The sequence below is a fragment of the Halorubrum sodomense genome, assembly GCF_900111935.1.
GTDB classification, from domain to species: Archaea; Halobacteriota; Halobacteria; order Halobacteriales; family Haloferacaceae; genus Halorubrum; species Halorubrum sodomense.
Genome location: NZ_FOYN01000001.1, coordinates 542069 through 652660 on the forward strand (window position 1 = coordinate 542069; position 110592 = coordinate 652660).

The 110592-nt window shown below is 70.7% G+C and carries 115 protein-coding genes and 2 tRNA genes (1 of these 117 running past the window's edge); 57 read left to right on the forward strand and 60 right to left on the reverse strand.

The window, feature by feature from the left end; translation table 11 throughout:
• Positions 1-149: 149 nt before the first annotated feature.
• The 5 genes from BM286_RS02785 to BM286_RS02805 form a co-directional block, all read right to left on the reverse strand.
• Positions 150-1811 (reverse strand): sensor histidine kinase, encoded by a 1662-nt coding sequence (locus tag BM286_RS02785; RefSeq protein ID WP_092920067.1) that lies wholly within the window; start codon positions 1809-1811, stop codon positions 150-152.
• A complete protein-coding gene (locus tag BM286_RS02790) occupies positions 1808-2545 on the reverse strand; it encodes a DUF5806 family protein (protein ID WP_092920068.1) in 738 nt (245 codons plus the stop codon). Before BM286_RS02790 ends, BM286_RS02785 begins: the two co-directional genes overlap by 4 nt.
• 72 nt (positions 2546-2617) lie before the next feature.
• On the reverse strand, positions 2618-3691 hold the full coding sequence (locus tag BM286_RS02795) for a TrmB family transcriptional regulator (protein ID WP_092920069.1): 1074 nt from the start codon (positions 3689-3691) through the stop codon (positions 2618-2620).
• A 156-nt stretch (positions 3692-3847) separates the two neighbouring features.
• Entirely contained in the window at positions 3848-4450 is a 603-nt protein-coding gene (locus tag BM286_RS02800) for a PGF-CTERM sorting domain-containing protein (RefSeq protein ID WP_092920070.1), read from the reverse strand.
• Positions 4450-6987 (reverse strand): glycoside hydrolase family 3 N-terminal domain-containing protein, encoded by a 2538-nt coding sequence (locus tag BM286_RS02805; protein ID WP_092920071.1) that lies wholly within the window; start codon positions 6985-6987, stop codon positions 4450-4452. Before BM286_RS02805 ends, BM286_RS02800 begins: the two co-directional genes overlap by 1 nt.
• A 175-nt stretch (positions 6988-7162) precedes the next feature.
• On the opposite strand from BM286_RS02805, the gene BM286_RS02810 reads away from it, so the two are divergent.
• The 4 genes from BM286_RS02810 (at position 7163) to BM286_RS02825 (ending at position 9765) form a co-directional block, all read left to right on the forward strand.
• Positions 7163-7531 carry a universal stress protein gene (locus BM286_RS02810; protein WP_092920072.1) on the forward strand — a complete coding sequence of 123 codons (369 nt, stop codon included), beginning with the start codon at positions 7163-7165 and terminating at the stop codon, positions 7529-7531.
• Positions 7528-8097, forward strand: coding sequence for a GNAT family N-acetyltransferase (locus BM286_RS02815; RefSeq protein WP_092920073.1), 570 nt, complete (start codon positions 7528-7530; stop codon positions 8095-8097). Before BM286_RS02810 ends, BM286_RS02815 begins: the two co-directional genes overlap by 4 nt.
• 65 nt (positions 8098-8162) lie before the next feature.
• Positions 8163-8786 carry an adenylate kinase gene (locus BM286_RS02820; protein ID WP_092920074.1) on the forward strand — a complete coding sequence of 208 codons (624 nt, stop codon included), beginning with the start codon at positions 8163-8165 and terminating at the stop codon, positions 8784-8786.
• Between the two features lie 73 nt (positions 8787-8859).
• On the forward strand, positions 8860-9765 hold the full coding sequence (locus tag BM286_RS02825; protein ID WP_092920075.1) for a DUF106 domain-containing protein: 906 nt from the start codon (positions 8860-8862) through the stop codon (positions 9763-9765).
• 26 nt (positions 9766-9791) lie between these two features.
• On the opposite strand, the gene BM286_RS02830 is transcribed toward BM286_RS02825, so the two are convergent.
• The 3 genes from BM286_RS02830 to BM286_RS02840 all read right to left on the reverse strand — a co-directional run bounded on the left by BM286_RS02830 (position 9792) and on the right by BM286_RS02840 (position 13686).
• On the reverse strand, positions 9792-11039 hold the full coding sequence (locus tag BM286_RS02830; RefSeq protein WP_092920076.1) for a DHH family phosphoesterase: 1248 nt from the start codon (positions 11037-11039) through the stop codon (positions 9792-9794).
• A gap of 88 nt (positions 11040-11127) precedes the next feature.
• The gene (locus BM286_RS02835) at positions 11128-11592 is read right to left on the reverse strand and encodes a universal stress protein (RefSeq protein ID WP_092920077.1); all 465 of its coding nucleotides are present in this window, start codon (positions 11590-11592) and stop codon (positions 11128-11130) included.
• 468 nt (positions 11593-12060) lie between these two features.
• The gene (locus BM286_RS02840) at positions 12061-13686 is read right to left on the reverse strand and encodes a heme-binding protein (RefSeq protein WP_092920078.1); all 1626 of its coding nucleotides are present in this window, start codon (positions 13684-13686) and stop codon (positions 12061-12063) included.
• A gap of 214 nt (positions 13687-13900) precedes the next feature.
• On the opposite strand from BM286_RS02840, the gene BM286_RS02845 reads away from it, so the two are divergent.
• On the forward strand, positions 13901-14497 hold the full coding sequence (locus tag BM286_RS02845) for a PadR family transcriptional regulator (protein ID WP_092920478.1): 597 nt from the start codon (positions 13901-13903) through the stop codon (positions 14495-14497).
• 43 nt (positions 14498-14540) lie between these two features.
• Here the strand turns inward: BM286_RS02845 and BM286_RS02850 are convergent, their stop codons facing one another.
• The gene (locus BM286_RS02850) at positions 14541-15374 is read right to left on the reverse strand and encodes an SDR family NAD(P)-dependent oxidoreductase (protein WP_174548980.1); all 834 of its coding nucleotides are present in this window, start codon (positions 15372-15374) and stop codon (positions 14541-14543) included.
• Positions 15375-15508: 134 nt separating this feature from the next.
• Between BM286_RS02850 and BM286_RS02855 the strand changes: the two genes are divergently transcribed.
• From BM286_RS02855 to BM286_RS02870, 4 genes are all read left to right on the forward strand, one after another.
• Positions 15509-15730, forward strand: coding sequence for a hypothetical protein (locus BM286_RS02855; RefSeq protein ID WP_092920079.1), 222 nt, complete (start codon positions 15509-15511; stop codon positions 15728-15730).
• Between the two features lie 213 nt (positions 15731-15943).
• Positions 15944-16972, forward strand: coding sequence for an ABC transporter substrate-binding protein (locus BM286_RS02860; protein WP_092920080.1), 1029 nt, complete (start codon positions 15944-15946; stop codon positions 16970-16972).
• On the forward strand, positions 16972-17778 hold the full coding sequence (locus BM286_RS02865; RefSeq protein WP_092920081.1) for an ABC transporter permease: 807 nt from the start codon (positions 16972-16974) through the stop codon (positions 17776-17778). Before BM286_RS02860 ends, BM286_RS02865 begins: the two co-directional genes overlap by 1 nt.
• Positions 17766-18560 carry an ABC transporter ATP-binding protein gene (locus BM286_RS02870; RefSeq protein ID WP_092920082.1) on the forward strand — a complete coding sequence of 265 codons (795 nt, stop codon included), beginning with the start codon at positions 17766-17768 and terminating at the stop codon, positions 18558-18560. The genes BM286_RS02865 and BM286_RS02870 overlap by 13 nt, the downstream gene beginning before the upstream one ends.
• 11 nt (positions 18561-18571) lie before the next feature.
• Here BM286_RS02870 and BM286_RS02875 read toward each other — a convergent pair whose 3' ends face one another.
• The 4 genes from BM286_RS02875 to BM286_RS02890 all read right to left on the reverse strand — a co-directional run bounded on the left by BM286_RS02875 (position 18572) and on the right by BM286_RS02890 (position 20320).
• Positions 18572-18805, reverse strand: a complete 234-nt coding sequence (locus BM286_RS02875) for a hypothetical protein (protein WP_092920083.1) — start codon at positions 18803-18805, stop codon at positions 18572-18574.
• 72 nt (positions 18806-18877) lie between these two features.
• Positions 18878-19102, reverse strand: coding sequence for a hypothetical protein (locus BM286_RS02880; protein ID WP_092920084.1), 225 nt, complete (start codon positions 19100-19102; stop codon positions 18878-18880).
• A 74-nt stretch (positions 19103-19176) separates the two neighbouring features.
• Complete coding sequence (deoC, locus tag BM286_RS02885; RefSeq protein ID WP_092920085.1) at positions 19177-19815, reverse strand: deoxyribose-phosphate aldolase; 639 nt, start codon at positions 19813-19815, stop codon at positions 19177-19179.
• A gap of 142 nt (positions 19816-19957) precedes the next feature.
• Positions 19958-20320 carry an Hsp20/alpha crystallin family protein gene (locus BM286_RS02890; RefSeq protein ID WP_092920480.1) on the reverse strand — a complete coding sequence of 121 codons (363 nt, stop codon included), beginning with the start codon at positions 20318-20320 and terminating at the stop codon, positions 19958-19960.
• A gap of 245 nt (positions 20321-20565) precedes the next feature.
• Between BM286_RS02890 and BM286_RS02895 the strand changes: the two genes are divergently transcribed.
• A complete protein-coding gene (locus BM286_RS02895; protein ID WP_092920086.1) occupies positions 20566-21906 on the forward strand; it encodes an aminotransferase class III-fold pyridoxal phosphate-dependent enzyme in 1341 nt (446 codons plus the stop codon).
• Between the two features lie 45 nt (positions 21907-21951).
• On the opposite strand, the gene BM286_RS02900 is transcribed toward BM286_RS02895, so the two are convergent.
• Positions 21952-22599, reverse strand: a complete 648-nt coding sequence (locus tag BM286_RS02900) for a non-canonical purine NTP pyrophosphatase (RefSeq protein WP_092920087.1) — start codon at positions 22597-22599, stop codon at positions 21952-21954.
• 122 nt (positions 22600-22721) lie between these two features.
• Between BM286_RS02900 and BM286_RS02905 the strand changes: the two genes are divergently transcribed.
• Positions 22722-23147: an SHOCT domain-containing protein gene (locus BM286_RS02905; protein WP_092920088.1), complete on the forward strand. Its 426-nt coding sequence runs from the start codon at positions 22722-22724 to the stop codon at positions 23145-23147.
• 12 nt (positions 23148-23159) lie between these two features.
• On the opposite strand, the gene BM286_RS02910 is transcribed toward BM286_RS02905, so the two are convergent.
• Entirely contained in the window at positions 23160-24251 is a 1092-nt protein-coding gene (locus tag BM286_RS02910) for a zinc-dependent metalloprotease (protein ID WP_092920089.1), read from the reverse strand.
• A 128-nt stretch (positions 24252-24379) separates the two neighbouring features.
• Between BM286_RS02910 and BM286_RS02915 the strand changes: the two genes are divergently transcribed.
• On the forward strand, positions 24380-25456 hold the full coding sequence (locus BM286_RS02915) for a zinc-binding metallopeptidase family protein (protein WP_092920090.1): 1077 nt from the start codon (positions 24380-24382) through the stop codon (positions 25454-25456).
• A gap of 94 nt (positions 25457-25550) precedes the next feature.
• A tRNA-Glu gene (locus BM286_RS02920) sits at positions 25551-25625 on the forward strand.
• 43 nt (positions 25626-25668) lie between these two features.
• On the opposite strand, the gene BM286_RS02925 is transcribed toward BM286_RS02920, so the two are convergent.
• Entirely contained in the window at positions 25669-25854 is a 186-nt protein-coding gene (locus BM286_RS02925; protein ID WP_092920091.1) for a hypothetical protein, read from the reverse strand.
• A gap of 141 nt (positions 25855-25995) precedes the next feature.
• Between BM286_RS02925 and BM286_RS02930 the strand changes: the two genes are divergently transcribed.
• Positions 25996-26460 (forward strand): DUF302 domain-containing protein, encoded by a 465-nt coding sequence (locus BM286_RS02930; protein ID WP_092920092.1) that lies wholly within the window; start codon positions 25996-25998, stop codon positions 26458-26460.
• A 90-nt stretch (positions 26461-26550) separates the two neighbouring features.
• Positions 26551-28455: a helicase C-terminal domain-containing protein gene (locus tag BM286_RS02935; protein ID WP_092920093.1), complete on the forward strand. Its 1905-nt coding sequence runs from the start codon at positions 26551-26553 to the stop codon at positions 28453-28455.
• Positions 28456-28479: 24 nt separating this feature from the next.
• On the opposite strand, the gene BM286_RS15415 is transcribed toward BM286_RS02935, so the two are convergent.
• On the reverse strand, positions 28480-28656 hold the full coding sequence (locus BM286_RS15415; protein WP_167603295.1) for a hypothetical protein: 177 nt from the start codon (positions 28654-28656) through the stop codon (positions 28480-28482).
• Positions 28657-28732: 76 nt separating this feature from the next.
• Here BM286_RS15415 and BM286_RS02940 point away from each other — a divergent pair, with 76 nt between their 5' ends.
• Entirely contained in the window at positions 28733-28924 is a 192-nt protein-coding gene (locus BM286_RS02940; RefSeq protein WP_092920094.1) for a UPF0175 family protein, read from the forward strand.
• Between the two features lie 131 nt (positions 28925-29055).
• Here the strand turns inward: BM286_RS02940 and BM286_RS02945 are convergent, their stop codons facing one another.
• On the reverse strand, positions 29056-30201 hold the full coding sequence (locus tag BM286_RS02945; RefSeq protein WP_092920095.1) for a 60S ribosomal export protein NMD3: 1146 nt from the start codon (positions 30199-30201) through the stop codon (positions 29056-29058).
• 141 nt (positions 30202-30342) lie between these two features.
• On the opposite strand from BM286_RS02945, the gene BM286_RS02950 reads away from it, so the two are divergent.
• The 5 genes from BM286_RS02950 to BM286_RS02970 all read left to right on the forward strand — a co-directional run bounded on the left by BM286_RS02950 (position 30343) and on the right by BM286_RS02970 (position 34210).
• The gene (locus tag BM286_RS02950; protein ID WP_092920096.1) at positions 30343-30696 is read left to right on the forward strand and encodes a DNA-binding protein; all 354 of its coding nucleotides are present in this window, start codon (positions 30343-30345) and stop codon (positions 30694-30696) included.
• Complete coding sequence (locus BM286_RS02955) at positions 30697-31290, forward strand: DUF7411 family protein (RefSeq protein WP_092920097.1); 594 nt, start codon at positions 30697-30699, stop codon at positions 31288-31290.
• A gap of 101 nt (positions 31291-31391) precedes the next feature.
• The gene (locus BM286_RS02960) at positions 31392-31622 is read left to right on the forward strand and encodes a hypothetical protein (protein WP_092920098.1); all 231 of its coding nucleotides are present in this window, start codon (positions 31392-31394) and stop codon (positions 31620-31622) included.
• A gap of 101 nt (positions 31623-31723) precedes the next feature.
• The gene (gene hisS / locus BM286_RS02965; protein ID WP_092920099.1) at positions 31724-33046 is read left to right on the forward strand and encodes a histidine--tRNA ligase; all 1323 of its coding nucleotides are present in this window, start codon (positions 31724-31726) and stop codon (positions 33044-33046) included.
• A gap of 81 nt (positions 33047-33127) precedes the next feature.
• Positions 33128-34210 (forward strand): CNNM domain-containing protein, encoded by a 1083-nt coding sequence (locus BM286_RS02970; RefSeq protein ID WP_092920100.1) that lies wholly within the window; start codon positions 33128-33130, stop codon positions 34208-34210.
• 368 nt (positions 34211-34578) lie between these two features.
• Here BM286_RS02970 and BM286_RS02975 read toward each other — a convergent pair whose 3' ends face one another.
• The 8 genes from BM286_RS02975 to BM286_RS03010 form a co-directional block, all read right to left on the reverse strand.
• Positions 34579-34986: a DoxX family protein gene (locus tag BM286_RS02975; RefSeq protein ID WP_092920101.1), complete on the reverse strand. Its 408-nt coding sequence runs from the start codon at positions 34984-34986 to the stop codon at positions 34579-34581.
• 102 nt (positions 34987-35088) lie between these two features.
• Positions 35089-35868 carry an ABC transporter permease gene (locus tag BM286_RS02980; RefSeq protein ID WP_092920102.1) on the reverse strand — a complete coding sequence of 260 codons (780 nt, stop codon included), beginning with the start codon at positions 35866-35868 and terminating at the stop codon, positions 35089-35091.
• On the reverse strand, positions 35834-37174 hold the full coding sequence (locus BM286_RS02985; protein ID WP_217265860.1) for an ABC transporter substrate-binding protein: 1341 nt from the start codon (positions 37172-37174) through the stop codon (positions 35834-35836). Before BM286_RS02985 ends, BM286_RS02980 begins: the two co-directional genes overlap by 35 nt.
• Positions 37171-38022, reverse strand: a complete 852-nt coding sequence (locus BM286_RS02990; RefSeq protein WP_092920103.1) for an ABC transporter ATP-binding protein — start codon at positions 38020-38022, stop codon at positions 37171-37173. The genes BM286_RS02985 and BM286_RS02990 overlap by 4 nt, the downstream gene beginning before the upstream one ends.
• Before the next feature lie 3 nt (positions 38023-38025).
• The gene (locus BM286_RS02995) at positions 38026-38979 is read right to left on the reverse strand and encodes an ABC transporter substrate-binding protein (protein ID WP_167603297.1); all 954 of its coding nucleotides are present in this window, start codon (positions 38977-38979) and stop codon (positions 38026-38028) included.
• 241 nt (positions 38980-39220) lie between these two features.
• Positions 39221-40051 carry an Nmad3 family putative nucleotide modification protein gene (locus tag BM286_RS03000; RefSeq protein ID WP_092920105.1) on the reverse strand — a complete coding sequence of 277 codons (831 nt, stop codon included), beginning with the start codon at positions 40049-40051 and terminating at the stop codon, positions 39221-39223.
• Between the two features lie 16 nt (positions 40052-40067).
• Positions 40068-40661 (reverse strand): DJ-1/PfpI family protein, encoded by a 594-nt coding sequence (locus BM286_RS03005; protein WP_092920106.1) that lies wholly within the window; start codon positions 40659-40661, stop codon positions 40068-40070.
• Between the two features lie 270 nt (positions 40662-40931).
• Positions 40932-41111: a hypothetical protein gene (locus tag BM286_RS03010; protein WP_092920107.1), complete on the reverse strand. Its 180-nt coding sequence runs from the start codon at positions 41109-41111 to the stop codon at positions 40932-40934.
• Between the two features lie 217 nt (positions 41112-41328).
• Here BM286_RS03010 and BM286_RS03015 point away from each other — a divergent pair, with 217 nt between their 5' ends.
• Positions 41329-41985 (forward strand): helix-turn-helix domain-containing protein, encoded by a 657-nt coding sequence (locus BM286_RS03015; protein WP_092920108.1) that lies wholly within the window; start codon positions 41329-41331, stop codon positions 41983-41985.
• A 34-nt stretch (positions 41986-42019) separates the two neighbouring features.
• On the opposite strand, the gene BM286_RS03020 is transcribed toward BM286_RS03015, so the two are convergent.
• On the reverse strand, positions 42020-42922 hold the full coding sequence (locus BM286_RS03020; RefSeq protein ID WP_092920109.1) for an acyltransferase: 903 nt from the start codon (positions 42920-42922) through the stop codon (positions 42020-42022).
• Between the two features lie 63 nt (positions 42923-42985).
• Entirely contained in the window at positions 42986-43162 is a 177-nt protein-coding gene (locus tag BM286_RS15420; RefSeq protein ID WP_158293682.1) for a hypothetical protein, read from the reverse strand.
• Between the two features lie 270 nt (positions 43163-43432).
• Here BM286_RS15420 and BM286_RS03025 point away from each other — a divergent pair, with 270 nt between their 5' ends.
• The 4 genes from BM286_RS03025 to BM286_RS03040 all read left to right on the forward strand — a co-directional run bounded on the left by BM286_RS03025 (position 43433) and on the right by BM286_RS03040 (position 46449).
• Positions 43433-44506 carry an aldo/keto reductase gene (locus BM286_RS03025; RefSeq protein WP_092920110.1) on the forward strand — a complete coding sequence of 358 codons (1074 nt, stop codon included), beginning with the start codon at positions 43433-43435 and terminating at the stop codon, positions 44504-44506.
• Between the two features lie 292 nt (positions 44507-44798).
• A complete protein-coding gene (locus BM286_RS03030) occupies positions 44799-45539 on the forward strand; it encodes a helix-turn-helix domain-containing protein (RefSeq protein WP_092920111.1) in 741 nt (246 codons plus the stop codon).
• A gap of 48 nt (positions 45540-45587) precedes the next feature.
• Positions 45588-45779 (forward strand): hypothetical protein, encoded by a 192-nt coding sequence (locus BM286_RS03035; protein WP_092920112.1) that lies wholly within the window; start codon positions 45588-45590, stop codon positions 45777-45779.
• A 295-nt stretch (positions 45780-46074) separates the two neighbouring features.
• Positions 46075-46449 (forward strand): hypothetical protein, encoded by a 375-nt coding sequence (locus BM286_RS03040; protein WP_092920113.1) that lies wholly within the window; start codon positions 46075-46077, stop codon positions 46447-46449.
• 223 nt (positions 46450-46672) lie between these two features.
• Here BM286_RS03040 and BM286_RS03045 read toward each other — a convergent pair whose 3' ends face one another.
• Positions 46673-48067, reverse strand: coding sequence for a M28 family peptidase (locus BM286_RS03045; protein ID WP_092920114.1), 1395 nt, complete (start codon positions 48065-48067; stop codon positions 46673-46675).
• A gap of 91 nt (positions 48068-48158) precedes the next feature.
• Positions 48159-48494 carry a DUF7113 family protein gene (locus tag BM286_RS03050; protein WP_092920115.1) on the reverse strand — a complete coding sequence of 112 codons (336 nt, stop codon included), beginning with the start codon at positions 48492-48494 and terminating at the stop codon, positions 48159-48161.
• Positions 48495-48613: 119 nt separating this feature from the next.
• Between BM286_RS03050 and BM286_RS03055 the strand changes: the two genes are divergently transcribed.
• Positions 48614-50494 (forward strand): ATP-binding protein, encoded by a 1881-nt coding sequence (locus BM286_RS03055; protein ID WP_092920116.1) that lies wholly within the window; start codon positions 48614-48616, stop codon positions 50492-50494.
• 103 nt (positions 50495-50597) lie between these two features.
• Entirely contained in the window at positions 50598-51053 is a 456-nt protein-coding gene (locus tag BM286_RS03060) for a universal stress protein (RefSeq protein ID WP_092920117.1), read from the forward strand.
• Positions 51054-51065: 12 nt separating this feature from the next.
• Here the strand turns inward: BM286_RS03060 and BM286_RS03065 are convergent, their stop codons facing one another.
• On the reverse strand, positions 51066-51362 hold the full coding sequence (locus BM286_RS03065) for a transcriptional regulator (RefSeq protein ID WP_092920118.1): 297 nt from the start codon (positions 51360-51362) through the stop codon (positions 51066-51068).
• 140 nt (positions 51363-51502) lie between these two features.
• Here BM286_RS03065 and BM286_RS03070 point away from each other — a divergent pair, with 140 nt between their 5' ends.
• On the forward strand, positions 51503-52234 hold the full coding sequence (locus tag BM286_RS03070) for a DUF4013 domain-containing protein (RefSeq protein ID WP_092920119.1): 732 nt from the start codon (positions 51503-51505) through the stop codon (positions 52232-52234).
• 53 nt (positions 52235-52287) lie between these two features.
• On the opposite strand, the gene BM286_RS03075 is transcribed toward BM286_RS03070, so the two are convergent.
• From BM286_RS03075 to BM286_RS03090, 4 genes are all read right to left on the reverse strand, one after another.
• The gene (locus BM286_RS03075) at positions 52288-52764 is read right to left on the reverse strand and encodes a 50S ribosomal protein L11 (RefSeq protein ID WP_092920120.1); all 477 of its coding nucleotides are present in this window, start codon (positions 52762-52764) and stop codon (positions 52288-52290) included.
• A gap of 573 nt (positions 52765-53337) precedes the next feature.
• Positions 53338-54714 (reverse strand): MFS transporter, encoded by a 1377-nt coding sequence (locus tag BM286_RS03080; protein ID WP_092920121.1) that lies wholly within the window; start codon positions 54712-54714, stop codon positions 53338-53340.
• Positions 54711-55412 carry a TetR/AcrR family transcriptional regulator gene (locus BM286_RS03085; protein WP_092920122.1) on the reverse strand — a complete coding sequence of 234 codons (702 nt, stop codon included), beginning with the start codon at positions 55410-55412 and terminating at the stop codon, positions 54711-54713. The genes BM286_RS03080 and BM286_RS03085 overlap by 4 nt, the downstream gene beginning before the upstream one ends.
• A 171-nt stretch (positions 55413-55583) precedes the next feature.
• Entirely contained in the window at positions 55584-55778 is a 195-nt protein-coding gene (locus tag BM286_RS03090) for a cold-shock protein (RefSeq protein WP_006628233.1), read from the reverse strand.
• A 232-nt stretch (positions 55779-56010) separates the two neighbouring features.
• Between BM286_RS03090 and sdhC the strand changes: the two genes are divergently transcribed.
• From sdhC to BM286_RS03120, 6 genes are all read left to right on the forward strand, one after another.
• Positions 56011-56436, forward strand: coding sequence for a succinate dehydrogenase, cytochrome b556 subunit (gene sdhC, locus BM286_RS03095; protein ID WP_092920123.1), 426 nt, complete (start codon positions 56011-56013; stop codon positions 56434-56436).
• Position 56437: 1 nt separating this feature from the next.
• Positions 56438-56809: a succinate dehydrogenase hydrophobic membrane anchor subunit gene (locus BM286_RS03100; protein ID WP_092920124.1), complete on the forward strand. Its 372-nt coding sequence runs from the start codon at positions 56438-56440 to the stop codon at positions 56807-56809.
• 7 nt (positions 56810-56816) lie between these two features.
• Complete coding sequence (locus BM286_RS03105; protein ID WP_092920125.1) at positions 56817-57707, forward strand: succinate dehydrogenase/fumarate reductase iron-sulfur subunit; 891 nt, start codon at positions 56817-56819, stop codon at positions 57705-57707.
• Positions 57708-57786: 79 nt separating this feature from the next.
• A complete protein-coding gene (locus tag BM286_RS03110; protein ID WP_092920126.1) occupies positions 57787-59616 on the forward strand; it encodes an FAD-binding protein in 1830 nt (609 codons plus the stop codon).
• Positions 59617-59910: 294 nt separating this feature from the next.
• Complete coding sequence (locus tag BM286_RS03115) at positions 59911-60138, forward strand: TrmB family transcriptional regulator (protein WP_092920127.1); 228 nt, start codon at positions 59911-59913, stop codon at positions 60136-60138.
• 84 nt (positions 60139-60222) lie between these two features.
• A complete protein-coding gene (locus BM286_RS03120) occupies positions 60223-60858 on the forward strand; it encodes a uracil-DNA glycosylase (RefSeq protein ID WP_092920128.1) in 636 nt (211 codons plus the stop codon).
• A gap of 39 nt (positions 60859-60897) precedes the next feature.
• Here BM286_RS03120 and BM286_RS03125 read toward each other — a convergent pair whose 3' ends face one another.
• On the reverse strand, positions 60898-62073 hold the full coding sequence (locus tag BM286_RS03125) for an NAD-binding protein (protein WP_092920129.1): 1176 nt from the start codon (positions 62071-62073) through the stop codon (positions 60898-60900).
• A 117-nt stretch (positions 62074-62190) separates the two neighbouring features.
• On the opposite strand from BM286_RS03125, the gene BM286_RS03130 reads away from it, so the two are divergent.
• From BM286_RS03130 to BM286_RS03145, 4 genes are read left to right on the forward strand one after another with little or no spacing between them, the layout of a single operon-like run.
• Positions 62191-63459 (forward strand): potassium channel family protein, encoded by a 1269-nt coding sequence (locus tag BM286_RS03130; protein ID WP_092920130.1) that lies wholly within the window; start codon positions 62191-62193, stop codon positions 63457-63459.
• Positions 63456-64877, forward strand: coding sequence for a cation:proton antiporter regulatory subunit (locus BM286_RS03135; RefSeq protein WP_092920131.1), 1422 nt, complete (start codon positions 63456-63458; stop codon positions 64875-64877). The genes BM286_RS03130 and BM286_RS03135 overlap by 4 nt, the downstream gene beginning before the upstream one ends.
• A gap of 23 nt (positions 64878-64900) precedes the next feature.
• A complete protein-coding gene (locus BM286_RS03140) occupies positions 64901-65185 on the forward strand; it encodes a ubiquitin-like small modifier protein 1 (protein WP_092920132.1) in 285 nt (94 codons plus the stop codon).
• Positions 65186-65224: 39 nt separating this feature from the next.
• Positions 65225-66349 carry a deoxyhypusine synthase gene (locus BM286_RS03145; RefSeq protein WP_092920133.1) on the forward strand — a complete coding sequence of 375 codons (1125 nt, stop codon included), beginning with the start codon at positions 65225-65227 and terminating at the stop codon, positions 66347-66349.
• A gap of 444 nt (positions 66350-66793) precedes the next feature.
• Here the strand turns inward: BM286_RS03145 and BM286_RS03150 are convergent, their stop codons facing one another.
• The 5 genes from BM286_RS03150 to BM286_RS03170 all read right to left on the reverse strand — a co-directional run bounded on the left by BM286_RS03150 (position 66794) and on the right by BM286_RS03170 (position 70753).
• Positions 66794-67828 carry an LLM class flavin-dependent oxidoreductase gene (locus BM286_RS03150; protein ID WP_092920134.1) on the reverse strand — a complete coding sequence of 345 codons (1035 nt, stop codon included), beginning with the start codon at positions 67826-67828 and terminating at the stop codon, positions 66794-66796.
• Between the two features lie 472 nt (positions 67829-68300).
• Entirely contained in the window at positions 68301-68477 is a 177-nt protein-coding gene (locus BM286_RS03155; protein WP_006112801.1) for a 50S ribosomal protein L37e, read from the reverse strand.
• Positions 68474-68716, reverse strand: a complete 243-nt coding sequence (locus BM286_RS03160; protein ID WP_092920135.1) for an LSM domain-containing protein — start codon at positions 68714-68716, stop codon at positions 68474-68476. Before BM286_RS03160 ends, BM286_RS03155 begins: the two co-directional genes overlap by 4 nt.
• Before the next feature lie 94 nt (positions 68717-68810).
• A complete protein-coding gene (locus BM286_RS03165) occupies positions 68811-70103 on the reverse strand; it encodes a hypothetical protein (RefSeq protein WP_092920136.1) in 1293 nt (430 codons plus the stop codon).
• A complete protein-coding gene (locus BM286_RS03170; protein ID WP_092920137.1) occupies positions 70100-70753 on the reverse strand; it encodes a hypothetical protein in 654 nt (217 codons plus the stop codon). Before BM286_RS03170 ends, BM286_RS03165 begins: the two co-directional genes overlap by 4 nt.
• A 274-nt stretch (positions 70754-71027) precedes the next feature.
• Here BM286_RS03170 and BM286_RS03175 point away from each other — a divergent pair, with 274 nt between their 5' ends.
• The 3 genes from BM286_RS03175 to BM286_RS03185 all read left to right on the forward strand — a co-directional run bounded on the left by BM286_RS03175 (position 71028) and on the right by BM286_RS03185 (position 74450).
• Positions 71028-72380, forward strand: a complete 1353-nt coding sequence (locus BM286_RS03175; protein WP_092920482.1) for a ribonuclease J — start codon at positions 71028-71030, stop codon at positions 72378-72380.
• The gene (gene idsA3, locus BM286_RS03180; protein WP_092920138.1) at positions 72377-73423 is read left to right on the forward strand and encodes a geranylfarnesyl diphosphate synthase; all 1047 of its coding nucleotides are present in this window, start codon (positions 72377-72379) and stop codon (positions 73421-73423) included. The genes BM286_RS03175 and idsA3 overlap by 4 nt, the downstream gene beginning before the upstream one ends.
• Positions 73424-73535: 112 nt before the next feature.
• A complete protein-coding gene (locus BM286_RS03185) occupies positions 73536-74450 on the forward strand; it encodes a DMT family transporter (protein ID WP_092920139.1) in 915 nt (304 codons plus the stop codon).
• A gap of 94 nt (positions 74451-74544) precedes the next feature.
• On the opposite strand, the gene BM286_RS03190 is transcribed toward BM286_RS03185, so the two are convergent.
• The 5 genes from BM286_RS03190 to BM286_RS03205 form a co-directional block, all read right to left on the reverse strand.
• Positions 74545-75603, reverse strand: coding sequence for a hypothetical protein (locus tag BM286_RS03190; protein ID WP_092920140.1), 1059 nt, complete (start codon positions 75601-75603; stop codon positions 74545-74547).
• Positions 75600-76817 (reverse strand): S49 family peptidase, encoded by a 1218-nt coding sequence (locus BM286_RS03195; RefSeq protein ID WP_092920141.1) that lies wholly within the window; start codon positions 76815-76817, stop codon positions 75600-75602. The genes BM286_RS03190 and BM286_RS03195 overlap by 4 nt, the downstream gene beginning before the upstream one ends.
• Positions 76814-76960, reverse strand: coding sequence for a hypothetical protein (locus BM286_RS15425; RefSeq protein ID WP_167603299.1), 147 nt, complete (start codon positions 76958-76960; stop codon positions 76814-76816). Before BM286_RS15425 ends, BM286_RS03195 begins: the two co-directional genes overlap by 4 nt.
• Entirely contained in the window at positions 76957-78087 is a 1131-nt protein-coding gene (locus BM286_RS03200; protein ID WP_092920142.1) for a hypothetical protein, read from the reverse strand. Before BM286_RS03200 ends, BM286_RS15425 begins: the two co-directional genes overlap by 4 nt.
• 94 nt (positions 78088-78181) lie before the next feature.
• Positions 78182-78649 carry a peroxiredoxin gene (locus BM286_RS03205; protein ID WP_092920143.1) on the reverse strand — a complete coding sequence of 156 codons (468 nt, stop codon included), beginning with the start codon at positions 78647-78649 and terminating at the stop codon, positions 78182-78184.
• A 74-nt stretch (positions 78650-78723) separates the two neighbouring features.
• On the opposite strand from BM286_RS03205, the gene BM286_RS03210 reads away from it, so the two are divergent.
• Positions 78724-80775, forward strand: coding sequence for a histidine kinase N-terminal 7TM domain-containing protein (locus tag BM286_RS03210; RefSeq protein ID WP_092920144.1), 2052 nt, complete (start codon positions 78724-78726; stop codon positions 80773-80775).
• A 5-nt stretch (positions 80776-80780) separates the two neighbouring features.
• Here the strand turns inward: BM286_RS03210 and BM286_RS03215 are convergent, their stop codons facing one another.
• The gene (locus BM286_RS03215) at positions 80781-81098 is read right to left on the reverse strand and encodes a CGCGG family putative rSAM-modified RiPP protein (protein WP_092920145.1); all 318 of its coding nucleotides are present in this window, start codon (positions 81096-81098) and stop codon (positions 80781-80783) included.
• 131 nt (positions 81099-81229) lie between these two features.
• On the opposite strand from BM286_RS03215, the gene BM286_RS03220 reads away from it, so the two are divergent.
• From BM286_RS03220 to BM286_RS03230, 3 genes are all read left to right on the forward strand, one after another.
• Positions 81230-81466: a DUF2249 domain-containing protein gene (locus BM286_RS03220; protein ID WP_092920146.1), complete on the forward strand. Its 237-nt coding sequence runs from the start codon at positions 81230-81232 to the stop codon at positions 81464-81466.
• Positions 81467-81527: 61 nt separating this feature from the next.
• The gene (map, locus tag BM286_RS03225; protein WP_092920147.1) at positions 81528-82436 is read left to right on the forward strand and encodes a type II methionyl aminopeptidase; all 909 of its coding nucleotides are present in this window, start codon (positions 81528-81530) and stop codon (positions 82434-82436) included.
• On the forward strand, positions 82436-82987 hold the full coding sequence (locus tag BM286_RS03230) for an HIT family protein (RefSeq protein ID WP_092920148.1): 552 nt from the start codon (positions 82436-82438) through the stop codon (positions 82985-82987). The genes map and BM286_RS03230 overlap by 1 nt, the downstream gene beginning before the upstream one ends.
• Before the next feature lie 441 nt (positions 82988-83428).
• Here the strand turns inward: BM286_RS03230 and BM286_RS03235 are convergent, their stop codons facing one another.
• The 3 genes from BM286_RS03235 to BM286_RS03245 are packed head-to-tail and all read right to left on the reverse strand — an operon-like array spanning position 83429 to position 85896.
• Positions 83429-84181: an amino acid ABC transporter ATP-binding protein gene (locus BM286_RS03235; RefSeq protein ID WP_092920149.1), complete on the reverse strand. Its 753-nt coding sequence runs from the start codon at positions 84179-84181 to the stop codon at positions 83429-83431.
• A gap of 45 nt (positions 84182-84226) precedes the next feature.
• Positions 84227-84943, reverse strand: coding sequence for an ABC transporter permease (locus BM286_RS03240; protein ID WP_092920150.1), 717 nt, complete (start codon positions 84941-84943; stop codon positions 84227-84229).
• A gap of 2 nt (positions 84944-84945) precedes the next feature.
• Positions 84946-85896 (reverse strand): substrate-binding domain-containing protein, encoded by a 951-nt coding sequence (locus BM286_RS03245; RefSeq protein ID WP_092920151.1) that lies wholly within the window; start codon positions 85894-85896, stop codon positions 84946-84948.
• 105 nt (positions 85897-86001) lie between these two features.
• On the opposite strand from BM286_RS03245, the gene BM286_RS03250 reads away from it, so the two are divergent.
• On the forward strand, positions 86002-86805 hold the full coding sequence (locus tag BM286_RS03250; protein ID WP_092920152.1) for a TOBE domain-containing protein: 804 nt from the start codon (positions 86002-86004) through the stop codon (positions 86803-86805).
• A 92-nt stretch (positions 86806-86897) separates the two neighbouring features.
• Positions 86898-88577 (forward strand): tryptophan--tRNA ligase, encoded by a 1680-nt coding sequence (locus BM286_RS03255; protein ID WP_092920153.1) that lies wholly within the window; start codon positions 86898-86900, stop codon positions 88575-88577.
• A gap of 416 nt (positions 88578-88993) precedes the next feature.
• On the opposite strand, the gene BM286_RS03260 is transcribed toward BM286_RS03255, so the two are convergent.
• The gene (locus BM286_RS03260; RefSeq protein WP_092920154.1) at positions 88994-89356 is read right to left on the reverse strand and encodes a DUF5518 domain-containing protein; all 363 of its coding nucleotides are present in this window, start codon (positions 89354-89356) and stop codon (positions 88994-88996) included.
• Positions 89357-89482: 126 nt separating this feature from the next.
• Here BM286_RS03260 and BM286_RS03265 point away from each other — a divergent pair, with 126 nt between their 5' ends.
• A complete protein-coding gene (locus tag BM286_RS03265; protein ID WP_092920155.1) occupies positions 89483-91495 on the forward strand; it encodes an ATP-binding protein in 2013 nt (670 codons plus the stop codon).
• 45 nt (positions 91496-91540) lie between these two features.
• Here the strand turns inward: BM286_RS03265 and BM286_RS03270 are convergent, their stop codons facing one another.
• The 3 genes from BM286_RS03270 to psmA all read right to left on the reverse strand — a co-directional run bounded on the left by BM286_RS03270 (position 91541) and on the right by psmA (position 93970).
• Entirely contained in the window at positions 91541-92479 is a 939-nt protein-coding gene (locus tag BM286_RS03270; RefSeq protein WP_092920156.1) for an acetamidase/formamidase family protein, read from the reverse strand.
• A gap of 177 nt (positions 92480-92656) precedes the next feature.
• Positions 92657-93055 carry a helix-turn-helix domain-containing protein gene (locus tag BM286_RS03275; RefSeq protein ID WP_092920157.1) on the reverse strand — a complete coding sequence of 133 codons (399 nt, stop codon included), beginning with the start codon at positions 93053-93055 and terminating at the stop codon, positions 92657-92659.
• 129 nt (positions 93056-93184) lie between these two features.
• Positions 93185-93970: an archaeal proteasome endopeptidase complex subunit alpha gene (gene psmA, locus BM286_RS03280; RefSeq protein WP_174548981.1), complete on the reverse strand. Its 786-nt coding sequence runs from the start codon at positions 93968-93970 to the stop codon at positions 93185-93187.
• Positions 93971-94204: 234 nt separating this feature from the next.
• Between psmA and BM286_RS03285 the strand changes: the two genes are divergently transcribed.
• The 3 genes from BM286_RS03285 to BM286_RS03295 all read left to right on the forward strand — a co-directional run bounded on the left by BM286_RS03285 (position 94205) and on the right by BM286_RS03295 (position 97776).
• Complete coding sequence (locus BM286_RS03285; protein WP_174548982.1) at positions 94205-95653, forward strand: CARDB domain-containing protein; 1449 nt, start codon at positions 94205-94207, stop codon at positions 95651-95653.
• Positions 95654-95751: 98 nt separating this feature from the next.
• A complete protein-coding gene (locus BM286_RS03290; protein WP_092920484.1) occupies positions 95752-96573 on the forward strand; it encodes an ABC transporter ATP-binding protein in 822 nt (273 codons plus the stop codon).
• Between the two features lie 30 nt (positions 96574-96603).
• Positions 96604-97776 (forward strand): ABC transporter permease, encoded by a 1173-nt coding sequence (locus BM286_RS03295; RefSeq protein ID WP_092920159.1) that lies wholly within the window; start codon positions 96604-96606, stop codon positions 97774-97776.
• 499 nt (positions 97777-98275) lie between these two features.
• On the opposite strand, the gene BM286_RS15735 is transcribed toward BM286_RS03295, so the two are convergent.
• Both BM286_RS15735 and pdxS read right to left on the reverse strand, forming a co-directional pair.
• On the reverse strand, positions 98276-98710 hold the full coding sequence (locus BM286_RS15735) for a hypothetical protein (protein WP_174548983.1): 435 nt from the start codon (positions 98708-98710) through the stop codon (positions 98276-98278).
• A gap of 520 nt (positions 98711-99230) precedes the next feature.
• Entirely contained in the window at positions 99231-100139 is a 909-nt protein-coding gene (gene pdxS / locus BM286_RS03305; RefSeq protein ID WP_092920160.1) for a pyridoxal 5'-phosphate synthase lyase subunit PdxS, read from the reverse strand.
• Between the two features lie 212 nt (positions 100140-100351).
• Here pdxS and mobA point away from each other — a divergent pair, with 212 nt between their 5' ends.
• Complete coding sequence (gene mobA, locus BM286_RS03310) at positions 100352-101032, forward strand: molybdenum cofactor guanylyltransferase (protein ID WP_092920485.1); 681 nt, start codon at positions 100352-100354, stop codon at positions 101030-101032.
• A gap of 70 nt (positions 101033-101102) precedes the next feature.
• Here the strand turns inward: mobA and BM286_RS03315 are convergent, their stop codons facing one another.
• Positions 101103-101663, reverse strand: a complete 561-nt coding sequence (locus BM286_RS03315; protein ID WP_092920161.1) for a DnaJ domain-containing protein — start codon at positions 101661-101663, stop codon at positions 101103-101105.
• A 112-nt stretch (positions 101664-101775) separates the two neighbouring features.
• On the opposite strand from BM286_RS03315, the gene mutS reads away from it, so the two are divergent.
• From mutS to BM286_RS03330, 3 genes are all read left to right on the forward strand, one after another.
• Positions 101776-104733, forward strand: a complete 2958-nt coding sequence (gene mutS, locus BM286_RS03320; protein ID WP_092920162.1) for a DNA mismatch repair protein MutS — start codon at positions 101776-101778, stop codon at positions 104731-104733.
• Positions 104723-106540, forward strand: a complete 1818-nt coding sequence (gene mutL / locus BM286_RS03325) for a DNA mismatch repair endonuclease MutL (RefSeq protein WP_092920163.1) — start codon at positions 104723-104725, stop codon at positions 106538-106540. Before mutS ends, mutL begins: the two co-directional genes overlap by 11 nt.
• 104 nt (positions 106541-106644) lie before the next feature.
• Positions 106645-107163 carry a hypothetical protein gene (locus BM286_RS03330; RefSeq protein ID WP_092920164.1) on the forward strand — a complete coding sequence of 173 codons (519 nt, stop codon included), beginning with the start codon at positions 106645-106647 and terminating at the stop codon, positions 107161-107163.
• A gap of 21 nt (positions 107164-107184) precedes the next feature.
• On the opposite strand, the gene BM286_RS03335 is transcribed toward BM286_RS03330, so the two are convergent.
• Both BM286_RS03335 and BM286_RS03340 read right to left on the reverse strand, forming a co-directional pair.
• A complete protein-coding gene (locus BM286_RS03335) occupies positions 107185-108417 on the reverse strand; it encodes a mechanosensitive ion channel family protein (RefSeq protein WP_174548984.1) in 1233 nt (410 codons plus the stop codon).
• A 109-nt stretch (positions 108418-108526) separates the two neighbouring features.
• A complete protein-coding gene (locus tag BM286_RS03340) occupies positions 108527-109885 on the reverse strand; it encodes a DUF7115 domain-containing protein (RefSeq protein WP_092920165.1) in 1359 nt (452 codons plus the stop codon).
• Positions 109886-110087: 202 nt separating this feature from the next.
• Here BM286_RS03340 and BM286_RS15430 point away from each other — a divergent pair.
• Positions 110088-110241 (forward strand) — tRNA-Met (locus BM286_RS15430).
• A gap of 283 nt (positions 110242-110524) precedes the next feature.
• On the opposite strand, the gene BM286_RS03350 is transcribed toward BM286_RS15430, so the two are convergent.
• Positions 110525-110592: the 3' end of a transposase gene (locus tag BM286_RS03350; RefSeq protein WP_092920487.1), read on the reverse strand. Its footprint extends 1645 nt past the window's final position; 68 of the gene's 1713 nt are visible here — the last part of the coding sequence; the start codon falls outside the window, past its right edge; it ends in the stop codon at positions 110525-110527.

The window sequence follows — 110592 nt, forward strand, 5'->3', positions numbered from 1 at the left end:
ACTGACCGGATCGCCCTCACTGACGACTGACCGGATCGCCCTCACTGACGACTGACCGGATCGCCCTCACTGACGACTGACCGGATCGCCCTCACCGACGACTGACCGGATCGCTCCGCCGTGACGGACCCCGCCGAACCGCGGGCCGCCTACTCGTCGTCCGTCTCGGCGGGGTCGACGTCGACGCCGCGGAACTCGAACCGGGCGCCACCGGTCTCGCTCTCGACTACTTCGACGGTCCAGCCGTGCGCCTCGGCGACCTCGGCGACGATCTTCAGTCCGAATCCGGTCCCGCCCGGCTCCGACGTCACGCCCGCCTCGAACACCGACTCCCGGTCGTCGGGACCGATTCCGGGCCCGTCGTCAGCGACGTAGAAGCCGTCCCCGTCGGCGAGCGTTCCGAGCGAGACCGTGACCTCGGGTCCCGCGTGCGTGATCGCGTTGACGAAGAGGTTCTCGAGCGCCTGCCGCAGGCGGCTCCGGTCCGCGGTGACGACCGCGTCCGTCTCGACCCGGATCGCCGCCGACTCGGTGTCGACGGTCTCCCAGCACTCCGCGGCGAGGTCGGCCAGTGAGACCGGTTCGGTCTCGTCGATGCCGGCCCCCTGTCGGGCCAACACGAGCAGGTCCTCGATGAGCGCGTCCATCCGGTCAAGCGAGCGCTCGACCGTGCCGAGCTCCGCGACGTCTATCGACTCGTCCGCGAGCCGTTCCGTGACGATCTCGAGGTTGCCGGCGGCGACGTTGAGCGGATTACGCAGGTCGTGCGAGACGAGGCTCGCGAACTCCTCGAGTCGGTCGCGCTCGCGGACCACTTCCGCTTCGCGCCGCCGGAGCTGTCGCTCCCGCTCGATGCGGACGAGGACCATCGTCACCGTCGCCGCCCAGATGCGCGCGACGGCCAGGTCGGCGTCGTCGAAGGCGTCGGGGCTGGTCGCGCCGACGTTCAACACGCCGTACCGGCCGAGCGGGACGATGAGTTCGCTGCGGATCGTCGCGTCGTCGTCGTATCGGTCGGGTTCGTCGCCGACGTCCGACACGTAGGTCGGCTCGCCGTTCTCGAACACCTCCCAGGTGATGCTCCGTCCGTCGGCGTCGAACGTCGGGTGGTCGCCGACCACCGCCTCGGCGGTATCGGTCCAGACGGCCGGTTCGAGCGCGTCCCGTCGTTCGTCGTACAGCCAGATCGCGGCGAGCGGGTGGCCGAGCACGTCGTCGACGTACGCCACCGCCGCCTCGGCCGCCGCCTCCCTGTCGGTCGTCTTCAGCAGCTCTCGGGTCGCCTCGTGGAGCGACTCGAGCGTCTCCGTGCGGCGCTGGAGCGCCAGCTGCCGCGTCCGTTCGTTCGAGACGTCTATCGCGGTGACGACCGCGTACGGATCGCCGTCGAGATCGAAGGCCCCGACGCTGACGCGAGCCGGGACCGGAACGCCGTCGCCGCGGCGCACGACGAGCTCGAACCCGTCGGCCAGCGACCGGGACTCTCCGGCGCGCACCGCGTCGATCAGCGCCGCGACGGTATCCGGGGAGGCGTCCCCCGACCCCTCGTCGTCCGTCGTCTCCCCGACGGTCCCGTGGTCGCCGTCGCCCGGACCGCCATCGAGGGTCGCGATCGACGCGGCGCCGTCGCGGTTCAGATCCGTCGGGTCCTCGAACACGTCGATCACCGAGAGCCCCGAGAGGCCGTCCGGGTCGAGCCCGAACACCGTCTCGACGCTCGGCGTCCCGGCGCGGACGACGCCGTCGCCGTCGACGACGAACGTCGGGTCCGGCGTGGCGTCCAACGCCTCCGGGAAGCGGTCCATCGTCACTCCTCCGTCGGGCTGTGGACGTGGCCGCACTCGGGACAGCGGACCTCCTCGCCGCGGAGGTCGGCCGACGAGGCGCGCACCTCGCGCATCACCTCGCTGATCTTGTCTTCGGCCTCCAGCTCGTCGGCGACCGCGAGGTCGACGCCCTCGACTTCGAGGAGGAACTTCGCGACCTCCGTCACCTCGTACATCATCTCGTCTAAGTCCTCGGCCGTGAAGAAGCCGGACATCGCGCCGTAGAGGAACGTCGCGCCCGCCTTCGTCACCTTTTCCTCGAAGGAGTAACGCGCCTGATTGACCGCCTGCGGCGTGTAGGTGTCGGTCATGAACGGGACGAGCTGCGGGAGGTTCTCGCCGATCTTCGTCATCTCGACGCCGGTCTCGGTGCGGAAGTCGGCGCACAGACGCGCGATCGCCCACTCGCGAGCCGTGACGTACGTCCGGTCGCGGAGGAACTCGTTGACGCGCTCGTAGCGCGCCCCGTCCATCTTCTTGAACCGCTCGTACTTGCGGACGTCGCGGGGCACGTCGTCGGCGTCGTCCGGTCCGTCGTCAGTCGCGGCCTCCTCGTTCGGTTCGTCGGTCGCGTCCGAATCCGCGGTCGGCGTCTCCTCGTTCGTCTCGTCGCCGGGCCGGGGACCGGGGTCGCGGTCGCCCTCGGCGGGAGACCGGTCCGCGGCGGAGTCGCCGGTCCCGTCGGCGTCCTCGGCCGCCGGACCGGTGTGGTCGCTCATACGTTCGAAACCCCGCGGGCGGACAAAAGCCTTGTCGGTGAGCCGGCGTCGGTCGCGCCCGAACGAGGCGGATCACGCCGGTCGCAGCGTCGTTCGCTTCGTCTCGTACTCCTCTAGGAAGGCCTCGTATCCCCCGACCTCGGCCGTCTCCTCGCCGAAGTCGATCCGGAGCGAGTTCTCGAACCCGAAGTCGCTGCTGCTGGGCGCGAGGAGGTTCTGCCGGACCTCGACGACCTCGCCCCGCCGCGTTTCGAACGGCTCCTCGGTGCCAGTCTCCCTGAGGTAGCACTCGGCGTCGACCGAGCGGCCGGACCGTCGGTGGAGGGCGGCCGTGAACACCGCCGGTCGGAACCGCTCGAACGTCCGTGGCAGGTCCGGAGGACGGGAAACGAGGAGCTCTTCGCCCAGCGGCCAGTAGTTACCGAGGTACGAGCCGACCAGGATGGCGGCGATGTCCGGCTGTGTGAACGTGATCGCGCGGGTGTCGTCGTGGTCCCACCCCAGCATCGTGGCCGGGGAGACGAACCCGCGCTCCTGGTCGACCGAGAGCAGCGACGGCATCCCCGGCTGCGCGAGGCGAACAGTGCTCGCGACGCCCTCCAAGGGCGCGCCGGTCGCCGGAGCCGTCTCGGCGTCGGGGGCGGCGTCGCCGCACAGCGAGAGGAGGACGAGGACCCCGCGGTCGCGGGCGTCGCGGAGCGGGTCGGCGATCTCCGGGAGGCGCCGCGCGGGCAGCTGGAGCACGACCTCGGAGTCGGCCGCCCGAATGTACGACCGCAGCCGCTTGATGATCGTCGACCGCGACTTCACGACCGACAGCTCCTCGTCGGCCGTCCCGGGGCGCTGGTACCGGTCGTCGACGGCGGACTGGAGCGCGTCGAGGTCGGACCGCAGCGAGTCGAACGCCCGGTCCGGCGGCACCGCGCGGAGGACCGTCGGTGTCCGGTCGCTCTTGACGGTCACGAACCCCTTCGCCTCGAGTTCGTCGCAGATGTCGTACACGTGGCTCGTCGAGATGTCGGCGGCGTCGGCGACCGTGCTGACCGTCGCCGAGCCCCGCTCGACGACGGCCAGGTACGCGTCGGCGGCCGCTTCGGAGAACCCGTACCGTTCGAGCAGCCGACGGATCTCGTCTGTGTCTGGCATCGTCCCGTCGGGTCGATACCACGCGGGTTCGCTCAAGTAAATTTTGTTCGACCCCGTTTCGATACGGCCGCCCGATTCCGGACTCCCGCCCTCCCTGAACCGCCTCGTCGACCGCGGGCGACGGGGACGGTCAGGCCGTCAGCCGGACGAGGGCGGTCAGGCCGTCCGCCGAACGGCCGCGAGCGCCGTCGCGACGACCGCGAGCACGGCGACGACGGCGGTGAAGCCCGGCGTCGACCCGTCCGTGGCCGCCGCGGACGACTCGACGGTCACGGTGCCGTTCGCCGTCCGCACCGCGAGCGGGTCTCCGCCGTCGGACTGGAGGCCGTGTACCGCCACGACGGTGAGACGCACCTCGCCGGGCGCCTCGCCCCGGACGGTCACCGTCGCGAGCCGCACGTCGGTGGCGTTATCGGCCACCGCGTCGGTCCCGTCGATCCCGGCGACCCTGACCGTCTCCCCGTCGTCGCTCAGCGAGACGTTCGCGACGTCGTCGACGGGGGCCGCGACGCTCGCGTTCGCAACGGTCGCGACGGACTCGTTCCCGACCGCGAGCGTGAGGTCGAACCCGGACACCCCCTCGGGAGCGCGGCTGAGCGTCACCGGGACGGTCGCCGTCCCGTTCGCGTCGACCGTCGCGTTCTCCGGCCCGACCGCGACGCCGTGGTCGGAGGCGACCGCCGCGCCGGAGGCCGCGGCCGCAGCCACCGCGACGGCGAACAGGAGCGCGCCCAGGCGGCGAGCGCGGATCGCGCCCATCAGTCGCCACCCCGGACCGCGCGGAACAGGGCCGCGACGTCCGCGAAGGTCGCGTCGCCGTCGCCGTCGATGTCGTACCGCCCCGGAACCGGCCTGTCGTCGGTTATGCTGGCGCCGTTCTCGACGGTCAGCGTCGCCGTGGGGCCGTCCGGCCCGACCGTCAGTTCGTACTCGCCGGCCTCGACCGTCTTCGGCATGACCGCTAAGACGTCGCCCGGAACGACCTCCAACGCGCTCAGGTCCACGGGCACGTCGACGGTCGTCGTCTCACCGGCCGCGAGCCGGACGCGCTCGTAGCCCACCAGCCGCCGGATCGGCTGGAGCACGGTGCCGTACGACTGCGTGTTGAACACGTCGACGACGTGTTCGCCGGCCCGGTCGCCCGCGTTCGACACCTCCACGCTGAGCGTGAGCTCGGAGGTCTCGCTCGGGTCGGCCACGCTCGACCGCGAGAGCGAGACCTCGCCGTACTCGAAGCTCGTGTAGCTGAGTCCGCGTCCGAACTCGTACAGCGGGCCGTTGTCCGTCGCGCCCGTCGACGTCGGCGAGTACCGGTTCAGAGGGACCGGCGTCGTCCCGACGGGCGTCCCGGCGTTGCCCGGCCACGTAAAGGCGAGCCGCCCCGAGGGGTTGTACTCGCCGACGAGCGTCTCCGCGACGGCCACGCCGGCGTCGCTCCCCGGCTCGCCCGCGAACAGGAGCGCGTCGAGCTGCGAGAACGTCTCGACGGAGCCGCGCGGGCTCCCCGCGTACATCACGCCGACGACGGGCGTCTCCTCGGGCGCCGCCTCGGTGACCGCGTCGACGAGCCGCTGCTGGGACTCGTCGAGCACGAGCTCGTCGCGGTCGCCGAACCCCTCGTTGTGGGGCCCCTCGCCGAGGACGACGACGACGGCGTCGGCGTCCGGCGCGGCGTCGCGCACCGCCGACTCCTGCTCGTCGGTGAACGCGAAGTCCCCGTTCTCGTCGCTCTGCTGGTTCCCGCCGGTCCCCTGTCCCGCCCACCACGTCCCGTTGTCGAACGAGGTGGGGACGTGCGTGAGCGAGCCGACGCGGCTTCGCAGCTCGTCGACGAGCAGGTTCTGTCGGGGGAACGGCCCGCCCGCCGCGGGCCCCTGCCAGCCGAGCGTCCAGCCGCCGTGTTGCATCAGCGCCCGGGTGTCGTTGCCGTTCCCGTCGATCCCCGGGCCGGTGAGCAGCACGCTCTCCGCCCCCGAGAGCGGGAGCGCGTCGTCCTCGTTTTCCAGCAGCACGAGCGACTCCTTCGCCAGCCGCTCCGAGGCCGCCTGTGCGCCGCCGAGGGTCGAGTCGATGCGCGACTCGTCGACGGTCGGACTGCTAAACAGCCCGAGGTCGGCCTTGAGTTCGAGGATGTTCCGCACCGCCTCGTCGACGCGCTCGGTCGGTATCTCGCCGTCCTCGACGAGGCTCACGAGCGTGTCGATGTACTGCCCCGGGCCGGGGGCGCTCCCGCCGTTCCCGATCATGTACATGTCGACGCCGGCGTTGATGGCCCGCTTCGTGGCGGTCCGGAAGTCGCTCACGTAGTCGTGGTTCGTGATGAGCCGGTTGAGGTCGTCGTAGTCGGAGAGGATCACGCCCTCGAACCCGTACCGCTCCCGGAGCACGTCGGTCAGCAGCCAGTGCGACGCGTGCGCCGGCTTCCCGTTGACGGCGCCGCTGTTCACCATCACCGTCCCCGGCTCGGCCTCCAGCGCCTCCCGGTACGGCGGCAGCAGGTCCGTCCGGAGGTCGCGGAGCGACGTGCTGGCCGGCGCCCGGTCGTTGCCGTTGTTCGGCACCGAGTAGGCCGCGAAGTGTTTGACGCACGCCGTCATCCGGGGGTCGTCCTCCAGCGCCCGGGCCCGCACCCGAGAGATGTCGCCCTCCAAGAGCGGGTCCTCGCTGATCCCCTCGTAGAACCGTCCCCACCGGGGGTCCCGCTGGAGGTCCGTCGTCGGGGCGAACGTCCAGTGCGCGCCCATCGCGGCCACCGACCGGCTGGTGTGGCGCTCCGCCTCCTCGACGAGGTCGGGGTCGCGGGCGGCCCCCATGTTCATCCGCTGCGGGAGCGCCGTCGCGCCCTCCAGCAGGTCGTTCCCGTGCGTCGCGTCGACGCCGTACAGGAACGGGATCCCGTTTGGCGCGTTCTCCACGTTGTACTCCTGAAGCGCGTTCACGCCGCTGACCACCTCGTTTCCGTCGAAACTTGGGGGGACCGCTCCCCCGGAGAGCACCGACCCGACGGCGAGCTCGGAGAAGAGCTCGCCCACCGTGTCGACCTCGAAGTTGTCCGGCACGTTCGACCCCTCCGGCTCCGGTTCGAAGGAACCGATCGCGACCTGCGTCATCTGTCCGGCCTTCTCGCGGAGCGACATCTCGGCGAGGAGCGACTCAACGTCCGTCCCGGTCTGCGCGGCGACGCCGTTCGCGCCGCCTCCCACCGCCGCCGTCGCCGTCGCGGCGCCGGTGGCCTTCATGAACGTGCGTCTGGACGTCCCGTCCGTCTCGTCCGCTGGCTCTGAGTCGTCTGCCATTCCGTCTCGTCCGAAGGTGATTCATTATTAATCATTTTTCATAAATTATATTGTAACGGTTGTCAAAACATTTTCTCCCGGGCCGCTCGGGGCGTCACGCGTTCGGCCTTACCCTCCCCGGACGCCCCCCGGCCCCAGAGATCCACTTTTGTATCGTCGGGTGAAGGGGTGGCACATGAAGGTGCTCTGCGGGATCGGCGGCAGCGACGACTCGTTCCGCGCGCTCGACCGGACGGTGGAGCGCGCGGCGGTCGCGAACGACGACCTGACGGTCGCCGTGGTGGACAACGAGGACTCGTCGGTCGCCCCGGACGACGTGCTGGAACGCGCCCGGGAGGCGGTCGACGAGGCCGGGATCGACGCCGAGGTGCGACGCGTCGAGGGCGACCCCGGGAGCCGACTGGTCGAGATCGCGGAGACGGAGGGGTTCGAGGAGATCGTCTTGGGCGGCGGCCACACCAGCCCGATGGGGAAGATCACGATCGGGTCGATCGCCGAGTTCGTCCTGTTGAACGCCAAGACCTCGGTCACGCTGGTCAGATGAGCGACGGAGGGTACCCGGACGCGGTGGCGGACGAGTTCCCGCCGCCGCCGACCGCGTTCACCGACCGCGAGGACCGCGAGATCGAGATCCGACCGTACGAGGGGGACGACGAGGCCCGCGAGTCGCTCGTCGAGATGTACGACACCTTCGACCCGGCGGACCGCGCACAGGGGATTCCGCCGGGCGGCGAGAAACGCATCCGCGAGTGGCTGGAGGCGATCCTCGGTGACGACTGCTACAACGTGATCGCCTGGTGCGGCGACGAGCCGGCCGGCCACGCGACGCTCGTCCCGGACGACGACGCCTACGAACTGGCGATCTTCGTCCACCAGGAGTACCAGCGCGCCGGGATCGGGACGCACCTCATCCGCGCGCTGCTCGGCCACGGACAGGCGAACGATGTCCGGAAGGTGTGGCTCACCGTCGAGCGCTGGAACCGCGCCGCGGTCTCGCTGTACAAGAAGATCGGCTTCGAGACCTCCGACGCCGAGAGCTTCGAGCTGGAGATGGGGCTCCGACTCAACGATGATGCCGGAGACGAGCCCGACGAGGGCGGGGGGAATTGAGAGCCCGCCGCCCCTCGCTCGCCGGAATCTTCAAGCCTTTACGCGCGGCCCGCGACCGCTCCGGTATGAGTCACCGAATTCTGCTGTTGGGGGCGCCCGGCGCCGGAAAGGGGACGCAGAGCGCGAAGCTGGCCGACGAGTACGGCGTCGAACACGTCACGACCGGCGACGCGCTCCGCGCGAACAAGGAGATGGAGACGGAGTACGGCACGCCGAAGTCGTTCATGGACGCGGGCGAACTGGTGCCCGACCCGGTCGTCAACGAGATCGTTCAGGCCGCGCTCGACGACGCCGACGGGTTCGTCCTCGACGGCTATCCGCGTAACCTCGACCAGGCCGAGTACCTCTCGGAGATCACCGACCTCGACGCCGTGATCTTGCTCGACGTCGACGAGGAGGTCCTCGTCGACCGGCTCACCGGCCGCCGCGTGTGCGACGACTGCGGCGCGAACTACCACGTCGACTTTCAGCCCCCCGAGGAAGCGGGCGTCTGCGACGAGTGCGGCGGCGAACTGATCCAGCGCGAGGACGACACCGAGGAGACCGCCCGCGAGCGCATCCAAGTGTTCTACGACAACACCGAGCCCGTCGTCGACCACTTCCGCGACGAGGGAGTCCTCGTCGAGGTCGACGGCGAGGCGACCCCGGACGAGGTCTTCGACCGAATCTCCGACGTCGTCGAGAGTTAATCCGCGGCGTCGAGGGTCGATCCGAGCGGCGATCCTACAAGGTTCTTAACCGTCGACCGCCAATCGGCCGCTAATGAGCAAAGTCGAACGGCGGGTCCGCTCGCTGGTCCGCGAGGACGGCGAGATGCGGGACGCCCTCGAAACTGTCCTCGAACACGCCAGCGGCGGCGAGGTGCGCTGGGTCGACGTTCGCGACGAGATCACGAGCGGACAGTGGGGTCGGCTCATCGAGAAGGAGATCCTCATCGACGGCGAGGAGGGGTTCGCGCTGGCCGACCGCGAGGGTATCGAGGCCGGCATGAGAGACGACGACTCCGGCGGGAGCGACGTGGAGACGCCCGAGACGACCAGCTGGTCGAAATGGGACAAGCTGGCTGGACTCGCGACGCTCGGGGCGTTCGTCGGCTACGCGGTCGGCCCGGTCCGGAACGCGATCGCCGGCGCCATCGACGTCGTCCTCGGCCCCCTCCTGAACGTCGTCCCCTTCTACGTCGTGATCATGGTCATCGCGCTCGCGACGGGGCTGTACTCGACGCTGCTCCGCGCCGGGCTCATGGACATGGAGAAGATGAGCGCGTATCAGGACCGGATGAAAGACATTCAGGAGCGCCGGAAGGAGGCCGAAAAGCGCGACGACGACGAGGCGCTCGACGAGATACAAGAAGAGCAGATGGAGGCGATGGGCGACCAGCTCGGCATGTTCAAAGAGCAGTTCCGCCCGATGGTGTGGATCATGTTCCTCACCATCCCCGCGTTCCTCTGGATGTTCTGGGTGATCGGCTATCGGGGGTCGACCGCCGCGTACCCGGCGGTCGCGGATCAGGCGCTCGTCGTCCCGCTCGCCGGCACCGTCACCTGGGACACGGGGATCGTCGGACCGATCCAGATGTGGATCCTCTGGTACTTCCTCTGCTCGATGGCGTTCACGCAGCTGGTCCAGAAGAGCCTCAACATCGAGATGTCGCCGTCCTCCTCGTAGGCGACGAGCGGACCCTCTCGCGGTTCCTACTCGGCGGCCTCGCCCGCGGCATCGCCGTCGCTTCCCTCGGCCGCGACCTCCTCGGCGACCGCCTCGAACGCCGCGAGGATGACGCGCTTACACGCCTGTCCCTCGGTGCTCCAGTGGTGGGCGTAATCCAGCATGTCGTCGTAAATGTCGGGCTTACAGCCCGCCGCCTGCGGGTGGCCGCCGCCGTTCACCCGTCCGGCGACCTCGTGGGCGTGGCGGAAGTCGTCGGACCCGCGGATCGAGGCCGACCCGGCGGGCTTGACGACCACGGCGGCGTCGGCGCCGGCCTCGCGCAGCCGCTCCGCGACCTCGTTCTGCGAGCAGCGGCCGTAGGTGACCGCGACGCGCCAGCCGCCGACCTCGTGGGTGACCGCGCGGTCGACCGCCAGGTCGATTCGCGCTTCCTTCTCGACCCGGCGCTCCGCGACGAACGACCGCACCGTCTCGGGGAGGTCGACGCCGTACGCACCGATCACGGCCGCGTACTCCTCGGTGCCGGCCCAGTAGGAGTAATCAGCGAGGTCGTCGGACCGGGGGTCCTCCTTGATCCAGAGGTCGTGGTCGCGGGTGACTTCGGCGAGTTCGGTCCACCGGTCGTCGAAGGCGTGCTCCAGCGACCGGAGCGTCACGTCGGCGGTACACTCCTCGTCGGAGTCACCGACGACGAGGTCGACGCCGGCCTCGCGCACCGCGGCGGCGGTCGCGTCGTCCCACTGGTGGTGGTCGAACCAGCGGATCGCGTCGGTCGACTCCGCGAGCGTCTCGAGCGGCTCCGCAATCCACTCGTAGTCGTCGGGACAGAGGTCGCAGACGAAGAGATCGACGTCGTCGTCCGCATGCTCGGCGACGCGTTCGAGCGCGGTGTCGATCGAGTACGGGCCCGCCGAGAGCAGCCCGACCGGCGACTCGGCGTGGGCGTCGGCGAGGGGGTCGTCGTCCTCCGCGTCCGCTTCCGCCGTTTCGTCCGATTCGTCTTCGCCCTCCGCCAGCCGCGCCGCGATCGCGTCCTCGAAGGGAGCGACGTCGAGCGCGGCGTCGTACGCCTCGCGGATCATCGCGGCGCAGGCGAGGCCGTCGGCGTCGCCGTCGGCGATCACGACCGCCTCGCTGCCCTCGATCGCCTCTCGCGCCCGCCGCTCGGCGCGCTCGTCGTCCAGCGAGTCGGGGTAGAAGAACCCCGTCCCCGGCAGCTTCGTGTACCGCGAGCGGGGGGCGTCCCCCGTCTCGATGAGGTCGTCGTCCATACCGTCGAGGCGGGCGGCAGCCGGAAAACTCCGCCGCTCTCGGGGCGGTCGCGCGGCGTCGCCGTCGCGGTGGGCGGTCGCGCGGCCGTCAGATCGTCGTGCGCCGCGGGTCCTCGTCGGTCAGCTGTCGCACCGTCAACACCGGGACCGGGCAGGTCCGGACGACGCGCTCGGCGACGGAGCCGATGAGGAAGCGGTTCTCGCCGTGGCGCCCCCGCGTGCCCATCGCGACGAGGTCGGCGTCGACCGAGCGGGCGTACGCGTCGATCTCCGAGGCCGGGCGCCCCTCGCGGACCTCGATCGTCACGTCGAGGTCGCCGTCGCGGTCGTGCGCGGCGTCGGAGACGCGGTCGAGGGCGTCGCGTCCCTGATCGTCGAGGGCGTCGCGGAGGTCGTCGCGGACCGTGTCCGGCGACGACTCCACCTCGCCGGCGTCGACGACGTACACCGCGTGGACCTCGGCGTCGAACCGCGCCGCCACGTCGACCGCGACCGAGACGGCCCGCCGGACGCTGTCGGAGCCGTCGGTCGCGACCACGATGGTGTCGAACATGGCCGTCCGTTCGCCGCAGCGATACCTAAAACCCGGCGGTCGGCGGAGGGGAACGGAGTCGACAGACACGCCGACGCGACGGCGACACGGTCTATAAATAGGCGACTGCGGGGCGGCGGCGCGTGCCTGCGAGGCCGCCTCGCGGCCGAGCAGCACGCGCGAGGGACGCGGCGACCGGAGCGAAGCGGAGGGAGCCGCGAGGCTGGGGAGGCGTGAGGTGCTGTGCGGGGCGGGACTCGAAGGGGCAGCCGGGATGGCGGCGGAGGCGATGTAAGCACCGCAGGGAGCGAACGTAGTGAGCGACCGAGGAGCGTGGTTCGAGAGAGCGAAGCTCTCTCGTCATCACGAGACGCCTTCGGCGTCTCGAACGACAGCAAGCGTCCGCCGCCATCCCGGCTGGGGCTTCGGCGGTGTTCGCCGCCGATCCTCCGTAGACTGTTTATAAATTATTCTGCACGTTCAGTCGCACTACGCCAGGAACACGTGCCGCGGCCGGTCCGCGAGCACGTCGCGGCCCCACTGGACGGTCTCGGAGAACTCGTCGGAGCGGAAGAACGCCATCGCGTCCTCCTTCGCGTTCCACTGGCTGGCGATGAACATGTCGTTCTCGTCTTCGACGTTCACCATCAGGTCGGTCTCGACGTGGCCGTCCATCTCCCCCAGCAGCTCGCCGACGTCGTCGAAGGTCTCGACGAACTCCGTCTGGTAGTCGGGCTTGACGGTGTAGAACATTCCCATCGTGCCGAAGCCGGACTCCTCGCCGGCGCGCGCGACGATGTCGGGCAGCTCGGAGAGGAACCCGGCAGCGGTCTCGGCCGCCGACGCGGTGTCCCAGATCGAGACCACTGCGGCGCGGTCGGTGTGGCGGCCCTCGTAGACGGCCGTTTTGACGTGGGTGCCGTAGTGGTCGAAGTTGCCGCGGAGCCCCTCGACCTCGTCGAACAGCGCGTCGGTGTCGGCCTCGCTGTACAGCACGGTGGCGTACACGTCCTCGCCGTGGGGCTTCCCGGCGTAGATGTCGAGGTCCGCGAGCTCGCCGCGGATGTCGGCGTCGTCGACGCCGTCACCGCCATCGCCGTCGCGATGGCCTCCCTCGTCGCCGTGACCGTCGCCCTCGCCGTGCGGATGGTCGCCCTCCCCGCCGGTCGCCTCCTCGCCGTGCGGATGGTCGCCGTGAGCCGAGCCGCCGCCCGCGCCGGAGCGGTCGTGCCCCTCATCGCGGCCGTGCGCGTGGTCGCCGTGGCCGCCGCCCTCGCCGTGGCCGCCGCCCTCGTCGTGCGGATGGCCCGCGCTGTCCGCCTCGGGGACGCGGCCGGTCGGGACCGTCCCGCCCGCGAGGAAGGCGTCGAGGTCGCGCGGCGGGAACCGGCGGCCGACGTAGAAGTCGCCGAACTCGCCGTACCGCGAGGAGGCGGGGTCGAACCGCATCTCGTAGACGATGTCCTTGATGTCGGTCGGGTCGGCGCCGAACAGCGTGACGCCCCACTCGTGGTCGTCGAAGCCGACGGAGGAGGCGATCACCTGCTTGATCTTGCCGGCGTACTCCTTGCCGACCTCGCCGTGGCCCGCCATCAGCTCGGCGCGCTCCTCGAACTCGAGGTCGTACCAGTTGTGCTCCTCGCCGCGGCGCTTGCTCATCGGATAGAAGCTGACGTACTCGTCGTCCGGGATCTCGGGCTTCAGCTTCCCCTCGATATACCGGCGGAGCCCCTCGTCGACGGCGTCGGCGCCCTCCTCAAAGTAGTCGTCGGAGACGTACCCGGACACCTCGGTGACGGAGACGTAGGAGGTCTCCCGTTCGGTGAACTCCGCGAGCGCGGTGTCCTCGAAGCGGCGCTCGATCGCGGACAGGTCGTCGAGCGCCGGCCGGAAGTGGAGGAACAGGAGGTCGGCCTTGTGCCCGAGCACGGAGAACAGCGCGGACTCGCCGTCGTCGGCGTCTGCGACCAGTTCGCGGTGCTTCAGGAAGGCTTCGCCCTCCTCGATAGCCCGCTCCCGTTCGGACTCGGGCGCCTCGCGCCAGGCGTCCCAGTCGATCGAGCGGAAGTCGTGTAGCGAGAACCACCCTTCGGCGGTCTGTGGAGCCTCGACCATACTCGGGGTTCGGGCCCCGCGACTTAGGGGTTTGCGGGTCGTCCCGTAGACCGGAAACGGGGGGACGGTCGCGGGATCCGTCCGTCGGAACTGGGGCCACGATCCGGCGTCGTTCGCACCGGGAAACCGGTTCGGACGACGTCGCTTCCGGCCGAGCGGCCCCGGAGTCGCCGTGATCGAAACCCTTTCGACGCGACCCCGAAAGATGGAGACGATGCGGAAAAGCGGCCCGCCGAAAGGACTGATCTCGTATCTCGTGTTGGAGCTGCTCGACGAGCGTCCCCGATACGGGTACGAGCTGCTCGGTGAGATCACCGAGATAAGCGGCGGGCACTGGGAGCCCTCCTACGGCTCCGTCTACCCGATCCTCTACAAGTTCGAGGAGGAGGGCGTCGCCGAGCGCGTCGAGCGCGACGACGAGCCCGACCGGAAGTACTTCGCGCTCACCGACGCCGGCCGCGAGGAGCTGGCCGAGAAGCGTCGTGACATCGGCGGCGAGGCGCGGGACTTCGGTGACGTCGTCCTCGGCTTCTACCACCTGTACGCCGCGCTGGCCACCGACGACCGGTTCGACGTCGACGACGCGGACGCCGACTGGGGCTACTCGGAGCGGTACAGCGCGTGGATCGTCGAGCAGATGATCCGCCACCACGAGCGCGACTTCGGCGAGTTCGAGCGGATCGACGCCTCGCCCGAGGAGTTCTACGCCGAGGGGAACGGAACGGCGGCGGCCGACGCGGAGTCCGAGGCCGAGAGCGCGGACGACCCGGAGGAGTCCGAGGGGGCGTCGTCCGGCGCGGCGGACGACTGACTCGCCGCGGCGCGCCCCGCGGGAGACGTCCGCCGCGAGACGGCTACCGGTGGAGCAGCCGCCACAGGAGCCCGCCGGGAAGTCCGGCTCGGACGAGTCGGTCGTACACCCGGTCCGGGAGGACGCGCGCGAGCCGGGGCAGCCACCGCGCCCGGCGGCTCACGCGGTACCGGGTCCCCGGCCGGTCCGCAGTCGTCGCGGTCACCACGCGCTCGACGACCGTCTCGACGTCCGTCGCCGCCGGGGAGTACCCCTCGAACGCGCGGTAGGCGTCGGCGTACGGCCCCTCGCCGCTCGGCCCCTCGTCGCCCGTCGCCTCGCCGTTCTCGGCCTCGACCGCCGTGGCGGCTCGCTCGTTGAAGCCGGTCGGGACGGGCCCCGGTTCGACCAGCGCGACGGCGACTCCCCGAGGTCCGACCTCTCGGCGGAGCGCGTCGACGTAGGCATCGAGGCCGGCCTTCGCGGCGCTGTAGGCGCCGTGGTACGGCAGCGCCACCGACCCGACCATCGACCCGACGACCACGACGCGGCCGCCCCGCTCGCGCAGCGTCGGCAGCGCCGCGGAAACGGTCGCGTGGACCGCTGTCAGGTTCGTCTCCACCTGCCGGCGGAACGCCTCGGCCGAGGTGTCCTCGATCGCCGCGATCTCGTAGCCGCCGACGCAGGAGACGACCGCGTCGAGCGGGCGGTCCGCGAGCAGGTCTCGGACTGCGGCTTCGTCCCGGAGGTCGACCGCGGCGGTCTCGACCGCGTCGGGCAGGGCCGCGAGCCCCTCGGCGTCGCGGTCGACGCCGAGCACGTCGTGGCCGGCGGCCGCGAGCGATCGCGCGACCCCGCCGCCGATCCCGCCGGCGCCTCCCGTCACGAGAACGTCCATGACGGAGCGTCGCGGCGCGCCCAGTAGACGGTGGCGGTTGGCGGCGTCGGCCGGAGCAGGACCGACCCCGGGACCCGGCGGCGCCGCCCCCGGCCCCCGAAGGCATATATCCGCCACGGGAGATCGTACGGATCATGTCCACCGACGAGCCGTCCGTCCCGATCGTGTGCGACGAGTGCGAGACGGAGACCCGCGTGCCCCTCGACGACCTCGCGGACGCGCTCGAGAAACACAACGCCCAGAAACACGACGGCGAGTCCGTCGCCGAGGTCGATCCCGCGATCAAAGACCGCCTCGCCGACCTCGTCGCCGAGGACCTGGGACTGTTCGACGAGGACGCGGTCGGTGGGGCCTGACCGCCGCCCACGGAGCGATTCCGGCCGACGGGACGATGGGAGCAACAATTGCGTCTATCGGTGACGAAAACCGATCGAGAAAATACGTCAAAGAGTGGCTAAGAGCGCCCAAGAGCGTCTGAGACGGGTAATTCTCCGCGTGTCGCCGTCACCGGAATGCGCGTCTGTTGCTGGTGACGCGAGGGTGTTACCCGTAAGGGTCTTCGCGTACACGTGTACGAATCAGCGCGGACGGCGTCGCGACGGTCCTTCCTCGCGGCCGCGGGCGGAACTGCGACGGTCGGCCTCGCCGGCTGTCTCGGTGGCGGAAACGGCGGCGGACTCGACGAACTGACGGTCGCACATATGCCGATCTACCCCGACCTCCAGTGGTACGTGATGGAGGGCGAGGGGTACTTCTCGGAGATCGACGCCGAGATCACCGGTCAGGAGTTCGGCAACGGGCCGGCGATCGTTCAGGCGCTCGGCGGCGGGAACATCGATGTCGCGATGTTCGGGATCGTTCCCGCGATGATCGCGATCGATCGCGGGATCGCCGCGCAGGTGACCGCCGCGAACATCCGCGAGCCGATGGGGATCATGGCCGAGGAGTCGTTCCACGAGACGTTCGAGCGGCAGGGCGCCGACGCGTTCGCGACGTGGGCGGAGGAGCGGGGCGAGCCGTTCACGTTCGGCACGTTCCCGCAGGGGAGCGTCCCGGACGTGCTGCTCCGGTACTGGCTCCGCGACGTCGGCGTCGACCCCGCCGAGAACGACAGCGTGGAGATCCTCGAGATCAACGGCGCGAGCGCGGTGTGGCAGGCGATCGCCAACGACGAGATCGACGGCACATCGATCATGGAGCCGGTGCCGACCATCGCGCAGGCCGAGGGGTCGTCCGTGACGATGCTCCGGACCGCCGCCGAGGTCCTCCCCGGCCAGCCCGCCGCGGTCACCCTGATGAGCGATGCGGTCCGAGACTCGCCGCTCGCGGCGCAGTTCCTCGAACAGCACGTCCGCGCGACCGAGTTCATCGACGCGAACCCGGACGCGACCGCGTCCCACGTCGAGGAGGGGATCGGGATGCCGGCCGACCGCGCGCGGGACGCGCTCGACTCGCCGCTGTCGAACTTCATCACGGACCCCAACGAGATCACGGAGGCGACGCAGGTGTTCTCGGAGTTCGCGGCCGGTAACGGGCAGATCGACGAGCCGCTGTCGACCGACGCGATATTCGACCTCGAGGTGTACGACTCGCTCTGATGGCGACCGAAACCGGACCGCGCGTCGGGGGCGACGGCGGGGCGTTCGCGAGCGTCGGGCTCGGCGACCGCCGCCGGCTGCTCCGCGGGGCCGCCGGAATTGCGGGCTTCCTCGTCGTCTGGCACGCCGCCTCGCTCACGCAGGACCCGTTCGTCCTCCCCTCGCCGGTCGCGGTCGGCGGGGCGTTCGTCGGCGAACTCGCGTCCGGCGACATGACGACCGCGCTCCGTCAGAGCGTCCGCCACTGGGTCCCGGGGACGATCGCCGGGACCGGGCTCGGGGTGGCCGCCGGCGTCGCCTTCGGGTGGAGCCGCCTGCTGGACGACCTGACGGCGCCGCTCGTCCGGACGCTGCGACCGGTGCCGCCGCTCGCGCTCATCGGCTTCGCGATCGCGTGGTTCGGGATCAACGACTGGGGCGCCGCCTTCATCATCGCGGTCGGCGCCTTCTGGATCAACTTCTACGCGTCGTACGGCGCCGTGGAAGGCGTGAGCGACGACCTCCTCGACGTGGGGCGGACGCTGGGCGTCCGCGGCGACCTCGACGCGGTCCGGTCGATCGTGTTGCCGGCGTCGATGCCGGGGATCATGACCGGGATCCGGACCGGACTGGGCCGGTGCTGGATGCTCGTCGTCGCCTCGGAGATATTCGGCGTCCCCGGGGTCGGCCGCGAGATAATCCGCGCGAGCAACAACCTCCGCGTCGACCGGGCCATCGCGTACATCCTCGTGTTGAGCCTGATGTTCCTGATCGTCGACGTGGCGTTCCGCGCGGTCGAACGGCGGGTGTTGGTATGGCGGGCGTGAACGAGAGCGCGGCTCCGTCCCCGGGGGAGGCGAGCGTCGCCCTCGACGGGGTCGGCAAGACGTACGCCGGCGACGGCGACGGGGATCCGGTCCGCGCGCTCGACGACGTGTCGTTCTCGGTCGCGGACGGGGAGTTCGTCTGTCTCGTCGGTCCGTCGGGCTGCGGGAAGACGACGCTGTTCCGGATCGTCGCCGGACTGACCGAGGCGACGGACGGTCGGGTGCTGCTCGACGGCACCCGGGTCACGGAGCCGACGACCGACATGGGCGTGGTGTTCCAGGAGTACCACCTGTTCCCGTGGCTCACCGTCGCGGAGAACGTCGGGTTCGGGCTCGAACGGAGCGACCGCTCGCCCGCCGAGCGCGAGGCGCGCGTCGACGAGATGCTCGACCTCGTCGGGCTGACGGAGTTTCGCGACGCCTATCCCAAATCGCTGTCCGGCGGGATGAAACAGCGCGTCGCCATCGCCCGGGCGCTCGCCGTCGACCCGGCCCTCCTCCTCATGGACGAGCCGTTCGGCGCGGTCGACGCCCAGACCCGCGAGATGCTCCAGCGGGAGTTGCTCGACGTGTGGGCCTCGACCGGCAAGACGGTCCTCTTCGTCACGCACGACGTCGCGGAGGCGGTGACGCTCGCGGACCGAATCGTCGTGATGGCCGCGGAGCCGGGTCGCGTCCGCGAGGTGGTCGACGTCGACGTCGAGCGCCCTCGCGAGCGCGGCGACGCGGCCTTCGCGGAGTACGTCGGCCGCGTCCGGGAACTGATCGGCGCCGACCCGTAGCCGGTCGCGCGCTACCCCTCCCGGTCCTCGCTCTCTTCTTCCTCGCTCCCCCCGTCCTCGCTCCCCCTGCCCTCGCTCCCTCCGTCCTCGCTCCCCTCGACGCCCGCCGACAGCTCGTCGACGTGCGTGCGCAGGGTCGCCAGCGTCGCGTCCGCGTCCGCGTACCCCTCGTCGTAGTCGTCGAGCGCCGCCGCCGCTCGGTCGAGGAAGCGTTCCACGGCCTCGTCGGTCGACTCGTCGGTCATGCGCGTCGCTCCGCCCGCGAGCGGTTTATGTTTCCCGGCGTCGCGGCCGGACCTCGGCAGGCGGGTCCCTCGTCAGCGTCGGCGGAGCGCGTACGTCGTGTAGCCGACCGCGACGACGAGGGCGGTCGAGAGGAGGGTACCGAAGACGGCGGGCGACGCGGTGACGTACTCTCCGAACGGATCCGTCAGGGCGAGCACGCCGACGATGAGCGCGACGGAGATGGCGATTCCGACCGCGCCGAACGCCTTGAACGCCGCGTCGAGGTCGAAGCGTTGCGATCCCGGTTGGTGGCTCATGGCCTCCCGTACGCGCTCCGATTATAAATCCGTCCGACCGTATTTTCACGCCGGGAGAACGGCGAGCGGCTCCGTCACTCGGGGTACCCTTCGACGATGTCGACGCCGGCGGAGGCGCCGATCCGGACGGCGCCGGCGTCGAGCATGGCGGTCGCCTCCGCGTAGGAGGCGACGCCGCCGGAGGCCTTCACCGGGAGGTACTCGCTCATCAGCTCCACGTCGGGGACCGTCGCGCCGCCGTCCGCGAAGCCGGTCGAGGTCTTCACCATGTCGGCGTCGGCGGCGACGGCGGCCTCGCAGGCGCGACGCTTCTCGGCGTCGTCGAGCAGCGCCGTCTCGACGATCACCTTCACCGGGACCGGGACGGCCGCGACGACGTCCGCGAGCTCGTCCGCCACCGCGCCGTCGTCGCCCGCCTTGAGCCGGCCGACGTTGATCACGATGTCGACCTCGTCGGCGCCGTCCTCCCACGCCGCGACCGCCTCGTCCCGCTTGACCGCCGGGGCGTGCTGGCCGTGCGGGAACCCGACCACGGTCGCGATCGTTTCGGGCGCGTTCTCGTACTCGGCCGCTTCGGACACGTAACACGGCGGGATACAGGCGTTCATCCCGTGATCGGCGGCCTCGTCGAGAACGGTTCGCACGTCGGCCGGGGTCGTCTCCGGACCGAGGACGGTGTGGTCGATGCTGGCGGCGAACTCCTCGCGGTTCATGTCTCGCCCGTCGCGCCGGGAACCCAAAGGCGTGCTGGGTCGACGCGACCGGCCGTCTTGGAACGCGCGGACGGCGAAAAACGGACGGGGAAACGGATCGGAGGCGGCCGGCAGACGGCCGGCGAAACCGACGGGATCGGCGTTAACTCTCGATTTCGATCTCCGTGCCGGAGACGGCGTCCTCGACGGTCACGGGGAGTCGGACCGTCAGGATGCCGTTCCGGTACTCGGCCTCGATACCCTCCTCGTCGATCGCCTTCGGGAAGCGGAACCGCCGGTGATACGTCCGGCGGGCCCCCCGGGTCTCGTCCTCGTGTTCGCCGGCGACGTTGAGCACGCCGTTGTTCCACGAGGCGGTGATCTCCGCGGGGTCGAACCCCGGAAGCTCGACCGAGAGGACGAACTCGCCGTCCTCCTCGTACAGTTGGTAGTCGTTGCTACCGGATTCGAACAGTCGGCTCGGGAAGTCGAGTCCTTGCGTCCACGTGTTCGCCGGTTCGAGCATGGGCATTGCTGACCACCTCGAACGCAGGCGTATGTATGATTGCGATTCTATAAAAATTTTCCGTATTATGGTACTTTACCACATTTTACGTCTCGACTCGTGTCCGAACCGAACACGCGTTTCGACGCGTCGCGCCGACGGATCCGGTCTCTACCCCGGACGAGGGCGAGCGAACGGACGTCGGATGTCTCCCCGACTTCCCCGCGGTCGCCCGGATTTATTTCGCCCGGGCGCGATCGTTGCGCATGGACCGCGACACAGCCACGCCTGCCGTCGACGACCTCCCCGGCGAGCGCGCCCGCGAGTGGGTCGAGTACCACCGCGAGTCGGCCGCGCCGAGCACCTACGTCTACGAGTTCGTCTGGGACCGCACCGCCCCCGCCGAGGGCCCCTTCTGTACCGACGTCGACGGCAACGTCCTCATGGACTTCACCAGCCACGTCGCCGCCGCGCCGCTCGGGTACAACAACCCGCTCGTGATGGACCGGCTCGCGGAGTTCGACCTCGTCGACCCGCTGAAGATCGCGGGACAGGACTTCTACGCCGCGGGCGGCCCCTCGCCGGACGACGGGATACCCGGCGCCTCGGGGCTCATGGACCGCCTGACGGACCTGACGAGTCACTACGATATGGACACCGTCTTCCTCTCGAACTCCGGCGCCGAGGCGGTCGAGAACGCCGTCAAGATCGCCTACGACGCCTCGGACGGCGCCACGTACGCGATCACCTTCGACGGGGCGTTCCACGGCCGGACGCTGGGCGCGCTCTCGCTCAACCGATCGAAGTCCGTCTACCGCCGCGACTTCCCCGAGGTGAGCGGCGTGACCGACGTCCCGTTCTGCGACGACCGCACCTGTTCGCCCGAGACCTGCTCGTGCGGCTTCTTCGCGGACGGCGTCTCGCGGCTCCGGAGGAAGCTCGACCCGGAGCGCGGGACCGTCCACCCGGACGACGTGGCCTACCTCATCATGGAACCGATCCAGGGCGAGGGGGGCTACCGGTTCCCCTCGGAGGCGTTCACCGACGAGATCGCGGCGATCACCGACGAACACGACATCACGGTGATCGCCGACGAGATCCAGACCGGCGTCGGTCGCACCGGGGAGATGTGGGGGTCCGACCACTACGCGTACGACCCCGACGTGATCGCGAGCGCGAAGGGGCTGCGCGTGGGCGCGACCGTCTCGCGCGGCGACGTGTTCCCCGAGGAGACCGGCCGCCTCTCCTCGACGTGGGGCGCCGGCGACCTGATCGCCTCCGCGCAGGGCGCGCTCACGCTCGACGCGATCGAGGAGGCGGACCTCACCGACAACGCCGTCGTCCGCGGCCGGCAGTTCATCGAAACGATGCGCGACGCCGACCTCGACCCGGTCGACGACGTCCGCGGGAAGGGGCTGCTGTGCGCCCTCGAGTTCGACACCAAAGAGCGCCGGGACGCGGTCGTGAAGAACGCGTTCGAGCGCGGCCTCCTCACGCTCGCGTGCGGCCATGAGGTCCTCCGGATCCTCCCGCCGCTCGACGTCACCGAACGCGAGATCGACCTCGGCGCCGACCTCCTCGCAGACGCGATCGCGGCCGCGGCCTGAGTCGGTCCCGACTCGGTCGTCGTCCGCGGCTCGACGGGGCGAGCTTCAGCGGTCCGCGTACCACTCAGCGAACTTCGCTAAGGCCCGCCCGCGGTGCGACACGGCGTTCTTCCGGTCGGTGTCCATCTCCGCGAACGTCTCGCCGTCGTGTTCGAAGATCGGGTCGTAGCCGAACCCGCCGTCGCCCCGCGGCGCGACGATCCGGCCCGGGACGTACCCCTCGAACAGCTTGACCGGGAGCGGCTCCGCGTCGGTCCCGTCCGATCCGCCGTCGCCCTCGCCGTCCGGCCCCGCCGCCGCGGCCGCGTCGCGGTCCCCTCGGTCGACGGGGTCGGGGCTCGCCGCGAACCCCTCGCCGTCGCAGTAGCCGAGCACGCAGCGGAAGGCGGCGCGGCGGTCGTCGAGGTCGGCGGCGATCTCGTGGACCCGCTCGATCCCGAGCGTGTCCTCGACGTACGAGGAGTACGGGCCCGGGAAGCCGTCGAGCCCCTCGACGAACAGCCCCGCGTCGTCGACGAGGACCGGCGCGTCCGCGTGGCGGTACGCCTCGCGGGCCCCCCGCGCCGCGATCGGACCGAGTCCGTCGGCCTGGATCTCCGTGTAGTCGAAGTCGAGCCGCTCCACCGAGCCGTCCGGGAGGTACCGCTCCGCCTCGCGCACCTTCCCCGGGTTCGTCGTCACGTACCTGAGCACGGATCGGCGTGGGCGCGCCCGCGAGGAATAGCCGTCGGTCGCGGGCGGGCGAACACCGGCCCGGCGGTCGAGGCTCTCACCCCGGCAGTACGCTTTTGTCAGCGCGACAGCGTACGTGACACATGGCCCTCCCCACGTTCGAGAAGAAGCGGCTCATCGGCCTCATCGCGATCCTCTCGTTCGGGCTCACGTCGCTTCTCGCCGTCCTCCTCCCGACCGTCCTGGGAGCGCTGATCCCCGCCGTGTTCATCACCGGGTTCTTCATCCTGATCCCGTTGGTGTTGGTGCTCGGCGAGGACTTCCCGCTCGTCGCGTCGGACGACGATGCGGCCCCTGCCGACGAGACCGTCGGATCGACGAACGCGACGGCGGCCGACCACCCGGTCGCGGCGCTGCGCGAGCGGTACGCGACCGGCGAGATCGACGAGGCCGAGTTCGAGCGCAGACTCGACCGCCTGCTCGCGACCGAGGACCTCGACGAGCGGTTCGACCGGATCGAGTCCGACCGGGGCGAGGAACCCCGGGAACGGGACCTCGAACTGGAGTGACTCGCCCCGCGCTCAGGGGTCGACCCGGACGAGCCACGCCTCGGGGTCGTCGATCTCCGCGGCGGTCGGGAGGTTCTCGGCGCGCTCCCAGACGGCGCCCGCGGCCTCGATGCCGCGCGCGTCGGCGACGTGCCGGAAGAAGGCGGCGCCGCGCTCGTACTGGCGGCGCTTGAGGCCGAGCCCGAGGAGGCGCTGCGCGAGTCGGCGCACCGGTCCGCCGCCGCCGCGGCGCTCGTCCAGTTTCCGCCGGAGGTCCGCGTACTCGTCGTCGAACGCGCGGTCCATCAGCACCTCTGCGTACCCCTCGACCGCGGTCATCGCGGTCTGAAGCTCCGCGAACGCGTCGGGGTCGAGCCCGCGTCCGGCCGTTCCCTCGACGCCGCCAGCGCCGCCGACCATCCCTTCGATCCCGCGCTCGACGCGCGACTCCAGGTACTCGGGGAGCCACGGGGCCGCGCCGAACTCGGCGGCGTGGGTCACCTCGTGGAACGCGATCCACCGGCGGAACCGGGGGTACTCCACGTCTAAGGCGTCCGCGACCGCGACGATGTTCGGGTGAACGAAGTAGAGCCCGTGGTCGGCGTCCGGCTCGTCAGCGAGCAGGAGCGGGTCGTACTGACCGAGGACGTTGCGCGCGAGGAACCCCAGCGCGAACGCCATCGACCCCGTGTTGGCGACCCGCGAGAGGTCCCGCGCGAACGCGGCGCCGGGCGCGGGCCCGATCGGTCCGGGCGCGCTGTCCGGCATCACGTCGAGCGAGTCGGCCCCGGGATTCCCGACCGCTCCGACCTCCTCGCCGTCGCCGACCGCGGCCGCCTCGATCGGGTCCATCACGCGTCGGAAGGTGCCGACGCTCGCGTCGATCCAGTGGTGTCGGTTCTGGACCTCGACGGCGTCGGGGACGTCGAAGTCGATCCCCGCCACCGCGGCCAGCCGCGATCGGGCGTCGCGGACGTCGGTCGCGTACCCGGCACGCTCCGCGTCGGTGAGCGCGATCGATCCGGGGTCCGTGGCGCGCTTCGCGGCCGCCGCGGCCCGGTCCCAGTCGACGACGCCCGGCCCCTCGGCCTCGGCGACCGCCCGGACGCTTCGGAGGATGTCCATGTCGATCGGACGGGCGGGCGCCCCAAAGCGCTTGCGTCGGTCGGCCCCGTACCGATCGGCCGTCGCCGGCCTCCGGAGCGGATCCCCGATATCGGTGTTTTCTTGCTCGCCGGCCGACAGCCTCGTCCATGGACGACGAGCGCCGAGCGTTCCTCGACGACCTCCTCGCGACGCCGAGCCCCTCGGGGTTCGAGACGGCCGCCCAGCGGGTCTGGACCGACTACGTCGACGCGTTCGCGGACCGGGTCGACATCGACGCCTACGGCAACGCCGCGGCGGTCTACGAGGGCGACCCGGACGCGCCGACGGTCGCCGTCACCGGCCACGCCGACGAGATCGGGTTCATCGTCCGCGACGTGCTCGACGAGGGGTTCCTCCGGATCGCGCGGATCGGCGGCGCCGACCGCACCGTCTCGAAGGGCCAGCACGTCACGGTCCACGCCGAGGAGCCGGTCCAGGGGGTCATCGGACAGACCGCGATCCACCTCCGCGACGGCGGCGACGACGAGTACGAGGACGTGGCCGGCCAGTTCGTCGACATCGGCGTCGACGACGCCGAGGAGGCGCGCGACCGCGTCGAGATCGGCGACCCGGTCACCTTCTCGACGGGCGTTCGCGACCTCGCCGGCGACCGACTCGCCGCCCGCGGAGTCGACAACCGGGCCGGCGCGTGGGCGGCCGCGGAGGGGCTTCGCCGGGCTACCGAGGCGGACGTCGACGCCACCGTCTACGCGGTTTCGACCGTTCAGGAGGAGGTCGGTCTCCGGGGCGCTCAGATGGTCGGCGTCGACCTCGAGGACGTCGACGCGTTCGTCGCGGTCGACGTCACGCACGCCACCGACAACCCGGACGTCGACCGCGAGCGCCGCGGCCCGATCGAACTCGGCGCCGGTCCGGTGATCGGACGCGGCAGCGCGAACCACCCGGTCCTCGTCGACCTCGCGCGCGACGCGGCCGCGACCGCCGACGTCGACGTCCAACTTCAGGCCGCCGGCACCCGCACCGGCACCGACGCGGACGCGTTCTACACGGTGCGGGGCGGAACCCCCGCGCTCAACGTCTCGATCCCGAACCGGTACATGCACACGCCGGTCGAGGTGATCGACGCGACCGACCTCGACGGGGTCGCGGACCTCCTCGCCGCGATCGGCGCGGCGGCGGGCGACGTCGAGCCCGGACCGGAGCCGTTCGCCGTCGACGTCTGAACGCGGCTCGCCACGATAAACCGGAGCACGGCGGCGTCGAAACGGAACTGTTTTACTATCGTCTTTCCTACCGTAGATTGCGACGAACGGACGTGCTCTGGTGGTGTAGTCCGGCCAATCATATCACCCTCTCACGGTGATGACCTGGGTTCGAATCCCAGCCGGAGCATTTCTTCGACGAAGCGAGTGACCCCGACGAGCGCGGCTCGAACCTATCGGTCGCGCGTCCCCTGAGCCTCCCTTCGGTCGCGGCCGTCGGCTTCCCCGCTGTCGACCGACACCGCCTCCTGCTCGAATCCCGCCGCGTCTCCGCGCCAGCGCCGCGACCAGACGAACGGGGAGCCGTCCAGCGCGCAGATGACGTACAGTAGCCGGGCCGCCCGCTCGAACTCGATCACGCATCGCCCGACGGGCGGCCGCCGGACAGAGTCCGTCTCGGTCGGGCGACGGCGCCCCGGCGTCGCAGTTCCCCGTCGAAGGTAGCGGCAGGTGTTGGGAGGGCGAAACGGACTTTACCGGGTAGCATGTGAGAAATTCTCATGAGCGACGCCGCACTCCCCGCGCCGACCGCCGACGAGGCGCTCCACACGACCGTCGACATTCCCTTCGAGGACGCGGTGCCGTTCGTCCAGCTCGAACACGAGCTCGCCGACTTCGAGACGGTGCGCGTCACGCGGCTCGACGAGATGATCGAGGGGATGCTCGGCCACGACGACGTGGAGCGGACGGCGCTGATCGTCGTCTGCCACCCCGAAATCGCGTACGACGCGCTGCGCATCGACCCCACCCTGGCGGGAATGCTTCCGTGTACCACCGTCGTGTACGAGCGCGCCGGCGACGACCGCGTCCACGTCCACCACGTGTCGGCGACGAAGGCGATCCGCGACCTCGGCTGCGCGTCGGCCGCCGGGGTCGACGAGGACGCCGTCGAGGACCTCGTGACGAAGACCGGCGAGCTGATGGCGATCGTCTGGGAGAACATCGAGACGCACGGGCAGGCGTGACCGCGCTCCGAGCCCGCCCCGCCGTCGCCGGCTCGGTCGACGGCGGCCGCCAAGCGAGGGTTTAATTCCGACAGCGCGCGAGGGCGTCGTGTGGACTCGAGCCGGATCCCCGACGAATTTCCCGCGCCGAGCTTCCGCGGCGCACAGGAGCGGGCCCTCGACGACATCCGCGACGCCTTCGCGGCGGGCAACCGGGTCGTGCTGGTGCGCGCGCCGACGGGCAGCGGCAAGTCGCTGCTCGCCCGGGCGATCATGGGCGCGGCCGAGACCGCGGGCGAGGCGGCGCCGAGCGAGGCGACCGGCGCCTACTACACGACCCCGCAGGTGTCGCAGATCGACGACGTCGCGGCCGACGACCTGCTCGACGACCTCGCGGTGATCCGCGGGAAGTCGAACTACGACTGCGTGCTCCCGGGCGAGCACGACACGCCCGTGAACCGCGCGCCCTGCGCGCGCCAGCAGGGGTTCGACTGCTCGATCCGGCACCGCTGTCCGTACTTCTCCGACCGCGCCATCGCCTCCGGGAACCGCTTCGCCGCCATGACGCTCGCGTACTTCATGCGCACCGCCGGCTCCGAGGTGTTCCGCAAGCGCGACGTGGTCGTGATCGACGAGGCGCACGGGCTCGCGGAGTGGGCCGAGATGTACGCCACCATCGAGATCTCGCCCGAGCGCGTCCCGGTGTGGGACGACGTCGGCGTCCCCGACGTCGCGGCCGACGCCGGCCCGGAGGAGGACGCGATAGACCGGACCGCGCGGTTCGTCGAGACCCTCCGCGACGTGTCGATCCGCGCGAAAGACGAGCTGGTCGGGCGACCGGAACTCGACCGCGAGGAGGTCGCCCGACGCGACCGCCTTCAGGAACTCATCGGCGAGCTCGGCTGGTTCCTCGAGGATTACCGCGATCCGGAGACGCCGACCACGTGGGTCGTCGACCAGCCGGGCGGCGAGGAGTCGACGATAGCGATCAAGCCGCTCGACCCCGCGCGGTACCTCAGGCACACGGTGTGGGACCGCGGCAACCGGTTCGCGCTGCTGTCGGCGACGATCCTCTCGAAGGAGGCGTTCTGCCGCGGCGTCGGGCTCGACCCCGCCGACGTCGCCCTCGTCGACGTCGAGCACACGTTCCCGCTCGCGAACCGCCCGCTGTACGACGTGACGCAGGGGTCGATGACGTACGAGCACCGCGACGAGACGGTGCCGAAGATCGCCCGGCTGATCGTCCGACTGATGGCGGAACATCCCGACGAGAAGGGGCTCGTCCACGCGCACTCGTACGACATCGCCGAGCGGCTCACCGAGCGCCTCGGCGAGTTCGGCGTCGCCGCGCGCGTCAGGCGCCACGATCGGCAGAATCGCGACGCGGAGCTGGAGGCGTGGAAGTCGAGCTCGGACCCGGAGGTGTTCGTCTCCGTGAAGATGGAGGAGGCGCTGGACCTGAAGGACGCCCTGTGTCGATGGCAGGTGGTGTGTAAGGCGCCGTATCGGAACACGAACGACTCGCGGGTCGCCCGCCGGCTCGAAGACGGCCAGTGGGCGTGGTACCACCGCACGGCACTGCGCACGGTCATCCAGGCGTGCGGCCGGGTCGTCCGGTCGCCCGACGACTACGGCGCGACGTACCTCGCGGACGACTCCCTGCTCGACCTGTTCGAGCGCGCCGAGGCCGACACGCCGTCGTGGTTCCGCGATCAGATCGACGCGATGACGCCCCCGTCGCTGCCGGCGTTCGACCCCGAGGCCGCGCTCGCCGGAATCGACGCGTCGCCCTCGAACGGCGCGGGAACGGGGCGGCGGCGAAGTCGACGGTCGGGCGGGTCAGAGCGCGGGAACGCGGGTCGCTCGTCTCGCGGCGACGGCGACTCGGAGGCCGGCGGCGGCGACCCGACCGCTGACAGCGGCACGGCCGACGGCGAGTCGGTCCGGACCCGCTCCGAGCGGGACGCGGACCGACGGAAGGACCACCCCCTGTCGGACGTGTGGGGCGACGGCTGACAGGGGGCTATCGCGAGGCGGCCGTCACAGCAGCGAGACGCCGTACGCGACCATCGAGCTCAGCATGAGAAACGCGAAGAACAGGGCCATGACCTGTTGTCTGTCCATGTCCGGGTGTCGGCCGTAGAGCGGTATAATTCCTGCGGGCGAGGGGAGCGAGAGGCGGACTGTATTAGTCTCTCCGTACCGATCGTCTGTCAATATATATCGTATAAGGTGTACTAGGCCCCTCAATGAAGTAGTAACCTTCATAATCCCTCACGCGACTACTGGGTGTATGGCCACGAACGGGCTGTCGAGTGCGCTGACGCTGTACGGTGCGCGAACCCTGACGCTGTCGCAGGCGGCCGCACAGGCAGGGCTGAGCGAGGCCGAATTCATCGAGCAGCTCGAACGCCGCGGCATCGAGGTAACCGATTCCGAGCGCGCCGCAGCCCTCGGCCGCGAACGGCCCGCCCGCGCCGACTGACCGACGACACGTCCCCGCTGGCGCGTCGACGCGCCCGACCGCTTTCGCGACGCTCTTCCCACGAACGATCAGTTTCGTCTCTCCTGCGGGCAACGCTCAAGACGAGTTCGACCCGGTCCGCGGGGAAGGCGCTAGTCCCGGCTTCGCGGTGACGTTGCGGCCGGCTCCGTCCCCGCTTCGGGCACGAGGTGGACGTCGCCGTCGTGTTCGAAGGCGAGTACCGACTCGGCGCCGTCGTCGACGAACGCGGGGTTCGGGACCGTCTTCGCCTCGTAGGTGACCGGGTCGAGTACCTGGATCGCGTTCTCGTCTTCCACGGTCACCACCGTCGTCTCCGTCGCGTCCGCCCGGGTGCCGAGCCGGGTCGCGTCGGGCGCCTCCGCGTCAGCGAACGCGGAGGTGTACTCCTCGCCGGTCGCGAGCCGAACGCCCTGGAGGCGGCCGGAGACGCCGGTGACGAGGACCGGCCCGTCGCCGTCCTCGGGGTCGACGATCTCGCCTGCCGCGTACTTCGGGAGCCGGACCGCGAACGTGACGCGGTACACCTCGTTGCCGTCGCCGTCCTCGGTGACGAGCGTCGGGTACGACTCGAAGCTCCCGCCGAGCGACTCCGTGATCCGCGTCGCGACGTTCTGCGCGAGCCGGTTGGAGGAGAGCTTGATGTCCGGTCCGTCGTCCGTCTCGTTCACTTCGGTGATGAACGCCTCGCGGTCGCCGTCGGCCTCCTGGTCGGCCACGTACGCCTCGGCGATGTCGAGGGCCGCCGCGCGCTCCGCCGGCGTGAGGTCGCGCTCGTCCGCGCGGACCTGAACGATCCCGGCGTAGTACCCCCCGGCGATGCGCCCGCAGCGGTCGCAGGTCCCCCGCGAGATCTTCACGGGGACCGTCACCTCCGCCGAGCGGAGCGTGCCGCGCACCACGCCCGAGAAGCGGCAGTGCATCCGCACGTTGTTCTCGTCGACCTGCTCGGGCTCGACGCCCCACTCCACGTCCTCGGCGTCGACGTGGACGCCGAGCGCCTCCGCGACCTCGTCGACGGCGACGTCGGTGTAGTCGCGCGCGCCGACGTCGCGCCACGACTCGCCGCGCCTGACGGCGCCGCAGCCGGAACACACCAGCACCTCGATCCGGTCGGGCGCGTCGACCAAGTCGAAGTCCTCGAAGTAGCAGTCGTCACAGAGCAGCGCGTCTCGCCCGCGCGGCTCGCCCGGGAGGGGGTCGCGCCGCTCGGGGACCGGGTCGCCGCAGCGCGGACAGAACTCCCGCGACTCGCTCATTGGCTCCGGCTACGCCGAGGATCCGTTTAAGCGGCGCGGACCGTGTCGACCGGGTGCCGCCGACCGCGACACCGGTTCCGGTCGAGACGGGCGGTCGCGACCGCCGAAATGGTTTTTCGCACGGACCGAGAACGGGCGTGTATGAGCGGCAACCCCGACGACGAACGACTCGAAGAACTGCGAGAGAAGAAGATGGAAGAGCTCCGCGAGCGCAAGCAGGGCGGCGGCGGCGACGCCGAGGCCCAGCAGGAGGCCCAAGAGCGCGCCGAGGCCCAGCAGGAAGCGGTGCTGAAACAGCACCTCACCGACGGCGCGCGCCAGCGGCTCAACGCGGTCGCGATGTCGAAACCCGAGTTCGGCGAGAAGGTGAAACAGCAGGTCGCCGCGCTGGCACAGAGCGGACGGGTCCAGGGACAGATCGACGAGGACCAGATGCGCGAGCTCCTCAAGGAGCTCCAGCCCGAACAGCAGAGCTTCGATATCCAGCGACGGTAGATGGAGCTCGCGCTGCTGTACAGCGGCGGGAAAGACTCCTCGCTCGCCGCTCACCTCCTCGATCGGTTCTACGACGTCCGCTGCGTCACCGGGAGCTTCGGGCTCACCGACGACTGGGAGTACGCCGAGCGGGCGGCCGCCGAGCTCGAGTTCCCGTTCGAGCGCGTCGACCTCGACCGCGAGGTGGCGGAGAGCGCCGCCGAGACGATGGTCGCGGACGGGTACCCCCGGAACGGGATCCAGCGGGTCCACGAGCACGCGTTAGAGACCATCGCCGCGCTCGACGTCGACGCCATCGCGGACGGGACGCGCCGCGACGACCGCGTCCCGACGGTGTCGCGGGCGCAGGCGCAGAGCCTCGAGGACCGAAACGGGATCGACTACATCTCGCCGCTCTCGGGGTTCGGCCGCCACGCCGTCGACCAGCTCGTCGACGCCACCTTCGACGTCCAGCAGGGGCCGAGCGAGGAGGTCCCCAAGGCGGACTACGAGGACGAGCTCCGGACGCTCATCGCGGACGAGCACGGCGAGGAGACCGTGACCGACGTGTTCCCGGACCACGACCAGACGTACGTCCACGGGCGGAACGACTGACCCTCCCGCTGCGTCGGGCCTCTGTTCTCCGATCCCGTGTTAAAGACCCTCGCTACTGTGCGAGCGGCGTTTCCTCCCTTCGTCCGCAAGGATCGGCCGCGATGGTCGACGACCCACGAGACGCCGCGGACGCACGGGACGCGCTCGCCGAGGCCTTCGAGGAGCCGGCCGCCCGACCGGTAGCGACGCGGACGCGAGTCCCGCCCTCGGTCGACCGAGAGGCGGACGCGGACGCTGCCGAACCGGCGGACGACCGGGAGGAAGCCCCGGAGAACGACCGACGGGAGTCCGTCGACGAGGACCCGATCCACCCGCGAACCCGGACGTCGTAACCGCCGCCGCCGAGTTCGCCGACCTCGCCCCCGGTCGGCCGGACGGCGCCCGAGCGCGCGGAAGGGATGCTTTCAAGCGAGCCCTCACCGAACCGACGTTCATGTACGACGGCCTCAAGGGATTCCGCGATTTCTATCCCGGCGAGCAGTCCGCCCGGCGCGAGGTGACCGACGCGATCGAGGACGCGGCGGCCCGACACGGCTTCCGCGAGATCGCCACCCCCGCCTTGGAGCGGACGGAGATGTACGTCGACAAGTCCGGCGAGGAGATCGTCGAGGAGCTGTACGCCTTCGAGGACAAGGGCGGCCGCGGCGTCTCGATGACGCCGGAGCTCACCCCCACCGTCGCCCGGATGGTCGTCGCGAAGGGCCAGGAGCTGTCGAAGCCGATCAAGTGGGTCTCCACCCGCCCGTTCTGGCGCTACGAGCAGGTCCAGCAGGGCCGCTTCCGCGAGTTCTACCAGACGAACGTCGACGTGTTCGGCTCGTCGGCGCCCGAGGCCGACGCCGAGGTGCTCGCGGTCGCCGCCGACGCCCTGACCGACCTCGGGCTCACCGGCGACGACTTCGAGTTCCGCGTCTCCCACCGCGACATCCTCGGCGGGCTCGTGCGCTCGCTCGCCGCCGACCCCGAAGCGGTCGACACGGCGGCGGCGATCCGCGCGGTCGACAAGCGAGCGAAGGTCGACGACGGCGAGTACGTCGGCCTGCTCTCAGACGCCGGCCTCGCCCGCGACACCGCGCGCGACTTCGACGACCTCATCTCGGGCGTCGAGACCGTCGACGACCTCGACGCGGTCGCCGAGGCCGGCGGCGAGGACGTGGAAGCGGCGGTCGAGAACCTCCGGAACGTGCTGGCCGCCGCGGACGACTTCGGCGCGGGCGAGTTCTGCGAGGTGTCGCTGACGACCGCCCGCGGGCTGGACTACTACACGGGCGTCGTCTTCGAGTGCTTCGACTCCACCGGCGAGGTCTCCCGCTCCGTCTTCGGCGGCGGCCGCTACGACGACCTCATCGAGAGCTTCGGCGGCCAGCCCACGCCCGCGGTCGGCGTTGCGCCGGGCCACGCCACCCTGAAGCTCCTCTGTCAGCGGGCCGGGGTCTGGCCCGACGAGGAGCTCGCGACCGACTACTACGTCCTCTCGGTGGGGGACACCCGGAGCGAGGCCGCCGCGCTCGCGAGCGACCTCCGCGCGCTCGGCGACGACGTGGTCGTCGAGCAGGACGTCTCCGACCGCTCGTTCGGCGCGCAGCTGGGCTACGCGGACTCGATCAACGCCGAGACGGTCGTGGTCGTCGGCGAGCGCGACTTGGAGAACGGCGAGTACACCGTGAAGGACATGGCGAGCGGCGACGAGACGACGGTCCCGGTCGAGGAGTTCCCCCCGGACGAGGGGCTGCCGACCTACGGGGACTACGCGTAGCGCCGCGGCGCGCGGCCTCGGTCCGGCGGGGCCGCCCGGTCCCTCAACGCTTTTCAATCGCGCGCCGGGACCGTGGGCACGATGATCCCGCTCGCGACGGCGATGGCTCCCGGCGAGATCGGTCTTCGCGTGGCGGCCGGCGTCGCCCTCATCCTGATCAACGCGTACTTCGTGGCGATCGAGTTCGGGCTGACGCGCCTGCGTCAGTACCCCGAATCGGAGATGGACTCACCCGGGCTCCGCCGCGCCTGGGAGATGACCGACGACCTGGAGTTCTACCTGACGACCTGTCAGGTGTGGATCTCCGGGACCTCCATCGCGCTCGGTATCGTCGCCGAGCCGGGGCTCGCGGCGCTTTTCGCGCCGATATTCGAGAACACGGCGCTCGCGTCCGCCGGCGCGGGCTCGCTGCTCGGCTTCTTCCTCATCAACATGGTCCACCTCACCCACGGCGAGCAGACGCCGACGTACCTCGGCGTCGAGCGCTCGAAGCAGGTCGCCCGGTACGGCTCCCGGCCGCTGTACTGGTTCGCGTGGCTCATCTCGCCGCTGATCAAGTTCGGCGACTGGGTCGCGAAGGCGACGCTCGGGCTGTTCGGCGTCGAGATGACCGGGTCGTGGACCGAGGCCGAAGAGGAGGTGTTAGAGACGCGCGCACAGCTGCGCAACCGTCTCGGCTCGATGATGGAGGAGATCGAGCTCCCCGAGGAGCGCCGCGAGGAGGTCCTCAACGCGCTCGACGTCGGCGAACTCGCCGTGCGGGAGGTGTTGACCCCCGCCGACGAGATCGTCTCGCTGTCGACGACCGCCTCCGCCGAGGAGAACCTCGACCGGATCCGCGACACTCCGCACAGCCGCTTTCCGCTCGTCGGCGACGACCTGAACGACTTCGAGGGGATCGTGTACGCCCCCTCCATCGTGAGCCGCTTCGACGAGCTCCGGGACGGCGACCTGTCGTTCGCGGACGTCGCCGCCCCGCCGATGACGGTCTCGGCGGACGTGAGCGTCAGCAACGCCTTCGACCAGTTCCAGGCGGAGTCACAGGAGCTCGCTCTGGTGATCGAGGACGGCGAGGTCGTCGGGCTGATCACCGCGACCGACGCGATGGAGGCGGTGATGGGACAGTTAGAGGACCCGCTGGACGCTGGTAATGTTATAAAATAAGACGCGGCGGCGAGTGCCGGTGAGCGCCCGAAGGGCGCGAGACCGCACGCGCGAGGGAGTCGCGAACGTAGTGAGCGACGAGGCTGGGGAGGCGTGAGGTGCTGTGCGGTACGCGGTGGGATTCAAAGGGGCAGCCGGGAGGCCGCCGTAGGCGACGTAAGCACCGCAGTGAGTGAGCGAAGCGAACGAACGAGGAGCACAGCGAGCGTGCGCCCGCCTCTCGGCTGGGGCTTTGGCGGTGTTGACCCCGGGGTCGTCGATCACATAGCGCCGAGCGGCTGGGGCTTCGGCGGTGTTCTCAGCCGATCCGGGAGCAGCTATTTATAAACGAGAAGCCAACATCTCAGGTCCCCACTTCACGCCTGCGCTCACTTCTTGTACGCCTCGCGCAGGAACACCAGCGCGCCGCCGAGCATCGCGAGGTTACCGAAGAAGGCGAGCCGCTCGCCGCTCTTGTCGTCCTCGTCGGCGTTCCAGAAGTCGTGCATCGTCGCGGTCACGACGGTCAGGAACGCGACCGCGGCGCCCGTCGCAACCCGCGGGAGCCGCCAGAGCGCGATCCCGACTCCGGCGACCACCATCATGCCGGAGGCGAACGGCGCGGCCAGATCCGGCATCGGGACGCCCGCCGACTCGGCGTACTCGATCGTGTCGTCCATGTCGCGGAAGTCCTCGGAGGCCTGCGCGGCGAGGCCGACCCCGAGCAGCACCCGGCCGATCCGGGAGGGGGCGCCGCGCTCCTCGCTCGCCTCGGGCGCGTTAGTGTCGTCGCTCATGTGATAACCAACGGCCGCGCCCCACATAAATCGCCCCGCCGGGAGCGGGTCGGGCCGCGGTCGGCCGTCGCGTGCCGCGCCGCGAACGAGCGGCCCCGACCGCTACTCCCAGGTCCGCCGGGCGTGGAGCCGGCGGACGGCGGCGTCGAGCGCGAAGCCGATCGTGCCGATCACCAGCATGACAGCCGGGATCTCGGCGTACGCGAACCGGTCGCGCGCGTCGAGGATGAGGTAGCCGAGCCCCGTGTTGACGCCGAGCATCTCCGCCGGCACGAGGATGATCCACAGGATTCCGATCGACAGGCGGACCCCGGTCAGCATGTCCGGGATCACCGCCGGGACGACGACCCGACGCAGCAGCGCGCGGGTGTCGCCGCCGAGCGACTCGCCGACCGTGATCCAGTCGTCCTCGATCGTCGCCACCCCGTGCGCGGTGTTCAATACGACCGGCCAGACGCCGGCCATGAACATGATGAACACCGCCGAGCGGGTCCCGACGCCGAAGACGATGATCGCGATCGGGAACCACGCAAGCGGCGAGATCATCCGCATGAACTGGAACAGGACCGTCGTCGCCTTCTCCGCCGCGCCGAAGTACCCGACGACCAGGCCGATCGGGAGCCCGACCGTCAGGCTGAGCGCGAGCGCCACCGCGAACCGGTAGACGCTGACGAACACGTGGTCGTAGAACGCCGGCGAGACGACGAGGTCGGCCAGCACGGCGAACGCCGCCGCGGGCGCGAAGTTGGTGATGATGCCGCTACCGAGCGCCGTCACCGCCCACCAGACGGCGAGCCCGCCGAGGAGCCCGACCGCCGGCAGCAGACGACCGCTCTCCCCGACCAGCTCAGAACCGTATCGTTTCCTGTCTCTCGTAGCCATCGTCCTCAGAGATGTCGAACGCCGGCGGGCCGCCGGCCTCTTCCAGCGCTGTGCGAACGGGGTCGTACGCGACGAGGTCGTCGGCGACCTCTGCGGGCGTCAGGTCGTCGAGGAATGCGTCCTCGCCCTCGACGCGCGTCTCGCGCATGCGACGCACGAGCTCCTCCGTGTACGAGCGGTACGGGAACGGGTAGAAGCCGATCCGGTCCGACTCCCACTCCGTGTTCTGTATCGCGCCCGACTCCAGGTACGGCTCGTGCTCGTCGTAGTGGGTGAGCGCGCGGTCGATCGGCTCCGGCCCCTGCGGGAGCAGCCCGCTCCCCGCCGAGGAGAGCAGCTGCGCGGCCTCCGAGCGGTTCTCGCGGAGGTACCGCTGCGCGTCGACGAGCCCGCTCATCACGTCGGTCGTCCACTCGGGCTGCGCCTCGACCAGCTCCTCGCGCATCACGACGACGCAGCAGGCGTGTTCCCGCCACACGTCGCCGGTGAAGCGCAGGATCTTCCCATCGGCCTCCAGCTCGCCGATCGCGTTGAACGGCTCGGCGACGATGTACCCCTCGATGGAGCCGTTGTTCAGGGCCGCCGGCATGTCCGGTGGCGGCGTCACGACGAGGTTCACCTCGTCGTCGGCCACCCCGTCGGCCGAGGAGCCGGTCCGGGGCGTGAGCCCGTGTTCGCGCAGCCCCATCTGGAGGATGACGTTGTGGATGGAGTACCAGAACGGGACGGCGACGGTGCCGCCGCCGAGGTCGTCCCAGCTCTCGACGTCGGGCTGGACGGTGAGCGCCGAGCCGTCCGTGTGGTCCCACGCGACGACCTTCGCGTTCGCGTCCAACTGGTTCCCGTACCGCATCCAGACGGTCATCGGCATCAGGAAGTGGGCGACGTTCACCTCGCCCGCCAGGAACGCCTCGGCGAGGTCCGACCAGCCGCGGAACAGGGTCGGCTCCGCGGCGTCGACGTCGTGGTCCGCGAAGTGGTCGTTCGCGTACCCGGCCAGGAGCGGCGCGGCGTCCGTGATCGGGAGGTAGCCGATCTCCGCGGTCGGCGGGCCGTCCCCGCCGCCTCCGCCGCCGAAACAGCCGGCCGTCGAGCCGACGCCCGCGGCCGCCAGCGACGCGAGCCCGGACTCCTTCATGAACTCGCGGCGCGAGAGCCCCTCGGTCCGGGCCTTCGCCGAGGGGTTCCGCCAGCCGCTCCCGCCGACGAGGCGGCGCGCGCTCGCGGCCACGTCGGGGTCGACGTCGTCGGGCTCAACACCGTCGCGGTCGGCGTCGCCGCGGTCCGCGTGACTATCGCGCGTCATTGGATCCCCACCGCTTCCAGGTGTTCGAAGACGGCCGCGCGCTCTTCGACGAACGCCTCGTCGCCGCGCGACCGCGTCTCGCTGTCGATCGACTCGACGCGCTCGATGCCCGCGGGGACCGGTCCCATGACCGCGACGCGGTCCCCGAGGTACACCGCCTCGTCGATGTCGTGCGTGACGAAGACGGTCGTGACGCCGAGCTCGTCGACGATCCGCAACAGTTCGTCCTGGAGCTCCATCTTCGTCAGCTGGTCGAGCGCCGAGAACGGCTCGTCGAGGAGGAGCACCTCGGGCTCGTTGGCGAGCGTCCGGGCGAGCGACGCGCGCTGCGCCATTCCCCCGGACAGGTCGGACGTGTCCGCGTCCTCGACCCCGTCGAGCCCGACCAGTTCGAGCAGCTCGTCGACGTGGTCCGGGTCCGGCTCCTCGCCGCGGAGCCGCGGACCGATCTCGACGTTCTCGCGCACCGAGAGCCACGGGTAGAGGAGCGGGTCCTGGAAGACGACGCCCCACCGGTAGTCGGGGCCCGTCACCGCCTCGCCGTCGATCTCGACGCGGCCGTCGGTCGGGTCCTCGAGCCCCGCGAGGAGGTGGAGCAGCGTCGTCTTCCCGCAGCCGGACGGCCCGAGGAGACAGCAGACCTCGCCGGGGGCGACCGACAGGTCGAGCCCGTCGAAGACGAGCGTGTCGTCGTACCGCTTCGTGAGGTCGTCGGCGACGACCGACGCCGCGTCGTCGGCGCGGCGGTCCGCGTCGCCGGCGTCGGCGCCGACCGCCGACGCGGCGTCGGACCGGGCGTCCGGCTCGTCGCCGCCGTCGTCGGTCGCCGCGCGGGACTCGAGCGACATCGGTCAGTCCGCCGTCGCCTCGGGCTCGTCCTCCTCGGACTCGGCCTCGTCGTCCGGGAGCACGCCCTCGTTTTCGACCTCCTCCGCGGTCCCGACGTCGGCGTCGTCCGGGACGAACCCCTTGTCGCGCATCCAGTCCGTGGTGGCGTCGATCCGCTCCTCGTCGGGGGCGCGCACGGGGAGGAACTCGCGGAGCTCGAACTCCTCGCGGAGCCGCTCGAAGTTCACGTCGTCGAAGGCGGGCTTGTCCGCCGCCTCGTCCTCCAGCAGCTCGATGTACCGGTCCGTGTACCCCTCGAGGTCGTCGTTGATGTCGGCGACGGCGCGGTTCAGCGCCGCGAGGAACCCCTCCAGCTTCTCCGGCTCGGGCTGCTCGCGCGTCGTGATGGCCGCGCGGCACGGGCCGTCGAACACCTCCTTCAGCTCCTCGTCGTACCGGCCGAGGGTGACGAACGGCTCGAGCACCGCGATGGAGTCGACCTCGCCGTCCTTGACCGCCTCGAAGCGCTCCTCCGCCTCGCCGACGTGCTCTAAGACGATGTCGTCCTCCTCGAGCCCCTCGTTCTCCAGCATCTCGCGCATCGAGTAGAACGAGGTGGCGTACTTGTTGATCCCCATCGGTCGACCACGCAGGTCGTCGATGGTCTCGGCGTCGTCGTCGTCGCGGACGAAGACGACGCGGTCCCACTCGCTATACGAGCCCACGATGTCGCGGTCGGTCTCGGAGGCTTCCTGGACCGCGTTCCACTCGCAGACGCCGTGGGTGCCGCCGTCCTCGTCCATGTCGTCCCACCAGTCGGCGTCGAAGGCGTTCTCCCCTTCGAAGTCCTGCGTTCCCGGCGCGAAGTACGAGAGGTCGGCCTCGACCCCCTCGTCCTCGAAGTACCCCTTCTCTTCCGCGACGTCCTGCACGAGCTTCCACGTGAAGTATTCGTGCGAGATATTCAGGTCTGACATCGAATACACCATAGTTTTATTTTGGGGTATAAATCACGAAACCGACAAACATGTGAGGTGGAACCCTCTTCGCGCAAATATTACGGGCGCCGAATATGTTCGGTTTTCGATTCGACCGCCTCGGCGACAAAATCGGCCGTAGACGCCCCGATAGCGCTTTTTCGATTCCGGGAGAGGCTGTCTTCCCGCAATCACCGGCAATACTTGGGTATTTCTGCGTTGACACCCGAACCCCGCCGACTCAGGGCCGATCGATCCGCGCCAGCAACCGACTCGTCGCCGCCGCGTCGAAGGCCATCGGGCGGCGCCACCACGGGCCCTTCCCGGAGTCGCTCGACAGGTCGGTGACGATCGGGTTCGCTTCGCTCCCGGCGTCGGGCGAACTCAGCGGGACGACCCGGTCGAAGAGCCCCGACGCTTCGGGGTCACCGACCGCGACGACGCGGGCGTCGAACGGATCGCGCTTCAGGTGCGCGTTCGTCGGGGCGCGCTCGGCGGCGACCGCGCGGTCGACGACGCCCCCGCCGTCTCCTTCCTCGTCTCCGCCCGAGAGTACCCGCTCGACCCGCATCCCCGCGAAGAGGTACGCGCCCCAGTCGGGCGCGAGGTCGTCGTTGACCGCTATCCCGCGCTCGCGGAGCCACGCGCCGTCGCGGTCGTCGGCGCCCGCGTCGCCGGGACGCTCCTCGCCCGGGCCCGCCCACCCGTACGGTCGCGGCGTCAGCGTCGCGTAAAACAGGAGCCGGTCGCCGGGCCCGAGCGCAGCGATGCGGCCCGCCTTGACCCCGTACGGGTCGCCGTAAGTCGCGCGCTCGCGGCCGTGGACCCCCGGGAACTCCGGGTCGGCGTGGACGGGCGTCTCGCGCAGGCTCGCCGGGACGGCGAAGGGGAGATCGAGGTCGCCGTACGTCGGCATCGACTCGTCGACCGGGAACCGCTCGCGCGGCAGCGTCGCCGCCGACTCCGGGATCGGAACGTACGCGAAGGAGCCGTCCGGGTAGACGGGGCCGCGGAACCCCGGCTCGTTCGTGTTGGCGGCGACGTTGACCGCGAGGGCTCGGGGGTCCGACATCGGGGTTCCGGACGCGTCAGTCCGCGGTCGCCGCCGTCGCCTCGTGGTCTATCTCCGTGCCGAGGAGGTCGAGGAACTCCGCGATCCACTCGGGGTGGTCGGGCCACGCCTGCCCGGTGACGAGGTTGCCGTCGGTCGTCACGCCGTCGACCCACGAACAGCCGGCGGCCTCGACCTCGGGTCTGACGGCGGGGTACGCCGTCATCTCGTAGCCGTCGAGCACGCCCGCCGCCGCGAGGATCTGCGGGCCGTGACAGATCGACGCGACCGGCTTGTCGGCCTCGAAGAAGTGCCGAACCGCGTCGAGCACTTCCTCGTAGCCCCGGAGGTACTCGGGCGCGCGCCCGCCGGGGACGACGAGGGCGTCGTAGTCGGCCGGGTCGACGTCGTCGAAGCCGTGCGTGAGCTCGAAGTCGTGGCCGCGCGTCTCCAGGTACGTCTGGTCGCCGCGGAAGTCGTGGATCGCGGTCTTGACTGACTCCCCGCTCTCCCGCTCCGGGCAGACGGCGTGGACCTCGTGGCCGACCGCCTGGAGCGCCTGGAACGGGACCATTATCTCGTAGTCCTCCCCGAAGTCGCCGACGATCATCAGGATCCGCTGTCCTGTCATGTGTGTAACACCGGCTGTTGATACGCGCTACTACCCAATAACGGTACTGGCGACTGGTAACACACCGCCCGATCTCGCGGGCGACGTGCTTGCCGGACAGCGGAGGCGCGACGGCGCGGATCGGTGACTCGCACTCCGCCGAGGCACTCGATGCCGGTCACTTCGAACCGGGCTCTCCCGCTCCCCGCGTCGGCCGCGACGACGTCCCAGCCGTGCGCGTTGACGATGGTTCGGCCGACCGGGAGGCCGACCGGCCCGGCCCGCGGCGCGTCAGTCCGCCAGCTCGACCACCATCACTTCCACGTCCGAATCCGTCCCGTTGGTACGGTACTCCCAGGTCCCGCGGGGGTCGATGCCGTTTTCGAGGGCGGTGAGAATCACCTGACCGAGAGCCGCCTCGAACTCCTCTGGACTCGACATCTCGTCGTCTGAAGTGAAGTCGGTTGTCATGGTGGGCAGCACACGCGACTGCGATACGACGCCGCCGGATCGTGAGAGTTACCACCACACGGACGAGGGACCGCAGCCGCGTGTCTCAACGACATATGACACGGCTTCGCACGGCATAACAGTACCGGAACGCATGGTACACCAAGTTACTATCGGCGCCGTCAGAGCACCGCTACCGAGTCTTTAACGCGGTTGCGCCAGAACGGGAACGTATCTGATGAGCGTTATCGTCGAGATAACTGTCCCATCTACGGCGTTCGAGTTAGGACAGATCCTCCGGGTCGAACCGCCGACCGAGGTCACGCTCGAGACGATGGTGCCGCTCGGCGGGCGACCGACACCGTTCGTCCGGATCCGGAACGACGCCCGGGAATCGTTCGAGCGCACCGTCCGCGACCACCCCTCGGTCGACGAGATCCGACTCGTCAACACGCACGACGACGAGACGCTGTACGCGTTGGACTGGGAGCCCTCCGAGGCCTCGCTGCTGCGGCGGATCCTCGACCTGGACGCGGTGGTACTCGGCGCGACCGGCACCGCCGACGCCTGGGAGTTCGAACTCCGCTTCCCGACCCACGAGGCGCTCTCGGCGTTTCAGGACTACTACGTCGACGAGGACATCGAGGTGTCGGTCGCGCGAATCTACAACCCGACGAAACCCGACGCCGGTCCGTGGTACGGGCTGACGTCCCCGCAGCGCGAGACGCTCGCGGCCGCCGTTGACGCCGGGTACTACTCGCTGCCGCGCGAGATATCCACGCAGGAGCTCGCGGACTCGTTCGACATCTCCGACCAGGCCGTGACCGAACGCCTCCGGCGCGGCATCGCCACGCTGGTACGGAACACGCTGTTGGTCGACGAGGAGGAGAGTTGACCGCCGCGACACCCGTTTTCCGCCGGACGGACCCTCAGTTCGGCGGTCGGAGGTCCCGCTCGAACTCGTCGAACCGTTCGAGGTCCTCGGGGAGGTCGTACTCGATCTCGCGCTCGTCCTGGTTGTCGGGGAGCCGCCCGTCCTCCAGTTCCTCGGCGGTCTCCTCCCAACCGGGCTTCACGCGGACGCTGCGCGCGGGCGAGCCGACGACGACGTGGTGGGCCGGAACGTCTCCCTGGACCACCGAGCGCGCGCCGACGACGCTGTTCTCCCCGATTCGGCAGCCGGCTCGGACCATCGCGTCGTAGGTGACGCGCGCGTCGGCCTCGACGATCGTGTGGAAGTTCCGGACCTCCGTCTGGTCGACGATGTCGTGGTCGTGGCTGTAGAGGTGGACGCCGTCGGAGACCGACGCGCGGTCGCCGATCGTCAGCTTCCCGCGGTCGTCGAGGTGGACGTCGTCGTGGATCACGACGTTGTCGCCGACCTCGATGTTGTGGCCGTAGGTGACGGAGATACCCTTGAAGAAGCGGCAGTTCTCTCCGCACTCGGCGAACAGGTGGTCCCCGAGCATCTGCCGGAACCGGAGCGCGAACTCGACGTTGTCGGCCATCGGCGTGGCGTCGAACTGCCGCCAGAGCCACTGGAGGTGTTTCGAGCGCTGGAACCGGTCCTCGTCCTTCTCGGCGTAGTACTCCGACTCCAGCGTCGCGTTACACGGGTCGTACCCCTGGAGACGGACGCGCTCGGCGCGCGACACGGGCTCGCCGTCCTGCCACGCCTCCCACGCCTCGCGGTCGCCGTGGAGGTCGATCAGCACGTCGCGGACGACCTCGCAGGTGTCCTCGTCCGAGGAGAGCCGCTCGTCCACCTCGTCGATGAACCCTCGGACCCCGGCCTCGGCGCCGTCCGGCAGGGACACGTGTCGCTTTGTCATCGGCGCCCTTTCGTCGCCGTCCCTCAAAGGGATTCGGTTGTGCGATCGCGGCGCCCGATCCGGTCAGTGTAGTTCGGCGTCGACGAACAGGGCGACGAGCACGCCCACGAACGCGACCGTGAAGACCGGGGCGATCGCGGCCCTACCGAACGAGAGCAGCAGGGCGGTGACCGAGACGACGGCGATCGCCGCGAGCAGGGCGACGATCGCGTCGAGTCGACGGCGGAGGGCGTCGTCCATGCCTCCACGGTTGGCGACGAGGGAGTAATATCCGACGGTCCGGGCCGTGACGCCGTGCCGCATTCTGCCACGGTCGCGGGGGGGTCCGCCGCGGTCGCTAGGAATCCGCCGCGGTCGCCAGGAATCCGCCGCGGTCGCTAGGAATCCGCCGCGGTCGCCAGGAATCCGCCGCGGTCGCGGGGGGTCTACCGCGGTCGTCGGAACCCCGTCGATTCCGCTCTCCCGGGACCGACCGCGCCCGATAAGTGTCCCGACCGCCAACCGACCGGTATGGAACACCGCGAACTCGGTAACTCGGGCGTCGAGGTCTCGGAGGTCGGCTTCGGCGCGTGGGTCGTCGGCACCGACTGGTGGGGCGACCGCTCGGACGACCAGGCGGTCGAGATGGTCGAGGAGGCGCTCGACGCCGGCGTCACCTACGTCGACACCGGCGACGTGTACGGCCACGGCGACAGCGAGGAGATCATCGGGAAAGCGATCGACGGCCGCCGCGACGAGGTGACGCTGTCGACGAAGGTCGGCTACGACTTCTACGACAACCCCCAGGCCGGCCACGGCGAGCTCCCGAAGGAGCTGAACCGCGAGTACCTCACCGAGGCGTTCGAGGCCTCGCTCGACCGGCTCGACACCGACTACGTCGACGTGCTCCAGCTCCACAACGCCGACGTCGACGAGGTGACGCCCGAGGTGCGCGACCTCCTCAGCGAGTGGAAGGCCGACGGTCGCGTCGGCGCGCTCGGCTGGGCGCTCGGCCCCTCGATCGGCTGGCTCGCGGAGGGCGACGCCGCGATCGAGTACGAGGAGTTCGACGCGGTCCAGACCGTCTTCAACCTCTTCGAGCAGGAGCCCGGTCGCCACTTCGTCGAGACGATCCGCGAGTCCGGCTCGGACACATCCGTCATCGCCCGCGTCCCGCACTCGTCGGGCCTGCTCAACGAGCAGGTGACGCCTGACACCGTCCTCGGGGACGGCGACCACCGCTCGCACCGCCCGGAGGAGTGGTACGAGACGGGCTGGGAGAAGGTGGAGGCGATCCGCTTCCTCGAGGACCCGGACCACGCGGAGGGCACGCGCACGATGGCGCAGGCCGCGATCCGGTGGCTGCTCGCGCACGACGAGGTCGCCTCCGTCACGCCCACCTTCCGCGACGGCGACGACATCGCCGAGTGGAGCGCCGCGAGCGAGGTGCCCCCGATCTCCGACGCCGAGTACGAGCGCCTCGACGAACTGTACGCCCGCAACTTCGACGTCGACCGCGACGACGGGATGGACGTCCTCCGCACCTCCGTCGACGGCGAGGACATCGAGGCGGCCGGCCTCGACAAGCGCGCGGCCTCGTACTGAGCGGCGACGAGTCCCCTTTTCGCCGACCCGGACTGACCCGCTTCTTTCGCCTCGAAACCGCACGACAGCGACGGGCCGCGACCGCGCAGAACCACTTTCACCGCGCCCCGGCCCGGCCGCGCCGCTGGCGGGCACGGAAACGGTGGCTCGGTGGAAACCCGTCGTCACAAGGGGCTCGGTGGGGGTAACCGACTCGTCATCGCCACCACGCCGACCGTTGCGCAGTCGCGGATATAAATGGCTCGCGACCGGTCCGGAACCCGTTTGAACCTCGACGCCCTCGGGTCCGCCTATGCGGGAGGTGACGTTCCGGATCCACCACGCCGGGGAGCCGGAGTGCGAGGTGAGCGCTCGCCACCCGGAGGTGCGCTACCGGTCCGTCTCGTCGATGACCGGGAGCGGGCCCGAGCGCAAGCGGATCGCCGAACTCACCGGGCCGCCGGCCGAGATCGAGGCGTTCGTCGAGGAGTTCCGGGAGTTCGACCTGATCGTGTCCGCGGAGCCGCTGGCGCCGATCGAGGGGACCCACGCGTACGTCGCCCTGACGATCGACGTCTCGGCGGCCGACTGGGAGGGAATCAGCGAGCGCTTCTCGCGGATGGGGATCCACTACCGGACGGGGACGACCATCTCCGGGGGCGTCGAGCGCTGGACGGCGTACCTGGAGGACGCCGACGACCTCTCGGCGGTGATGCGCGAGCTGGAACGCGGCGGCAACGAGGTGGAGCTGGCCCGGAACGTGGAGCTCGCGTCGATCGAGCGCTCCCCGCAGCTCCCCGCGTCCGGCCTCCTCGACGGGCTCACCGACAGGCAGCGGGAGGTCCTCGCGACCGCGATCGCCGCGGGCTACTACGACCACGGCGGCGGCGTCGGCGTCGAGGAGGTGGCGGCCGAGCTCGGACTCGGCACGACGACAGTGTGGGAACACCTCTCACGCGCCGAGTCCGCGGTGATGAACGCGCTGTTCGACCGGTTCGCCGAGGGCGAGCCGGTCGGGGCCGTCCGCGAGACCGATCGGTCTGATTCGTCGTAGATACGGCTCAGACCAACGTTTTTGTAGCTTCGAGACGGAGCGCCGCGTATGGACGACGGAACCGTCTCCGTGCCGGACGAGCAGTACGAGCGCCTCGCGGCCCTCGCCGCCGCCCGCGGCGTGAGCCCGGAGACGCAGGTCGCCCGGCTCATCGACGACGCGTACGCCGGCCTCGACGCCGACGGCGACGCCCCCGAGTCGCTCCCGCTCGGCGTCTGCGACGGCTCCGACGAGGAGTGAGTCGAGCGGCGGGAGGGCCAGGCGTCCGTGAGCTGCCGTGCCGGGCTCGACGGATCGATCGGCCGCCCTGTTATGCTCTCAACGCATTAGCCGCTGACTGTCGGGGGAAACACTGTCCCCGCAGGCGCGCTGTCGCCCCGGGCCGTGGCGGGCCGAAGCGTTCCGCCGACCGTTCGGAAAGTCACCGCGGCTCCGGGGCCGGAACCCGCGCATACGCTGCGTCCGCTACTGCCGAGTAATTTCAAACAGTTGTTAGGACGGTACTTTTATTAGTCGAAAACGTACCCGTGCTGGTATGGGACTGTTTAGCAGTGGACCGAGTTACACCGATCGTGAAGAAAAGATGCTGGACTTAGTGTTCAACAGTTCGAATGACGGGAAGAGGAGAGACGCGATCGACAAATTGGCCCGCACTGAGAACGCGGCGACGGCCTTAGACGAGATCGCGTACGACCACAGCGAACGGTGGGTGCGCCGAGAGGCTATTGACAAGTTGGAGTATGCTCGGGGGAAAGAAGAGCTAATGGAGCTCGCTTTCGACCTGGACGACGAAGATCTCCGGTTACGGTGCGTCGAGGCATTGGACTCGATTAACGCGGGTTCAGAACTAGCCGAAATCGCTCAGTACGACGACGGCTCCGTCGGCAAAAAGGCGTCCAAAGTGATGTAGTTCGGCGGGAACAGTTAACTCCCGGACACGACCGACAGCCCGTATCGGGAGGTTCGGACGGCCGGATGCAGAGCCTAACTGCCCTTCGAGATCTCAGTCGCCGAACACGCTCCGTACACTCAGTACGACTCTAACACGAACGTCGACCGAGGACTTCGCCACGGCCGTCGATCCGATCTCCGTCTCGGTCCCGGTCGCGCTCGCTCCGACTCTTCCGCCGCCGTCACCCGTCGTAGGGCCACCGCCCGCCCGTCTTCAGCTCCTCGACGTACCCCTCGTCGATGGCGTCGCGGATCGACTCTCGCGACCGGTGTTCGGCCTCGACTCCCCCCGTCGCGAACCGGGAGACGGCCGCCGTGACGAGCGTCGCCATCTCGCGGAGGTCACGGGAGTCGAGCTTGTCGAGGGTGTCGGCGTGGGTATGACCCCAGCCGCGGCCGGACTGGTCGCTCGTCGTCGAGGCCATCACGGCCGGGATCCCCTCCTGAACGAACGCCCACTGGTCGCCGTGCGGCGAGATCGTCTCGCCCGTTTCGAGCGGGGCGTCGAACGCGTCCGCGACCGCCTCGAACGTCGAGCGCATCTCCTCGAACCCGTTCGTCCCCACGCGGAGGTTCCGGGAGCTACAGGCGCCGTCGAGGTTGACCACGCAGGCGATCTCCTCCTCGGGCGTCGTCTCCGCGGTGTGATACGCCCCCCACAGCCCGATCTCCTCGGAGCCGAAGGTGACGAGGCGCACCCGCGTGTCGAGGTCGTCCTCCACCGTCGCGAGCAGGCGCCCGACCTCCGCGACGAGCGCCGACCCGGCACCGTTGTCGTTGGCGCCGTCGCTCACGTCGTGGGCGTCCACGTGGGCGGTGAGGTACACCGCCTCGTCGGTGTCCGGGCCGACCTCCGCGACCGCGTTCACCGAGGTCGTCGGCTCGTTCCGGCAGTCGACGTCGAGCGAGACGGTCGGGCGGTCGCCGTCCGCGGCGCCGTCTCCCGACCCGTCGCCGCCGCCCTCGGCCGCCGCGGCCAGCCGCGAGAGCCGGTCGCCGACCTCCTTCGAGACGCCGACAGCAGGGATCGGGCCCGGTCGGTTGTGGTAGCCGATCTCGCCGGTCGGCGGGAGCGCCCCCTCGATGTGGTTCCGGAAGACGAACCCGACCGCGCCGCGCTCCGCGGCCGCGACGTACTTCTCCATCCGGTGGATCCACCGGTCGCGGCTCTCCGGCGTGCGCGAGGAGGCCATCGCGACCGCCCCCTCCAGCTCGTCTTCCGCGGCCGCGAACTCCTCGTCGGTGCCGTCGCCCACGTCGACGAGCGGGGCCGTCACCTCGCCGCTCGGTGTGCCGGGCAGCGCGATCACCTCGTGGGAGCTCTCGTGGTGCCGCTCGACGGGTCCCGACACCGACAGCGACGACTCGCCGCGCCACCAGCCGGGTATCTCGAACTCGTCGAGGCCGGCGTTCCGCAGGCCGGCTTCCTCGAACGCCTCGACGACGCGCTCGGCGCCGCGGCGCTCGCCGGTCGATCCCGCCATGCGATTCCCGATGTCGGTCAGGTCGGTGAGGAGGTCCCACCCGAAGTCGCTCGTCCGCGCGTCGCCCACGACGCGGTCCGGTAGCTCGGTCATACGAAGTGGTAGGGCCGCGGGTGAAAAGGGGTTGCGGGAAGCGGAGCGGCGACCGTCTCACTTCGGCTCGTCGGCGTCTTCGGCCGCGGGGTCAGGCCGGATCCGCAGCGCTCACTTCGACCTCGACCTCGTCGGGGTCGACGCCGATCCGGGCGAACTGCGTCCGGACGTGGTCGCGGGCCGCCTCGACCGCCTGGTCGCGGGTGTCGAACCCGCGGGGCATCGGCTCCTCGAAGGCGACGCGGATCTCCTCGCCGTCGACGACGAGCGGGGAGCCGCCGCTCTCGACCTCGTAGAAGGAGTCGCACACCCACACGTACGGCGCGTCCTCGTCCGGCGCGCCCTTGTAGGCGGGCGGCTCCTCGCCGCGCTCGAACACCGTGCCGGTGAGGTCCGTCCCGCCGCCGCTGCCGCGAACGAGTATCATGCCACGGGTACGGGGTCGAGCGGGATAAGGGCGCCGTGACGCCTGAGCGGTGGGAGAGCGACACGCACGGTCGCCGCCCGAGGGCAAACGCTTTCGGCCCGGCGACCGGTGGATCCGCCATGACGCTGGAGGATTTCACCGAGTTCAACGGTGACGACGACGCCGACGGCCGCGCGGACGAGGTCGACTCCGCGGCCGACGGCGGAAGCGCCGCTGACGCCGCCGACGCGCCCGGAGCCACCGCGGGGGCGGACGCGTCGTCGGGCGGGTCCGACGCGCGCGACGACGCCGAGGACGACGCCTTCGCCGCTTACGAGGCGACGCCGGCCGGCAGCGACGCGGGGCTCGGCGTCGTGTCGGTGTCGCAGGGGCTCCGCGTGGCCGAGGACGAGGAGGAGACGTCGCTGAAGGCGTTCGTCACGACGGACAACCGCGAGTCGGTGCGGCTCGGCAAGTACCTCCTGATCCCGTACCCGGACGGCGAGCGCCTGTTCTGTCGGATCACGGGCCTGGAGTACGCGCAGGAGTTCCAGTCGGACGACGCGACCGAGATCCACGCCCGTCGGCAGATGCGCCGCGACGAGTTCGCCGAGCGCGACTACAAGTTCGTCGCCGACCTGGAGCCGATGTCGGTGGTGTACGGCGAGGGCGAGGAGATGAAACGCCGGATGACGGACCGAGTTCCGAAGCCGGGCGCCGTCGTCGAGGAGGCGGCCGACGACGCCGAGATCAAGACGGGGCTGAAGATCCCCGACGACGGCGTCTTCCTCGGCCACCTCTCGGTCGGCGGCGAGAAGGTGCGGACCGCCGCGGAGCCCCCCACGGTCGACTACCGCGTGAAGGACGACTACGCCGACGGCGACCCGCTCGCCTTCCGGCACACGCTCGTCGCCGGCGGCACCGGATCGGGGAAGACGCACGCCTCGAAGAACGTCCTCCGGCAGTACCTCGATTCCGACCGGACCTACCCGATGGGCGACGGCCGCGAGTCGCGGATGGCGGTCGTCCAGTTCGACCCGCAAGACGAGTACGCGCAGATGCACGACGACAACCCCGACCTCGACGACGCGTTCGCCCGGCGGCTGGAGCGCGAGGGGATCGCCCACGGCGGCCACGACGACACCGTCGCCCTCGTGCCCCGCGTCGCGAACGCGACGTACCCCGGCGAGGGCCACCGCGCCGAGCGCGTCGAGTTCACGATACCCTTCTCGCTGGCGCGGGAGATGCCGTGGCTCGTCGCGGGCTCCGGGCTCAACGACAACCAGTACCCCGCGCTGCTGACGCTGCTCAACCGCTTCTTCGACAGCTACGGCGACTCGGGGACGTACAGCCAGTTCCTCTCGTACCTCGACGACCCGGCGCTCAAAGAGGAGCTCCACGAGAGCGGCCGGGTCCACGAGGCGACCTTCGACGCCGTCAAGCGCCGGGTCCGCGGGGTCCCGGGCGGCGTGTTCGACCAGGACGCGAAGCCGATCACGGAGCTGGACCACACGCTCGTCCGTCCCGGCGGGCTCTCGGTCGTCCCCACCTACCACCTGCCGACCTCCCGGCAGAAGGAGATCGTCGTCCTCGCGGTCGCGGGGCTGCTCATCGACGACAAGCTCTCGAACGACCCGGACAGCGACCGGATCAAGGAGACGCCGCTCCTCGTCGGGATGGACGAGGCCCACAACTTCCTCGCCGACGCCGACAACGTCCAGGCGCAGAAGGTGGTCCAGAAGTTCACCGAGGCCGCGAAGCAGGGCCGCAAGGAACGGCTGGGCCTGTTCCTGATCACGCAGGACCCGCAGGACGTGGCCGAATCGGTGTTCAAGCAGGTAAACACGAAGATCGTCTTGAACCTCGGCGACGAGGACGCGATCTCGAGCGTCAACATCCCGACGAACCTCGCCGGGAAGGTACCGTACATGGAGAAGGGGCAGATGGTCGTCTACTCGCCGGACAACTCCGAGCCGGTCGAGCTGATCGGGCTCTCGGAGTGCGTGACCCGGCACGATTGACGAGACGTATCCGCGCCCCTCTGCGCGACGCGGCGCGCCCCGGATTACCGCCGAGCCGGAGTCGCCGCCGCCCTTTTTATCTGGAGCGGGCGAACCGCCGCGTATGAGCAAGCGCATCCTCGTCGCGGTCGACGGGTCGGAGGAGGCGGCCGAAGCGCTGCGGTTCGCGGCCGGCGAGTGGCCCGACGCCGACCTCACGGCGCTCCACGTGATCAACCCCGCGGACTCGGCGACGGGCGCCGAGGGGGGGTTCCCGGGCGCCTCCGACCAGTGGTACAAGAGCGCCAAGCAGCGCGGCGAACGGATTCTCTCCGAGGCGGTCGACGCGGTCGATCAGGAGATCGACACGCGGCTGGAGGTCGGGCGCCCGACGAAGACGATCCTCGCCATGGCGGGCGGCGAGAAGCCTGTCGGCGAGGACGGCGACGAGCCCGGCAAACCGTTCGACCACGTCGTGCTGGCGAGTCAGGGACGAACCGGAATCTCCCGGGTCCTCCTCGGCAGCGTCGCGGAGGGCGTTGTCCGCCGCGCCGAGGTGCCCGTCACGGTCGTTCGGTGAGGGAGGCGCCGATCACTCTTCGGCCCGCTCGGCTCGTTCGGCGGCGACCACCTCGCCGACCATCGACCACCCCTCCTCGTCGGGGTCGGAGCGGCCGAGCAGGACCCGCTCGTAGTCCTCCGAGCTGATCAGCCGGAAGTCGGCGTCGCGGTCGGCGTCGGTCCGGACGCCCTCGCCGCGGAACTCCCGCTGAAAGAACTCCGTCGACGAGAACTCGAAGACGCCGGTCTCGCCGGAGTCGAGCTCGAGCCGTACCGGGCGGGGCTGGGCGTTGTGTATCCGTTTGGCGACGGGGTTGAGGTCGGGCATACCGGCGTGTCGCGCGGACGCCACTATAACGCGTCGCCTTGCCGCCGGACACGTCGACGTAACGCGTCGCCTCGCCGCCGGACACGTCGACGTAGTACTACTTTAATACCTCACGGCGCGTGTAGACCGTGAGAATCACCATGTTAGACGCATCGCTCACGTATCTCCGCGACGGCGACGACGCCGTCATCACCGCCGTCATCGGCGGGCTCCTGCTGCTCGCGAGCCCGCTCGTCATCCCATCGGTCCTGGTCCTCGGCTACCTCACGCGCGTCGTGCGGCGCACCGCCGACGGCGACGACGCCCCGCCGGCCTTCGAGGAGTGGGGAGAGCTGCTCGTCGACGGCCTGAAGGCGTTCGCCGTCGTCTTCGTCTACTCGCTGCTCCCGCTCGCGGTCGTCGCGACCGCCGCGGTCGTGAGCCTCGGCGCGTTCGTCGTGGTCCCGGGGAGCAGCGACGGCGGCGCGGGGGCGTTCCTCGGCGCCTTCGCCGTCGGGATCTTCGTCCTCGTCGCGGGGCTCGTCGCCCTCGCGCTGTCGCTCGTCGGGCTCTACGTGACGCCGGCGGCGCTCGCCGCGGTGGCGGAGTCGGGACGGGTCGGTGACGGGTTCGCCGTCGGGACGCTCTGGGGCGTCGTCACGAAGCGGGCGTACGCGACCGGGTGGCTCACGGCGGCGGTCGTCGTCCTCGCCGGCGCGCTCGCGATCGGCGTCCTCTCCGTGGTTCCGATCCTCGGGACGATCGCCGGCGTGTTCGTCCAGTTCTACGCGCTCGTCGCCGCGGCCGCGATCGTCGGCTGGACGTGGACCGACGTGCGGCCGGTCGCGACGGAACCGTCCGAGCCGGAGTCCGCGGAACGGCCCGCGGTGTAACGGGTCGGCGTCAAAATCAGCGCGGAGAAGCAAAAACGGGCCGGACGGGAGCGTTACTCGTCGAGGACGTCGTCGTACTCGCCGGCGTCGACGCGGTCGTCGAACGTCCGGGCGTCCTCGCCCTCGATGGTGACGCCGAGGGAGGCGCAGGTGCCGCCGACCTCCTTGGCGGCGGCCTTCGTGTCGTACGCGAGCAGGTCGCTCGACTTCTGCTCGGCGACCGTCTTCACCTGTTCGATGGACATGTCCGCGACGAAGTTCTTCTGAGGCTCGCCGGAGCCGGTCTCGAAGCCGGCCTCGTCCTTGATAAGCTCCGCGGTGGGCGGCACGCCGACCTCGATGGTGAACGAGCCGTCGTCGTCGTAGTCGACGGTGACGGGCACTTCCATGCCGTCGAACGCGGCGGTCTCGTCGTTGATCTGCGCGACGACGTCTTGAACGTCCACCGGCGTCGGTCCGAGCTCGGGACCGAGCGGCGGGCCGGGGGTGGCCTGCCCGCCGGGGACGAGCGCTTCGATAGTTCCAGCCATGTCCGTACGAACCCGACGCCGACTTTTAACGGTTGTTCTTTCGGGTAGGGGGAGTCAGCGGTTCGCACACCTTACATCTCGCGTAACTGGCGGTGAACGACCGTTTCGACGAGCTACGTAGATCCAGTGCGGATTTATAAAGGATCTCGATATTCCGAGTGGAGCAATAGCGAACCCCTAGCCGCTCATTTATAAATGTCTGATGCCGGATCGGCGGAGAACGCCCCCAAAGCCCCAGTCCCTCGTTTATAAATAGTTGATCGCGGTTCGGCGGCGAACACTTCCAAAGCCCCAGCCGCGAGGCGGGCGCACGCTCGCTGCGGTCCTCAGTCGCTCGTTTCACTCGCTCCTTGCGGTCCTTGCGTCGCCTGCGCCCGCCTCGCGGCTGCCCCTTTGAGTCCCACCCCGCACAGCACCGCAACCGCACCTCACACCTCCCCAGCCTCGTCGGCCTCCCTCCGGTCGGCCGACTCCCTCGCGCGTGCTGCTCGCGGCCAAGGGCCGCTCGCAGGCACGCGCCACCGCCTCGTTTATCTATAAATCGTGTCCACGCAGGGTCAAGGACGCATCCGGCTACGAATCGACCACGCTCGACGGATCGCTCGCACCCGCCTCGTCCGCGACGCGCCCGGGGAGGAACGAGCCGGTCTCCCTGCGGACGCCGAGGAGGAGGACGCAGCCGGCGAGCAGCGGGAGGACGGCGCAGGCGGCGTAGATGGGCGTGAACCCGACCGCCTCGATCAGCGGGAGCGACACCATGGGGCCGAGGCCGCCGCCCACGTCGCCGAGGACGTTGTTCGTCCCCGAGGCGCGCCCCATCCGCTCGTCGGGGGTCAGGTCCGCGAGCAGGGCCATCATCGGGCCGCTCGTCCCGCCCTGCCCGGCGCCGATGAAGACGCAGGCGAGGCCTAAGGAGACGACCGACCCGGCCCGCGCGAGCAGCAGGAACCCGACGAACGAGACGGCGAGGAACGTCAGCAGGATCGGTGTCCGGGAGTCGCGGGTGTCGGAGATCCGGCCGCCGGCGAGCATGAAGACCGCGGCCGAGACGACCGTGCCCGCCATGAACAGCCCGGAGGTCCCCTGCGGGGCGAGCCCGAACAGCGAGATGTCGTTCGCGCCGAGGAACAGGACGAGCGTCGAGAACAGCGCGCCGATGTACGCGAACATCAGCCCGAAGTTGACCAGCCCGACGGTCACGGCGGGCACGGCGGTGTCGACCTCCCACGGCTTGATCGAGTCCCCGGAGCGGTCGCTCGTGACGTGCGTCTCCGGGACGTAGCGGTGGGCGACGACGCTGGCGGTGAGCGCGAACGCGGCCGCGACGACGAACGCCGCGACGTTGCCCGCGATCGCGGAGACGATCCCGCCGAGCACGAGGCCGGCCGGGAACCCCATCGTGATCCCGCCGCGGACGATCCCCATGTTCGTCCCCCGCGAGCCGCCGTCAGAGAGGTCGGCGGCGATGGTGTACGCGGTCGCGAACACCGCGGCGGAGCCGAGCCCCCACAGGATCCGTGCGATCAGGAACCAGGTTTCCGGCGCGACGGCCGCCGCCAGCGGAGCGAACCACTCCTCGGCGCCGATGGTCACCGGGCCCGCCGCGAGCGTCGGTAGCGAGGCCGCGAGGGGACGGAGCGACTCCGCGGGCGGCATCACGAGCGCGACGACGTAACCGAGCGTGGCGACCCCCTCGACGAACAGCCCGACCACGAACGGCTTGCGCGTCCCGTATCGGTCGACGAGGGCGCCGGCGGGCGCGTTCGCGACGAGCCGGACCCACCGGTTCGCGGAGAGGATCACGCCGACCATAAACGCCGAGATACCGAGGACCGCACCGAGGTTCGGCAGGATCGGAAAGACGACGCCGCCGCCGAAGCCGACGAAGAACGTGCTCGCGATCACCGCGAGCAGCACCGGCGGCGGCCGCTCGAACCCGAAGCGGGTCATTCCGTGTCTCCCGCGGCGCCGTCGCTCTCCGACCCGTCCCGGTCCCGCCGTATGGACTCGATCCCGGCGTCGAGCGGCGGCAGCTCGACGCCATCGACGAGCAGCGGCCCCACGGTCCGCCGGAGCGCCGCCTCGGCGACCTGGCGGGTGTAGCCGTCGGCCTCGTCGCCGCGTTCGGCGCCCGCGAGGGTGATCTGTCGGGTCCGCGCGCCGTCGAGAGTCGCCACGAGCAGCGCCGCCGTCTCCTCGACGTCGACGTCGCGGAAGACGCCGGTCTCGATGCCGTCCGCCAGGATGTCGGCGACGGTCCCGCGGAGCAGCCGGTCGCTACGCGCCAACTGCTCGCGGATCCGTTCGTTGAACGGCCCCTGCGTGCGCAGTTCCAACAGCGCGATGTGGAACGCCTCGCGGTCGGCCTCGTCGGGGGCGAAGACGAACCACCCGACGAACTGGACCAGTCGGTCGACGGGCGGGTCGTCGGCGCGGGCCGCGATCCGGTCCTCGGAGTCGGAGATGACGTACTCCAGGAAGGCGACGAGCAGGTCCTCTTTCGTGTCGTAGTGGTAGTGAAGCAGCGACTTGCTCTTCGAACACTCGTCGGCGATGTCCTGCATCGTCAGGTCGGCGTAGCCGTGAGCGCGGAGGGCGCTGTACACTCCGTCCATGATCTCCTCCGCCGCGCTCGGCGCGTCGCTCATTGACTGACTAGTCAGTCAACGATCGGTAAATCCCTATCGGTCGGAGCCGTTCCACCGGACCCGCTCGCCGCTGCCGCGCCCCCGCCGCTCGGCGGCCGAACGCGCTCCGGCGCGGCCGCTCCGGGAACGGGTACAGTCGAAAAGCCGATTCGCCTCGGTGTCGTCGCCGACTTACAGACGGGTGAGGTTCGTGGCGCGCGGACCCTTGTCCGCTTCCTCGATGTCGAACTCGACTTCCTGACCCTCCTCCAGGTCCGGACCGCCGACGTCCTCCATGTGGAAGAACACGTCCTCGTCCGCGTCGTCAGTCGAAATGAAACCGTAGCCGCCCGTGTCGTTGAAGAAGTCAACTTCGCCTTTCGCCATTGCGACCGTAGAAGCGTGAGTGGGACATATAAGGCTTCCGCGACGGGCCGCGGCGTGGAACGGTGCGGTCCGACGGCGGGACGACGCCCGCGGGCGGAGCCGCGACACCTCCCGCGATCCGGCGTCGAGACGCCTTTCCGGCCCGACGGAGCGCTCCCCGGATTTCCGAGACGCGGGAGCGAGCGCCGCCGTGTTAGTAACTACTATACGACCCCGGTTCAGAACCGTTAGTATGAGTCAGTCGTACAATCGAGGCCTCATCGAGGACTTCGGCCGTTGGCGGGAGTTCGAGGCGGGGATGTGGGCGTGGATATTCCACAAGTTCACGGGATGGGTGCTCATCGGGTACCTGTTCACGCACATCGCCGTGTTGAGTACGGGGATTCCGGCCGCCGGTGCGAGCGAAGCGGCGATCGCCGCGGGGAACGACGTGTACACCCAGACCATCGTCTCGCTGGAGGGGCTGCTGCTGGTTCGCATCCTGGAGGTCGGCCTGCTTGCCGTCGCCGTCTTCCACATGCTCAACGGGACCCGGCTACTGCTCGTCGACCTCGGTATCGGGCTGGACGCACAGGACAAGAGCTTCTACGCGTCGCTAATCTTAACCGGAGCGATCACCGTCGCGTCCGTGCCGACGTTCATCGCGGGGGCGTTCTGAGATGGCCGAGCGCTACTCCTCGTTCCAGTCGGGCGGTCGGATGTGGCTGCTCCAGCGGGTCACGGCGGTCTTCCTCTTAGTCGTGTTGGCGTTCCACTTCTTCCTGCTTCACTTCGTCCACCACGCCGACGAGGTGTCCTTCCTCGCCAGCTCCGCCCGGATGGAGCAGCTGAGCTACTACTCGCTGATGATCCTCTTCCTCGTGACCGCGACGTTCCACGGGGTCAACGGCGTCTACAACGCCTTGGTGAACCAGGGGCTCACCGGCACGAAACGCACCGTGATCAAGTGGACGCTCGTCGCCGCGAGCGTCGTGTTGATCGCGCAGGGAATCCGCACCGCGAACGCGTGGGCGGGAATCGGACTCTACTGACCCGACAATGAGCACGCAAATTCCGAAGCAGACCGAGGAATCGAGCGAGACCGACGCCGAGACGGAGCCGGCCTCGAAGGGCGACGAGCGCCGCGCCGAGAAGCGGCGCCGCGCGGCCGAGCGCCGCGAGCAGCGGCAGGCGGAGGAGGCCGAGAAGGCGGCCGCCGACGAGAGCACGGTGGAGCTGAAGGTGTTCCGCTACGACCCGCAGGTCGAGGGGAAACAGGAGCCGCGGTTCGACACGTTCCACGTCCCGTTCACGAAGGGGATGACCGTCCTCGACGCGCTGATGTACGCGCGCGACACGTACGACTCTTCGCTCACGTTCCGGCACTCCTGCCGGCAGGCGGTGTGCGGGTCCGACGCGATGTTCGTCAACGGCGGCCAGAAGCTGGCGTGTAAGACCCAGATCTCGGACCTCGAAGAGCCGGTCCGCGTCGAACCCCTCCCGCACGCCGAGGTGACGAAGGACCTCGTCGTCGACATGGAGCACTTCTACGACCAGATGGAGGCCGTCGAGCCGTACTTCCAGACGAACGAGTACCCGGACGGCGAGCTCGAAGAGCAGCGTCAGGACCGGGAGAACCGCGAGAAGATCAAGATGTCCACGCGCTGTATCTGGTGTGGCGCGTGTATGTCCTCGTGTAACATCGCCGCGGGCGACAACGAGTACCTCGGGCCGGCCGCGATCAACAAGGCGTACCGGTTCGCGATGGACGAGCGGGAAGGCGAGGATATCAAACAGAAGCGCTTGGAGATCATCGAGCAGGAACACGGGGTCTGGCGGTGTCAGACCCAGTTCTCTTGTACGGAAGTGTGCCCGAAGGACATTCCTCTCACCGACCACATCCAGGAGCTGAAACGCGAGGCGGTCAAGAACAACCTGAAGTTCTGGTGAATCGAATCTAAAACGACTCCCGGTGATCCCGACAGACAGTATCAAGGGACTCCGGAACCTACGAAATTACATCCCAACAATGTACGAACACGACGTCGTCGTCGTCGGAGCCGGCGGGGCGGGACTCCGGGCGGCGATCGCGGCACAGGAAGCGGGCGCGGACGTGGCGATGGTGTCGAAGCTCCATCCCGTCCGGTCGCACACGGGCGCGGCAGAGGGCGGCATCAACGCGGCGCTGCGCGACGCCGACTCCTGGCAGGACCACGCCTACGACACGATGAAGGGGTCCGACTACCTCGGTGACGCGCCCGCGGTCGAGGCGCTCTGTCAGGAGAGCCCCGAGGAGGTCATCCGCCTCGAACACTGGGGGATGCCGTTCTCCCGCGAGGACGACGGCCGCGTCTCCCAGCGGCCGTTCGGCGGCCTCTCGTTCCCGCGCACGACCTACGCGGGCGCCGAGACCGGCCACCAGATGCTCCACACGATGTACGAGCAGGTGGTCAAACGCGGGATCACGGTGTACGACGAGTGGCACGTGATGGACCTGGCGGTCACCGACGAGGACGACCCCGCGGAGCGGACCTGCCACGGCGTGGTCGGGTACGACATCCAAAGCGGCGAGATCAGCGGCTTCCGCGCCAGAGACGGCGTCATCCTCGCGACGGGCGGGATGGGGCAGGTGTTCGACCACACCACCAACGCGGTGGCGAACACCGGCGACGGCGTCGCGATGGCGTACCGCGCCGGCGTCCCGATGGAGGACATGGAGTTCATCCAGTTCCACCCGACGACGCTGCCGTCGACGGGCGTTCTCATCTCCGAGGGCGTCCGCGGCGAGGGGGGTATCCTCTACAACAGCGAGGGCGAGCGGTTCATGTTCGAACACGGGTACGCGAACAACGACGGCGAGCTCGCCTCCCGCGATGTCGTCTCGCGCGCCGAACTGACCGAGGTCAACGAGGGGCGCGGCATCGAAGACGAGTACGTCCACCTCGACATGCGGCATTTAGGCGAGGAGCGCATCCTCGACCGGCTGGAGAACATCCTCCACCTCGCTGAGGACTTCGAGGGCGCCGACGGGCTCACGGAGCCGATGCCGGTCAAACCCGGCCAGCACTACGCGATGGGCGGTATCGAGACGAACGAGTTCGGCGAGACGGTGATCGACGGGCTGTACGCGGCCGGCGAGTGCGCCTGCGCCTCCGTTCACGGGGCGAACCGTCTCGGCGGGAACGCGCTGCCCGAACTCATCGTCTTCGGCAAGCGCGCCGGCCGTCACGCCGCCGGCGAGGAGATGGGCGAGGCCGAGGTCACGACCGGCCGGTCCAGCGACTGGGAGCCGGCCGACTACGAGTTCGGCGTCGAAGTCGGAGACACCGGCGGCTCGGGCACGGCCGCGGCCGACGGCGGCGCGGTGGCGACCGACGCCGAGGGCGTCCTCGGGGCGGCCGTCGACCGCGCGCAGGAGCGCGTCGAGGAGCTGCTCTCCCGGAAGGGACGCAACCACGCGGAGATCCGCTCCGCGGTCCAGGAGACGATGACGGACAACGTCAACGTGTTCCGCGAGGAGGGCCGGCTCGAGGAGACGCTGGCGGACCTCCGCGAGGCCCGCGAGGCGTATGAGGAGGTCGCGGTGTCGGACCCGTCGCGGACGTTCAACACCGACCTCATCCACACCATCGAGACGCGGAACATCCTCGACCTCGCGGAGGCGCTGACGATGGGCGCGCTCGCCCGCGAGGAGTTCCGGGGCGCTCACTGGCGCAAGGAGCATCAGGAGCGCAAGGACGAGAACTGGCTGAAACACACGCTCATCTCGTGGAACGACGGCGAGCCGGAGCTGTGGTACAAACCGGTCGTCCTCGAGGGCGAGAACAAGACGTACGAGCCGAAGAGTCGCTCGTACTGAGCCGGTCGCCAACGCCGGGCAGCTCGCGACGCGGCGGTCCCGGTGCGGACCTCGCCGGGCGCCGTCGCGGGCTCCGCCGCGCCTCGCCCGATCGATCCGGATCGTTCACGGTTTGCTATCCGTCGACGATCGAAATCTGGCGTCGATATTCGTCGATTGAGCGTTCGTCGATCGACGTACTCTCCTCGAATATGCCGTTTTCGCCGGAGGCAATCGCTTTTCGAGCCCCTTCTGGAGTTTCGACGAACGTTGAAATGGGGGTTTATTATCGTCGAACTCAACGGATCGGACAAGATGTTAGAAACCGAAACCGCGTCCGCGACGGCCCCGGCGCTCCCCCGGGAGCTCCAGTCGCCCCGCGCAAAGCTCGTGTACCTCTACCTGACCACGAACGGCGACGCCACGGTCTCGGAGATGGGCGAGTCGCTCGGGATGAAGAAGCTCTCCCTGTACAGCATCCTGAAAACCCTCCGCAGCGAGGGGCTCGTCGACTGCGACGGCGACTGTTACGTGCCGAACTGACGCGGCCGCTTTCTCGACGCGGGATCGACGGGGAGACCCGCCTCGCGTCGGAGCGTTTAGGGGCGCGGAACGCTCACACCGACCGTGGACGCGAACCAGACGGAGTTCGAGAACCCGTTCGCGATGGACCCCGACTGCGAGAACTGCGACGAGCTGTGCGGCGCGCGCGAGCGCGTCGTTCACGGCTACGGCGACGTCGGCGCCGAGTTCCTCGTGGTCGGGACGGCGCCGACGGCGGCCGCCGAGCGCAACGGCGTCCCCTTTACCGGCGAGGGGGGCGGCGAGCGCGTCCAGTCGATCTTCGGTGACCTCGGCTTCGTCCGGTCGGAGTCGGACGCCGCGGAGCCGGACGTCCAGAACGTCTTCTTCACGAACCTGACGCGGTGTCGACACCCGGACCGCGACCCGACGGATCGCGAGGTGGATACCTGTGAGCCCTTCCTCAACGCGGAGATCCGGATGATAAACCCGCAGATCATCGTGCCGGTCGGCGAGCGACCCCTCCGCGAGCTGGCCGTCGAGTACACGACGCGCCGGCCGGACTCCTTCGACGTCGACGCCGAACACGCGACGACGGTCCGCGGGCGCGGGTTCGAACTGGTGCCGATGAAGGAGCCGGCGGAGATGAGCGACGCCGAGGCCGACGCCTTCCGCGATCACATGCGCGAGAACGTGTTGAGCCGCGACTACCGGCAGACGAAGGGACGGCAGAGCCGCTGAGCCGGCGGAGCGTCGTTCGCCGCCGCGCGCCGTCGTCGTTCAGTCGTCGAGGTCGACGTCGTCTAAGATTCCCTCGGTCGCCTCCTTGCTGTCGGCGCCGAACGCGCAGTCGACGAGGATGTGCCCGCCGAGCGTCGACGGCGAGATCACCTGATCGGCGCCGGCGCGGCGGAGCTTGTCGACGTTCTCCCGCTGGGTCACCGCCGCGACGATCCGCACGTCCGGGTTGAGCTGACGGGCGGTGAGGATGGCGAGCGCGTCGCGCGCGTCGTCTTCGGTCGCGGCGACGACCGCGCGGGCGCCGTCGAGGTTCACCCGTTCGAGCGGATCGACGTCGCTGGGGTCTGCCGTGAACACCGGGATGTCGCGCTCCGCGAGCCGCCTCGCGGCGGTCTCGTCGGGCGTCACCACCGCGTAGTCGACGCCGTCGCGGGCGGCGAGCTCTTCGAGTATCGGTTCCGTCAGGTCCCCGTAGCCTAAAACGAGGACGTGGTCGTCGAGGAGGTCGATCTGTCTGTCGGTCATTTTTCCGAGCGCCTTGGAGAGCTGCGCCTCGATGGCGGGCGTGAGGAGGACCCCGAGCGCCACCGCGAAGGCGGCGACGTTCATCACGAGCGAGGAGAGCACGAACAGCTGCGCGATGTCGGCGGCCGCGCCGGGTTGGGGGTAGACGTCGCCGTAGCCGACGGTCGAGGCCGTGACGACGGTGAAGTAGAACGCGTCGACGATGGTCTCCACGTTGGTGAATCGGTCGCGTAGCGCGTACGTCCCGACCGTTCCGTACGAGACGGCGGTCACGAGCGCCGCGCCGGCGGCGAGCTGGGTCGGCGACGGCGAGAACTGCCTGTCGAACCGACGACGGTTGTAGACCAGCGCGGGCACCGAGAGGACTGACAGCGCCACGAGCGGGAACGACAGCACCGACGCCTGCATCAGCCCCTGAAGCGCGGTCAGCGGGAGCAGGATCGCCGTGGAGTACCAGCCGACGCGGTAGCCGTTCTTCAGCGCGAAGCCGCTCCCGAGCATCGAAAAGCCCGTGATCGTCCCCGTGAAGCCGACGGTCTGGCGGACGAAGTCGGGGACCAGCGGGGCGAGCGGGCCGGAGACCCCCAGCCCGCCGATCTGGGCGAGCCCGGCGAGGATCGACAGCACCGCGACCGCGAACGTCAGGAGGATCGACGCTCGGACGGTCACCCAGTCCCGGGTCAGCTCCATATCCCCGCGTCGCCGAGACCGGACTTAAACCCCGCGAGGCGCACGTGGCGGTGAATCGTCGCGTCGTCGGACCCCCGCGCCGACACACGTTTAACCGCGCCGCCGGTTGGGGGGCGTATGTCGCTGCCCGTCGAGATCGTCTTCGGCGTCTACCTCGGCGTCATCACCGGGATCGTTCCCGCGCTGGTGGCCGGAGTCCTCGGGTTCGTGTTCAAGTACGTCACCGACGTGACTATTCCCGGGCTCGGGGTCGTCGTGTTGTCGCTCGCGATCGCCGGCGTCAACGGCGGGCTGCTCGCGCTCAACGACGAGACGATCCGGTCGTCGGAGCGCGCGCCGGCGATCCTCACGGCGATCGTCGTGGTGCTGATGCTCTCGATGTACGCCCACGCGCAGGGGGACCGGCTCGGCGCTACCGTCCCCAAGCGGATCTCGCTCAAACAGCTCCGCGACCGGACGCTCTCGACCGACGTGATCGAGCTCGTCGGGGGCCGCGGGCGGGTCTCCGTCGAGGTGACGGGGGAGGTGAACGACATGGAGGGGTACCCGTCGCTACCGGCCGACACGCGCCGAGCGATCGTCGACGGCGACTGGACGTTCCCGGCCGACCTCCCGCTCGCGGAGCTCGAAGCCCGGCTCGCAGAACGGCTCCGGACCGAACTCGACCTGGCGGACGTGGCGGTCCGGATCGACGAGCAGGCGCGGGCGACCGTCTCCGCCGCGCCGCCGGCCGGAGCGCTCTCGAAATGGGTGCCCGACGGGAAGCGCGCGGTGTCGGTGTCGGCGCTCGTGCCGACCGGTATCGCCCGCGGCGACGTGGTCCGGGTGATCACTCCGGACGCCGACGTCGAGGGGGCGGTCCTCGCCGCGCGATCGAGCGGGAAGCCGGAACCGGGGGCCGCCGCGACGCCGGAACCCGCTCCCACCGCGGGCGACGACCCGGACGCGGACGACGACCTCCGGGCCGACGGCGGCGAGGCCGCCGTCTCCTCCCCGCCGGCCGCGACCGCGCCCACGACGACCGGCGGTGAGGGGCGAGTGACGCTCGCCGTCGACCGCTCGGAGGCGACGGCGCTCCTCGGCGTCGACCGCGGGCGCGTGCTGGTGCTGTCGCGAGGCACTCGCCGCGAGTACGAGCTCACGGCCCTGCTGCGGCGGGCCGGGAAGCGGTTCCGGAAGGTGTCTGTCGTCGCCGGCGGGCCGCTCGACGGCCACACCATCGGCGAGGCCGAGGTCCGCGAGGCGTACGACGTGGCCGTCCTCGCGGCCCGTCACGAGTCGTGGACGATCGCGCCGAGCGGATCGCAGTCGCTGTCGGCGGGCGACGCCCTGTTCGTCGTCGGGAGCCGCGACGCCCTCGACCGGTTCACGGAGGTGGCGGCGTGACGCTCGCGCTCGCCGCCGCCGCGGACGCGGTCGTCGCGGGGGTCGACCTCGGCACCGCCGCCTCCCCTCTCGCCGCCTCCCCTCTCGCCGCCTCCCCTCTCGTCGCTTCCCCCCTCGCCGCCTCCCCTCTCGCCGCCTCCCCTCTCGTCGCTTCCCCCCTCGCCGCCGCGGTCGATGTCGGCTTCGCACGCCCTCGACAGGCGGCGGTCACCCTCGTCACGTTCGCGGTCGTCGCCGCTCTCGTCGCGGGGGGCGCGGCGCTGGCCTACCGCTGGTACTTCCGCGCGGAGATACCCGAGGGAGTGACCGGTCTGATCGGCGTCTCCGTCGTCGCGTTGTACCTCAACACGACATCGCTTGGGTCGGTCGCGGTCGGCGACAACCCCGCCCTCCTAGCGCCCGAGAGCGTGTTCTTCAACCTCGTCTCGCTCGGCGTCGCGGCGGTGACGGCCCCCGTCGGCCGGTACGCGGGCGACCGGCTCGCGGTCGACGTGTTCGCGCTCTCCGGGGCCAAGCAGCTCGAAGGGGAGCTGAGCGGCATCGTGCGCGCGGTGGGGCGGTTCACGGCGGTGACGCTCCCGCCGGCGGACGACATCGCCGACATGGACACGTACGACCCGGTTTCCCCGGAAAAGAAGGCGGAAATCGCCGAGACGACCCTGCTCTTCCCGCGAAAGCTGTCGGCGGCGGAACTCCGCGAGCGGCTCGTCGCCCGGCTCAAAGCCGAGTACGGCGTCGGCTACGTCGACGTCGACCTCGACGCGGACGGGTCGGTCGAGTACTTCGCGGTCGGCTCTCGCGCCGCCGGGCTCGGTCCGACGCTCGCGCCGGGTTCGGCGGCGGTCGCGGTGGCGGCCGACCCCCCGAACAACGCCACCGCCGGCGACACGGTCCAGCTGTGGCGCGACGGTCCGGAGCCGAAGCGCGTCGCGACGGGCGAACTGCGGGGGGTCGCCGGCGACGCCGTCACCGTCGCGCTCGACGAGTCGGACGCCGAACCGCTGACGGACGAGGGCGACTACCGGCTCGTGACGCTGCCCGCGGAGCCGCGGGCGGACCGGGAGTTCGCCTCGCTGCTGCGGAACGCGGACGAGACGATGGCCTCCGTCACCGTCGGGGCGGGGAGCGACCTCGACGGCAGCACCGTCGGCGAGGTCGGGGCCGTCGTCGCCGCGGTCCGTCCGGCCGACGAGTCGGTCAGACCGATCCCGCCGCGCGCCTACGCCTTCCGCGCCGGCGACCTCGTGTACCTCGTCGGCCGCCCGGACGCGATCCGTCGGTTCGAGACGGCCGCAACGGCGACCGCCGGGAGTACCGGGACCGAGGGCGCGGACCCGGCGACCTCCGCGGACGGACCTGTCGGGGACTCCCGCGACGCCGACGTCGCCGCCGACTCCGACGGGACGCAACGCTCTTGAGTCGCCCGCGCGGGGATCCGCGTATGGAGTGGAAGCTGTTCGCCGACCTCGCGGAGATCGCGGGCGACCGCGCGGTGACGGTCGACGCGGAGCCGGGCGACACGGTCGGCGACGCGCTCGACGCGCTGCTGGACGCGCACCCCGACCTCCGGGACCGCGTTATCGAGGACGGGACGGTCGCCGACCACATCAACGTCCTCCGGAACGGGCGCAGCGTCCGCCACGACGAGGGGTTCGACGCGACGCTCGAAGCGGGCGACGAACTGGCGCTGTTCCCGCCCGTGAGCGGCGGGACCGTCGGGCGGTAGACCGGTCGTTTCAAACGCACGCCGCCCCCATCGGGAGCCATGACCGACAGCGACGAGGGGACGCGAGGCGAGACCGGGGACGCGGGCGACGACCACGCCGCGGACGCCCACGGTGACCACGGCCCGCACCGCGAGGAGTTCCACGAGGACCCGATGGGTCACACCCGCGCGACCGCCGGGATGACGGTGAGCGAACTCGTCGACGGCTACGGCGACGCGGGGATCGGCGCCGCCGCGGTCAACGAGGCGGGAGACGTGCTCGCGGAGATGTTCGCGAACGAGGACTGTACCGTGTTCTGCTCGCTCGCTGGCGCGATGGTCCCCGCCGGCATGCGCCGGATCGTCGCCGACCTCATCCGGGACGGCTACGTCGACGCCCTCGTGACCACCGGGGCGAACCTCACCCACGACGCCATCGAGGCCATCGGCGGGAAACACCACCACGGCCGGACCCACGATCCGGAGAAGAGCGCCCGCGAACACGACGAGGGGCTCCGCGACGAGGAGGTCGACCGCATCTACAACGTCTACCTTCCCCAAGAGCACTTCGCCGAGTTCGAGGGGCACCTCCGCGAGGAGGTGTTCCCGGCGCTGGAGGCCAACCGCGGCGCCGACGCCGAGGGCGGCGGCGAGAGCGACGGACCGAGGGACGGCGCGGTCTCGATCGCTGACCTCACGCGCGAACTCGGCCGCGCGAACGCCGCGGTCAACGAGCGCGAGGCGATCTCGGAGGGGCCGGGCGTCGCGGCCGCCGCCTACGAGTGCGACGTGCCGATCTACTGCCCCGCGGTTCAAGACTCCGTCCTGGGGCTTCAGGCGTGGATGTACGCCCAGACCGCGGAGTTCACGCTCGACGCGCTCGCGGACATGACCGAACTGACGGACCTCGCGTTCGACGCCGACGACGCCGGCTGTCTGCTCGTCGGCGGCGGCGTCCCGAAGAACTTCACGCTCCAGACGATGCTCGTCACGCCGCGTGCCTACGACTACGCCGTCCAGATCACGATGGACCCGGAGGCGACCGGCGGGCTCTCCGGCGCGAGCCTCGACGAGGCGCGCTCGTGGGGGAAACTGGAGAAGGACGCGCGCAACGCCTCGGTCTACGGCGACGCGACGGTGATGCTCCCGATGCTCGTCGCCGCCGCCCGCGAGCGCGTGGAGTAGGAGCGCGAGCGCAATTCTGACCGCGTCATTGATTATAAATCGATCCGCGGTGGCGCGTGCCGGTGAGCGGCCGACAGGCCGCGAACCGCACGCGCGAGGTCGTCGGGCTTCGCCCGACTGCCAGAGGCGCGTCGCGCCTCGCTGTCGCCGGCGCGACGCGCCGGCTGCCAGCGGGACCTTCGGTCCCTCGCTGGAGTCGGCCGACCGGAGCGAAGCGGAGGGAGGCCGACGAGGCTGGGAGGCGTGAGGTGCGGTTGCGGTGCTGTGCGGGACGCAAAGGGGCAGTCACCGGCGGCAGAGCCGCCGGTTGCCCATGGCGCGTAGCGCCACGCTGTCGCGAGCGCGCCGAGCTCTCGCGACTGGGGCTTTGGCGGTGCCCGTCACCGGCGATCGGTTTGCCTATCCAACTAAGCGGTCGAAAACGTCCACCACGTCGGAGCCGAATTATCCTCGCGTGTCCAGATCCATCGCCTCGGCGAGGAGCGCGTGCGAGTCGAGCGCGTCGTCGTGGTCGGGAACCGTGTGCTGGATCATCACCTCGTCGACGCCGACCCGGTCGGCCAGCTGCTCCAACAGCCCCGAAATCGTCTCCGGGCTCCCGGAGATCGACCGCGGCCACTCGTCGTCGTCCAGCGTCGCGGGCGTCGGCTCGGGCGCGCCGCCGAGCTCGTCGACCGCCTCCGCGACGGTCGGCGTCTCGTCGCCCAGTTCCCCCCGTTTCATCCGGCGGAACGTCGCCTCCGCGGGGGCGCGCCGCCGGGCCGCGGCCTCGTCCGTCTCCGCCGCGACCGCGTTGACCGCCACCAGCCCCCGCGGCTCGTCCAGCCCCCCGAGCCCGCCCTCGGGGTCGAACGCCTCGCGGTAGGCCGCGAACGCGCGCTCGGCGAAGCCGGGGCGGATGAAGCCGGCGAAGCAGTAGCGGAGCCCCAGTTCGCCGGCGATCTCCCCGCTCGCCGGGCTCGACCCCAGTACCCACGGGACGGCCGGCCCCGAATCCGAGCCCGGCACCGAGAGGTCGGCGTACGCGTGGTCCTCGGGATAGGCGTCCCGGAGGTGGTTCACCACGGCGGTGATCCGCTCGCGGTGGTCCTCGTTCGGGCTCTCGACGCGCCGGTCGGTGCCGAGCGCGCGGTCCGAGGCGGGCGAGCCGTTCGCTCGGCCCATCCCGAGGTCGACGCGGCCGGGCGCCAGCCCGTCGAGGACGCCGAACGACTCGGCCACGTTGAACGGGCTGTAGTGGTTCAGGAGGACGGCGCCCGAGCCGATCCGGATCGAGTCGGTCGCGCCCGCGAGCCGCCCGAGCAGCACCTCGGGCGTGGTGCCCGCGAGGCGGTCGCCCATTCCGTGGTGTTCGGCGACCCAGAACCGTTCGTAGCCCAGCCGCTCGGCCTGTTTCGCGGCGTCGACCGTGTTCGCGAACGCGTCCGCCGCGGTGCCGCCGCGGGGGACCGGCGAGAGGTCGACGACTGAGAGGTCCATGTCCGCGGTCGGCGACGGTCGCGGGAAACGGTTTGGGTGCCGGCGGCGTCGTGGCGGACCGCAACTGGATCCGGTGCGGTGGCGCGTGCCTGCGAGGCCGCCCCGCGGCCGAGCGGCACGCGCGAGGGACGCGGTGAGCGCTCGAAGAGCGCGAACCGCGAGGCTGGGGAGGCGTGAGGTGCGGTCGCGGTGCTGGCGGGGCGGGAATCAAAGGGGCAGCCGCGAGGGCGAAGCACGGCGACGCAAGCACCGCAAGGAGCGAGCAGCGCGAGCGGCTGAGGAGCGCAGCGAGCCGCGCGAGTCCTCGCGGCTGGGGCTTTGGAGGCGTCCGCCGCCGATCTACAGTTGACTATTTACAGAATGAGCGACTGGCGCTTTGGAGGCGGCCGCCGCCTCGTCGCCGACTAGTACCCGACTACCAGACGCGCAGCTGCGCGAGTAAAAGCGAGAAGAAACCGCAGAGACCGCGTCGTCAGTTGTCGCCCGTCTTCGACTGCCAGGCGTAGTCGCGCCGGGAGGCGGACTCGCCGAAGCCGCACGAGGAGCAGCGCTCCTTCTTGACGTGGTAGGACTTCTCGCCGCAGCGGCGGCACTTCACGTGGACCGTCTTGTTCTTCTTTCCCTGAGAGGGCGTACCTGCGCCGGTCATGCTTTGATGGTGACGACGTTATCGCCGCGTATAATCGTTGTGTCTTCGATCGCGACCGCGAACTCGCCGTCGAGGTCGTCGTCGACGCGGTCGTCCACGTCGGACTCGGGCTCGATAACGACGTTCATGTGTTGGTCGTAGCCGCCGAGGACGCCGTAGTAGGTCGTGCCGTCCTTCAGGTGTACCGTCACGGGCTCCTCGAGCGACGCTTCGAGCACGTCGAGGGGTCGTCCACTCATTGTCCGTACCGCGGCACCTCGCGGTAATAAAAATACCGGGACGCGGGCCTCGAGGCCCGTCGGTTCGACGCGAGTCGGTCGCCACGCCCCCCGGTCACTCCAGCCGCTCCCGCACGAACTCGGCCGCCGCCGGGACGGCGCTCGCGTACAGGTCGACGTACGCCAGCTCCGCCTGCGTCCGCCGCACCGAGCCATACCTCTGCTCGATCCGGTCGTCGACGTACTCGACCGCCTCCAGCCCGGGCCGGACGAGCCGCGTCGCCAGCGGATCGCTCGTCTCGACCGCTTCGCGCACGGCCGATTTCGCTCGTTCCGCGGCCGATCGCACGGCGGTCTCCGACGGGACCTCGCGGTGCTGTCCGTCGCGGATCTCGTCGACGGCTCCTCGCAGCGCCTCGATCGCGGCCAGCGCGACGCCGGCCTCCACCACGGCGGTGGCGTGGTCGCCGGCGTCGGCCGCCCGCTCGACGTCCTCGACCGCCCGCTCGACGCGTCCGTCGATCGCGGTGTACAGCTCCTGTGCGACCGTCCCGCTCAGGTCCCCGTCGCCGGGCGCCTCCTCGCCCCCGACGCGCTCGCGGACGGTCGCCCGCGTCCGGATCACAGACCCTCTCAGCTCGTCGGCGGCCGCGACCAGCGACGCCCACCGCGGCGACGGCTCGTCGCGCTCGTTCAGGAACGCCTGGCGGAAGGAACCGGCGTCGGTCACGGCCGCTCGCGCGCGCTCGACGCGAGCGACCGCTTCGCCGGCTCGGAACGGCTCCGCGATCGGGTCGGCGGGGTACGTCACGCGAGGTTCGACGTATCTCGCGCACTCCGAGAGCAGCGACTCGACCGGCTCGTACGCCAGCACCGCCTCCGCGGTCGATCCGGCCCGGTACGCCAGGTCGGTCGCGAGCGTCCCGCGGTCGTCCCGGACCGCCCGGCGCCGAGCTGCCAGGGCGGGGGCGTCGTCGCTCCCGGTGGCCGCCCGGTACTCCCCCCGGACGGCCGCGGCGTCCTCTCGCCGCCGTCGCCAGGCTGCGAGGGTATCGACCGGCCAGCCGTCGGGAATTTCGGCGTTCGCGCGCCGGAGCGCGCGTTCGCGGTCGCCGCCGATCGCGGACGCGACCGCGGCGTTGGGGAGGTTCGGTTCGGCCGGGACCTCGGCGAGCATCTCGCGCGTCCGCGTCTCGTGGGTCTCCGCGAGCGATTCCGGGACGGTCACGGGGAACGGCGACGCCGGCCAGTCGACGGATCCGACGACGTCCGACGGAAGCAACGCCGGGACCTCGTCACGCGCTCCGTCGTCGGTGAACGGGAGCCCCGAACACCCGCCGATCGCCGCCGCGCCAGCGGTCGCGACACCGGCGAGGAACCGACGGCGCGAGCTCGACCGTCCCGTCATGCGTCGTCACCGGATTCGGACGCGGTCGACGCGTTGAACACGGTCGGCGGTTCCCCTCGCCGGCAGGACCCCCTCATGCCGCTGCCGCTCCCGGTCGAGCGCTCGGCGGCGACCGGGAGCCGGATCGCGAACCCGACGGTGTGGACCTCGTCGCCCTCGCACTCGACGTCCGCCGGACGGTACGTCTGACAGAAGTTCGCGTGGGGGTGGAGGTCGCCGTCCGCGAGCTCGTCCGGCTCGACGGAGACGGACCGGAACCGGACCTCCCGACAGGCCCGCACCGGCATCGCGAGGAGGTACGCCGACGCCGACTCGAAGTCGGTCGCGGCGAGGAACGACCGGAGCCGCTCGCCCGGGTCCGTCTCGGCGAACGTGAGCTCCACGAGGTCCTCGTCGGCGACCAACACCCGGCGTGCGCTGCGGCGCTGGAACGCGCGCTCGTCGGCCGAGAGCGACGGGAGTTCGCCGTCCGACGCGACCAGCGCGCGGCCGTCCTCGTCGCGCGCCTTCGCGAGCTCGTAGCCGTCGATCGGTCGGTCGCTTCTGCTCGGATAGCTGTTCGACGCGGAGTCGCTGCCGGCGCAGCCGGCCAGGGCGGCGAGCCCGGACGCGGCCGCGAGGAGGGCGCGGCGGCGGGGAACGTCTGGCATCGTCGACGATCCGACCGAAAGCGTGAAACGCTTTATGGGTCCCGTCGCGCCCGCTGGCCCCGGCTCCGACGCGAACCGCGGCCGCGCGACCGAACCCGGGAGTTTTTAACGTGGGCGGGAGTACGCCGAGGTACCACACTCCCGCGGGACACGGTGAGTCGCGACGACTCGGCCGTAGCGGGGCCTCAACGACGCACGGTACGACGCAGCGCTGACGGCTCCTTGCGGGGTTTCAGTGAACGACGCCGATCACGGCGTTCGACACGCACACACCATGGAAATAGAAATTGCGACACTCGGCGGTTACGAAGAGGTCGGTCGACAGATGACGGCGGTCCGCGCGGGCGACGACATCGTCATCTTCGACATGGGCCTGAACCTCAGTAAGGTCCTCATCCACGACAACGTGGAGACCGAGAGCATGCACAGCCTCGACCTGATCGACATGGGCGCCATCCCGGACGACCGGGTCATGAGCGAACTCGAGGGCGACGTTCAGGCGATCGTCCCCACCCACGGTCACCTCGACCACATCGCGGGGATCCCGAAGCTCGCCCACCGCTACGACGCCCCGATCGTCTCCGCGCCGTACACGATCGAGTTAGTCCGCCAGCAGATCGAAGACGAGGGGAAGTTCCAGGTCGACAACGACCTCGTGAAGATGAAGCCGGGCGCCTCGATGGCGATCGGCGACTCCGAGCAGGTCGAGATGGAGTTCGTCAACGTCACCCACTCGATCATCGACGCGATCAACCCGGTCCTCCACACGCCCGAGGGGGCCATCGTCTACGGCCTCGACAAGCGCCTGGACCACGACCCCGTCATCGGCGACCCGATCGACATGGAGCGGTTCCGCGAGATCGGCCGCCAGGACGAGGGCGTCCTCGCGTACGTCGAGGACTGTACGAACGCGGGCCGCAAGGGCCGCACGCCCTCGGAGTCGTACGCGAAGAAGCACGTCGAGGACACGTTCAAATCGATGGAGGATTACACGGGCGGCATCGTCGCCACCACGTTCTCCTCCCACATCGCCCGCGTGAAGACCCTCGTCGAGTACGCCCGCGAGATCGGCCGCCAGCCGGTCCTCCTCGGGCGCTCGATGGAGAAGTACTCCGGCACGGCCGAGCGGCTCGACTTCGTCGACTTCCAGGGCGACGTCGGCATGTACGGCCACCGGAAGTCGGTCGACCGCGCGTTCAAGCGGATCATGAAGGAGGGGAAGGGGAACTTCCTCCCGATCGTCACGGGCCACCAGGGCGAGCCGCGCGCGATGCTCACCCGTATGGGTCGCGGCGAGACCCCGTACGAAATCGACGACGGCGACAAGGTCGTCTTCAGCGCGAGCGTCATCCCGGAGCCCACCAACGAGGGCCAGCGCTACCAGTCCGAACAGCTACTCCGGATGCAGGGCGCGCGCCTCTACGACGACATCCACGTCTCCGGCCACCTCCGCGAGGAGGGCCACTACGAGATGCTCGACGCGCTCCAGCCCCAGCACCTCATCCCCGGCCACCAGACGCTGAAGGGCCGCTCGCCGTACGTCGACCTCGCGAAGTCCCAGGGGTACAAGCTCGGACGCGACGTCCACGTCACGCAGAACGGGAGCGTCATCCAGCTCGTCGAATGACGAGCGAGACGAAGGAGGCGCGGGTGCTCGACGCCATCCGCGAGCGGCGTGACCTCGTCAACGCCGCTATCGACGAGGAGCTGCCGGTACAGGAGCCAGAGCGGCTGTACGAGGCGACCCGGTACATCCTCGAAGCGGGCGGGAAGCGACTCCGCCCGACGGTGACGACGCTGGCCGCGGAGGCGGTCACCGGCACCGAGCCGATGGGCGCCGACTTCCGGGCGTTCCCGTCGCTCGACGGCGACGACGTCGACGTGATGCGCGCCGCGGTCGCCATCGAGGTGATCCAGTCGTTCACGCTGATCCACGACGACATCATGGACGAGGACGACCTGCGGCGGGGCGTCCCCGCGGTCCACGAGGCGTACGACGTCTCGACGGCGATCCTCGCCGGCGACACCCTCTACTCGAAGGCGTTCGAGTTCATGACCGAAACGGGTGCGGACCCGCAGAACGGGCTCGAAGCGATGCGGATGCTCGCGTCGACCTGTACGGAAATCTGCGAGGGGCAGGCGCTCGACGTCTCCTTCGAGAGTCGCGACGACATCCTCCCCGAGGAGTACCTAGAGATGGTCGAGCTGAAGACCGCGGTGCTGTACGGCGCGTCGGCGGCGACGCCGGCGCTGCTGCTCGGCGCCGACGAGGAGGTGGTCGACGCGCTCTACCGGTACGGGATCGACTCCGGGCGCGCGTTTCAGATCCAAGACGACGTGCTCGACCTGACGGTCCCCTCGGAGGAGCTCGGCAAGCAGCGCGGCTCCGACCTCGTGGAGGGGAAAGAGACGCTCATCACTCTCCACGCCCGTCAGCAGGGGATCGACGTCGACGGGCTCGTCGAGGCCGACACGCCCGCGGAGGTGACCGAGGCGGCCATCGAGGAGGCGGTGGCGACCTTGGCGGAGGCCGGATCCATCGAGTACGCCCGCGAGACGGCCGAGGACCTCACCGCGCGGTCGAAAGGACACCTCGAAGTACTCCCCGAGAGCGGCTCTCGGAGCCTGCTCGAAGACTTGGCGGACTACCTCATCGTCCGCGGCTACTGATCGGTTGGGTCGCTGAGCGGTCGGGTCGCCGGACAAGCCGGTCACGGTTCGAGTGCCGGCGGTTCGGGCCGCGACGGACACGGCTTTACCTGCGGCCCGCGTTCGGCCGACCGTGTCACGGTACCGAGACGCCGCGCTGTTTTTCACGCTCGCTCTGCTGTGGGGCGGCTCCTTCGTCGCCATCGAGGTCGGCCTCGCCTACTACCCGCCGGTGTTGTACGCCGCGTATCGCTTCTACGTGGCCGCGCTCGCGCTGATCTCGTACGTCCTGCTCACGCAGGAGGACCCGTTCCCGCGGACCCGCGGGGACCTCGCCGCGATCGGGTTCAGCGGCGGGCTCTCGGTGGCCGCGAACAACTCCCTGCTGTTCGTCGGCCAGCAGTACACGACGAGCGGCATCGCCTCGATCACCTACAGCCTCGTCCCCATCGCGACCGCGGCGGTCGCGACCCTGTGGATCGGCGGCGCGGACCTCGACGCGCGCGGCGCGGTCGGCGTCGTCCTCGCGTTCCTCGGCGTGGGGCTCGTCGCGCAGCCGGACCCCGCGACCCTCGGCGGCGGCGTCGCGGTCGGCGTCGGGCTGATAGCGATCGGCGTGGTCGCCGTCGCGGTCGGCAGCGTCGGCCTCCGGACCGTCGAGACCTCGTTCTCCAGCGTCGCGCTCACCGGGTGGGCGATGGGGTTCGGCGCGCTCGCGATCCACGCGCTCAGCCTCGGTATCGGCGAGAGCCAGCGGCTCCCGTCGACGGTGCCGCGCGCGCTCCTCGCGCTGGCGTTCCTCGGACTCTGCTCGTCGGCGGTGGCGTACACCATCTACTTCACGCTGCTCGACCGGCTCGGTCCCTTCGAGATCAACCTCGTCTCGTACGTCGTTCCGATCGTCGCGACCGTCGCGGGCGCCCTGCTGCTCGCCGAGCCGGTGACGCCGTTCACCGTCGCCGGCTTCGTCGTCATCGTCCTCGGATTCGGCCTGCTGAAGCGCCGCGAGATCGCCTCGGCGGCGGCCGGGATCCGGTTCCCGGGGTGAAAGAGAAGCGTCGCGGCCGCAGCGCGTCGAGTTAGCCGTGTCGAGCCGCACGGGCCGCACCGGATCGCATCGCGCTCCGCGGGGCCGCGGAGCGCTACGCGGTCGCGTTCCCGGACGGATCGGTCGGTTCGGGCGTCGGCGCCGCCCCGCCGGGCGGGACCGCTCCGCCGGGCGGGACTGCCCCGCCCGGTCCGGTCGGCGGCCCGAACGACACGTCGGGGTTCTCGCCCGTCACGAGGAAGTCCGCGACGTTGCCGATCAGGACCCCGTTGTCGGCGCGACCGGCGTTCTCCGGTTCGAGGAAGCTCGAGTCCCCGACCACCGCGAGCGAGTCGCTTCTGACCGCGACGCCGTAGGAACCGGCCTCCCGAGTCGTCGACAGCCGGGACGTCTCCGCGGTGGCGAGCGACGCCGACCCGTCGGCGACACCGACGGGCGCGGCGCCGCGGAGGACGACGCGTTCGACGCCCTCCGTCAGCGCCCCCGGCCCGGTCGGCTCGACGAGCACGCTGAGGTAGTTCGCGTCGTTGTTCACCATGTCGTACACGTAGCCCGCCTCGCCGTAGACGCCGAACGGCGAGCCGAAGTCGGTGAGCGCGCCGGCGCCGCCCGGATCGCTCGCCACGAGCGTCCGGCCGCCGGCCTCGACGAACGACTCCACCGCGTCGGCGTCGGGCCCCGACAGCGCGCCGGGGTTCGTGGTGACGAACGCGTCAGCGTCCGAGAGTATCGTCGAGAGTCGCTGGCGGCTCGTGACTCCGCCGTAGAACCGGACCTCGTGGCCGCTCTCGACGAGCGCCGCGGTGAGCGGCGCGACGCCTCGTCGGACCCCGCCGAGCGTTCCGATGTCCGCCTCCGCGGGCCGATCGGCGTCTTCGATCGGCAGGATCGACGTGCCCCCGCCGAGCCCGGCCGTTCCGCCGCCGAGGTGGACGACGACCGTGTTCGACGGCTCGTCGCTCTCCATCTCGACCGTGCCGCCCTCGCTGACCGTCTCCGGTTCGACCGCGTCCAGCTGCCAGTGTTCGCTCGCGACCGGCTCCGTCTCGGGCGGCGCGTCGTCGAGGACGACGCCCCCGACGGCGGCGGCGCCGACGACCGCGAGGAAGACCAGCGCGAACGCGCCGACCGTCGTTCGCAGGTCGACGCTCATACGCCGTCACCTCCGTTCGCCGCGGCCGCCGCGCCGATTCTTTCGGTCGCCGCGGCCGAGCTGTTGCCGGTCGCGGTCGCTTCGTCCCCGACCGCCGCGTCGCCGGTCGTCGTCCTCGCGTCCGCCGCGTCGCCGGCCGCGGGCAGCCGCCCGGTGTAGCTCGTCATCACGATGTCGTCGCCGACGGTCTCGTCCCACGCCTCCGGTGCGACCGCGAGGATGAGCCCGTCACCGAGCTCGTCGTTCGCCCCGTCGGCGACGACGACCGTGCCGTCGTCGCGCCGTAGCAGCGACAACCCGCCGGGGATGCGGCTCTCGGTGCGGCGGGTGTCGACCGCGTAGTCGTCGAGCCCCGCTTCGGCGGCGGCGTCAGCGACCGCCCCGTCGACGAAACCGAACCGGTCTGCGAAGCCGTTCGCGACCGCCTCGGTGCCGAGGTACGCGTCGGCGTGCGCGATCGCCTCGCGGTCGAGTTCGATCTCGTCGCCGCGCTGTTCGATCACGTTCGCGATGAAGAGGTTCGCGAGCGTCTGTCTGCGCTCGCGTTGCGTGTCCGGGTCGCTGCCGGCCTTGTCCGGGCCGGTCGTCCCCGCGTTCGGCCCGCTCGGAGCCGGCGCGGTGCCGGCGACCCCGACGCTGCCGACCGCCTGGGCGGAGGGCGCGACGTAGATCCGGTCGGCGGGCGAGATGGCGAGGTACGCGCCGGACGCGCCGAGCGTGTCGACGGCGGCGTACACCGGCATCACCGACGCGGTGCGGTCGACCGCGGCGTACATCCGCTCGCTCTGCGCGGGCAGGCCGCCCCCGCTGTTGACCTCGAGGACGACCGCCTCGATCGACTCGTTCGTGCGGGCGTCCCGCAGGTTGTCCTCGACGTGTTGGGCCGTCCCCGAGTCGATGGTGCCGTCGATCTCGATCACGGCGACGGTCCCGTCCGGCCCGGTCACGGCGCCGTACACGCCGGGCGCGACGAGCAGCCCCGCGGCCACCGCGAGCGCCGCGGCGATCCCGACCGCGTGTCGGGTCTCGATCCGGTCGAGCGGTGACGCGGGCGGATCGGCCGCGGTCGGTCGGTCGGTCGCCGGCGTCGAGCGCGTGGCGGTCGGTCGGTCGCCCGTCGCATCCGCGTCGTCCGTCGCATCCGCGTCGCCCGTCGCATCCGCGTCGTCCGTCGGTTCGTCAGGCATCTTCGAAGGCCCGTCTTCGGAGCTCATCGATTCGTCCTCGTTCGATACCGCTGTCGTGGCGTGGTGTGTTGTCGCGTCGTCATCGTGGGTTCGCCCGCGCGTCGGTCACCGCTCGATACGTCCGCATTGCTCTCGGGGTCGGCGCCCTCGCGGTCGACGGCGTCGCTCACGCGTCGGCCACCTCGATCGGATCGCCGACGGTCCCCCCGAACAGCGAGGCGTGAGCGGCGAAGAGGTCGCCGTCGGCCGCGGCGTTGACGATCACGGTCCGCCCGTGTCGCGTGACGGTCGCGTCCGAAAGCGAGGCGTCGCCCTCCCGCGCGGCCCGCGCGACCGCCTCGGCCGTCTCCCTGTCGAGTCGTCGGGGGTCCGCGACCGCGCCGTACCGCAGCGCGACGCTCGGTTCATCGGGGTCTGCGCGTCCCTCCGCGGACTCTCCGCCGACCACCCGGAGCGACGCCCCCACCGCGCCCGCCGCGTCGACCGCGGTGCGGAGTTCGTCGGGGCCGTCGGCGAGCAGGCTCAGCAGGCGGTCGCGAGCGTCCGGCCCGAGGTCGACGCACACCGTCGCGTCGCCGCCGAGCAGCGAGGGGAGCGGCCCGTAGCTCGTGGTCGCGCCCGCTCGTCGCCGCGGTCCGCCGTCGATTCCGGCGTCGCGGTGCGTCGCGGCGACGGCGGGGGTCGGACCGTACGCGCCCACGAGTTCCCCGCGCCTCACGGCCACGGCTGCCCCGAGGCCTCGCGTCCGAAACCGGACGAATCCGGAACCGTCGTCCGCCTCGCGAACGACCTCCGGGTCCCCGTCGAGCTCCGCGACGAGCGCGGCCGCGTCGACGTCGCCCACGGCGACCGCGCACCCTTCCGGGCCGTGCGCGGTGAGCGCGGCGCCGCCGGTCGCCTCCCGCAGCTCACCGAGAGAGACGCTCTCGTATCGGTCGAGGAGTCGACGGACCCGGCTCCCGACGCCGCTCGGGAGGCCGGTCGCCGCCAGGACCGCCGGATCGATCCGACCGGTCGCGACGGTGTCGACAGCGGCCGACGCGACCGCGGCCGGGTCGTAGGTCCCGGCGGCGACCGCCGAGCGCGGCGCGTCGGCCCCCGCGCCGGTGCGGTCGCTCGTCGGGTCTCGGTCGGTCGCTCCGCCGTCGCTCGGTCCGCCGCCGATCGCGGCCGGTTCGACCCCGAGGGTCGCGTCGGGCGGCGGCCGGCCGACCAGCGCGTCGATCGGGTTCCCGACTCCCAGCCCGGCCGTGACGAGCGCCGCTAGGCGCTTCGCGAACGTTCGCTTGGAGGGCATCGTTTCGTCTGCTTCGTGACAGGTAATAATAGTACCGGACAGCGGCAGTCGGCGGTCGGTCCGTCGTCGGTCGTCGGTCAGTTCCGGTCGTCGCTCAGTCGTCGAGCGCGCGGACGTCGTCGAGTATCTCGACGGCGTGGTCCTCCGGGGAGGCTCCCTCGTACGCGAGGACGACCGTGCCATCGCCGTCGAGGACGTACGTGTTCCGGAACACGCCGTCGAAGGTGTTCCCGAACATCTGCTTTTCGCCGTAGGAGTCGTACGCGCTCGACACCGTTCCGTCGGGGTCCGAGAGCAGAGTGAAGGGGAGGTCGTACTCCGCGGCGAACGGCTCGAGATCGTCGACGGGGTCGTCGCTGATCCCGACGACGGCGACGTCGGCGTCCTCGAACGCGTCCCACTCGTCGCGGAAGCCACACGCCTCGGCGGTGCAGCCGGGCGTGTCGGCGCGCGGGTAGAAGTACACCACCGTGTGGCTGGCCGCGGTCGGGTCGACGGTGACCGTCTCGCCGCGGTGGTCGGTGAGCGTGATCTCGGGTGCGGAGTCGCCCGGCTCGAGCATACGGATCGACGCCCCTCGAACGGGTTAGGCGATTCGGTCCATTTTTACCGGATACCCGCATCCTACCCGTATCGATGACGTGGCAACCGACGCCGTACACGGCCCCGTTGCTCGTCGCGGCCGTCGCGTCGTTCGGATTCGCCGCGTACGGGGTCGCCAACCGCTCGCGAGGCGGTCGCGCCCTCCTGTGGAGCTTCGTCGGCGTCGCGAGCGCCGGCGGCGTCTGGTCGCTGGCGTACGCGGCGCAGCTGTCGGCGACCTCGCTCGGCGCCACGCTGTCCGTCAACCGATTCGTCTGGCTCGGCGCCGCCGGGCTGGCGGTCGCGTGGCCCGCCTTCGTGCTGTCGTACGTCGACCGGGCCGCGTGGCTCGGTCGCCGCCGCTTCGCGCTCTTCTGGGTCGTCCCCGTCGCGGTCGCGGTCGCCGTCTGGACGGTCGGCGTCGACCCGCTGTTCTACGCCGACCCGGCGCTCGTCGACGCCGGCGGCTACCGCGTCGTCGAGTACGAGCCGACGCCGGCGCTGCTCGCGTTCGTCGGCTACACCTACGCGGTCAACCTGTTCACCTTCGCCGTCCTCGGCTACGCCGCGGTCTCCAGGGACGGCGTGTTCCGCCGGCAGGCCGCCGTCCTCTTCGTCGCCGGCGTCGCGCCGCTGGCGCTCGGAGCGGCCGGCACCGCGGGAGTCGTCGGTCCGGAAAACGGGTTCGTCGACTTCACGCCGGTCGCGTTCAGCGGGACCTCGGCGCTCCTGGCGTGGGTCGTGTTCCGGTACCGGCTGCTCGACATCTCGCCGATCGCCCGCGACGCGGTGTTCGCGAACCTCTCCGACGCCGTCGTCGTCTGCGACGCCGACGGCCGGGTGGTCGATCGAAACGACCCGGCGTCGGCGCTGTTCCCCGACGTCGAACTCGGCGCCGGGGCCGAGGAGGCGTTCGACGACCTCCCCGCGGTCGCCGAGGCGGCCACCGGCGAGGCGTCGGACGACGAGTTCCGCGTGACGCTTCCCGGGGACGATGCGCCGCGGTTCCTGACGGTCGACGTTCACGACATCACCGGGCCGGGGACGGTCCGCGGCGGGACGGTCCTCCTGTTCCGCGACGTCACCGAGCGGGAGACGCTCCAGCGGCGCTACCGCGCGCTCATCGAGAAGTCCCCGAACGTGATCGCCGTCTGCGGCGACGACGGCCTGCTCCGATACGTGAGTCCGTCGATAGCGCGGTTGCTCGGTCACGAAACGAGCGAGGTGGAGGGACGCCCGGTCATCGACTTCGTCCATCCGGAGGATCGGCGCGAGGCGCAAAAGGCGTTCGAGCGCGCGTTCGAGGACGCCGAGCCGCAGTCGCTCACGCACCGAATCGCCCACGACGACGGCAGTTGGCGACGGTTCGAGACGGTGATCGAACGGCTGTTCGCGGACGGCAGCGAGGTCGTCATCACCGCGACCGACGTCACGGAGACGAGGCGGTACGAACAGCGGCTTCAGGTGTTGAACCGCGTGCTTCGACACGACCTCAAAAACGACACCAACGTCATCGGCGGGTACGCGGACCTCCTGCGCGACCACGTCGACGAGGAGGGCGACCCGTACCTCGACATCATCGACCGGAAGGTCAAGACGCTGACCCACCTCAGCGATCAGGCCCGCGAGATCGACGTCGCGCTCCACAGCGACGCGGGGCGGACCGATATCGACCTGGCCGCGCTCGTCGACCGCCTCTGCGACTCGCTGGCGTCGTCGTTCCCTCGGGCGACGGTGACGGTGTCCGTCCCCGACTCCGCGGTCGTCTCGGCGGACGAACTGCTGGAGTCGGCCGTCCGGAACGTGTTGGAGAACGCCGTCGTCCACAACGACGGCGACGACCCGCACGTGGAGGCGACGGTCGTCGCCGACGGCGACCGCTTCCGGATCGACGTGGCCGACGACGGGCCGGGGATCCCGCCGATCGAGCAGACGGTGTTCTCGGAGGCCCGCGAGACCGCGCTCGAACACGCGAGCGGACTCGGCCTCTGGCTCGTCCACTGGATCGTCACGGAGTCCGGCGGCGACCTCGAGTTCGACACCCGCGAGCCGACCGGGACGATAGTTCGGATCTGGCTCCCGCGAGCGAACGGCGAAAACGGATAACCGGGCTACGCGTGGACGCGCACGACGTGCCCGCCGCAGCCGCACTGCTCGACGTACTCCCAGTCGACGTCGCCGCCGAGTTCCGCGTCGAGCGCCTCGAAGAGGTACTCCTCGGGATGGCCGTGGTCGCCGTGGGTGACGAGGTTGACGTGGTTGCCCGCGGCCGTGTGTTCGACCGCCTCGATCGCCTGCCGGACGAGTAAGTCGCGGTCCTCGGCGTGTTCGGGCCCCTCGAGGTTCGCGGACCACGAGTTCTCGTGGACGTGGTCGGTCACCGGGTCCGCGCCGTGTTCGTGGTCGTGGTCAGCGGGTGTACTCGACATATACGACGGTAGGAGGCCCGGCCCCGTAGGCCTTCGAGCGAACATGTTCGATCGGAACCCCGGCGTTCGAGCGCGGTCCCCGAACGTCTTCGGGAGGAACTATACGCCGGCGTGGCCCGGCGATCGGTCACGTGAGCGCCGACCCATTCGACGACGCCGACGAGCGTCTGGACGCCCGCGAGATAGACGGCGAACCGTTCGGCGACATCATGGCCGCGCTCGACGGCCTCGACGACGGCGAGTCGCTCTGTCTGGTGAACAGCTTCGAGCCGGCCCCGCTGTACGGCGTGTTAGAAGAGCGCGGCTTCGCCCACGAGACGGCGAACCCGGCCGACGACGAGTGGTACGTCGAGATCACGCCCGCCTGATCGGAGGTGCGGTCGACCGCCCTCCGCAACCTCTTTGCGCGCGCTCGTCGAATCCGGGTCTATGAGTCACGGACCCCTAGACGAGGGCGCGGTCGAGAGCTACCGCGAGGCCGGCGCGGTGTTGGTCGAGGCGATGAACGAGGCGCGCGAGATGGTCGAACCGGGACGGACCCACCTCGAGGTCGCGGAGTGGACGGAGGACTTCGTTCGCGAGCAGGGGGCCGGCCTCGCCTTCCCGGTGAACGTCAGCGTCGACCCGGAGGCGTCGCACGCGACGCCCGGCCGCGACGACGAGACGGAGTTCGGCCAGGAGATGGTGTGTCTCGACGTGGGCGTCCACGTCGACGGGTACATCGCCGACGCCGCGGTGACGGTCGACCACAGCGGGACCCCGGAGCTCGTCGAGGCCGCCGAGATGGCGCTGGAGGCCGCGCTCGACGAGGCCGCCCCGGGCGTCGAGGTCGGCGTCGTCGGGCGGGCGATCGAGGACGTGATCCGCGGGTACGGCTACACGCCCGTCCTCAACCTCTCCGGCCACGGCGTCGAGCGCTACGACGCCCACACCGGCCCCACGGTGCCGAACCGGGGGGTCGACCGCTCCGTCGAGCTGGAGCCCGGGCAGGCGGTCGCGATCGAGCCGTTCGCCACCGACGGCCGCGGGAAGGTCGGCGAGGGGACCGACGAGGAGATCTTCGAACAGCAGGGCTCAGCGAGCGTGCGCGACCGGCGGGCGCGACAGGCGCTCGAGGAGATCGAGGGGTTCGACGACCTCCCGTTCGCGGCGCGGTGGCTGGAGACCGACCGCGCGGAGATGGCGCTCCGTCGCCTGAAACAGGCGAACGCGATCAAGGGGTACCCCGTGCTGAAGGAGGACGACGACGCCTTGGTGAGCCAGGCGGAACACACCCTGCTGGTCACCGAGGACGGCGTCGAGGTGACGACCGCGGGCATCCACGGCTTCGACGACTGATGGATCGGATCTTCGCGCCGTGGCGGATCGAGTGGGTCGAGCGCGACGCCGACCCGATCGACGGCTGCCCGTTCTGCGTCCTGCCCGAGCGCGAGGACGCCCGCGAGGCCCGGATCGTCGCCCGCAGCGAGCGCAACTACGTCCTCTTGAACAACGCGCCGTACAACCCCGGTCACGCGATGGTGGTCCCGGACGCACACGTCGAGGATCCGACCGACCTCGACGACGCCACCCTGCTCGACCACACGAAGCTGAAGGCGGCGACGCTCGCCGCGCTGCGCCGCGACCTGGACCCGGACGGCGTCAACACCGGCCAGAACCTCGGCGGCGACGCCGCCGGCGGCTCGATCGATCACCTCCACACGCACGTCGTCCCGCGGTGGAGCGGCGACACGAACTTCATGCCCGTCACCGGCGACACGAAGGTGATTGTGGAGGCGATAGAGCGCACCTACGACCACCTCCACGCGGGGTTCGCGGCCGACGAGAACGCAGTCGACTCGGGGGACGCCGACGGGGGCGACGCGGTCGAACTCGCGTTCGACGTCTGAGTCGACGGCGTCGATTACTTATAAACAAGCGGTGCGGTGGCGTCGCCGGCGGCTCTGCCGCCGGCTGTAAGAGGCGCGTCGCGCCTCCCTGCGTGCCTGCGAGCGGCCGGAGCGAAGCGGAGGCCGCGAGGAGCACGCGCGACGAGGCTGGGGAGGTGTGAGGTGCGGGGCGGTGCTGTGCGGGGCGGGACTCAAAGGGGCAGTCGCGAGCAGGCCGTAGGCGACGCAGGCACCGCAGCGAAGGAACGGGGTGACTGAGCGAGGAGCACAGCGAGCGTACGGCCTGCTCGCGACTGGGGCTTTGGCGGTGGTCACGGTCGATCTACTGTCGATTATCTATAAGTAAACGACCGTGGCTCTTGAGGTATTCACCGCGGCGTCGTCGATCACCTATCTCGGATCGCCGGATCCGACTCGGTTCCCGTCACCCCTCGGTACTTATTAGTACACCAGCTCGCCCGAAATGAACTTCCGGGTGCGCTCGTCTTCGGGGTCCTCGAAGATCTTCTCCGTCGCCCCCATCTCCGTGATCCCGTCGTCGAGCAGCACCGCGACGCGGTCCGCGACCCGCTCGGCCTGGTGCATGTCGTGGGTCGCCACGACGACGCCGATGTCCCTGTCTCTCGCCTCTCCGATCGCCCCCTCGATGACGGCGGTGTTCCGCGGGTCGAGGTCCGAGGTGGGCTCGTCGAGGAGCAGGGCGTCGGGGTCGTACGCCAGCGCGCGGGCGAACGACACGCGCTGAGCCTCGCCCCCCGACAGCGAGTCGGCGGGCTGATCGGTCTTGTCGGCCAGCCCCACGACCTCCAGGGACTCTTGGACCGCGTCGGCGGCGCCGTTCAGTCGGAGCATCGAGGCGATCCGGTCGCCCCACGAGCGCCGGACGCGGAGCCCGTACTCGACGTTGCGGGCGACCGTCCCGTCGAAGAGGCTCGCCTCCTGGAACACCATCCCGACGCGGCGGCGCAGCGCGAGCCGCTCGGCCTCGTCGACCGCCCACGCGTCGGTCCCGTCGAGCGTCACGGTCCCCTCGTCCGGCTCCAGAGACAGGGCGAGCGTCCGGAGCAGCGTGGTCTTCCCGACGCCCGAGGGGCCGATGATCCCGACGACTTCGCCGGCGTCGACGTCGAGCGAGAGGTCGCGGAACACGGTCTCGTCGCCGTACGACCGCGACACGTCCGTCGCGCGGAGCATCAGTCCGTCACCTCCGGGCGCATCAGCTCACCACCCCGCGACACATCAGCCCGCCACCCCGCGGTCACCGAAGCGGACGACGACGGCGTTGACGGTCAACACGAGCGCGACCAGCACGACGCCCAGCACCATGGCGGTCTCGTACTGCCCCTGTCGCGCTTCGAGCTGGATCGCGGTGGTCAGCGTGCGCGTCTTCGAGATGCCGCTCGCGCTCGTGATGTTCCCGCCGACGATGAGGACGGAGCCGACCTCGCTAATCGCGCGGCCGAACCCGGCGAGCACCGCGGTCGCGATCCCGTACCGGGCCTCCTTGATCACGACCAGCGCCACGTCGATTCGCGTCCCGCCGAGGACGCGAGCCGCGTCACGGACCCCGTCGTCGACGCCGCTCACGGCCGCGAGGCTGATCGCGGTGATCGGCGGCGTCGCGAGGACGAACTGCGACATGATCATCGCCTCGCGGGTGAAGATGAGGTCGAACGTGCCGAGCGGTCCCTGGTTGGAGACCGCGAACAGCACGACTAGCCCGACGACCACGCTGGGGAACCCCATCCCGGTGTTGACGACCGACTTCACGAACCCCTTTCCCGGGAACTCCGTGAGCCCGATCGCGACGGCGGCCGGCACGCTCACGAGCGTGCTCAGCGCCACCGCGGAGAGGCTCACGTACAGCGAGACGACGACGATGCTCCCGACGTAGCCGTCCCTGAACGAGACGCCGAGCAGCGCCGGGATCAGCGGGACCGTCGACTCGACCGGCACGGCTACGCGTCGTCGCCCTCGCTACTCCAGCCTTCCGGAACGTACTGCTGGAAGTCCGGATCCTCGGAGACCGCCCGCGGGAAGAACAGCTGCTCGCCGTTCACTCGGTACTCCGAGATGGCGTTCTGGACGGCGGGACTGGTGATCCAGCCGATATACGCCATCGCGAGGTCGTAGTTGGCGTTCTCGTGGACGCCGGGGTTGACCGCCATGACCCCGTACGGGTTCGCGAGGATCTCCGGGCCGCCCTCGATCGGTCCCTGAACGAGGATCGTGAGGTCGATCTCGGAGCGCTGCGAGATGAAGGTGCCGCGGTCCGAGAGGGTGTACGCGCCCTGTTGGTTCGCGATGTTGAGCGCCTCGCCCATCCCCGTGCCGGTCTCCTGGTACCAGTCGCCGCCCGGCTCCGTGCCGGCCGCCTCCCAGAGGTTCAGCTCCTTCGTGTGCGTGCCGGAGTTGTCGCCCCGCGAGACGAACGTCGCCTGCGCCTCGGCGATGGCGGTGAGCGCGTCCGTCGCGGAGCTCATCCCCCGGATCCCCGCCGGATCGCTCTCGGGCCCGACGATCACGAAGTCGTTGAACATCAGGTCGCGGCGGTTGATCCCGTACCCGTTCCGCATGAACTCGTCTTCGAGTCCGCGGGCGTGGACCATCACCACGTCGGAATCGCCGTTGCGCGCCGTCTCGAGGGCCGCACCCGTTCCCTGTGCGACCGCGTCGACGGTCACGCCGTACATCTCTTGAAAGTCCGTGTGGATCGCGTCGAGCAGTCCCGTGTCGTAGGTGCTGGTCGTCGTCGTGAGCGTCAGCGTCTCGCCGGCGACGCCGATCGACTCGCCGCCGCTCCCGCTTCCGTTCCCCCCGTCACCGCCGTCCGTCGACGAGCAGCCGGCCGTGCTCGCGATCGCTCCGGCACCCAGCGCCGCCACGAACCGCCTTCGTTGTATCAGCATAGAGACAACGATAGGTCGATGCCACATATAAGTTCCGTGCCGCGGCTAAGCGACGGCGCGCGGGCGGCCGAAAGCGCCAATACGGGCCGACCGCAACCTCGGCACATGAGAGAGCCGACCGAAGCCGGCCCGGACGCGGCGGCGGGGCGCGGCCGCGCCGCGCTCGTCGAGGGCGGCGTCGAGTTCGACGACCGCGACGCCGCCCTGCTGCGCGCGGTCGACGCGACGGGGTCGGTCGCCGGCGCGGCCTCGGACCTCGGTCGTTCCCGCTCCCGCGCCCTCTCCCGGATCGAGACGCTGGAGGGCGCCTACGGGACCCTCGTCGAGCGTCGGCGGGGCGGCGAGGGCGGCGGCGGAAGCCGGCTCGCCGCGTCGGGCCGGTCCCTGCTCGACCGCTACGACCGGCTCCAGGCGGTCCTCGCGGCGACCGCGGCGGTGCCGGAGACGGTCCTCGACGGTACCGTTACGGCCGTCGACGGCGAACTCGCGGTCGTCGACACCGCCGTCGGAGAGCTGTCCGGACTCCACGGCGGGGACGGGGACGGCGCGGACGGAGGCGCCGAGAGCGGCTGGAGCGGCGGGATAGCCACCGGCGACGCGGTTCAGGTCCGGATCGGCGCCGACGCGGTCACCGTCAACGACGCGGCCACCGCGGTCGACCCGGACGCGACGAGCGCGCGGAACCGCCTCGACGGGCGAGTCTCGCGTATCGATCCCGGCGAGACGGTGTCGACGGTACGGATCGCGGTCGGGGCGGCGGAGGGCTCGGACGACGCGCCCGACCCCGACACCGAAGTCGTCGCGCTGATCACCGCGGAGAGCGTCGACCGGCTCGATCTCGCCCCCGACGACCCGGTCTCGATCCGGTGGAAGGCGACCGCGACGCGGCTGGTCGCGCTCGCGGAGTGACGCGGCCCGCGGAGACGCCCCGAGTCGCCGCGCCGTGGCAATCGCTCCCGCGCAAGCGAACGGTTTTTGCGTCGACCGACGGGAGGGGTGGTATGGACGAGGACACCCCAGAGGGGACGGCGACGGGCGGCGACGGACGCGAGTCCGCCGGCGCCCGCGGGCCGTCGACGCCTCTCCGGACCGACGGCGGGACCGAGCGCGCGGACGAGCCGGCCGAGGACGTCGCGCTCGACCCGTGGGGCTCGGCGTCGGTCGGGGACTACGCGGACCTCTTCGCGGAGTTCGGCATCGAGGCGTTCGACGAGGTCGCCGACGACGTGCCGGACCCGCATTACCTGATGCGTCGGGGCGTCATCTTCGGGCACCGCGAGTACGACGCGGTCGCGGAGGCGATGGCGAACGACGAGCCGTTCGCGGCGCTGTCGGGATTCATGCCCACCGGCGACCCGCACATCGGTCACAAGCTCGTGTTCGACGAGATCATCTGGCACCAACGGCAGGGCGGCGACGCGTTCGGACTGATCGCCGACCTCGAGGCCCACTCGGCGCGCGGCATGTCGTGGGACGAGATCGACGAGCACGCCCGTAACTACCTCCTCTCGCTGCTCGCGCTCGGCTTCGACGCCGAGGAGGGCGAGCTGTACCGCCAGTCCGACAACCGCGCGGTACAGGACCTCGGCTTCGAGCTCGGCTCCAAGGCGAACTTCTCGGAGTTCGAGGCGATCTACGGCTTCGACGGCGAGACGAACGTCTCTCACATGCAGAGCGTGATCACCCAGACCGCGGACATCCTCTACCCGCAGCTCGTCGACGAACCGAAGCCCACCGTCATCCCGGTCGGGCCCGATCAGGACCCCCACGTTCGGCTCACCCGCGACCTGGCGACCCGGGTGCGCTACTTCAAGGTGACCGAGGCGTTCGCTTCCTTCGAGCTCGACGACGAGGAGCGACAGCTGGTGCGGGCCGCCTACGACGCGCTCGCGGCCGCTGCGGGCGATGCGGCCGCCGCCGGCGCCGAGACCGACGTGCGCTGCGAGGACGCCGCCGAGTGGCTCGTCGACTACGAGCCGCCGGAGAGCGACCGCGAGAGCGTCGACCTCGCGGCCGCGAAGTCGACCGCGCTCGACAAGCTCCGGGCCGGCGGGAAAGAGCCGCTCCGCCCCCGCGTGCGCTTCTTCGACCGCAACGCGACCGACGAGGCGTTCGAGGCGCTGATCGAGGCGGTCGACGGCGAAAAGCGCGTCTTCGAGGGCCACGTCGACGCGTTCGACCTCGCTCGCGACGAGGCCGAGTCGATCGCCCGGGAGGTCGAGATCGACCACGACGGGTTCGGCTTCCGGCAGCCATCCTCGATCTACCACCGGTTCATGACCGGGCTCACCGGCGGGAAGATGTCCTCCTCTATCCCCGCCAGCCATATCTCCCTGCTCGACGACCCGGAGGACGGCTACGACAAGGTGAAGGCCGCCACAACGGGGGGCCGCGACACCGCCGAGAAGCAGCGGGAACTCGGCGGCGAGGCCGACGAGTGCCCCGTCTACGAGCTGTACGCCTACCTGCTCGCGGGCGACGACGACGAGCTCACCAAGACCGTCTACTCCGAGTGCGTCAACGGCGAGCGCCTCTGTGGCGGCTGTAAGGAGCAGGCCGCGGAGCTCATGCGCGAGTTCCTCGAAGACCACCAGGAGAAGCGCGAGGAGGCCGAGGAACTGCTCGACGACCTCGACATCGACCTCGACTCCGACCGGCGCGGCACCGGCGGCGAGCACTGAGGCGTTTCGTGGCCGGGTCGCAGGCCGATTTCACACGTCATTTATAAATGAACAGTGCGGTGGCGCGTGCCCGTGAGCGGCCGCCATCGGCGGCCGCGAACGGCACCGCGCGAGGGAGTCAGTCGCCCGAAGCGGAGCGAGGGCGACTGACGAGGCTGGGGAGGCGTGAGGCGCTGTGCGGTGCGGGGCGGGACTCAAAGGGGCAGCCGCGAGGGCGCAGTAGGCGACGTAAGCACCGCAGGGAGCGAACGAAGTGAGCGACCGAGGAGCACAACGAGCGTACTGCGCCCTCGCGGCTGGGGCTTTGGAGGTGTCCGCCGCGGATCTACTGTCGGTTGTTTATAAGTAAGCGACTGGGGCTTTGAAGCCGTTCTCCGCCGATCCGCAACCAATATTTATAAGTACCAGCGATCGACCTACAGCTCGCTTTTCACGTACGCGCCCAGCAGCCCGCCGAGCGCGCTCAGTACCACGGAGTACGCGACGCCGCCCAACACGATGAGAGCCGCGACGACGACGATCCCCCCGGTCGCGAGGCCGACTTCGAGCGGGAACCCGAAGACGCCCAGGAACGGAAGGATCACCAGCGCGAGCAGCAGCAGCCCGACGATCGGGATCGCGGCGATCGCGCCGGAGAGCGCGCCGACTCGGAGCCCGTCGTCGCCGTTCAAGTACCCGGCGACCGCGCCGCCGAGGAGGGGTGAGACGCCGGTGAACGAGAGGACGGCCGACGCGATCGCGCCGACCACCGCGTTGAGGAGGGTGTTCTCGGTGTCCATGCGCGGTCAGACTCCCGGCGGCGGCATACGTTTTGCGAAGACCGGCGGCGGGGTCGGCTCGCGCCCGGCACGACCGACCGCCGAGCGAGGCGATAGTTTATGGGGCGGGCGCCACCTCTCACGGGTATGAGCGAGGAGGAGACGATCCACGTCGCGGACGCCAGCGAGGGGATCGGCGGCGACGCGACGGCGGACCCCGGCTCCCCGGTCGAGCTCCCGGTCGTCGACGTGCTCACCGGCCGATCGTTTATCACGGGAAAAAGCGGGTCCGGGAAGAGCAACACCGCGTCCGTCGTCATCGAGAACCTGCTCGACAGCGGATTTCCGGTTCTCATCGTGGATACAGACGGCGAATATTATGGTTTAAAAGAGGAGTACGAGATCCTCCACGCCGGCGCCGACGAGGAGTGCGACATCGTCGTCTCTCCCGAACACGCGGAGAAGCTCGCGAACCTCGCCTTAGAGCAGAACGTCCCGATCATCTTGGACGTCTCCGGCTACCTCGAAGAGGAGACGGCGAACGAGCTGCTCTTAGAGGTCGTCAAGCAGCTGTTCGCGAAGGAGAAGCGGATGAAGAAGCCGTTCCTCCTCGTCATCGAGGAGTGCCACGAGTACATCCCCGAGGGCGGCGGGATGGACGAGACGGGCAAGATGCTGATCAAGGTGGGCAAGCGCGGCCGGAAACACGGGCTCGGCATCGTCGGGATCAGCCAGCGCCCCGCGGACGTCAAGAAGGACTTCATCACCCAGTGCGACTGGCTCTGCTGGCACCGGCTCACCTGGGACAACGACACGAAGGTGGTGGGGCGCATCCTCGGCTCGAAGTACGCGAGCGCGGTCGAGGACCTTGGCGACGGCGAGGCGTTCCTGATGACCGACTGGGACGAGTCGATCCGCCGGATCCAGTTCCACCGTAAGGAGACGTTCGACGCGGGCGCGACGCCCGGGCTCGACGACTTCGAGCGCCCCGAGCTGAAGTCGGTTTCCAGCGACCTCGTGGGCGAGCTCCAGTCCATCTCCGACGAGGAGGAGCGTCGCGAGTCCGAGATCGCCGACCTCAGACAGGAGTTAGAGAGGAAAGACCAGCGGATCGCCGACCTCGAACGCGAGCTGGAGGAGGCGAAGGACCTGAGCAACATGGCCGACCAGTTCGCGCAGGCGCTCCTCGGCAAGGCCGAGGCGCCCTACCGCAGCGGCGGCGGGCCCTCCTCGACGGGCGCCGAGCGACCCGACGCCGACGACGCCGCCGACCAGTCCGTTCTCAAGTCGTACGACGAGGCGGTCGCCGCGACCGAAGCGACCGAGGGGAACGCGGGCGAAGCGGACTCCGGAACCGCGACCGAACCGGACGCCTCGGCCGCCGACGGCGGCGACGAGATCGACGCGGACGCCGACGCCGCGGGCGCGGACACCGCGGACACCGCGGACGCCAACGCTGCGGACGCTCCGAGCGCCGATCCCGCGACCGAGGGGGAGGCGGGCCCGCCGGACGACGTCGACCCCGTCACCCGCGACGACGTGGCCGAGAGCGCGCTCCGGTTCGACGACGCGATCGAGCTCGGAACTCGGGAGGCGGTGATCGAGGAGCTCCGCTCGCGCATCGAGGCGCTCCCGGAGCTCTCGCGCGGGATGCTCCGCCACTACCGCCGCGAGGGCGCCAGCGACCCCGTCGCGGCCCACATCGACGCCGGCGGCGACGGCGACTCCGGCCACGCCTACAGCCGTCACCGACCCGTCCGGCGCGCGGGACTCATCCGCCACGCCGGTCGCGGCCACTACGCCTACGCGGTCCCGGACCTCGTCCGCGAGGCGTACGCCGACCGGCTCGACGAGGCGCAGGTCGACGAGATCGTCCGCGCCGTCGAGAGCGTCTTCGTCCCGCCCGCCGAACTGAGCTACCCGGCGGACGCCGACCCGTCCGAAGTCGACGACGTGGAAGTCACCGGGGACGGCGACGGGGCCACCTTCGCTGACGCCGACGGCGCGGTCACCGGCGACGAGGAAGCCCCCGCCGACCGCGACGGAACCGCGACGGACGTCGAGGCCGGTGAGACCGACGAAGCCGACGGCACCGAGACGCCGACCGACGCCGGGCTGAGCGACGCCGCCCGTCGGTTCGCCGAGCGCTCGGACCGCTGAGTTCGACCCGGGACCAGCGGCGCTACCGTCTCCCGGCCTCGCCGGTCAGAACGGTAGCGAGAGGTGGTCGCTCGGCACCGCGTTGCGCGCGGTCACCTGCGGGTCGACCACCTGGCTGATCTCCAGGCCGCCGACGAGGCTCGAAAAGAGGTACGCCTCGGTGCGCGAGAAGCCGTGGTGGTGCGTCAGTAGGTCCAGCATGTCGCCGTTCGCCAGCTCGACCGCCTCCTCCATCGTCTCGGCGCTCGCGAGCGTCTTCACCGCGTCGCCGGTGTCGAGGAGGGGCCGGTCCGGCGAGACGGCCGGATCCTCGATCACCGAGAGCGTCACGTCGATCTCGGTGGCTATCTCGGCGCCGGTCCCGCACATCTCGCCGTCGGCCATCGCGGCCTTCGCGTCGCCCATCGCCAGCATCGCGCCCGACTGAAAGACCGGGAAGTAGACGGTCGTCCCGCCGGTCACGTCGGTCGTGTCGAGGTTTCCCCCGTGGTCGTCGGGCGTAAGCGTCGAGACCGTCTCCCCGTCCGTTGCCACGCCGATCGTCCCGATCACGGGCTCGATCGGGACGTCGATCCCCTCGAAGTCGATCGTGCCCGCCGCGTCGCCGCCGCTGCCGTCGGCTCCGCCGCCCTCGACCTCGGTGATCCGCGTCGCGGGGTGGTCGATATCGGGGTCGTCCTGAAGGAGGCCGAACCCGGGCGCGGTGAGCACGCGGCCGCGGTCTTCGGCGACGCGCACGTCCTCGATCTCCACCGCGAGGACGTCGCCGGGGCTCGCGCCCGCGACGGCGATCGGACCGGTGGCGGCGTTTACCTCTTCCGGGATCGCGTCGAGCAGGTCGCCTTCCTCTCGAATCTCGCCGTTCAGGCTATCGACCGTCTCGATCGTCAGCGACTCGCCGTCGGCGGCCTCGTAGACGGGATCCATCTCCGGACCGAACTCGTACACGTGGCCGTCGCGATGTGAGACGACTTCTCGTGTCATCGGCTCCCGCTCCGCGCCCCGAGAGCAAAAATCCCCGCGGCGGGTCCTCGCGGAAGCGATCGCAGAGTCGCCCGATTGGGAACTCGGCACAATACGAATCGAACGCCGACGAGATCCGATCTCGGCTCGTCCGTGTCGCGCTCGTCGAGTGGCGACGGTGTCGGCTCGCGTTTCGGATCAGCTCTCGGGGGCGGCGCGCTCGGGGCGGTCGTACTTCTCCTCGAACTCTCCGATGAGCCGGCCCATCTTCGCGTACCAGTCGTTGAGCATGCGCTGCATGTCGTCGGCGATCTGCGACGGGTCCGTCGGACTGTACACGTGATAGTACCCGCCCTGCTCGTAGTTGATCTGCTCTTTCTGGATGAAGCCGGCCTTCAGGAGCCGTTGGACCGCGCGGTAGGCGGTCGAGCGCTCGCGGTCGACGCGCTCGGCGACCTCGTCTATCGTGAGCGACTCCTCCGCCGAGACCAGCGTCCGGTAGCAGTCCTTGTCCAACTGCTTCAGGCCGTGGAAACACTCGAGTAACCCCTCGCACTCCATGTCCCGCTGGAGCTGTTCGGACATCGAATCGGGCATTTTACGCGAGAAAAGAGGCTCTCCGTCGATAAAAGTGTTGTGTGTAAAAAGCACAATTCCACGGATTCGGCCGGGCGGACGGTCGTCGACCGCGACGCCGTCGACGGAAGCCGGGCCGAAACGGGGTCGCTACTCCTCGTCGGCGTCAGCGTCGTCGGCGTCAGCGTCGTCGGCGTCCGCTTCGTCGTCGTCGGCGTCGAGACCCGCCGCCTCGAACGCGGCCTCGACCTCCTCGACCGGGACCGTCCGGAAGCCGTCGGCCTCCGTCACGGTCGCGACCGCGAGGTCCGAGGGCTCGAACTCGTCGTCGTGGGCGGCCAGCGCCGCGACGGCGAGTTCGATGCCGGCCTCGAGCGAGAGGTCGTCGCTCCACTCCTCCTCGAGGTGGCCTTGGATCTCCTGGCGGCCGCCGCCGATGACGGTCGCCTTCCACTCGTTGGGGGTGCCCGAGGGGTCGGCGGCGAACAGGCGCGGCTCGCCGTCGTCGATGCCGCCGATGAGGAGGGCGGCGCCGTACGGCCGGGTACCGCCGCGCTGAGTGTTCTCCTGGATGTGGTCGGTGACGAACTTCGTCAGCGTCTCGACGCCGACGGGCTCGCCGTATCGGAGGCGGTTCCCCTGCGACTGGCGGCGTGCGAGGTCGATCAGCTGGCGGGCGTCGGCGACGTGGCCCGCGCTCGCGGTGCCGACGTGGTCGTCGAGCTTGTGGAGCTTCTCGATGCTCTCGGCCTCCATCAGCGACGAGGAGGGGCGGGACATCGCGACGAAGACGACGCCGTCGGTCGTCCGGACGCCGACGCTCGGCGCGCCGCGAGAGACCGCCTCCCGGGCGTACTCCACCTGGTAGATTCGACCGTCCGGCGAGAACAGCGACGTGCCGCGGTCGTACGCCTGCTGGTCGTTGTTCCCCATCATCGTCGATCACCCGCTCGCGCGGTGTCGCGCTCGCTCATTACCGCTCCTTACGCCGCGGCGTTGAAAAAGCATCCGTAACCGGTACGTCTCGGAGCCTCCGCAACCCCGGGTCCGGCGGCCCGCCGGTCGCCGGAACGGTCCTTCCGGAGAATCACCTCGCGTCCGTCGCTAAGCGGCGACGCGGCCCCCGGTTCCGCCGGCGACGGATATATCCACGCACGTCGCGTAACGCGCATGACATTGACGCTCACACGAACCACAGCCGCGCTGTTGGCCGCGCTGACGATCCTGTCGGCCGTCGGCGGGGCGTTCGCGGTCGGCGGGGCGGCGGCGGTACCGGACGCGCGGATCACCGTCGGGGAGATCGGCGTGTCCCCGAACCCTCCGACCGCCGGCGAGCGGACGGCGCTGAACGTCACCGTCTCGAACTCCGGGGGAAGCGACGCGGCGGCGAACGTCACCGCGGTGCGCGTCCGCGACGCCGACGGAGACGTGCTCGACAGCGTCTCGGGCGTCGGCGCCCTCTCCGCCGGCGACTCGCTCGACGCGACGCTCTGGACGACGTTCGCGGAGCCGGGTGAGAAGCGGCTCACCGTCGAGGCCGTCGCGAACCAGTCGACCAGCGGCGAGTTCGTCACCGTCACCCGCGACACCGTGATCGAGGTGCGGCCGATCGAGGTGGCGCTCGACCTCCGGACCCGCGCGCTCGACCCCGAGGACCTCCGGAGCGACGACGGGAGCCAGGGCGCGGCCGCCGACCTCGGCGTCGGCGGCATCCAGGGCATCTTCGGCGGTGGCGGCGGCCTCGACGCGAGCACCGACGGGCGGCAGGGCGAGGCGTCGCCGCCGGTCCCCGACTCGCCCGTCGAGGTGACCGTGGTCAACACGGGCACGACGACCGCCGATCGCGTCAGCCTCCGCGCCGTCGGGACCGCGGTCGACGGCGGCGGAACCGGCACCCCGGGCGACGCCGGCGCCGGAGGCGAGGGTGACGAGACCGTCTCCGCCGGCCCGTTCGTCGTTGAGGACGTGGCGCCCGGCGAGGAGCGGCAGGTGATCGTCGACCTCGGGCCGCTCGACCGGCGCTCGGAAGTGACGGTCACCGCGACCTTCCGCGCCGACACCGACGCGCGCGACGACCGCGGGGCCGACCGCACCGCGGTGTCGACGGTGACGTACCCGGTCCGCGAGGCGACGCCGACCGTGACCGACGCGACGGTCCGCGATGGGGAGGACGGCGCGGTCGTCGTCGACGCCAACCTCGGTAACGCGGGCAGCGGGGAGATGACGGGGGCGGTCGTCTCGGTCGGCGACGCGCCCGGCGTCGAGCCGACTCCAGCCGGCGGCGAGTACTTCGTCGGGACGCTCGGCGCCGGCGACTTCGTCGGCTTCGAGCTCGAACCGACGGTGAACGCCTCGGTGGCCGAGGAGATCCCGATCCGCGTCACCTACACCGAGCGCGGCGTCCGGTACACGGAGACCCTGCCGGTAGCGGCGCCGGAGCCGGCCGACGAGACCGATACCGGCGGCGCGCTCGGCCGGATCGGCGTCGGCGGCGTGGGATCCGCGGGCGCCGTCGCGGGCGGTCTCGCGCTCGTCGGTCTCGCCGGCGCTGTCGGCGCCGCGGTCAGGAGCGGACGTATCGGCGGCTCGACGGGACGACGAGACGGGTCGGCGCCGTGAGCGGGGACTCCGCGGACGGACGGACGAGCGACGCCGACGCTTCCCCGAACGATCGTGTCGACGTTCCCCCGAACGATCGTGCCGCCCGCGACGCCCCCGTGCGCGACGACTACGGCGTCGCGCTCCGGGGCGTGGTCAAGCGGTACCCGAGCGGGGGCGGCGAACCGGTCGTCGCGCTCGACGACGTCGACTTCGCGGTCAGGCCCGGCGAGTTCGTCGCGGTCGTCGGCCCCAGCGGCTCCGGGAAGTCGACGCTGTTGAACGTCCTCGGGCTGCTCGACGACCCGACCGCGGGACGGCGACTCCTCGACGGCACCGACGTCACGAGCCTCTCGGTGGCCGAGCGCACGCTGGCGCGCAAGGAGTCGATCGGCTTCGTCTTTCAGGACTTCCACCTGCTGCCGACGCTGACCGCCGTCGAGAACGTCGCGATGCCGACCGCGTTCGACCCCGGCGACGCGAGCGACCGAGCCGCCGACCTGCTCTCCCGGTTCGGGCTGGGCGACCGGCTCGGCCACGAGCCGAGCGAGCTCTCCGGCGGTCAAAAGCAGCGCGTCGCCATCGCCCGTGCGCTGATCAACGAACCCGCCGTGCTGCTCGCGGACGAGCCGACGGGGAACCTCGACACCGACACGGGGAAGTCGATCCTCGCGGAGTTCGAGCGCGTCAAGGCCGAGGGCGTCGCCGTCGTCGCGGTCACGCACGACCCGCTCGTCGAGGAGTACGCCGACCGCGTCGTCGACCTCACCGACGGGGTGTTGACGGGCGGGCTTCCGGACGACGGGGGATCGGGGGTCGACGACGAGACGGAAGCCGGCGACAGGGCGGAAGCCGGCGACGGGGCGGAAGCCGACGACGGGGCGGAAGCCGACGACGAGGCGGACCCCGCGAGTAACCGGACCGACTGGGGTGGCAGATGAGCGGTGAGAACCGATGAGCGGCGGTGAGCCATGACCGACGGGAGTCGGAACGCGAACGGTCTCTCCGGTTGGCTCCGGGGGTGGCGCCCCGCGGTGTCGATGGCGTCGCGGAACCTCCGGCGAAATCGGATGCGGACCGTGCTGGCGGTGTTGGGCGTCTGTATCGGCGTGCTCGCGGTCGCGGCGCTCGGCATTTTCGGGAACGTCCTGGCGCTTGGCGCCGACGACGCCATCGGCGACATCGGCACGCAGGTCGTCGTCTCCCCGAACACGGACGCCGGCGTCGAGTCGCTGTCGGACGCGGACGTCGCGTCGATCCGACGGGCGGTCGGCGAGCCCGCGGTGATCCCGCTGTACTCCGACAGCGCCACGGTCGCGCGGCAGGGCGATCAGACGTTCGCGACGGTGTACGGGATCGAGGAGCCCGCGCTCGCGTACGAGGCCGCCGAGGGTCGGCTCCCGGAACGGCACCGACAGGGCGCGATCCTCGGCGCGGGCATCGCCGAGGACCTCGGCGCCGGCGCGGGCGACACCGTCGAGATCGCGGGCTCGCAGGTGCGGGTGATCGCGGTGTTGGTCGAGAGCCAGACGTTCAGTCCGGTGGCGCCCGACGACGCGGTCTTCCTGCCGGAGTCGGCGTTCTCGGCCGACGGCTACGCGCAGGCGCTCGTCGTCGCCGACTCGGGCGCCGAGGCTCGGGCGGCCGCGGACGCGATCCGCGAGGCGGTGAACGCCCGCGAAAAGCGGGTGGACCTGTTCGAGTTGGCCGCCCTCGTCGACGAGATCAACGAGTTCTTCGACCTCCTCTCGACGTTCCTGCTCGGCCTGGGCGCCATCTCGCTGGTCGTCGCGGGCGTCTCGATCCTCAACGTCATGCTGATGAGCACCGTCGAGCGCCGGCAGGAGATCGGCGTGATGCGCGCCGTGGGGGTCGCGCGCCGCGACGTGTTGCGCGTCCTGCTCGCGGAGGCCGGGCTCATCGGTGCGGCCGGCGCCGCGGCCGGCACCCTGCTCACGGTCCTGCTCGTCGCCGGCCTCGTCGCCGCGACGCCCGCGGTCGACGCCGCGCTCGTGCTCGACCCGACGAACGGGTACTACCTCCTGCTCGCGCTCGGCTTCGGCGTCGGCGTCGGGATCGTCAGCGGCGCGTACCCGGCGTGGAAGGCGGCCAACGAGCGGCCGGTCGAGGCGCTGCGGAATTGAGCCGAGACCGACCGAGAGATCCACGCCTTCGCTCGACTCGTCAACCGAACGGCGCGCCGGCGAGCGCCCGCGGGGCGCGAGCCGACCGCGAGGGAGTCAGTCGCCCGAAGCGGAGCGAGGGCGACTGACAGGGCGAGAGCGAAGCTCTCGCTTGCAGCCGGACGTAGTCCGGCGACGAGGCCGGGGAGGCGTGCGGTGCTGTGCGGGGCGGTGCGGTGAGGGGCGGGGCGGGGCTCAAAGGGGCAGTCGCGAGGACGAAGACGGGCGACGCAAGGACCGCAGGAGCGAGCGAAGCGAGCGACGAGGACCGCAGCGAGCCCATCGAGTCCTCGCGACTGGGGCTTTGGAGCTGGTCACCGCAGAGGTAGTTATCGCGTACAGCCGAGCGACTGGGGCTTTGGAAGCGTTCCCCGTCGAGACTCGACTGATCATGGCCCCAGATCGACTTCTGCGTGCGGCGGGACGACCGACGACCACGGCCCTCCGAGACGCCCGCACGTCACCGCATCTCATCGGCGACGCCCCGGCGAGAGGACTGCTCGCGCTGGGAGTCGTCGGCCTCCTCCTGCTCGCCTCTCTCGGATTCGCGTTCGGGCTGAACACCGGAATCTCCCTGTGGTAGATCGCGCTGGCGCTCGGGATCGCCGTCGCGGCGGGGGATCGCGAGTGCGGGCGTCGTCCCGACCGTCGGCTCGCTGTGGCTCGTCGACTGCTGGTGGTTCGCGTTCCTCCGCTCGTCGGTTATATCACGGGTAACTGGACGGGCGCGGGCCGGTACACGTATCCGCGAATGCTGGGATACGGGTACCAATCCGCGCGTGGGGAGCTGCTCGGCGGAATCGAACTCGGCGTCAGACTCGGGCTGTAGTTCGCGGTCGTCGCCGGGCTCGCCGGGTACGCGGTTGGGATGGCTATCGGTCGACTTTCGACGCATACAAACGAATCTCGATAGGCGCAGCCGCCCGCTTATAAACAGTTGACTCTGGATCGACGGCGAACACTTCCGAAGCCCCAGCCGGGAGGGCGGCGCACGCTCGCTGTCGTTCGAGACGCCGAGGGCGTCTCGTGGTGACGAGAGAGCGAAGCTCTCTCGAACCACGCTCCTCGTCGCTCGTTTCACTCGCTCCTGCGGTGCTTACGTCGTCATCAGAACGCTTCGCGTTCTGATTGGCTCACGAGAGCTTCGCTCTCGTGAACGCCTGCGCCGCCCTCCCGGCTGCCCCTTTGAGTCCCGCCCCGCGCCGCACAGCAACCGCACCTCACACCTCCCCAGCCTCGTCGCCGGCGGCGACGCCGCCGGCTGCCAGAGGCGCGTCGCGCCTCGCTGCCGCTCGCTCCCTCCGGTCGCTCGCGGCGTCCCCCGCGCGTGCGACTCGCAGCCTGATGGCTGCTCGTCGGCACGCGCCACCGCAGTTTTAATTGAAAAAAATCGCCGCCCTGCCGAAGACGCCTCTCTAAACGCCGCGGCCCTGGAGCTTCTCTTCCTCCTTCATGTCCTCGTTGGACTGGCCCTTCATCCCCTTCCCGGTGCCGCTCGCGATCCGGGCGAGCTCGTCGGGGTCGTCCCAGTTGTTGACGGCCTCGACGATGGCGGTGCCCATCGCCTCGGGGTCCTCCGCGCCGAAGATGCCGGATCCGACGAAGATGCCGTCGCAGCCGTGGTACATCATCAGGGCGGCGTCCGCGGGCGTCGCGATGCCGCCGGCCGCGAAGTTGACGACCGGGAGCCGGCCGGCCTCGGCCGTCTCGTGGACGAGGTCGCGCGGGGCGCCGTGTTCTCGGGCCCACTTCTCGCGCTCCTCGTAGTTGAGGCCGCTGAGCGTGCGGATCTGGTTTTTGATGGTGCGCTGGTGTTTGACCGCCTGGTTCACGTCGCCGGTGCCGGCCTCGCCCTTCGTCCGGATCATCGCCGCGCCTTCGCGGACCCGGCGGAGCGCCTCTGGGAGGTTGCGCGCGCCGCAGACGAACGGGGAGGTGAAGTCGCGCTTGTCGGTGTGGTACTCGTCGTCGGCGGGCGTCAGCACCTCGGACTCGTCGATCATGTCGACGCCGAGCGACTCCAGGATCTCCGCCTCCTTGCGGTGGCCGATCCGCGATTTGCCCATCACCGGGATCGACACCTCGTCGATGATCTCCGGGACGCGCTCGGGGTCGGGCATCCGCGCGACGCCGCCGCGCTTTCGGATGTCCGCCGGGACGTGTTCGAGGACCATCACCGCGACCGCGCCGGCGTCCTCCGCGATGCGGGCCTGTTCGCGGTTGACGACGTCCATGATCACGCCGCCCTTCTGCATCCGCGCGAAGCCGCGCTTGACCAGCTCGGTCCCCCGCTTCAGCTCCTCCAGATCCGTTGCCTCTGGCATGGATACAGGTTGGGTCGCCGGCCACTTAACGGGTCGCTTTCGGGCGGATGGACCGGCCGAAACGCGCGTTCGCGGCCCGTCCAATCACCGCGCGTGGGACCCGTCCGATCACGGCGGGCCGGGCCGGACGGCTCGCCGCGCACGGTGCCCGATCGATCGCCGCGTGCCTCGCCACCGCAACCGCGAAGTCCCTCCCCGTTCAAAGCCCGTCCGTGACCACCGGAGCCATCCTCGCCGGCGGGCGCTCGACGCGCTTCGGCGACGCCGACAAGGCGGTCGCCGAGCTCGCCGGCGTGCCGATGATCCGCCGGGTCGCGGACCGGCTCGCCGGAGCGGACGACCCGGTCCCGCCCGGCGCCGACCGCGCGGCCGGCGGCGACCCGGTCGTCGACGAGCTCGTCGTCAACTGTCGCCCCGATCAGCGCGAGGCGATCGCCGAGGCGCTGGCCGGGTTCCCGCTCCCCGTCCGCTGGGCGCTCGACGACGAGCCCGACCTCGGGCCGCTGGCCGGGATCCGGAACGCCTGCCGGGCCGCGACCGACCCGTACGCGGTCGTCGTCGCCTGCGACATGCCGTTCGTCGACCCGGGCTTCCTCGACCACCTCCGCGAGGCGGCCGCCGACGCCGAGGCCGCGGTCCCGCGGCTGGAGGACCGCTGGTACCAGACGACGCAGGCAGCGTACGCGACTGGCCCCGCCGCGGCCGCCTGCGACCGCGCGCTCAACCGCGGCGAGCGGAAGGTGCTCGCGCTCGTGGACCGAGTCGACGAGGTCGTCGTCGGCGACGAGGCTATCCGGTCGCTGACGACCGAGCGCACCTTCACGAACGTCAACACGCGGGAAGAGCGGGACGACGCCGAGCGGGCGATCGCCGCCGCGGTCGACGCGGAGTGAGCCGTCGCCTCGCCTCTCGGAACCTCGTACGCCTCCGCGCTACTTTTTCAGGACCTCGTACGGCTCCGCGCTATTCCTTGAGGACCTCGTACGCCTCGTTGAGTCGCTTGAACGCCTCCTCGTCGCCGTCCTCGCCGTCCGGGTGGAGCCGCTTCGCGCGCTCTCGGTAGCGCCGCCGGACCGCCTCGCCGTCCGCCGTGCGGTCGAGCCCGAGCGTCTCGTACGCCTCGCGCTCGGTCATCCGGTCGGCGGCGGGCGCCCTGTCGCGGGGGTCGCCCGTTCCGGACGCGCCGGAGCCGAACCGCCCTCCGGCCCCGCGGGCACCGCCGCGTCGCCCGCTCGCGCTCCGACCGCCGTCGCCGGCGGCGCGGTACGCGCGTTCCCGGTTGGCCTCGGTGCGGGCGCGCTGTCTGGCGCGCTCGCGCTCCGTCGGCCCCGCCTGCTCGGCCGACCGTCGCGCCCGGTCGTGGAGGCGCCCGCTGGCGTGGTACCAGAGGAAGTAGGAGACGGCGCCAAACGGCACCGCGAGCGCCAACGCGATCGGGTGGAGGACGATCCCGCCGATCACGAGGAGCGCCGTCATGCCGACGAACGTCCCGGCGAGCCCCACGACGATCGTTCGGTTCGTCACGGCCGTACTCGGGGGCGAAGGACCGTAAGGCTCTCGACGCCCCCACGAGCTCGTTCTGCTCTCCGCCGACGCCTCCGCACCGTTTATGCCCGCGGCCGCCCGGGTACGGGGTATGGAACCGGCGGACCGAGAGACGGTGACCGGGCTGCCGCCCGGGATCGCGACCGTCCGCGAGGAGCTCACGCCGATGCTCTCGCAGTACGCCGACCTCTGTGCCGCCCACGAGGACGCCTTGGTGCTATTCCAGGTCGGCGACTTCTACGAGGCGTTCTGCGAGGCGGCCGAGACCGTGGCCCGCGTCTGCGAGGTGACGCTGACGGAGCGGTCCGACTCGACCGGCGACTACCCGATGGCCGGGATCCCCATCGACAACGCGGCCCCCTACCTCGAATCGCTGCTCGACGCGGGCTACCGCGTCGCGCTCGGCGACCAGGTCGAGGACGCCGAGCAGGCATCCGGCCTCGTCGACCGCGCCGTCACCGAGGTGATCACGCCGGGCACCGTCGTCGAGGACGACCTCCTCGAACCGGGGACGACGAACTACGTGGCGGCGGTCGCGGCCGACCGGGGCGTTGAGGAGTCCGATCCCGCGACCAACGTCGGCCTCGCCGCCGTCGACGTCTCGACCGGCGAATGTCTCGTCACGTCGGGCGACGCGGACGCGGTCGCGGGCGAGCTCGACCGGATCGCGCCGGCGGAGCTCATCGCCGGCCCGGACGCTCCCGCGTTCGAACCGAGCGACGCGGAGCGCGGCTGGACGACCCACGACTACGACGCGGGCGCCTTCGACCGCCGGACGGCGGCCGAGCGGTTGGAGCCGTACCTCCCGGCACCGGACCGGCGGTTCGACGCCGACGCGGAGCTGCGGGCGGCCGGTGCCGTGCTCGCGTACGCCGAGTACACGCAGGGCGACGACGGGCCGCTCCCCTACGTGACCCGGATCCGACGGTACGACCCCCGCGACCGGCTCCGGCTCGACGCGGCGGCCCAGCGCAGCCTGGAGCTCTTCGAGAACCGCGGGCTGGGCGCGAGCGACACGCTGTTCGACGCGCTCGACGAGACGAACTGCGCGCTCGGCCGCCGCTGCTTGGAGCGCTGGCTCCGCCGTCCGCTCGTCGACGCCGACGCGATCCGGAGCCGCCACGACGCGGTCGGCGAGCTCGCGGACCGGAGCCTCGCCCGCGAGGGAGTCGCCGACGCGCTCGCGACCGCCTACGACCTCGAACGGCTGGTGAGCCGCGTCTCGCGGGGACGGGCGGACGCCCGGGACCTCCGCTCGCTCCACCGGACGCTCGCCGTCGTGCCAGAGCTGAAGGCGACGCTCGCGGAGACGGAAGGGGTGGACGGCGACGGAGCCGACGCGACGGACGCCGCCGATGAGGGCGACCCCGCGCTCCCTCGAACCGATCACCTCCGCGACCTCCGCGACCGGCTCGACGAGCTGACCGAGGTCCGCGAGCTGATCGACGGCGCGATCGCGACCGACCCGCCCCAGGAGATCACCGAGGGCGGCGTGATCCGCGAGGGGTTCGACGGCGATCTCGACGACCTGCGCGCCACCGAGCGCGACGGCCGCGAGTGGGTCGCGGAGTTGGAGGCGAGCGAGCGCGAGCGCACCGGGATCGACTCGCTGTCGGTCGGTCACAACCAGGTCCACGGCTACTACATCGAGGTGACCGACGCGAACCTCGACCGCGTCCCCGACGACTACCGACGCCGGCAGACGCTGAAGCACAGCGAGCGCTACGTCACCCCGGAGCTGAAGGAGCGCGAGGAGGAGATCGTCGGCGCCGCCGAGCGCGCGGACGCCCTAGAGTACGAGCTGTTCGTCGATGTCCGCGACCGCGTCGCGGCCGAGACCGAGCGGATCCAGGACCTCGCCGACGCGCTGGCCGAGCTCGACGCGCTGACCTCGATCGCCGCGGTCGCCGTCGAGCGCGACTACGTCCGGCCCGAACTGCGCGAGGGCTCGGACGCGGCCGTCGGTGACGCCCCCGACGCCGCCAGCGACCCCGCCGCAGGCGTCGAGATCGAGGGCGGCAGGCACCCGGTCGTCGAGCGCACCGAGGACTCCTTCGTCCCGAACGACGCCGACCTCCCGCGCGGCTCGGTCGCCGTGATCACGGGGCCGAACATGAGCGGGAAGTCGACGTACATGCGGTCGGTCGCCCTCATCGTCGTGCTCGCGCAGACGGGCTCGTTCGTCCCCGCGCAGGCCGCCTCGCTCCCCGTCTTCGACCGGCTGTTCACCCGGGTCGGCGCCTCCGACGACATCGCCGGCGGGCAGTCGACGTTCATGCGCGAGATGAGCGAGCTGACGGAGATCCTCCACGACGCCGACGCGGACTCGCTCGTCCTCCTCGACGAGGTCGGGAGGGGGACCGCCACCACCGACGGGCGCGCCATCGCCCGCGCCGCCGCCGAGTTCCTCCACGACGAGCTCGGGGCGACCGCCCTCTTCGCGACCCACTACCACGGGCTCACGGACCTGGCCGACGAGCGCGAGCGCGTCTTCAACCTCCACTTCACCGCGACGCGCGAGGACGGCGACGTGACCTTCCTCCACCGGGTCGTCCCCGGCGCCTCCTCGTCGTCGTACGGCGTCGAGGTCGCGGAGCTCGCCGGCGTTCCCGGTCCCGTGGTCGACCGCGCTCGCGACCTCGTCGCCGCGGAGGAGGCGGAGCGGGGTCGCGAGGCGGAGCGGGGTCGCGAGGCGGAGCGGATCGAAGACGCGGACACGCCCGGCGACGCGGGCGCGACGGGCGACGCGGACGCGACCGGCGAGGGGGATCCGGACGACGATCCCCCCGACGCCGACGCGTCGCTGCGCGAGTTCCTCGCGGAGGAGACGCCGGAGGGGCCGGAAGCGGACGGAACCGAACCGGTCGACCCCTCGGCGGCCCGAGAGTCTCGCGTCGGTTCGACGAACGACGCGGACGAGGGAGCCGCGGCCGACGCGCCCTCCGGCCTCGCCGCGGAGCTTCGGGACCTCGACCTCGCGCGGATGACGCCGATCGAGGCGCTGAACGCGCTCCACGACCTCCAGTCGAGGGTCGACGATGACTGGTGAGCGGAACCGCGGTCGCGGCGCGTCCGGCGCCGAGGACGCCGCCGAAGCCCGGGGCGACTCGGCCGAGGACGAGGGACGCGTTCGCCGGCTCGATCGGGAGACGGTCGACCGGATCGCGGCCGGCGAAGTCGTTACTCGGCCGGCCCGGGTCGTCGGGGAACTGGTCGAGAACGCGCTCGACGCGGGCGCCTCCCGGGTCGAGGTCGCCGTCGACGGCGACGGCACCGACCGGATCCGGGTCGCTGACGACGGGCGAGGGATGAGCCGCGCGGACGCGGCCCGCGCCGTCGAGCGCCACGCGACGAGCAAGCTGGCGCCCGACGGCGACCCCGTCGGGGTCGACTCGCTCGGCTTCCGCGGCGAGGCGCTCGCCGCCGTCGCCGAGGCGGCCCGGCTCGAACTCGTGACCAGCCCGGGCGACGGCGTCGGCACGCGGGTCGTCGTCGACGGGACCGCGGCGGTCGGGAGTCGCTCCGAGGGGTCGGACGGCGAGCGGGACGTCACCGTCGAGCCCGCGGGTCGCGCTCGCGGGACGACGGTCGTCGTCGAGGACCTGTTCGCGACCAGGCCGGCCCGCCGTGAGTCGCTCGCGGGCGCGAGCGCGGAGTTCGCCCGGGTCTCCTCGCTCGTCGCCGACTACGCGCTGGCGAACCCCTCGGTCGCGTTCGCGCTCGACCACGACGGGTCGACCACGCTGTCGACGCCCGGAACCGACCGCACGGACGCCCTCCTCGGCGTGTACGACCGCGACACCGCGAGCCGGTCGACGACGGTCGACGCGAGCGTCGACGCCGAACCGGAGTCGGCCAGCGTGGACCCGAACGCGGTCAACGTGGGCGTCTCGGGGATACTGGCGTATCCGTCGATCACTCGGGCCACCCGCGATCACGTCCGCGTCTCCGTGAACGGTCGGCCGGTCCGGAACGGCCGGCTCGCGGCCGCGGTCCGCGAGGGGTACGGTCGCCTCCTCGCCGACGGCCGGGAGCCGGTGGCGGCGGTCGACGTGTCGCTGTCGCCCGACCGCGTCGACCCGAACGTCCACCCCGCCAAGCGTGAGGTGGGCCTCCGCGGCGCGGACGCGGTCGCCGAGGCGGTCGCGTCGGTCGTCACGGACGCGCTCACCGGCGCGGACCTCCGACGCTCGGCGGACGTCGCCACCGACCTCGAATCCGCCCTTGGCCCGGTCGGCGCCGACGACGGCTCGCGGACCGGCGCGTTCGCGGACGCCGAGCCGGTCGGCGTCTTCCGCGACCTCTACGTCCTCGTCGAGGCCGGCGACGAACTCCTCGTGATCGACGGGCACGCCGCCCACGAGCGCGTGAACTACGAGCGGCTCGCCCGGGCGTTCGACGGCGAGGCGGTGCCGACCGCGCCGCTCGACCCGCCCGCGACCGTCTCGCTGTCGGCCGACGAGGCCGCGGCCGCGAGGGCGCACGCCGAGGACCTCGCCGCGCTCGGCTTCGAGACCGAGGCGTTCGGCGGCGGCACGCGTCGGCTTCGGACCGTCCCCGCGCCGTTCGGTCGGACCGCGGACGCCGACGCCTTCCGCGACGCGCTCGCGGCCCTTTCGGGGTCGGACGGTGACCGCGGCGCGCCGCGGGACGCGCGCGACGACCTGCTCGCGGAGCTCGCGTGTCACCCGTCGCTGAAGCGCGGCGACTTCTCCGAACTCGACGACGGCGACCGGCGAGACCTGCTCGACCGCCTCGGCGAGTGCGACCGGCCCTTCGCCTGCCCGCACGGCCGGCCGACCGTTCTCTCCGTCGACGAGGCGACGTTCGCGGCCGGGTTCGGTCGGGACCGGTGAGTCGCGGGTCGGGACCGGCGAGCCGGGTACCGGTGCGCTCCACGTCGAGACGGGTACGGGCCCCGACCGGTACCTATTAACACGACGCGGCCGCGGGTTCTCACATGGGAGAGCGGACCGACGTGACGCGGGGGTCGCTGCCGCGAGAGCGGTCGGCCGGCCGGTTCTCCGGCCCCGACGGCCTCCGCGACGTCGTCGAGCGGATCCTCGCGTGGCTTCGGGAGCGCCGCGGATCCGGCCTGGAACGCGTCTCGACGGCGACGACGATGCGGAACGTCGTCGACACGGACGCGCTCGCCGAGGAGACGCCGGCGAAGTGGAGCGTCCGCCACGACGTGGTCACCTACGGCGCGGACTCGCTCACGGACGTGCTCGTCTTCCGGCACGACCCCAGCAGACAGGACCTCGTGGTGATGCCGGAGCGGAACACCGAGCCGGAGGGGGAGATCAGCTTCTATCACGCCGACCGCACGAAGGGCGCGCGCCACCTGTTGTCCATCGGCGCGGACTCGCTCACGGCCGCCCTGAGCTACGTGTTAGAGCGAATCGAGCGGTTCGAGCGACTGTTCACCGGCCGCGGGACGGAGCTTCCGAGCGGCTACACCGGCCCGTCGGACCGCTGAGCGAGGCGGAGCGCCGGAGCTTCAGGCGGGGCGGTCCCGCGACCGCTCCTCGTCGTCCCCGTCGGTCCGCTCGACGCGCTCGACCGTCTCCTCGGCTTGCGCCGTCTCCGGCGGGTACGAGACGGTCCGCTGCGGGTAGGGGATCGAGATGCCGGCGTCGGCGAAGCGGTCCTGAATCCGCTCGACCACGGTCGCCTTCGAGCGCCACCGGGCCTGCGGTGTCGGCGGATCGATCCAGAAGCGGAGGTCGAGCAGGATCGCGGAGTCCCCGAACCCGGAGGGGATCGCGTACGGCTGGGGGTTGTTCGCGATCACGTTGATCCCGTTGAGGACCTCCTCAGCGATCTCGGCCGCCTCGTCGGGGTCGTCGTCGTATCCGATCCCGACCTCCATGTGGATCCGGAGGCGCCCCTCGCGGCTCCGGTTCGTGATCGCCTGGTTGGCGACGAGGTCGTTGGGCACCACGACGTACTCCCCGTCGAAGTTGCGCATGTGGGTGTTCATGATCGTGATGTCGGTGACGAACCCCTCCTCGCTGCCGATCTCCACCCAGTCGCCGATCTCGAACGGGCGGGCGAACATCAGCACGAAGCCGGCGATGAGCGACCCCAGCGTCTGCCGGGCCGCCATCCCGAGCACGATCCCGAGGAAGCCGGCGCCGACGAGGAGGCCGCCGAGGTTCACGCCCCAGATCCCGAGGACCGTGATGGCGGCGAGCACGAGCAGCCCGACCTGCGCGAGCCGGGTGAGGAGCTGTTCCTGGTGGGCCGTGATCCGGTCGCTGTCCGCCGACAGCTCCGTGACGTACGTCTCCACCACGTCGCTGACGACGTAGGCGCCGCCGAGTAGCACCGCCGAGACGACGACCTGCGCACCGACCCTGACGGCGTTCTCCGCGACGGGCAGCACCGCGACCACGACGTCGAACCGCCCCCACAGCGTCAGCACGGCGACGCCGGCGAGCACGAACAGCCCGAGCTGGAGGCCGCCGACCGCCAGCCTGAGGAGGAACGACGACGGGACGCCGTCGCGGAGCGTCTCGATCGCGCCTTCCGTCGACGCCCCGGCGCGGTCGTCGAGGACCCGCTCGATCCAGCCCGAAGCGACCCGCTGACCCGCACGGACGGCCCTGGGAAGCAACAGCCAGCCGATCGCGAGCGTCGCGAGGACGATACCGGCGGTGACCGCCAGCCGTCCCTCCGTGCTCGCGACGTCTCGTAACACCGCACCGATTCGGGTTCCCACTCCGGCCATTACGTCCGGGGATTCGCCGCCGGCCGGATAACGGATCCGACGCGAGTCTCACCCGAGAGAATCGGGTCGGCCGGTTCGTGGAAACGAGCCGCGGCGAGGCGCGGGTCCGTCACCGCCCGCGCCGGAGCTCTTCGATCAGCTGTTCGATGAGCGCCGACTGCCGGTCTAAGCGCTCGGACTGCGTCTCGACGGTGCGCCGCAACGCGGCGACCTCGTTCGCGAGGTCCGCGTCCTCGACCCCGGCGCTCTCGAACGGTGACCCGTCGAACGCGTCGTCGTCCGGACCGGCGGCGTCCGTCTCGACGCCGGGGGCGACGGAGTCGGCGTCGGCGGCGTCGGAGACGGGGTCTCCGGTCGTCGAACCGGCGACCGTCGAGTCCGCCGCGACCGTCTCACCGTCGGCCGAGGACGCGGGTTCGCCCCCCGCCTCTCGTTCGCTCCCGTCGTCGACGGACGCGGCCCCGGTCGGCTCCGAGCCGAGGGAATCCGTCGCGGTCGCGTCGTCGAGCGGGTCTGCCCCCGTCGCGTCGTCCACGGACGCGTCCGCGGCGAGCGGGTCTCCGTCCAGCGGGTCGTCGTCCTCGTCGGCCGAACCGTCGGAATCGGCCGAATTCAATCCTGGGGCGGCCGATTCCGAGGTGTTATCGCCTTCGACGGGCGGGTCCGACCTGCCACCGAGGTCGGCGGCACCGGCCGACTCGTTCGGTCCGGTTCCGATCCCGTCGGCGTCGGCCTCCGCGTCGGCGGCCGGGGACGCCGAGAGCGGGTCGGGCCCCTCGCCGAAGTCGGTCGCGCCGCTCGCCTCCGCGTCCGGGGCCGACTCGTCGGCCTCGGCGGCGGCGACGCGGAACTCCTCTACGCTGTCGACCTCGTGGAACGAACACACCGCGTCGGCGAGCGTCTCCCGGACCGCGCGGGCGGACTCGTTGGGGGCCTTGAACCGCTCCGAACGGCCGTCGTGGACGAGGACGATCGCGGTGGCGACCGTCCCCTCCTCGAAGTCGAGCCCGGTGAGGTCCGCGTAGTGGAACTCCTCGAACTCGGGGTCCCAGACGGCCGAGCCGACGTGTTTGACCAGCCGCTCGCTGGTGACGATCAGGGTGAGCTCCGAGAAGCGGAAGGTGCGCACGACCGTCTCGCCGGGGCCCGTGACGCCGCTCGCCGAGAGGACGCCGGCGAGGATCGGGTGGAGGACGTCGTCGACGCGCTTGGCGGGGACCGAGAGCGTCTCGTCGCCGTCGAGGCCGTACCCGAGGGTGATCTTCGCCTTGCGGCGGCCCGTCGAGACCTCGATGCGCTCGACGTCGTGGCCGTACTCGTCGACGGACTCGTCGGACAGGAGCCCGTCTCCGCGGAAGACCAGGGTCCGGGTGGGCGTGACCGCGAGTCGATCGTCGCCGCCCAGCGGCACCTCGGCGACGACGTCCTCGTCGCCGACGGTCGCCGCGAGCAGTTCGGGGAGGCTCATACGCCGGGGATACGCCGCGCCCGGCATAAATCCGCTGGGTCGACCGCGAGCGCGGGGCCGTCGGGTTCGCCCCGCTCGGAAACGGGGGCGCCTTCGGTCCGATTCACCGCCGGAAGCGGCCGCCCGCGGCGATCTGCGATCGGTTCACAACCCTCCGACGGATGGGAAGGTTAAAGAGTCTCATCGCGGTACGAACTGGTGAGGCCGGGTGGCTTAGCTGGACATAGCGCCGCACTCATAGGGTTCGGAGATTCGGTGCGGTGACGCCTTGGAAGCGTCCGCGTCCTTCCCGTGGCTCCGCCGAGCCTCGGACCTGGGACATGCGGAGATCGTGGGTTCGGAGCCCACCCCGGCCATACAATCTATTCTATTCAGTTACTGACAAATATCTGATTAATTGGGGTCTGATCTCAAATGACTCCACAGAAACCTCGTTAATAGTGAGAAGTGAAGTTGAGACTACAGTGGGTTTAGCGGGGCTGTGATGCGTTGTTTCGGGCGAATTTTCGAGGCGAAGCTGCTTCGGATCTACTCTCGATAGTCTTCTGGTGGCGTACTACCAACTAAACCGGTGAATTTCCAAGATCTCCGACAGTGTTGCCACTCAGGAATCCGGACTACCCCGGACAGAGTATCTCTCTATCCGATTCCAGTTTCCTTCTTCAGCAGCGTCAGCGTATTGTCGGCTGTTACGATCGGCGAATGTT

Excerpts from the sequence above, each read along its gene's own strand:
- BM286_RS02790 (WP_092920068.1), bottom strand. The coding sequence starts at position 2,545 with ATGAGCGACCACACCGGTCCGGCGGCCGAGGACGCCGACGGGACCGGC.
- BM286_RS02795 (WP_092920069.1), bottom strand. The coding sequence starts at position 3,691 with ATGCCAGACACAGACGAGATCCGTCGGCTGCTCGAACGGTACGGGTTC.
- BM286_RS02800 (WP_092920070.1), bottom strand. The coding sequence starts at position 4,450 with ATGGGCGCGATCCGCGCTCGCCGCCTGGGCGCGCTCCTGTTCGCCGTC.
- BM286_RS02805 (WP_092920071.1), bottom strand. The coding sequence starts at position 6,987 with ATGGCAGACGACTCAGAGCCAGCGGACGAGACGGACGGGACGTCCAGA.
- BM286_RS02810 (WP_092920072.1), top strand. The coding sequence starts at position 7,163 with ATGAAGGTGCTCTGCGGGATCGGCGGCAGCGACGACTCGTTCCGCGCG.
- BM286_RS02815 (WP_092920073.1), top strand. The coding sequence starts at position 7,528 with ATGAGCGACGGAGGGTACCCGGACGCGGTGGCGGACGAGTTCCCGCCG.
- BM286_RS02820 (WP_092920074.1), top strand. The coding sequence starts at position 8,163 with ATGAGTCACCGAATTCTGCTGTTGGGGGCGCCCGGCGCCGGAAAGGGG.
- BM286_RS02825 (WP_092920075.1), top strand. The coding sequence starts at position 8,860 with ATGAGCAAAGTCGAACGGCGGGTCCGCTCGCTGGTCCGCGAGGACGGC.
- BM286_RS02830 (WP_092920076.1), bottom strand. The coding sequence starts at position 11,039 with ATGGACGACGACCTCATCGAGACGGGGGACGCCCCCCGCTCGCGGTAC.
- BM286_RS02835 (WP_092920077.1), bottom strand. The coding sequence starts at position 11,592 with ATGTTCGACACCATCGTGGTCGCGACCGACGGCTCCGACAGCGTCCGG.
- BM286_RS02840 (WP_092920078.1), bottom strand. The coding sequence starts at position 13,686 with ATGGTCGAGGCTCCACAGACCGCCGAAGGGTGGTTCTCGCTACACGAC.
- BM286_RS02845 (WP_092920478.1), top strand. The coding sequence starts at position 13,901 with ATGCGGAAAAGCGGCCCGCCGAAAGGACTGATCTCGTATCTCGTGTTG.
- BM286_RS02850 (WP_174548980.1), bottom strand. The coding sequence starts at position 15,374 with ATGGACGTTCTCGTGACGGGAGGCGCCGGCGGGATCGGCGGCGGGGTC.
- BM286_RS02855 (WP_092920079.1), top strand. The coding sequence starts at position 15,509 with ATGTCCACCGACGAGCCGTCCGTCCCGATCGTGTGCGACGAGTGCGAG.
- BM286_RS02865 (WP_092920081.1), top strand. The coding sequence starts at position 16,972 with ATGGCGACCGAAACCGGACCGCGCGTCGGGGGCGACGGCGGGGCGTTC.
- BM286_RS02870 (WP_092920082.1), top strand. The coding sequence starts at position 17,766 with ATGGCGGGCGTGAACGAGAGCGCGGCTCCGTCCCCGGGGGAGGCGAGC.
- BM286_RS02875 (WP_092920083.1), bottom strand. The coding sequence starts at position 18,805 with ATGACCGACGAGTCGACCGACGAGGCCGTGGAACGCTTCCTCGACCGA.
- BM286_RS02880 (WP_092920084.1), bottom strand. The coding sequence starts at position 19,102 with ATGAGCCACCAACCGGGATCGCAACGCTTCGACCTCGACGCGGCGTTC.
- deoC (WP_092920085.1), bottom strand. The coding sequence starts at position 19,815 with ATGAACCGCGAGGAGTTCGCCGCCAGCATCGACCACACCGTCCTCGGT.
- BM286_RS02890 (WP_092920480.1), bottom strand. The coding sequence starts at position 20,320 with ATGCTCGAACCGGCGAACACGTGGACGCAAGGACTCGACTTCCCGAGC.
- BM286_RS02895 (WP_092920086.1), top strand. The coding sequence starts at position 20,566 with ATGGACCGCGACACAGCCACGCCTGCCGTCGACGACCTCCCCGGCGAG.
- BM286_RS02905 (WP_092920088.1), top strand. The coding sequence starts at position 22,722 with ATGGCCCTCCCCACGTTCGAGAAGAAGCGGCTCATCGGCCTCATCGCG.
- BM286_RS02910 (WP_092920089.1), bottom strand. The coding sequence starts at position 24,251 with ATGGACATCCTCCGAAGCGTCCGGGCGGTCGCCGAGGCCGAGGGGCCG.
- BM286_RS02915 (WP_092920090.1), top strand. The coding sequence starts at position 24,380 with ATGGACGACGAGCGCCGAGCGTTCCTCGACGACCTCCTCGCGACGCCG.
- BM286_RS02930 (WP_092920092.1), top strand. The coding sequence starts at position 25,996 with ATGAGCGACGCCGCACTCCCCGCGCCGACCGCCGACGAGGCGCTCCAC.
- BM286_RS02940 (WP_092920094.1), top strand. The coding sequence starts at position 28,733 with ATGGCCACGAACGGGCTGTCGAGTGCGCTGACGCTGTACGGTGCGCGA.
- BM286_RS02945 (WP_092920095.1), bottom strand. The coding sequence starts at position 30,201 with ATGAGCGAGTCGCGGGAGTTCTGTCCGCGCTGCGGCGACCCGGTCCCC.
- BM286_RS02950 (WP_092920096.1), top strand. The coding sequence starts at position 30,343 with ATGAGCGGCAACCCCGACGACGAACGACTCGAAGAACTGCGAGAGAAG.
- BM286_RS02955 (WP_092920097.1), top strand. The coding sequence starts at position 30,697 with ATGGAGCTCGCGCTGCTGTACAGCGGCGGGAAAGACTCCTCGCTCGCC.
- BM286_RS02960 (WP_092920098.1), top strand. The coding sequence starts at position 31,392 with ATGGTCGACGACCCACGAGACGCCGCGGACGCACGGGACGCGCTCGCC.
- hisS (WP_092920099.1), top strand. The coding sequence starts at position 31,724 with ATGTACGACGGCCTCAAGGGATTCCGCGATTTCTATCCCGGCGAGCAG.
- BM286_RS02970 (WP_092920100.1), top strand. The coding sequence starts at position 33,128 with ATGATCCCGCTCGCGACGGCGATGGCTCCCGGCGAGATCGGTCTTCGC.
- BM286_RS02975 (WP_092920101.1), bottom strand. The coding sequence starts at position 34,986 with ATGAGCGACGACACTAACGCGCCCGAGGCGAGCGAGGAGCGCGGCGCC.
- BM286_RS02980 (WP_092920102.1), bottom strand. The coding sequence starts at position 35,868 with ATGGCTACGAGAGACAGGAAACGATACGGTTCTGAGCTGGTCGGGGAG.
- BM286_RS02985 (WP_217265860.1), bottom strand. The coding sequence starts at position 37,174 with ATGACGCGCGATAGTCACGCGGACCGCGGCGACGCCGACCGCGACGGT.
- BM286_RS02990 (WP_092920103.1), bottom strand. The coding sequence starts at position 38,022 with ATGTCGCTCGAGTCCCGCGCGGCGACCGACGACGGCGGCGACGAGCCG.
- BM286_RS02995 (WP_167603297.1), bottom strand. The coding sequence starts at position 38,979 with ATGTCAGACCTGAATATCTCGCACGAATACTTCACGTGGAAGCTCGTG.
- BM286_RS03000 (WP_092920105.1), bottom strand. The coding sequence starts at position 40,051 with ATGTCGGACCCCCGAGCCCTCGCGGTCAACGTCGCCGCCAACACGAAC.
- BM286_RS03005 (WP_092920106.1), bottom strand. The coding sequence starts at position 40,661 with ATGACAGGACAGCGGATCCTGATGATCGTCGGCGACTTCGGGGAGGAC.
- BM286_RS03010 (WP_092920107.1), bottom strand. The coding sequence starts at position 41,111 with ATGACAACCGACTTCACTTCAGACGACGAGATGTCGAGTCCAGAGGAG.
- BM286_RS03015 (WP_092920108.1), top strand. The coding sequence starts at position 41,329 with ATGAGCGTTATCGTCGAGATAACTGTCCCATCTACGGCGTTCGAGTTA.
- BM286_RS03020 (WP_092920109.1), bottom strand. The coding sequence starts at position 42,922 with ATGACAAAGCGACACGTGTCCCTGCCGGACGGCGCCGAGGCCGGGGTC.
- BM286_RS15420 (WP_158293682.1), bottom strand. The coding sequence starts at position 43,162 with ATGGACGACGCCCTCCGCCGTCGACTCGACGCGATCGTCGCCCTGCTC.
- BM286_RS03025 (WP_092920110.1), top strand. The coding sequence starts at position 43,433 with ATGGAACACCGCGAACTCGGTAACTCGGGCGTCGAGGTCTCGGAGGTC.
- BM286_RS03030 (WP_092920111.1), top strand. The coding sequence starts at position 44,799 with ATGCGGGAGGTGACGTTCCGGATCCACCACGCCGGGGAGCCGGAGTGC.
- BM286_RS03035 (WP_092920112.1), top strand. The coding sequence starts at position 45,588 with ATGGACGACGGAACCGTCTCCGTGCCGGACGAGCAGTACGAGCGCCTC.
- BM286_RS03040 (WP_092920113.1), top strand. The coding sequence starts at position 46,075 with ATGGGACTGTTTAGCAGTGGACCGAGTTACACCGATCGTGAAGAAAAG.
- BM286_RS03045 (WP_092920114.1), bottom strand. The coding sequence starts at position 48,067 with ATGACCGAGCTACCGGACCGCGTCGTGGGCGACGCGCGGACGAGCGAC.
- BM286_RS03050 (WP_092920115.1), bottom strand. The coding sequence starts at position 48,494 with ATGATACTCGTTCGCGGCAGCGGCGGCGGGACGGACCTCACCGGCACG.
- BM286_RS03055 (WP_092920116.1), top strand. The coding sequence starts at position 48,614 with ATGACGCTGGAGGATTTCACCGAGTTCAACGGTGACGACGACGCCGAC.
- BM286_RS03060 (WP_092920117.1), top strand. The coding sequence starts at position 50,598 with ATGAGCAAGCGCATCCTCGTCGCGGTCGACGGGTCGGAGGAGGCGGCC.
- BM286_RS03065 (WP_092920118.1), bottom strand. The coding sequence starts at position 51,362 with ATGCCCGACCTCAACCCCGTCGCCAAACGGATACACAACGCCCAGCCC.
- BM286_RS03070 (WP_092920119.1), top strand. The coding sequence starts at position 51,503 with ATGTTAGACGCATCGCTCACGTATCTCCGCGACGGCGACGACGCCGTC.
- BM286_RS03075 (WP_092920120.1), bottom strand. The coding sequence starts at position 52,764 with ATGGCTGGAACTATCGAAGCGCTCGTCCCCGGCGGGCAGGCCACCCCC.
- BM286_RS03080 (WP_092920121.1), bottom strand. The coding sequence starts at position 54,714 with ATGACCCGCTTCGGGTTCGAGCGGCCGCCGCCGGTGCTGCTCGCGGTG.
- BM286_RS03085 (WP_092920122.1), bottom strand. The coding sequence starts at position 55,412 with ATGAGCGACGCGCCGAGCGCGGCGGAGGAGATCATGGACGGAGTGTAC.
- BM286_RS03090 (WP_006628233.1), bottom strand. The coding sequence starts at position 55,778 with ATGGCGAAAGGCGAAGTTGACTTCTTCAACGACACGGGCGGCTACGGT.
- sdhC (WP_092920123.1), top strand. The coding sequence starts at position 56,011 with ATGAGTCAGTCGTACAATCGAGGCCTCATCGAGGACTTCGGCCGTTGG.
- BM286_RS03100 (WP_092920124.1), top strand. The coding sequence starts at position 56,438 with ATGGCCGAGCGCTACTCCTCGTTCCAGTCGGGCGGTCGGATGTGGCTG.
- BM286_RS03105 (WP_092920125.1), top strand. The coding sequence starts at position 56,817 with ATGAGCACGCAAATTCCGAAGCAGACCGAGGAATCGAGCGAGACCGAC.
- BM286_RS03110 (WP_092920126.1), top strand. The coding sequence starts at position 57,787 with ATGTACGAACACGACGTCGTCGTCGTCGGAGCCGGCGGGGCGGGACTC.
- BM286_RS03115 (WP_092920127.1), top strand. The coding sequence starts at position 59,911 with ATGTTAGAAACCGAAACCGCGTCCGCGACGGCCCCGGCGCTCCCCCGG.
- BM286_RS03125 (WP_092920129.1), bottom strand. The coding sequence starts at position 62,073 with ATGGAGCTGACCCGGGACTGGGTGACCGTCCGAGCGTCGATCCTCCTG.
- BM286_RS03130 (WP_092920130.1), top strand. The coding sequence starts at position 62,191 with ATGTCGCTGCCCGTCGAGATCGTCTTCGGCGTCTACCTCGGCGTCATC.
- BM286_RS03140 (WP_092920132.1), top strand. The coding sequence starts at position 64,901 with ATGGAGTGGAAGCTGTTCGCCGACCTCGCGGAGATCGCGGGCGACCGC.
- BM286_RS03145 (WP_092920133.1), top strand. The coding sequence starts at position 65,225 with ATGACCGACAGCGACGAGGGGACGCGAGGCGAGACCGGGGACGCGGGC.
- BM286_RS03150 (WP_092920134.1), bottom strand. The coding sequence starts at position 67,828 with ATGGACCTCTCAGTCGTCGACCTCTCGCCGGTCCCCCGCGGCGGCACC.
- BM286_RS03155 (WP_006112801.1), bottom strand. The coding sequence starts at position 68,477 with ATGACCGGCGCAGGTACGCCCTCTCAGGGAAAGAAGAACAAGACGGTC.
- BM286_RS03160 (WP_092920135.1), bottom strand. The coding sequence starts at position 68,716 with ATGAGTGGACGACCCCTCGACGTGCTCGAAGCGTCGCTCGAGGAGCCC.
- BM286_RS03165 (WP_092920136.1), bottom strand. The coding sequence starts at position 70,103 with ATGACGGGACGGTCGAGCTCGCGCCGTCGGTTCCTCGCCGGTGTCGCG.
- BM286_RS03170 (WP_092920137.1), bottom strand. The coding sequence starts at position 70,753 with ATGCCAGACGTTCCCCGCCGCCGCGCCCTCCTCGCGGCCGCGTCCGGG.
- BM286_RS03175 (WP_092920482.1), top strand. The coding sequence starts at position 71,028 with ATGGAAATAGAAATTGCGACACTCGGCGGTTACGAAGAGGTCGGTCGA.
- idsA3 (WP_092920138.1), top strand. The coding sequence starts at position 72,377 with ATGACGAGCGAGACGAAGGAGGCGCGGGTGCTCGACGCCATCCGCGAG.
- BM286_RS03190 (WP_092920140.1), bottom strand. The coding sequence starts at position 75,603 with ATGAGCGTCGACCTGCGAACGACGGTCGGCGCGTTCGCGCTGGTCTTC.
- BM286_RS03195 (WP_092920141.1), bottom strand. The coding sequence starts at position 76,817 with ATGAGCTCCGAAGACGGGCCTTCGAAGATGCCTGACGAACCGACGGAC.
- BM286_RS03200 (WP_092920142.1), bottom strand. The coding sequence starts at position 78,087 with ATGCCCTCCAAGCGAACGTTCGCGAAGCGCCTAGCGGCGCTCGTCACG.
- BM286_RS03205 (WP_092920143.1), bottom strand. The coding sequence starts at position 78,649 with ATGCTCGAGCCGGGCGACTCCGCACCCGAGATCACGCTCACCGACCAC.
- BM286_RS03210 (WP_092920144.1), top strand. The coding sequence starts at position 78,724 with ATGACGTGGCAACCGACGCCGTACACGGCCCCGTTGCTCGTCGCGGCC.
- BM286_RS03215 (WP_092920145.1), bottom strand. The coding sequence starts at position 81,098 with ATGTCGAGTACACCCGCTGACCACGACCACGAACACGGCGCGGACCCG.
- map (WP_092920147.1), top strand. The coding sequence starts at position 81,528 with ATGAGTCACGGACCCCTAGACGAGGGCGCGGTCGAGAGCTACCGCGAG.
- BM286_RS03230 (WP_092920148.1), top strand. The coding sequence starts at position 82,436 with ATGGATCGGATCTTCGCGCCGTGGCGGATCGAGTGGGTCGAGCGCGAC.
- BM286_RS03235 (WP_092920149.1), bottom strand. The coding sequence starts at position 84,181 with ATGCTCCGCGCGACGGACGTGTCGCGGTCGTACGGCGACGAGACCGTG.
- BM286_RS03245 (WP_092920151.1), bottom strand. The coding sequence starts at position 85,896 with ATGCTGATACAACGAAGGCGGTTCGTGGCGGCGCTGGGTGCCGGAGCG.
- BM286_RS03250 (WP_092920152.1), top strand. The coding sequence starts at position 86,002 with ATGAGAGAGCCGACCGAAGCCGGCCCGGACGCGGCGGCGGGGCGCGGC.
- BM286_RS03255 (WP_092920153.1), top strand. The coding sequence starts at position 86,898 with ATGGACGAGGACACCCCAGAGGGGACGGCGACGGGCGGCGACGGACGC.
- BM286_RS03260 (WP_092920154.1), bottom strand. The coding sequence starts at position 89,356 with ATGGACACCGAGAACACCCTCCTCAACGCGGTGGTCGGCGCGATCGCG.
- BM286_RS03265 (WP_092920155.1), top strand. The coding sequence starts at position 89,483 with ATGAGCGAGGAGGAGACGATCCACGTCGCGGACGCCAGCGAGGGGATC.
- BM286_RS03270 (WP_092920156.1), bottom strand. The coding sequence starts at position 92,479 with ATGACACGAGAAGTCGTCTCACATCGCGACGGCCACGTGTACGAGTTC.
- BM286_RS03275 (WP_092920157.1), bottom strand. The coding sequence starts at position 93,055 with ATGCCCGATTCGATGTCCGAACAGCTCCAGCGGGACATGGAGTGCGAG.
- psmA (WP_174548981.1), bottom strand. The coding sequence starts at position 93,970 with ATGATGGGGAACAACGACCAGCAGGCGTACGACCGCGGCACGTCGCTG.
- BM286_RS03285 (WP_174548982.1), top strand. The coding sequence starts at position 94,205 with ATGACATTGACGCTCACACGAACCACAGCCGCGCTGTTGGCCGCGCTG.
- BM286_RS03295 (WP_092920159.1), top strand. The coding sequence starts at position 96,604 with ATGACCGACGGGAGTCGGAACGCGAACGGTCTCTCCGGTTGGCTCCGG.
- BM286_RS15735 (WP_174548983.1), bottom strand. The coding sequence starts at position 98,710 with ATGCGTCGAAAGTCGACCGATAGCCATCCCAACCGCGTACCCGGCGAG.
- pdxS (WP_092920160.1), bottom strand. The coding sequence starts at position 100,139 with ATGCCAGAGGCAACGGATCTGGAGGAGCTGAAGCGGGGGACCGAGCTG.
- mutS (WP_092920162.1), top strand. The coding sequence starts at position 101,776 with ATGGAACCGGCGGACCGAGAGACGGTGACCGGGCTGCCGCCCGGGATC.
- mutL (WP_092920163.1), top strand. The coding sequence starts at position 104,723 with ATGACTGGTGAGCGGAACCGCGGTCGCGGCGCGTCCGGCGCCGAGGAC.
- BM286_RS03330 (WP_092920164.1), top strand. The coding sequence starts at position 106,645 with ATGGGAGAGCGGACCGACGTGACGCGGGGGTCGCTGCCGCGAGAGCGG.
- BM286_RS03335 (WP_174548984.1), bottom strand. The coding sequence starts at position 108,417 with ATGGCCGGAGTGGGAACCCGAATCGGTGCGGTGTTACGAGACGTCGCG.
- BM286_RS03340 (WP_092920165.1), bottom strand. The coding sequence starts at position 109,885 with ATGAGCCTCCCCGAACTGCTCGCGGCGACCGTCGGCGACGAGGACGTC.